Origin of the sequence: Brevibacterium sp. HMSC07C04 (genome assembly GCF_001815905.1) — a bacterium.
GTDB lineage: Bacteria > Actinomycetota > Actinomycetes > Actinomycetales > Brevibacteriaceae > Brevibacterium.
Window position 1 is genome coordinate 1 of the sequence record NZ_KV823286.1, and the last position, 103287, is coordinate 103287.

General features: G+C 61.8%; 94 protein-coding genes, 3 tRNA genes, 1 pseudogene and 1 riboswitch. Of the genes and pseudogenes, 51 read left to right on the plus strand and 47 right to left on the minus strand.

What is annotated here, in order from left to right; all coding sequences use genetic code 11:
* Positions 1-70 precede the first annotated feature (70 nt).
* Entirely contained in the window at positions 71-553 is a 483-nt protein-coding gene (locus tag HMPREF3162_RS10630) for a GNAT family N-acetyltransferase (RefSeq protein WP_070777789.1), read from the minus strand.
* Positions 554-751: 198 nt separating this feature from the next.
* On the opposite strand from HMPREF3162_RS10630, the gene HMPREF3162_RS10635 reads away from it, so the two are divergent.
* The gene (locus HMPREF3162_RS10635) at positions 752-1564 is read left to right on the plus strand and encodes an exodeoxyribonuclease III (RefSeq protein ID WP_141759601.1); all 813 of its coding nucleotides are present in this window, start codon (positions 752-754) and stop codon (positions 1562-1564) included.
* Between the two features lie 166 nt (positions 1565-1730).
* On the opposite strand, the gene HMPREF3162_RS10640 is transcribed toward HMPREF3162_RS10635, so the two are convergent.
* Both HMPREF3162_RS10640 and HMPREF3162_RS10645 read right to left on the minus strand, forming a co-directional pair.
* Entirely contained in the window at positions 1731-1949 is a 219-nt protein-coding gene (locus HMPREF3162_RS10640) for a CstA-like transporter-associated (seleno)protein (RefSeq protein WP_070573672.1), read from the minus strand.
* A 1-nt stretch (position 1950) separates the two neighbouring features.
* Positions 1951-4203: a carbon starvation CstA family protein gene (locus HMPREF3162_RS10645; protein ID WP_070777791.1), complete on the minus strand. Its 2253-nt coding sequence runs from the start codon at positions 4201-4203 to the stop codon at positions 1951-1953.
* Between the two features lie 282 nt (positions 4204-4485).
* Between HMPREF3162_RS10645 and trpS the strand changes: the two genes are divergently transcribed.
* Entirely contained in the window at positions 4486-5493 is a 1008-nt protein-coding gene (gene trpS, locus HMPREF3162_RS10650) for a tryptophan--tRNA ligase (protein WP_070777792.1), read from the plus strand.
* On the plus strand, positions 5493-6656 hold the full coding sequence (locus HMPREF3162_RS10655; RefSeq protein ID WP_176747356.1) for an App1 family protein: 1164 nt from the start codon (positions 5493-5495) through the stop codon (positions 6654-6656). The genes trpS and HMPREF3162_RS10655 overlap by 1 nt, the downstream gene beginning before the upstream one ends.
* A 358-nt stretch (positions 6657-7014) precedes the next feature.
* Here HMPREF3162_RS10655 and HMPREF3162_RS10660 read toward each other — a convergent pair whose 3' ends face one another.
* Genes HMPREF3162_RS10660 through sdhC form a run of 4 tightly spaced genes read right to left on the minus strand, consistent with a single transcriptional unit; the run spans position 7015 to position 10425 of the window.
* Entirely contained in the window at positions 7015-7806 is a 792-nt protein-coding gene (locus HMPREF3162_RS10660; protein ID WP_070777793.1) for a succinate dehydrogenase iron-sulfur subunit, read from the minus strand.
* Positions 7806-9566 (minus strand): succinate dehydrogenase flavoprotein subunit, encoded by a 1761-nt coding sequence (gene sdhA / locus HMPREF3162_RS10665; protein ID WP_070777794.1) that lies wholly within the window; start codon positions 9564-9566, stop codon positions 7806-7808. The genes HMPREF3162_RS10660 and sdhA overlap by 1 nt, the downstream gene beginning before the upstream one ends.
* Before the next feature lie 26 nt (positions 9567-9592).
* Entirely contained in the window at positions 9593-10042 is a 450-nt protein-coding gene (locus HMPREF3162_RS10670) for a succinate dehydrogenase hydrophobic membrane anchor subunit (protein WP_070573682.1), read from the minus strand.
* A gap of 5 nt (positions 10043-10047) precedes the next feature.
* The gene (gene sdhC / locus HMPREF3162_RS10675) at positions 10048-10425 is read right to left on the minus strand and encodes a succinate dehydrogenase, cytochrome b556 subunit (protein WP_082784656.1); all 378 of its coding nucleotides are present in this window, start codon (positions 10423-10425) and stop codon (positions 10048-10050) included.
* Between the two features lie 424 nt (positions 10426-10849).
* Between sdhC and HMPREF3162_RS10680 the strand changes: the two genes are divergently transcribed.
* From HMPREF3162_RS10680 to HMPREF3162_RS10695, 4 genes are all read left to right on the plus strand, one after another.
* Positions 10850-11959, plus strand: coding sequence for a mannose-1-phosphate guanylyltransferase (locus HMPREF3162_RS10680; protein WP_070573684.1), 1110 nt, complete (start codon positions 10850-10852; stop codon positions 11957-11959).
* Between the two features lie 78 nt (positions 11960-12037).
* Positions 12038-13210 (plus strand): amidohydrolase, encoded by a 1173-nt coding sequence (locus tag HMPREF3162_RS10685; RefSeq protein ID WP_070573685.1) that lies wholly within the window; start codon positions 12038-12040, stop codon positions 13208-13210.
* Positions 13211-13243: 33 nt separating this feature from the next.
* Complete coding sequence (locus HMPREF3162_RS10690; protein WP_070573687.1) at positions 13244-14350, plus strand: adenosine deaminase; 1107 nt, start codon at positions 13244-13246, stop codon at positions 14348-14350.
* On the plus strand, positions 14347-14892 hold the full coding sequence (locus tag HMPREF3162_RS10695) for a hypothetical protein (RefSeq protein WP_083304093.1): 546 nt from the start codon (positions 14347-14349) through the stop codon (positions 14890-14892). Before HMPREF3162_RS10690 ends, HMPREF3162_RS10695 begins: the two co-directional genes overlap by 4 nt.
* 99 nt (positions 14893-14991) lie before the next feature.
* Here the strand turns inward: HMPREF3162_RS10695 and HMPREF3162_RS10700 are convergent, their stop codons facing one another.
* Complete coding sequence (locus HMPREF3162_RS10700) at positions 14992-15702, minus strand: hypothetical protein (protein ID WP_070573689.1); 711 nt, start codon at positions 15700-15702, stop codon at positions 14992-14994.
* A gap of 68 nt (positions 15703-15770) precedes the next feature.
* Positions 15771-16280 (minus strand): MarR family winged helix-turn-helix transcriptional regulator, encoded by a 510-nt coding sequence (locus HMPREF3162_RS10705; protein WP_070573691.1) that lies wholly within the window; start codon positions 16278-16280, stop codon positions 15771-15773.
* A gap of 227 nt (positions 16281-16507) precedes the next feature.
* Between HMPREF3162_RS10705 and sucC the strand changes: the two genes are divergently transcribed.
* The gene (sucC, locus tag HMPREF3162_RS10710) at positions 16508-17677 is read left to right on the plus strand and encodes an ADP-forming succinate--CoA ligase subunit beta (RefSeq protein ID WP_070573693.1); all 1170 of its coding nucleotides are present in this window, start codon (positions 16508-16510) and stop codon (positions 17675-17677) included.
* A 22-nt stretch (positions 17678-17699) separates the two neighbouring features.
* The gene (gene sucD / locus HMPREF3162_RS10715; protein ID WP_070777795.1) at positions 17700-18602 is read left to right on the plus strand and encodes a succinate--CoA ligase subunit alpha; all 903 of its coding nucleotides are present in this window, start codon (positions 17700-17702) and stop codon (positions 18600-18602) included.
* A 454-nt stretch (positions 18603-19056) separates the two neighbouring features.
* Here sucD and HMPREF3162_RS10720 read toward each other — a convergent pair whose 3' ends face one another.
* Positions 19057-19467 (minus strand): universal stress protein, encoded by a 411-nt coding sequence (locus HMPREF3162_RS10720; RefSeq protein ID WP_070573696.1) that lies wholly within the window; start codon positions 19465-19467, stop codon positions 19057-19059.
* Between the two features lie 124 nt (positions 19468-19591).
* Here HMPREF3162_RS10720 and HMPREF3162_RS10725 point away from each other — a divergent pair, with 124 nt between their 5' ends.
* On the plus strand, positions 19592-20872 hold the full coding sequence (locus HMPREF3162_RS10725; protein WP_141759602.1) for a class I SAM-dependent methyltransferase: 1281 nt from the start codon (positions 19592-19594) through the stop codon (positions 20870-20872).
* A gap of 106 nt (positions 20873-20978) precedes the next feature.
* Here the strand turns inward: HMPREF3162_RS10725 and HMPREF3162_RS10730 are convergent, their stop codons facing one another.
* The 10 genes from HMPREF3162_RS10730 to HMPREF3162_RS10775 all read right to left on the minus strand — a co-directional run bounded on the left by HMPREF3162_RS10730 (position 20979) and on the right by HMPREF3162_RS10775 (position 31330).
* Positions 20979-23459 carry an FtsX-like permease family protein gene (locus tag HMPREF3162_RS10730; RefSeq protein WP_070777797.1) on the minus strand — a complete coding sequence of 827 codons (2481 nt, stop codon included), beginning with the start codon at positions 23457-23459 and terminating at the stop codon, positions 20979-20981.
* Positions 23456-24199: an ABC transporter ATP-binding protein gene (locus tag HMPREF3162_RS10735; RefSeq protein WP_070573702.1), complete on the minus strand. Its 744-nt coding sequence runs from the start codon at positions 24197-24199 to the stop codon at positions 23456-23458. Before HMPREF3162_RS10735 ends, HMPREF3162_RS10730 begins: the two co-directional genes overlap by 4 nt.
* An 85-nt stretch (positions 24200-24284) precedes the next feature.
* On the minus strand, positions 24285-24950 hold the full coding sequence (locus HMPREF3162_RS10740) for a response regulator (RefSeq protein ID WP_070573703.1): 666 nt from the start codon (positions 24948-24950) through the stop codon (positions 24285-24287).
* Positions 24947-25873, minus strand: coding sequence for a sensor histidine kinase (locus HMPREF3162_RS10745; RefSeq protein ID WP_256282715.1), 927 nt, complete (start codon positions 25871-25873; stop codon positions 24947-24949). Before HMPREF3162_RS10745 ends, HMPREF3162_RS10740 begins: the two co-directional genes overlap by 4 nt.
* 382 nt (positions 25874-26255) lie before the next feature.
* Positions 26256-27050: a MerR family transcriptional regulator gene (locus HMPREF3162_RS10750; RefSeq protein ID WP_070777799.1), complete on the minus strand. Its 795-nt coding sequence runs from the start codon at positions 27048-27050 to the stop codon at positions 26256-26258.
* A 53-nt stretch (positions 27051-27103) separates the two neighbouring features.
* Positions 27104-27709, minus strand: coding sequence for a response regulator transcription factor (locus HMPREF3162_RS10755; protein ID WP_070777800.1), 606 nt, complete (start codon positions 27707-27709; stop codon positions 27104-27106).
* Positions 27706-28836: a sensor histidine kinase gene (locus tag HMPREF3162_RS10760; protein WP_070777801.1), complete on the minus strand. Its 1131-nt coding sequence runs from the start codon at positions 28834-28836 to the stop codon at positions 27706-27708. The genes HMPREF3162_RS10755 and HMPREF3162_RS10760 overlap by 4 nt, the downstream gene beginning before the upstream one ends.
* Complete coding sequence (locus tag HMPREF3162_RS10765; protein WP_070777802.1) at positions 28836-29597, minus strand: ABC transporter permease; 762 nt, start codon at positions 29595-29597, stop codon at positions 28836-28838. Before HMPREF3162_RS10765 ends, HMPREF3162_RS10760 begins: the two co-directional genes overlap by 1 nt.
* A 3-nt stretch (positions 29598-29600) precedes the next feature.
* Positions 29601-30533: an ABC transporter ATP-binding protein gene (locus HMPREF3162_RS10770; RefSeq protein WP_070777859.1), complete on the minus strand. Its 933-nt coding sequence runs from the start codon at positions 30531-30533 to the stop codon at positions 29601-29603.
* Positions 30534-30703: 170 nt separating this feature from the next.
* Complete coding sequence (locus HMPREF3162_RS10775; RefSeq protein WP_070777803.1) at positions 30704-31330, minus strand: DUF6891 domain-containing protein; 627 nt, start codon at positions 31328-31330, stop codon at positions 30704-30706.
* Between the two features lie 319 nt (positions 31331-31649).
* On the opposite strand from HMPREF3162_RS10775, the gene HMPREF3162_RS10780 reads away from it, so the two are divergent.
* Entirely contained in the window at positions 31650-32120 is a 471-nt protein-coding gene (locus HMPREF3162_RS10780) for a GNAT family N-acetyltransferase (RefSeq protein WP_070777804.1), read from the plus strand.
* 250 nt (positions 32121-32370) lie between these two features.
* Here the strand turns inward: HMPREF3162_RS10780 and HMPREF3162_RS10785 are convergent, their stop codons facing one another.
* Entirely contained in the window at positions 32371-33816 is a 1446-nt protein-coding gene (locus HMPREF3162_RS10785) for an ATP-binding protein (RefSeq protein ID WP_070573718.1), read from the minus strand.
* A 139-nt stretch (positions 33817-33955) separates the two neighbouring features.
* Here HMPREF3162_RS10785 and HMPREF3162_RS11850 point away from each other — a divergent pair, with 139 nt between their 5' ends.
* Positions 33956-34099 (plus strand): hypothetical protein, encoded by a 144-nt coding sequence (locus HMPREF3162_RS11850; RefSeq protein WP_176747357.1) that lies wholly within the window; start codon positions 33956-33958, stop codon positions 34097-34099.
* On the opposite strand, the gene HMPREF3162_RS10790 is transcribed toward HMPREF3162_RS11850, so the two are convergent.
* The gene (locus HMPREF3162_RS10790; protein WP_070777805.1) at positions 34096-35055 is read right to left on the minus strand and encodes a hypothetical protein; all 960 of its coding nucleotides are present in this window, start codon (positions 35053-35055) and stop codon (positions 34096-34098) included. The genes HMPREF3162_RS11850 and HMPREF3162_RS10790 overlap by 4 nt on opposite strands.
* Positions 35056-35144: 89 nt before the next feature.
* On the opposite strand from HMPREF3162_RS10790, the gene HMPREF3162_RS10795 reads away from it, so the two are divergent.
* On the plus strand, positions 35145-35699 hold the full coding sequence (locus HMPREF3162_RS10795) for a TetR/AcrR family transcriptional regulator (protein ID WP_070777806.1): 555 nt from the start codon (positions 35145-35147) through the stop codon (positions 35697-35699).
* A 154-nt stretch (positions 35700-35853) separates the two neighbouring features.
* On the opposite strand, the gene HMPREF3162_RS10800 is transcribed toward HMPREF3162_RS10795, so the two are convergent.
* Positions 35854-35938, minus strand: a tRNA-Leu gene (locus HMPREF3162_RS10800).
* 122 nt (positions 35939-36060) lie between these two features.
* Positions 36061-36528, minus strand: a complete 468-nt coding sequence (gene bcp / locus HMPREF3162_RS10805; protein ID WP_070573724.1) for a thioredoxin-dependent thiol peroxidase — start codon at positions 36526-36528, stop codon at positions 36061-36063.
* 113 nt (positions 36529-36641) lie between these two features.
* Between bcp and HMPREF3162_RS10810 the strand changes: the two genes are divergently transcribed.
* The 5 genes from HMPREF3162_RS10810 (at position 36642) to HMPREF3162_RS10830 (ending at position 38630) form a co-directional block, all read left to right on the plus strand.
* Entirely contained in the window at positions 36642-36935 is a 294-nt protein-coding gene (locus HMPREF3162_RS10810; RefSeq protein WP_070573725.1) for a DUF3618 domain-containing protein, read from the plus strand.
* A gap of 18 nt (positions 36936-36953) precedes the next feature.
* Entirely contained in the window at positions 36954-37307 is a 354-nt protein-coding gene (locus HMPREF3162_RS10815; RefSeq protein WP_070573727.1) for a GroES family chaperonin, read from the plus strand.
* 197 nt (positions 37308-37504) lie between these two features.
* A tRNA-Lys gene (locus HMPREF3162_RS10820) sits at positions 37505-37577 on the plus strand.
* Positions 37578-37812: 235 nt separating this feature from the next.
* On the plus strand, positions 37813-38370 hold the full coding sequence (locus tag HMPREF3162_RS10825; protein WP_070777807.1) for a RelA/SpoT domain-containing protein: 558 nt from the start codon (positions 37813-37815) through the stop codon (positions 38368-38370).
* Positions 38367-38630, plus strand: a complete 264-nt coding sequence (locus HMPREF3162_RS10830; protein ID WP_070573730.1) for a hypothetical protein — start codon at positions 38367-38369, stop codon at positions 38628-38630. Before HMPREF3162_RS10825 ends, HMPREF3162_RS10830 begins: the two co-directional genes overlap by 4 nt.
* A 173-nt stretch (positions 38631-38803) precedes the next feature.
* Here HMPREF3162_RS10830 and HMPREF3162_RS11725 read toward each other — a convergent pair.
* Positions 38804-39713 (minus strand): IS5 family transposase gene (locus HMPREF3162_RS11725; protein WP_218079067.1). Its coding sequence is split into 2 segments (ribosomal slippage): positions 38804-39343 and positions 39345-39713, totalling 909 coding nucleotides; the frame shifts between segments, so codons are not numbered across the junction.
* Between the two features lie 100 nt (positions 39714-39813).
* A complete protein-coding gene (locus tag HMPREF3162_RS10845) occupies positions 39814-40407 on the minus strand; it encodes a hypothetical protein (RefSeq protein WP_256282716.1) in 594 nt (197 codons plus the stop codon).
* Positions 40379-40491, minus strand: a riboswitch (SAM riboswitch). (Overlaps the previous gene by 29 nt.)
* A gap of 253 nt (positions 40492-40744) precedes the next feature.
* Here HMPREF3162_RS10845 and HMPREF3162_RS10850 point away from each other — a divergent pair.
* Positions 40745-41590, plus strand: coding sequence for an LppM family (lipo)protein (locus tag HMPREF3162_RS10850; RefSeq protein ID WP_070777809.1), 846 nt, complete (start codon positions 40745-40747; stop codon positions 41588-41590).
* Positions 41591-41803: 213 nt separating this feature from the next.
* Here HMPREF3162_RS10850 and HMPREF3162_RS10855 read toward each other — a convergent pair.
* A tRNA-His gene (locus tag HMPREF3162_RS10855) sits at positions 41804-41879 on the minus strand.
* Positions 41880-42140: 261 nt separating this feature from the next.
* Here HMPREF3162_RS10855 and HMPREF3162_RS10860 point away from each other — a divergent pair.
* Positions 42141-43859 carry a hypothetical protein gene (locus HMPREF3162_RS10860; protein ID WP_070777810.1) on the plus strand — a complete coding sequence of 573 codons (1719 nt, stop codon included), beginning with the start codon at positions 42141-42143 and terminating at the stop codon, positions 43857-43859.
* 747 nt (positions 43860-44606) lie between these two features.
* Entirely contained in the window at positions 44607-44864 is a 258-nt protein-coding gene (locus HMPREF3162_RS10865; RefSeq protein WP_070777811.1) for a hypothetical protein, read from the plus strand.
* Between the two features lie 54 nt (positions 44865-44918).
* Here HMPREF3162_RS10865 and HMPREF3162_RS10870 read toward each other — a convergent pair whose 3' ends face one another.
* Genes HMPREF3162_RS10870 through orn form a run of 3 tightly spaced genes read right to left on the minus strand, consistent with a single transcriptional unit; the run spans position 44919 to position 47830 of the window.
* Positions 44919-45437 (minus strand): methylated-DNA--[protein]-cysteine S-methyltransferase, encoded by a 519-nt coding sequence (locus HMPREF3162_RS10870; RefSeq protein WP_070777812.1) that lies wholly within the window; start codon positions 45435-45437, stop codon positions 44919-44921.
* Positions 45438-45440: 3 nt separating this feature from the next.
* Positions 45441-47156 carry a glycosyltransferase family protein gene (locus tag HMPREF3162_RS10875; RefSeq protein WP_070777813.1) on the minus strand — a complete coding sequence of 572 codons (1716 nt, stop codon included), beginning with the start codon at positions 47154-47156 and terminating at the stop codon, positions 45441-45443.
* Positions 47157-47158: 2 nt separating this feature from the next.
* Positions 47159-47830, minus strand: coding sequence for an oligoribonuclease (gene orn / locus HMPREF3162_RS10880; protein WP_256282717.1), 672 nt, complete (start codon positions 47828-47830; stop codon positions 47159-47161).
* 103 nt (positions 47831-47933) lie between these two features.
* Between orn and HMPREF3162_RS10885 the strand changes: the two genes are divergently transcribed.
* Genes HMPREF3162_RS10885 through HMPREF3162_RS10900 form a run of 4 tightly spaced genes read left to right on the plus strand, consistent with a single transcriptional unit; the run spans position 47934 to position 52255 of the window.
* The gene (locus HMPREF3162_RS10885) at positions 47934-49595 is read left to right on the plus strand and encodes a DUF8094 domain-containing protein (protein ID WP_083318997.1); all 1662 of its coding nucleotides are present in this window, start codon (positions 47934-47936) and stop codon (positions 49593-49595) included.
* Between the two features lie 10 nt (positions 49596-49605).
* Positions 49606-50598: a tetratricopeptide repeat protein gene (locus HMPREF3162_RS10890; RefSeq protein WP_083318998.1), complete on the plus strand. Its 993-nt coding sequence runs from the start codon at positions 49606-49608 to the stop codon at positions 50596-50598.
* Entirely contained in the window at positions 50598-51251 is a 654-nt protein-coding gene (locus HMPREF3162_RS10895) for a hypothetical protein (protein ID WP_070573743.1), read from the plus strand. The genes HMPREF3162_RS10890 and HMPREF3162_RS10895 overlap by 1 nt, the downstream gene beginning before the upstream one ends.
* On the plus strand, positions 51248-52255 hold the full coding sequence (locus tag HMPREF3162_RS10900; protein ID WP_070573745.1) for a DUF8094 domain-containing protein: 1008 nt from the start codon (positions 51248-51250) through the stop codon (positions 52253-52255). The genes HMPREF3162_RS10895 and HMPREF3162_RS10900 overlap by 4 nt, the downstream gene beginning before the upstream one ends.
* A gap of 89 nt (positions 52256-52344) precedes the next feature.
* Here HMPREF3162_RS10900 and HMPREF3162_RS10905 read toward each other — a convergent pair whose 3' ends face one another.
* Both HMPREF3162_RS10905 and HMPREF3162_RS10910 read right to left on the minus strand, forming a co-directional pair.
* Positions 52345-52743, minus strand: a complete 399-nt coding sequence (locus tag HMPREF3162_RS10905) for a hypothetical protein (protein WP_070777865.1) — start codon at positions 52741-52743, stop codon at positions 52345-52347.
* A gap of 20 nt (positions 52744-52763) precedes the next feature.
* Positions 52764-53111 carry a hypothetical protein gene (locus HMPREF3162_RS10910; protein ID WP_070573747.1) on the minus strand — a complete coding sequence of 116 codons (348 nt, stop codon included), beginning with the start codon at positions 53109-53111 and terminating at the stop codon, positions 52764-52766.
* Positions 53112-53149: 38 nt separating this feature from the next.
* On the opposite strand from HMPREF3162_RS10910, the gene HMPREF3162_RS10915 reads away from it, so the two are divergent.
* The 9 genes from HMPREF3162_RS10915 (at position 53150) to HMPREF3162_RS10955 (ending at position 65440) form a co-directional block, all read left to right on the plus strand.
* Positions 53150-54379: a cysteine desulfurase family protein gene (locus HMPREF3162_RS10915; RefSeq protein ID WP_083318999.1), complete on the plus strand. Its 1230-nt coding sequence runs from the start codon at positions 53150-53152 to the stop codon at positions 54377-54379.
* Positions 54380-54447: 68 nt separating this feature from the next.
* The gene (gene mnmA, locus HMPREF3162_RS10920; protein ID WP_070573750.1) at positions 54448-55602 is read left to right on the plus strand and encodes a tRNA 2-thiouridine(34) synthase MnmA; all 1155 of its coding nucleotides are present in this window, start codon (positions 54448-54450) and stop codon (positions 55600-55602) included.
* A 1-nt stretch (position 55603) separates the two neighbouring features.
* A complete protein-coding gene (locus HMPREF3162_RS10925) occupies positions 55604-57721 on the plus strand; it encodes a S9 family peptidase (protein ID WP_070777815.1) in 2118 nt (705 codons plus the stop codon).
* Positions 57718-58875 carry a hypothetical protein gene (locus HMPREF3162_RS10930; RefSeq protein WP_070777816.1) on the plus strand — a complete coding sequence of 386 codons (1158 nt, stop codon included), beginning with the start codon at positions 57718-57720 and terminating at the stop codon, positions 58873-58875. The genes HMPREF3162_RS10925 and HMPREF3162_RS10930 overlap by 4 nt, the downstream gene beginning before the upstream one ends.
* Positions 58872-61058, plus strand: a complete 2187-nt coding sequence (gene ligA, locus HMPREF3162_RS10935) for an NAD-dependent DNA ligase LigA (protein WP_070777818.1) — start codon at positions 58872-58874, stop codon at positions 61056-61058. Before HMPREF3162_RS10930 ends, ligA begins: the two co-directional genes overlap by 4 nt.
* A 52-nt stretch (positions 61059-61110) precedes the next feature.
* The gene (gene gatC / locus HMPREF3162_RS10940; protein ID WP_070573758.1) at positions 61111-61416 is read left to right on the plus strand and encodes an Asp-tRNA(Asn)/Glu-tRNA(Gln) amidotransferase subunit GatC; all 306 of its coding nucleotides are present in this window, start codon (positions 61111-61113) and stop codon (positions 61414-61416) included.
* A gap of 1 nt (position 61417) precedes the next feature.
* Complete coding sequence (gatA, locus tag HMPREF3162_RS10945; protein ID WP_070777820.1) at positions 61418-62938, plus strand: Asp-tRNA(Asn)/Glu-tRNA(Gln) amidotransferase subunit GatA; 1521 nt, start codon at positions 61418-61420, stop codon at positions 62936-62938.
* Positions 62939-62949: 11 nt separating this feature from the next.
* Positions 62950-64425 carry an Asp-tRNA(Asn)/Glu-tRNA(Gln) amidotransferase subunit GatB gene (gatB, locus tag HMPREF3162_RS10950; RefSeq protein WP_070777822.1) on the plus strand — a complete coding sequence of 492 codons (1476 nt, stop codon included), beginning with the start codon at positions 62950-62952 and terminating at the stop codon, positions 64423-64425.
* A gap of 1 nt (position 64426) precedes the next feature.
* A complete protein-coding gene (locus HMPREF3162_RS10955; protein WP_070573765.1) occupies positions 64427-65440 on the plus strand; it encodes a hypothetical protein in 1014 nt (337 codons plus the stop codon).
* A gap of 82 nt (positions 65441-65522) precedes the next feature.
* Here HMPREF3162_RS10955 and def read toward each other — a convergent pair whose 3' ends face one another.
* Complete coding sequence (gene def, locus HMPREF3162_RS10960) at positions 65523-66122, minus strand: peptide deformylase (protein ID WP_070777824.1); 600 nt, start codon at positions 66120-66122, stop codon at positions 65523-65525.
* A 322-nt stretch (positions 66123-66444) separates the two neighbouring features.
* Between def and cysK the strand changes: the two genes are divergently transcribed.
* From cysK to HMPREF3162_RS11000, 8 genes are all read left to right on the plus strand, one after another.
* Positions 66445-67371, plus strand: coding sequence for a cysteine synthase A (gene cysK, locus HMPREF3162_RS10965; RefSeq protein WP_070777826.1), 927 nt, complete (start codon positions 66445-66447; stop codon positions 67369-67371).
* Positions 67371-68030: a serine O-acetyltransferase EpsC gene (gene epsC / locus HMPREF3162_RS10970; protein WP_176747358.1), complete on the plus strand. Its 660-nt coding sequence runs from the start codon at positions 67371-67373 to the stop codon at positions 68028-68030. The genes cysK and epsC overlap by 1 nt, the downstream gene beginning before the upstream one ends.
* Positions 68031-68274: 244 nt before the next feature.
* The gene (locus HMPREF3162_RS10975; protein ID WP_070777828.1) at positions 68275-69438 is read left to right on the plus strand and encodes an LLM class flavin-dependent oxidoreductase; all 1164 of its coding nucleotides are present in this window, start codon (positions 68275-68277) and stop codon (positions 69436-69438) included.
* A gap of 2 nt (positions 69439-69440) precedes the next feature.
* On the plus strand, positions 69441-70166 hold the full coding sequence (locus HMPREF3162_RS10980) for an NAD(P)H-dependent oxidoreductase (RefSeq protein ID WP_070777830.1): 726 nt from the start codon (positions 69441-69443) through the stop codon (positions 70164-70166).
* A 145-nt stretch (positions 70167-70311) separates the two neighbouring features.
* On the plus strand, positions 70312-71244 hold the full coding sequence (locus HMPREF3162_RS10985) for an NAD(P)-dependent oxidoreductase (protein WP_070777832.1): 933 nt from the start codon (positions 70312-70314) through the stop codon (positions 71242-71244).
* A 79-nt stretch (positions 71245-71323) separates the two neighbouring features.
* The gene (gene ilvD, locus HMPREF3162_RS10990) at positions 71324-73024 is read left to right on the plus strand and encodes a dihydroxy-acid dehydratase (protein WP_070777834.1); all 1701 of its coding nucleotides are present in this window, start codon (positions 71324-71326) and stop codon (positions 73022-73024) included.
* Positions 73025-73306: 282 nt separating this feature from the next.
* The gene (locus HMPREF3162_RS10995; protein WP_070777836.1) at positions 73307-75184 is read left to right on the plus strand and encodes an FG-GAP-like repeat-containing protein; all 1878 of its coding nucleotides are present in this window, start codon (positions 73307-73309) and stop codon (positions 75182-75184) included.
* Positions 75181-76605, plus strand: a complete 1425-nt coding sequence (locus HMPREF3162_RS11000) for a hypothetical protein (RefSeq protein ID WP_070777838.1) — start codon at positions 75181-75183, stop codon at positions 76603-76605. Before HMPREF3162_RS10995 ends, HMPREF3162_RS11000 begins: the two co-directional genes overlap by 4 nt.
* A gap of 172 nt (positions 76606-76777) precedes the next feature.
* Here HMPREF3162_RS11000 and HMPREF3162_RS11005 read toward each other — a convergent pair whose 3' ends face one another.
* The 5 genes from HMPREF3162_RS11005 to HMPREF3162_RS11025 all read right to left on the minus strand — a co-directional run bounded on the left by HMPREF3162_RS11005 (position 76778) and on the right by HMPREF3162_RS11025 (position 82536).
* Entirely contained in the window at positions 76778-77338 is a 561-nt protein-coding gene (locus HMPREF3162_RS11005; protein WP_070777840.1) for a hypothetical protein, read from the minus strand.
* A complete protein-coding gene (locus HMPREF3162_RS11010; RefSeq protein ID WP_070573640.1) occupies positions 77335-77553 on the minus strand; it encodes a helix-turn-helix transcriptional regulator in 219 nt (72 codons plus the stop codon). Before HMPREF3162_RS11010 ends, HMPREF3162_RS11005 begins: the two co-directional genes overlap by 4 nt.
* 177 nt (positions 77554-77730) lie before the next feature.
* Entirely contained in the window at positions 77731-79581 is a 1851-nt protein-coding gene (locus HMPREF3162_RS11015; protein WP_256282719.1) for an ABC transporter ATP-binding protein, read from the minus strand.
* Positions 79578-81308, minus strand: a complete 1731-nt coding sequence (locus HMPREF3162_RS11020) for an ABC transporter ATP-binding protein (protein WP_070777842.1) — start codon at positions 81306-81308, stop codon at positions 79578-79580. Before HMPREF3162_RS11020 ends, HMPREF3162_RS11015 begins: the two co-directional genes overlap by 4 nt.
* A gap of 10 nt (positions 81309-81318) precedes the next feature.
* A complete protein-coding gene (locus HMPREF3162_RS11025) occupies positions 81319-82536 on the minus strand; it encodes a methyltransferase (RefSeq protein ID WP_070573636.1) in 1218 nt (405 codons plus the stop codon).
* Between the two features lie 66 nt (positions 82537-82602).
* On the opposite strand from HMPREF3162_RS11025, the gene HMPREF3162_RS11030 reads away from it, so the two are divergent.
* The 4 genes from HMPREF3162_RS11030 (at position 82603) to ilvC (ending at position 87712) form a co-directional block, all read left to right on the plus strand.
* Positions 82603-83955 (plus strand): MFS transporter, encoded by a 1353-nt coding sequence (locus HMPREF3162_RS11030; protein ID WP_070573634.1) that lies wholly within the window; start codon positions 82603-82605, stop codon positions 83953-83955.
* A gap of 212 nt (positions 83956-84167) precedes the next feature.
* Entirely contained in the window at positions 84168-85988 is a 1821-nt protein-coding gene (locus HMPREF3162_RS11035) for an acetolactate synthase large subunit (protein WP_371089277.1), read from the plus strand.
* A complete protein-coding gene (gene ilvN / locus HMPREF3162_RS11040; protein ID WP_070777845.1) occupies positions 85985-86494 on the plus strand; it encodes an acetolactate synthase small subunit in 510 nt (169 codons plus the stop codon). Before HMPREF3162_RS11035 ends, ilvN begins: the two co-directional genes overlap by 4 nt.
* Positions 86495-86680: 186 nt before the next feature.
* Positions 86681-87712: a ketol-acid reductoisomerase gene (gene ilvC / locus HMPREF3162_RS11045; protein ID WP_070777847.1), complete on the plus strand. Its 1032-nt coding sequence runs from the start codon at positions 86681-86683 to the stop codon at positions 87710-87712.
* Between the two features lie 183 nt (positions 87713-87895).
* Here the strand turns inward: ilvC and ykgO are convergent, their stop codons facing one another.
* The 6 genes from ykgO to HMPREF3162_RS11075 all read right to left on the minus strand — a co-directional run bounded on the left by ykgO (position 87896) and on the right by HMPREF3162_RS11075 (position 94737).
* Positions 87896-88018, minus strand: a complete 123-nt coding sequence (gene ykgO / locus HMPREF3162_RS11050; RefSeq protein ID WP_019174766.1) for a type B 50S ribosomal protein L36 — start codon at positions 88016-88018, stop codon at positions 87896-87898.
* A gap of 329 nt (positions 88019-88347) precedes the next feature.
* A complete protein-coding gene (locus HMPREF3162_RS11055; RefSeq protein WP_082784768.1) occupies positions 88348-89472 on the minus strand; it encodes a CPBP family intramembrane glutamic endopeptidase in 1125 nt (374 codons plus the stop codon).
* Positions 89473-89475: 3 nt separating this feature from the next.
* Positions 89476-91047: an ATP-binding cassette domain-containing protein gene (locus tag HMPREF3162_RS11060; RefSeq protein WP_061943311.1), complete on the minus strand. Its 1572-nt coding sequence runs from the start codon at positions 91045-91047 to the stop codon at positions 89476-89478.
* Positions 91044-92696, minus strand: coding sequence for an ABC transporter substrate-binding protein (locus HMPREF3162_RS11065; RefSeq protein WP_061943308.1), 1653 nt, complete (start codon positions 92694-92696; stop codon positions 91044-91046). The genes HMPREF3162_RS11060 and HMPREF3162_RS11065 overlap by 4 nt, the downstream gene beginning before the upstream one ends.
* Positions 92697-92839: 143 nt before the next feature.
* Positions 92840-93850 carry an ABC transporter permease gene (locus HMPREF3162_RS11070; protein ID WP_070777849.1) on the minus strand — a complete coding sequence of 337 codons (1011 nt, stop codon included), beginning with the start codon at positions 93848-93850 and terminating at the stop codon, positions 92840-92842.
* Positions 93847-94737, minus strand: coding sequence for an ABC transporter permease (locus HMPREF3162_RS11075; protein ID WP_070777851.1), 891 nt, complete (start codon positions 94735-94737; stop codon positions 93847-93849). The genes HMPREF3162_RS11070 and HMPREF3162_RS11075 overlap by 4 nt, the downstream gene beginning before the upstream one ends.
* 249 nt (positions 94738-94986) lie before the next feature.
* Between HMPREF3162_RS11075 and HMPREF3162_RS11080 the strand changes: the two genes are divergently transcribed.
* Positions 94987-95493, plus strand: coding sequence for a DUF2938 domain-containing protein (locus HMPREF3162_RS11080; RefSeq protein WP_070777872.1), 507 nt, complete (start codon positions 94987-94989; stop codon positions 95491-95493).
* Here the strand turns inward: HMPREF3162_RS11080 and HMPREF3162_RS11085 are convergent.
* Positions 95452-96057: a helix-turn-helix domain-containing protein gene (locus HMPREF3162_RS11085; RefSeq protein ID WP_061211393.1), complete on the minus strand. Its 606-nt coding sequence runs from the start codon at positions 96055-96057 to the stop codon at positions 95452-95454. The genes HMPREF3162_RS11080 and HMPREF3162_RS11085 overlap by 42 nt on opposite strands.
* 34 nt (positions 96058-96091) lie before the next feature.
* On the opposite strand from HMPREF3162_RS11085, the pseudogene HMPREF3162_RS11485 reads away from it, so the two are divergent.
* From HMPREF3162_RS11485 to serA, 3 genes and pseudogenes are all read left to right on the plus strand, one after another.
* Positions 96092-97077, plus strand: a pseudogene (locus tag HMPREF3162_RS11485) (IS481 family transposase).
* 267 nt (positions 97078-97344) lie between these two features.
* Entirely contained in the window at positions 97345-98643 is a 1299-nt protein-coding gene (locus HMPREF3162_RS11095) for a GNAT family N-acetyltransferase (protein WP_070573619.1), read from the plus strand.
* 155 nt (positions 98644-98798) lie between these two features.
* On the plus strand, positions 98799-100388 hold the full coding sequence (gene serA / locus HMPREF3162_RS11100) for a phosphoglycerate dehydrogenase (protein WP_061943297.1): 1590 nt from the start codon (positions 98799-98801) through the stop codon (positions 100386-100388).
* Between the two features lies 1 nt (position 100389).
* On the opposite strand, the gene HMPREF3162_RS11105 is transcribed toward serA, so the two are convergent.
* Positions 100390-101241: an HpcH/HpaI aldolase/citrate lyase family protein gene (locus HMPREF3162_RS11105; RefSeq protein ID WP_070777853.1), complete on the minus strand. Its 852-nt coding sequence runs from the start codon at positions 101239-101241 to the stop codon at positions 100390-100392.
* A gap of 106 nt (positions 101242-101347) precedes the next feature.
* Here HMPREF3162_RS11105 and HMPREF3162_RS11110 point away from each other — a divergent pair, with 106 nt between their 5' ends.
* Positions 101348-102385, plus strand: a complete 1038-nt coding sequence (locus HMPREF3162_RS11110) for a 3-isopropylmalate dehydrogenase (RefSeq protein WP_070777855.1) — start codon at positions 101348-101350, stop codon at positions 102383-102385.
* A 69-nt stretch (positions 102386-102454) separates the two neighbouring features.
* Here HMPREF3162_RS11110 and HMPREF3162_RS11115 read toward each other — a convergent pair whose 3' ends face one another.
* The gene (locus HMPREF3162_RS11115; protein WP_083304091.1) at positions 102455-103033 is read right to left on the minus strand and encodes a hypothetical protein; all 579 of its coding nucleotides are present in this window, start codon (positions 103031-103033) and stop codon (positions 102455-102457) included.
* Between the last annotated feature and the right edge of the window lie 254 nt (positions 103034-103287).

Sequence of the window (103287 nt, forward strand, 5' to 3'; positions counted from 1 at the left end):
GCCGGTACAGAATTCTGTACCGGCGCCTCGTACTTTATGCGGGGAGCTCAGGTGAGCGCACCCTGGTGGATCAGTGTGCTGCCAGGCGGTAGGTGAAGAGAACGCGAGCGTTCTCCGGGCCACCGTAGTCATCGACGAGTTCGCTCTCGAAGCCGAGCGAGGAGTGGAACGAAATCGCGCCGGTGTTTTCCGGCAGAGCTGTCGCCTGAACGATGTCGGCGCCGCGCTCACGTGCGTGCTTGATGAACGCTTCGTAGAGGATCCGCCCGATGCCGTTGTTGCGGTAGTTGTCGTGGACGGCGACTAAGTGAATGAGCGCCGGACCGTCGACCGGGATGGCACCCAGCAGGTAGCCGACGAACTTGTTCTTATAGCGGGCAACCAGACCCGAAGCTGCAAACTGGCGGAACCAGTGCGGGGCGTGGTCGCGGGTGAGGTTGGTGTCACCCCAGAAATCATCAAGCGAATCTACGAGGAATTCCCGCAGCTCAAGAGCATCGATTTCGTCCAGGGGGCTGATTTCGAGCCGTTCAACGTCAAATTCATCTGACATGGTTCCTCCTCAAACACGTGCGCCTTGTGCTTTCAGTGTACTCACCCCGCACCGTGCCGGGGCGCGAATTTGTCATAGATCTTCTTGGCCGGCTGAAGACGGTCGGCGAAAGGCGCGGGGGCGGTTGGCGAACGGCGCGGGGGCGGTGGGCGAACGGCGCGGGCCAGAATCAGACTGCCGATGTGGGACGATGGGGCAATGCTGAGAATCGTCAATGTGAACGTCAACGGAATCCGCGCGGCCATGCGCAAGAACATGCAGGAGTGGGCCGACGGTCGCGGCTGCGACATCCTCACGCTGCAGGAGGTTCGCGCGCAGAACGACATCGCCTACGAAGTCATGGCCCCACTGGGGGAGCACGCCTACTCTGCCGATGCGGAAGCCAAGGGCCGCGCCGGTGTTGCTGTTGTGAGCCACGTACCGGCTGTTGAAACCAGGATCGGCAACGGCGACGGCTATTTCGATCTGGCAGGCCGCTGGCTGGAAGCTGACTATGAACTAGAGGACGGCAGCCTGCTGACGGTCGTGTCGGCCTATGTGCACTCTGGTGAGGTGGGCACACCCAAACAGGACGACAAATACCGTTTCATGGACCAGATGAAGATCCGCATGGACCAGCTGAAGCAGCACGCTGACTACGCCGTCATCCCCGGCGATCTCAATGTGGGCCACACGGAACTCGACATCAAGAACTGGAAGGGCAACGTCAAAAAGGCCGGATTCCTGCCGGAAGAGCGGGCCTACTTCGATGAATTCTTCGGCAGCCTGGGCTGGGTGGACGTGCACCGGCAGCTGTCTGGTGAAATGGACGGCCCCTACACGTGGTGGTCTATGCGCGGCAAAGCGTTCGACAATGACACCGGCTGGCGGATTGACTACCAGATGGCCACCCCGGAGCTTGCGAAGAAGGCAGTTAAAGCCCAGGTGGACAAAGCGCCGGCTTATGACCAGCGCTGGTCTGACCACGCCCCGCTCGTCATCGACTACGACCTTCCCGCACTGCAGGCGTGATCTGAGGAGGGCTCGACTTCTTGGACTAGGTGGGGAGACGAACCCCGTCGGTGCGCACAGAGCCGGATGAGCACAGAAAAGCGCCGGTGATGCGAACAATCGCATCACCGGCGCTTTTCGTGTGACTGGTGGCCTGAGGTTTAGGCAGCCAGTCAGCCGGCGTTTGTCAGCAGCAGCGGCTTGTGGGGTTGCGATCCTGTTCGTCGGTCAGGTACCGCCAGAACTCACGCTCGCCCTTCGATCCTTCCAGTGTGCCGTGACGGCGCAGGTAGGACTTCTGGTAGTTGATGAACGCGTTCGCCCCGCTGATTTCGCGCATGTACCAGTAGGCCGCGGTGAACGGTTTCGCGGTCATGCGCAGAATGTCAGAAGCCGTTGTGCTCATATCACTTTCCATCCGCAGCAGCGGCGGGATCCTTGCCGACCCCGTGCTTTTCATTCCAGGCCTTCCAGTCTGCCATGACTTCGCGTTCTGCCTTGGTCGGGATGAAGCCGGCCGGCGCGAACAGCTTGGACGCCACGAAGGGGTCTTCTGCCGTGGTGAAGTTCTTCGTCGACAGTGCCTGGAAGGAACGGTAGACGGCCATCACCACCACGAGGATGACGATGGCGGCGAACACAATCGACAGGGTTCCCTGAACGAAGGTGTTGCGGATGACAGCCCGCATTGCCTCTTCGCCCTGTGTGGGGCCCAGCGAGGTTTCGCCGTTGGCCAAGGCGTTTTTGTAGGCCCTGTGCTGTGCCCAGTAACCCACGGTGGGGTTGGGGGAGAAGATCTTCAGCGCGGACGCCCACATCGTCACCAGGAGGTCCCAGGCCAGCGGAACAACGGGGATCCACACCCACTTGCCGTGGCCGGACTTCACGACGATTGCTGCGATGACCGTCAGTGCGATGGCGGCCAGCAGCTGGTTCGAAATGCCGAACAGCGGGTACAGGGTGTTGATGCCGCCCAGGGGGTCGGTCACACCCATCAGCAGGATGGAGCCCCAGCCGGCGACCATGACGATGGTGGTCAGCCAGCCGCCCAGGGTCCACGACGGGTCCTTGAAGCGCTTGTAGAAGTTGCCCAGCAGGTCCGACAGCATGAAGCGCGCAACGCGCGTTCCCGCATCGATCGTGGTCAGGATGAACAGAGCTTCGAACATGACCGCGAAGTGGTACCAGAACGGCATGAGCGCCTTGCCGCCGAACACGTCGGACAGAATGTGCGTCATACCCATGGCCAGGGTCGGCGCACCACCGGTGCGGGACACAATCGAAGCTTCGCCGATTTCGCGGGCGGCTTCTGCCAGTTCCGCTTCTGACGTCTGAACACCGGACATGCCGAGGTGGTTGTTGATGAAGTCAGCTGCACCGGCTGGCGTGCCGCCGGTCAGCGGTTCGGCGGCGTTCATCGCGAAGTAGAGGCCCTTGTCCAGTGACACGGCTGCCACCAGCGCCATGATGGCGACGAAGGATTCGATGAGCATCGAACCGTAGCCGATCATGCGGATCTGGCTTTCCTTTTCCACCAGCTTCGGCGTGGTGCCTGACGAGATGAGCGCGTGGAAGCCGGACAGGGCGCCACAGGCAATTGTGATGAACAGGAACGGGAACAGGGAGCCCGCGAAAGCCGGGCCCTTGTCGTTGAAGGCGAATTCGGTGAACGCCGGCATCTGGACGTCCGGGTTGACCAGCAGGATGCCCACGGCGAACAGTGCGATGGTGCCGACCTTCATGAAGGTCGACAGGTAGTCACGCGGTGCAAGCAGCAGCCACACCGGAAGAATTGCGGCGATGAAGCCGTAGATGATCAGACCCCAGGCGAGTTCAACCTTGCTGAGCGTGAACACGGCCGACCAGGTTTCAGACGAGTGGACCCAACCGCCGGCAACGATCGACAGGATGAGCAGCACCAGCCCGATGATCGAAACCTCCATGACAGCGCCGGGGCGGATGAACCGCATGTAGACGCCCATGAGGATGGCGATCGGGATGGTGCACGCAATCGAGAACACACCCCAGGGAGATTCAGCCAGAGCGTTGATGATGACGATGCCGAGAACGGCAATGAGGATCGTCATGATCAAGATGATGCCGATGGAGGCGATGATGCCGCCGACCGCACCGAGTTCATCCCGTGCCATCTGGCCGAGCGAACGTCCGCCGCGGCGAGTGGAGAAGTACAGGGTCATGTAGTCCTGTACGGCGCCTGCGAGCACAACACCGAGGATGATCCACAGGGTGCCCGGCAGGTAGCCCATCTGGGCGGCCAGAACGGGTCCGACGAGCGGGCCGGCACCGGAAATCGCAGCGAAGTGGTGACCGAACAGCACGCGACGGTCCGTGGGCTGGAAGTCCACCCCGTTGTCCTTGATTTCAGCTGGAGTGGCACGGCGATGGTCCGGGCGGCAGATCTTCCACTCGATGAACTTCGCGTAGAACCGGAAGCCTATGAGGTAGGTTCCGACCGCTGCGGCGACAATCCAGCTGGCGCTGAGCTCTTCGCCGCGGACAATGGCGATCATGACCCAGCCGATTGCGCCGATGAGCGCTAACGCAGACCAGAGAATAATGCGGCCGGGAGTCCACTTGGGCTTCTCGACGACCGCGACGGGCGGCATGGCCTCGTCGGTTTTCACATATTCAACCGACATGCGCACTCCTTCGATGTTGTGGGTGCTTCTTCACACCACGCAGATGAGCAAATGCTTAAAGAGACTTGAACAGTTTCTGTATGGAACGGATCAAGGGTACGCCCGCAGTGTGCCCTCTGTCACGTAGATCTGAAGATTCTTACTATGTGGGACGCATGTTTGGTAATGATCGCGGCCGGTCACTGTGCTCACCGGGCGCTCTGATGTGCTGAGCGTGCAGCTGTTGTCCGGTGCTTCACATGCCGCTCCCGAGGCACAAGCCCCAGGTGGCAGAATGCTGTTATGACTTCTTCTGCTCCCTCCCAACCCCAGCGCTCCCTCACCGGGATTCAGGCGACCTCAGATTCGCTCCACCTCGGGAACTACATTGGGGCACTCGCCCCGGTTGTGGCGCTCCAGGAGGAATACGACTCCTTCCTGTTCATAGCCAACCAGCACGCCATCACGGTGGAGCAGAACCCGGATGAGCTGCGCGAACGCACCCTGCGCACCGCCGCACAGTTCATTGCCGCTGGTGTCGACCCGGATCGCACAACTCTGTACGTGCAGTCGCAGATTCCCGCGAACTCGCAGCTGGGCTGGGTGCTCGAATGTCAGACCGGGCTTGGCGAAGCGCAGCGCATGACCCAGTTCAAGGACAAGTCGCAGAAAAACGAACACGTGTCGGTGGGGCTGCTGACGTACCCGTCGCTCATGGCCGCGGACATTCTGCTGTACCAGGCGGATGTCGTGCCGGTCGGTGAAGACCAGCGTCAGCACCTCGAACTGACCCGCAACCTCGCCCAGCGCTTCAACACCCGCTACGGACAGACGTTCACAGTGCCCGAAGCTGCGATCATGAAGCAGTCGGCCAAAATCTACGATCTGCAGGATCCCGGTGCGAAGATGTCGAAGTCGGCGAAATCGCCCGCCGGTCTTGTGAACCTGCTGGACGAACCGAAGGCACTGGCCAAGAAGTTCAAATCCGCCGTCACCGACGCCGGAACGGAAATCGCCTACGACCCCGAAATCAAGCCCGGTGTGTCGAACCTGCTGACCATCTACTCTGTACTGTCCGACAAACCGGTCGAGAAGATCGTTGCCGACTACGAAGGCAAAATGTACGGCCACCTCAAAGTGGATCTGGCTGAGCTCGCCGTCGAAGTCTTCACACCCGTGCGCAACCGCACCAATGAACTGCTGGACGACCGTGCCCAACTCATGGAGATTCTTGAGCAGGGACGCCAGAAGGCGGCAGCCGAAGCAGAAAAGACTCTGCGGGCTGTCTACGACCGAATCGGGTTCCTCTGATGCCGCAAACTGGACCGGAAGCCGGGGGCGGCCGAGGCAGCGCTCGCGGTCGAGGCGGTGGCCGAGGTGTCGGCAGTCGGGCTGTTGGAAGCCGCGGGGGTGTTTGGGGACCTTCGCGCTCCAGCGGGCGCTCCGGCCCCGTCAATCTGACTCCCGAAGCGCTGCACACCGCGGCGCGCATGGAAGACCGCTACCACAAATGGCGGCGTTCTCGCGCAGAAAAGCGCGGCTGGAAGCCGTCGGTCGTCGCCTATGACTCCTATGGGTCCGAGACTTTCATCCGGGTGCTGGCCCGCATTGTGCTCAGCCCAGAAGACGCTGAATCGCCGAAGAAGGACCGGAACGTGCGCGGCTGGCGCAACTTCGCCGCGGTGCCCTTGTCCAACGAGATCGCGTGGGTGCGCGTCGGGGGACAGGAGCACATGGTCACGGCTGATCGCGGTGGAATCATCGACGCGGTGATTCCCGGCAAGTACAGCCGCGGCAAGGCAAAACTGGAAATGTGGACCAGCGGTTCGGGACTGGACACTGCTACCGCGCACATCATTGATGACGAACAGCGCTTTGGAATCATTTCGGACATCGACGACACCGTGGTGGTCACAGCGCTGCCTCGACCGTTCTTGGCCGCGTGGAATTCTTTTGTTCTCAACGAGCACGCGCGCTCGCCGGTATCCGGTATGGCTGTGCTGTATGACCGGCTGTCATATCTGCGGCCGAACTCTCCCATCCTGTACCTGTCCACCGGCGCGTGGAATACACAGCCTGCCCTGACCAGGTTCCTGCACCGGAACATGTACCCGTCTGGGCCGCTGCTGCTGACCGACTGGGGGCCGACGCCCACGCGGGTCTTCCGGTCGGGCCAAGATCACAAGCGCACGGCTCTGGAACGATTGGCCCGGGAGTTTCCCCACATCAAGTGGCTGTTGGTCGGTGATGACGGGCAGCACGACGAAGAGATCTACGGCGAGTTCGTAGAAAACCACCCTGAGAACGTCGCGGCTGTTGCGATTCGCCAGCTGACAGCGGGTGAAGCCGTGTGGGCCGGTGGCCGTTCACGGGGGACGGGCCGCGGGAAGAACATTCCCTGGTTCTACGGGGCAAACGGCGCCGAACTGGCTGAGCAGCTCGAAGCCAACGGCTTCTCCGCCCTGCCGAACTGAGATGTTGCCGGTGGTGCGGGTTCGGTTGCTGCCCGCCCTCCACCTCGCCCTACCTCCGCACACCCGTCAGCAACAAAAACTCCCGTTAGCAGTGGTGGTTTTCGGGAGTTTTTGTTGCTGACGGGAGTTTTCTTGTCGCTGAAGCGCAGCTCCCGGCTCAGGGGTGTTTTCACCTGGCAGCAGAGCTCCGGCGGCGGGGGACGGCCCCACCGATCAGCGAAACAACACAAAGCGAGGGGCGAGCCCTTTCGGACTCGCCCCTCCTCTTTGCCTAAGTCGACGCTTTAACGCAGGGCCTCGTGGGCCTCATTCGAACGCGCGAAACGCCAACCCGAAGCCTCACGCAGCACTCAAGTGATCAGAATGCGCGGGTGAGCAGTGCCTGCTTGACTTCGGCGATTGCCTTGGTCACCTCGATGCCGCGGGGGCATGCTTCGGTGCAGTTGAAGGTGGTGCGGCAGCGCCACACGCCTTCCTTGTCGTTGAGCACTTCGAGGCGCATTTCGGAGCCTTCGTCACGCGAATCGAAGATGAAGCGGTGCGCGTTGACGATTGCGGCCGGGCCGAAGTACTGGCCGTCGGTCCAGAACACCGGGCACGACGTGGTGCACGAAGCACACAGGATGCACTTGGTGGTGTCGTCGAAGCGCGCACGGTCTTCCTGCGACTGCAGGCGTTCGTGTGTCGGTTCGTGGCCCGAGGTCACGAGGAACGGCATGATCTCGCGGTACGACTGGAAGAACGGCTCCATGTCGACGATCAGGTCTTTTTCAAGGGGCAGGCCCTTGATGGCCTCGACCGTGATCGGCTTGTTGGTGTCGAGGTCCTTCAGCAGCGTCTTGCAGGCCAGGCGGTTGCGCCCGTTGATGCGCATGGCGTCCGAACCGCAGACACCGTGTGCACAGGAGCGGCGGAAGGACAGCGAGCCGTCCTGTTCCCACTTGATCTTGTGCAGGGCGTCAAGCACACGGTCGGTGCCGTGCATCGTGACCTGGTAGTCCTCCCAGTGCGGTTCCGAGTCCGTTTCCGGGATGAAGCGGGCGATGCGGAACGTGCACTCGAAAGTGGGGACTTCGCCGCCTTCTCCGGACACGCTCGACGGGAGGTCGATCTTCGATGCCGGTTCCGGGGTTTCGTTGTTCTCTGCCATCAGTACTTACGCTCCATGGGCTCGTAGCGGGTGACGATGACCGGTTTGGTTTCCAGACGCATGCCGGTGATTCCCTCGGCGGTGCTGTTGGGGTCCAGGTAGGTCATCGTGTGGTGCATGAAGTTTGCGTCGTCGCGGTCGGGGAAGTCCTCGCGGAAGTGCCCGCCGCGCGATTCCTTGCGGTGCAGTGCGGCAACGGCAACGGCTTCGGCCAGCTGCAGGAGGAAGCCCAGTTCAATGGCTTCGAGCAGGTCGAGGTTGTAGCGCTTGCCGCGGTCGTGAATGCCGATGTTCTTGTAGCGCTCACGCAGCTTTTCGATGACGTCGATGGCTTCGCGCAGGGTTTCGTCGGTGCGGAACACCTGGACGTTGGCGTCCATGATCTCCTGCAGTTCAGCGCGGATGTCTCCGACGAGTTCGGTGCCCTTGGAGTTGCGCATGGTCTCAACCATGTCAATCACCATGTCGGCTGCATCGTCAGCGACTTCCTGCTGCTGCGCGGTCTTGGCGAATTCGGCGGCGTTGATGCCGGCGCGCTTGCCGAAGACGTTGATGTCCAGCAGCGAGTTGGTGCCCAGGCGGTTGGAGCCGTGCACCGACACGCACGCACATTCGCCGGCGGCGTAGAGGCCGGGAACGACGGTGTCGTTGTCGGCGAGCACTTCGCCTGCGACGGTGGTCGGGATGCCGCCCATGCCGTAGTGGGCCGTCGGGAAGACGGGGACCGGTTCGGTGTAGGGCTCAACGCCCAGGTAGGTGCGGGCGAACTCGGTGATGTCCGGCAGCTTGGCGTCGATGTGCGCGGGTTCGAGGTGGGTAAGGTCCAGCAGGACGTAGTCCTTGTTGGGGCCTGCGCCGCGGCCTTCGCGCACTTCGTTGGCCATGGAGCGGGCCACGATGTCACGAGGAGCGAGGTCCTTGATTGTGGGTGCGTAGCGCTCCATGAAGCGCTCACCTTCGGCGTTGCGGAGGATGCCGCCTTCACCGCGGGCTGCTTCGGACAGGAGGATGCCGAGTCCTGCAAGGCCCGTGGGGTGGAACTGGAAGAACTCCATGTCTTCCAGCGGGATGCCGCGCTTGTAGGTGACGGCCAGGCCGTCACCGGTGAGCGTGTGGGCGTTCGAGGTGGTCTTGAACATCTTGCCGAAACCGCCGGTTGCGAACACAACGGCCTTGGAGCGGAAGACGTGGATTTCGCCGGTTGCCAGTTCATAGGACACGACACCGGCGACGACCTTCTTGCCGTCGACTTCATTGATGATGACGTCGAGGACGTAGAACTCGTTGTAGAACTCAACGCCATGCTTGACGCAGTTCTGGTAGAGGGTCTGAAGGATCATGTGGCCGGTGCGGTCTGCTGCGTAGCATGCGCGGCGGACCGGTGCCTTGCCGTGATCGCGGGTGTGGCCGCCGAAGCGGCGCTGGTCGATTTTGCCTTCCGGTGTGCGGTTGAAGGGAAGGCCCATCTTTTCGAGGTCGAGCACGGCGTCGATGGCTTCTTTTGCCATGACTTCGGCTGCGTCCTGGTCGACGAGGTAGTCCCCGCCCTTAATGGTGTCGAAGGTGTGCCATTCCCAGTTGTCCTCTTCGACGTTGGCCAGTGCGGCGCACATGCCGCCCTGTGCCGCGCCGGTGTGCGAGCGGGTGGGGTAGATCTTCGTGAGCACTGCGGTGCGTGCACGCTGGCCGGATTCGATGGCCGCGCGCATGCCGGCGCCGCCAGCTCCGACGATCACAACGTCATAGTCATGTACCTGCATAAGGTCTCTATTCTCCTAAGCGGCGGTCAGGCCTGGCAGAAGCTCGGCAGCAGCGACGGGTCTGCTCCGGTCGGACAGGGGCTGAAGGTGAAGATCACCAGGGTGCCGAGCACAATGATGATTGCGGATGCCACGTAGAGGATGATCTGCAGCGTGACGTTGGTGCGCGGCTTTTCGGCGTAGTCGTTGATGATGGTGCGCATGCCGTTGGTGCCGTGGATCATGGCCAGCCACAGCATGGCCAGATCCCAGATCTGCCAGAACGGGTTGGCCCACTTGCCGCCGACGAAGCCGAAGTCGAGGCCCTGAACGCCTTCGCCCATCCACAGGTTCACAATCAGGTGACCGAAGATCAGGATGACGAGGAAGACGCCTGAGATGCGCATGAACAGCCATGCGAACAGCTCGAAGTTCGACTTGGTGGTCTTGTGGCGCTGGTATTCGGCGCGGGGCTTGGGGATAACGGGTGTTGTCATTGTGCTCAGCCTCCGAACGTGTGCATCAGCTGGCGGGGGATGAACGCAATCATCACGATCAGCCAGAGGACCATGACTGCCCAGAACAGTTTGCGCTGGTTCTTGGGTCCGCCCTTCCAGAAGTCAACGAGGACTACGCGCAGGCCGTTGAAAGCGTGGTAGGCGATTCCTGCTACCAGTCCGATTTCGGCAAACGCCATCAGCGGCGTCTTATACGTTCCGATAACTGCGTTGTAGGCCTCGGGCGAGACGCGAACGAGAGCAGTGTCGAGCACGTGCACCAGCAGGAAGAAGAAGATGCCGACTCCGGTGACGCGGTGAGCGACCCAGGACCACATTCCTTCGTGTCCGCGGTACAGAGTGCCCGTTGACGCTTTGGCCACGGGTCATCCTCCATTTTGCGATTACGTGTATAGCGTTTTGAATCTACGCGCGTTTCACAGTATTTTCCAATCTTCCGAAGTTCGGGTGATCGGTTTTCTGTGCTCTGCGAGCAGCTTCTTGTCAGCTGGCCGTTCGGTCGGTCGGCTGAGGACCGCTCTATTGTCTCATGTCGGTTTGCGTCTGCTTCCGGCGGCTCTCGGCAAATTAGGGTACGTTCTCGTGTTCTATCGGGCCTTCCCGGTGCGGTGCCCAGCACGAGGTGGAGCCGCAGTTCCGTGCCGACCTCCGCCTCGTGCGCGGGTGCGGGTGGGAGGCGGTGCCGAAACGGCGCCACTACCAGGGCGGGGTGCTGAGTGGGCCTGCAGAGCACGCCCGAGCGTGTCGGTGCGGCCGGAGCTGGGGCGGCTGGGGGATAATCGGGCGATGCTTTCTCGTTTCCACGCTGTGATCCCGGCCGGCGGTTCCGGCACTCGCCTGTGGCCGCTGTCGCGGCAGGACAGGCCGAAGTTCCTGCTCGACGTTTTGGGCTCTGGCCGTTCGCTGCTGGAAGAGACGTGGGCGCGGATTGAGGACCTCACGGCCGTTGAGAACAGGTGGGTGGTCACGGGTCAGGCCCACGCGAAGGCGGTGCGGGAACAGCTGCCCGCGCTCGATGCGCAGAATGTGATTGCCGAACCGTCGCCGAAAGACTCCGCTGCCGCTATCGGCTTGGCTGCCATGCTCATTCACAGGCGGGACCCGGAGGCGGTCATCGGTTCGTTCTCTGCTGACCACTCAATCACCAATCCGTGCGAGTTCCGCCGGGTTGTCGCGGAAGCTCACAGCGCTGCGGCAGGCGGGGACATTGTGACGATCGGAATCACCCCGACCTTCCCGTCAACCGCCTACGGCTATATCAAGGCTGGCAAGCGCCTGGGGCTGTCAGAAGCGCCCACGGCCATGCGCGCCGAGAAGTTCGTGGAAAAGCCCGCGGCCAACACCGCCCGCAGGTACACGTATTCGGGCAAGTACCGCTGGAACGCGGGGATGTTCATTGCCCGCGCGGACGCTCTGCTGGCCCAGTTCGAAGCCTTTTCGCCGGACCTGTATGCGGGGCTGTCGGCTGTTGCCGACGCGTGGGCAACTTCGGAGCACGATGCTGTGCTTGCCGAAGTGTGGCCGAGCTTGGAGCCCATTGCGATCGACTACGCGGTGGCCGAACCCGCTGCCGAACAGGGGCGGGTTGTTGTGGTTCCCGGCGACTTCGGCTGGGATGACGTGGGTGATTTTGCTTCCGTTGCCCAGCTGCGCCAGCCGATTCCCGGCGAACCGTCCAGTGTTTTCGCCGCCGGTGACGATGTGCGCCTTGTCGATGTTGACTCTTCCGGTCTGGTGTATTCGACCACCCAGCGGGCGATTGCGCTCGTGGGAGTGGAGAACATCGTGGTCGTAGACACTGACGATGCGCTGCTGGTCACCCGGCGTGCGTCGGCGCAGAGAGTGAAAGAAGCCGTGAAGCGGGCTCGCGAACTGGGCTTTGAGGACATTCTGTGACGCCAGAAGTCGCAGCGGAGCCAAGCTGTCCGGGCTGGGGCGTACAATCGCCCGAATGCTGATTTGAACGGAGGCACAGTGATCCAGGCGGAAGTTGCGGCGTTTGCCGACGAGCTGCGGGACTTTCGGCGTGATATCCACGCCCACCCCGAACTGTCGTACCAGGAGTTCCGCACTACCGAGAAGATCGCTGAGCGACTGCGGGCCGCGGGTCTTAGGCCACGGCTTCTGGAGGAGACGGGACTCACGGTCGATGTGGGATCCGGCCCGCTCAAGTGCGGTCTGCGCGCTGACATCGACGCCCTGCCGCTGGATGACCTGACGAACACTCCCTTCGCCTCGACCGTTCCCGGTGTCGCCCACGCCTGCGGGCACGACGTTCACCTGACCTCGCTGCTGGGTGCGGCCCTCGTCCTCAACGAGATCGACCGCCGTCAGGGCCTGGGCGGAACGATCCGCTGCATTTTCCAGCCGGCCGAAGAAGTCACCCCCGGCGGTGCGCTCAAAGTCATCAACCAGGGCGTTTTGGAAGATGTGCCCGTCTGCTATGCGCTGCACTGCGACCCGGCTGTCGACGTCGGCAAGGTCGGTTCGCGCATCGGCGCGATCACCGCCGCCGGCGATACCGTCATCATCCGTCTGCGCGGGCACGGCGGCCACACGTCCCGTCCCCACCTGACGGAAGACCTCGTCTACGCACTGGGCAAGCTGGCCGTCGACCTGCCGGCGACCCTTCACCGACTGATTGACCCTCGCCACGCGATTTCTCTGGTGTGGGGTGGTATCGAAGCCGGGCACGCACCGAATGTGGTGCCAGGCGAAGGGCAGCTGATGGGAACCCTGCGCTGTCTGGACGTCGACGGTTGGAACCAGGTGGCCGAAGTCCTGCCGGAACTCGTTGACCGCATTGCCGGACCATACGGGGTCGAGGTTGAGCTCGAACACCGCCGCGGCGTCCCGCCGGTGGTCAACACCGAAGACGAGGTCTCGTCAGCAGAAGCCGCCATCCGCCGCGAACTGGGCCCCACCTCGGTCCAGCTGACTCCGCAGTCCATGGGCGGAGAGGACTTCGCGTGGTACCTCACCCACGTCCCCGGAGCGCTCATTCGCCTGGGTACGCGCACGCCGGGTGGACGAACCTATGACATTCACCAGGGCGACCTGCTCATCGACGAGGATGCACTGCCGGTTGCCGTCCGCGTTTTCACAGCGCTTGCACTGGAGCGCCTGGGCTTCCACGGCGAGCCCTGACATGCGGTTTGCGGCAGTCGTTAGACTGTCCGCGTGGAAGAGAACCTGTTCCCGGTACCGGCCGGAGTGCACCCGGATGACCCGATTCTGCAGCTGCCCAAAGTCAGTCTGCACGACCACTTGGACGGCGGTCTGAGGCCAGCGACGATCATCGAACTCGCCGCCGGGGCCGATGTCGAACTGCCCGCCGACAATCCTGAAAAGCTGGGGGAGTGGTTCCGCACCCAGGCGGATTCGGGAAGCCTGCCGGAATACCTCAAAACCTTTGGTGTGACCGTGGGAGTCCTGCAGTCTGCCGAAGCCCTCACACGTGCGGCCCGTGAATGGACGCTCGACCAGGTGGCCGATGGCGTGTTCTACGCCGAATGTCGGTGGGCACCCGAACAGCACGTTGCCGGTGACCTCACCATGGACGATGCCGTGCACGCGGTCGAAAAGGGCATGGAAGAGGGCGTGGCGCTGGCAGCGCAGGAGGGCCGCACCATCATCACCGCCCAGATCCTCACCGCCATGCGGCAGAACGACAATTCGCTGGCGGTGGCTGAGCTTGCGCTGCGCAACCGCGACAGCGGGGTTGTCGGCTTCGACCTCGCGGGGCCGGAAGACGGCTTCCCGGCATCAGCGCACAAAGCGGCTCTCGACCTGCTGCGGGGCGAACTGTTTCCCACCACCCTGCATGCCGGAGAAGACGGCGGCCTGCAGAGCATGATGGATGCTGTCGCAGTCTGCGGTGCGGTGCGAATCGGCCACGGGGTCGACATTGTGCAGGACATGCAGATCACAGACGGCGCCGGCGAAATCGGCAGGCTTGCCGCGTGGGTGCTCGACAGGCAGATCCCGCTTGAAGTGTGCCCTTCGTCAAACATTCAGACCGGTGCGGCTCGGTCAATCGAATCCCACCCCATTACGGGTTTGAAGGACTTGGGCTTCAACGTCACCGTCAATCCGGACAACAGGCTCATGTCCCAGACGTCGGTGACGCGCGAAATGCGGCTGCTTGTCGAACACGCGGGCTGGGACATCATCGACCTCGAAATCGCGACCACCGCGGCTCTGCGTGCCGCGTTCATTCCATTGGACGTGCGTGATCGCCTGCTGGAGGAAATCGTGGTGCCCGGCTTTGAGCGGATCGACCTGTGAATCGTTCCAGTGGCTCATCGGCCCGCCCCGGTGACTGGCGTCGTGAAGAACGCCAGCGGCGCAAACGCGGTGAACCTTCGGCGATTCATTCGACACCGCGACCGGAAGTCGATCTTCCGCCGCGTCCGGCGAGCCTGAAAGCGGCGGTGGCTGCCATGGCTCTGCAGGGCGGCGCACTTCTCGTGGCTGCGGCCATCTACGTGTACGCCGGTCTCACCGGAGCCGGCAGCAGCCTGGGTTCGCTTGTTGGGCTGGCGCTCATGTTCCTGCTCATGGCGGCATCTATGTTCGGAGTGTCCCGCGGTCTGTGGAAATACCGCCGCTGGGCTCGCCCGGCTGCTGTCGCGTGGAACGTTCTGCTGCTGTTCTTCGCCTGGTCTGTTCGGCCCGGTGTCATCAGCGCAGGCGGGGACTACATGTTCTGGGGGCCGCTGGTGTGCGGCCTGGTGACGCTGGTGCTGGTTTTTCTCCCGCCGACCCTGCGGGCCTATGACGAAGGCCTGCGCAGACAGGATGAAGCCGCACAGCGCGCCGCTGAATGAGCTGTGCGGCTGAGAGCTGGTGGCCCGCGGCGGTTGAGCGTTGGTGGCCCGCGGCTCAGCCTGCGTAGGCTGCCAGCGCAGACCAACAGCGGCGAAGCGTCAGCCGGCTTCGACGTAGTCGCCGCAGGCGGTGGCGAGAGAATCGCCTTCGAAGTCCCCTCCGCTGTCGCGCAGGTTGCGGCTGGCGTCTTGGATTGCCCACCAGACTTCCGGTGAGGACAGCCATTCTTTGCGCAGACCTTCCCTCGCTCCGGAGTCCTGCGCCAGTTTGTCGGCCGCGCCGCCGATGGTGTCCTGTGCGTTTTCGGCGGTGCAGCGTTCTTCGCTCGTGGGGCCGTCGGGGATGAGGTCGTCCTTGGCCTCCGAGGACTTCGCGGTCAGGGCGTAATCACCATCGCTTTTCTCTTCGACGGTGAATGTTCCGGTGATCAGCGCAAATGTGCCATTGGCGTCAACGGTCGACTTCGGCGCTGTGACCTTGACGCTGCCCTGTGTGCTGGGGCTCAGAGTTACGGAATCGCCGTCGCCGGGTTCGTCTTCGGTCTGCATCCAGGCCCACAGGTAGATAGGGTCTCCGGAGTCAGCTGATCCCGCAAGGCTCTGCCACAGGGGGTCTTCTTTTTTCGGCCCCCCGGGGCTGACATCGACGAACTGACTGTCACCAGCGTTGTCATCTGCAGTCGCCGACGCGGTTGACTCCGCGGCAGCTGGGCTGTTCGAGGTGCCCTCGGCAGGGCGTTCACTGTCGACGACGGAGCATCCGACAAGGCTGAATGCGGCAACGGAACCAAGTGCGAGCAGGCGCTTCACGATGGCCTCCCAGGAAGACGGCGGTTTCTTTAGATTCTATGCGGGGTACACGAGTGCAGGCTGCCGGTTCAGTCTTCGCAGTCGCGCATGATCTGCAGGTCAAAGGACGCCGACATGGTGCGCAGAAGATCAGCCAGGCGGCGGGTCTGAGTGCCGGACATGCTGCTCATGAGTTCGTGTTCGCGCTCCAAGAAGTCCAACATGGCCCCGTCGACCCTGGCCAGCCCGTCCTCGGTCAGCTGCACTCTGACACCTCGGCGGTCCCCGGGATCGGGGCTGCGCGTGACAAGACCGGCTGACACCAGCCGGTCAATCCGGTTGGTCATAGTGCCGGAGGTGACCATCATCTGCTCTGTCAGCTTTGACGGCGACAGCTGGTAGGGACTGCCGGCGCGGCGCAGGGAGGACAGAACGTCGAACGACCACACGTCGAGACCGTGAGAGGCGAAGATGTCTTTGCGCGCCCGGTCAAGCAGCTTGGCCAGACGGCTGACACGGGACACAACCTCCATGGGGGCCACATCGAGGTCAGGCCGTTCACGCTGCCATTCGCTGACAATCCGGTCGACTTCGTCCATGCCCCCATAGTAGTTCGATCTCGAGATTCTCAACAACGAGCTAAATGGTGTGGGTCCGCTTCTGGCCCCTGCTTCCCTGGGAAAACCCAAAGTTTCGGACGTTGTTCACATCCTGGATGTCCAGAAGCGCATCGGTGTTTTAAGGTGGAGAGCGTTGACAAGCTGCAAGATTGTCTGAAACCCGTGCCGGGTCATGAGGCTCGGCAGAATCAACAGAAGGACTACACGTGGATCTTTTCGAGTATCAGGCCCGTGACCTCTTCGAGGAGTACGGAGTTCCCGTGCTGCGCGCTGAAGTTGCGCAGACTCCAGAAGAAGCTCGAGCCGCAGCCGAAAAACTCGGCGGCGGAACGGTCGTCGTCAAATCACAGGTCAAAGTCGGCGGCCGCGGCAAGGCCGGCGGTGTGAAGCTCGCCAAAAACCCTGACGAAGCCGCTGCCCGCGCCGAAGAAATCCTCGGACTCGACATCAAGGGCCACATCACCAAGCGCGTCATGATCGCCGAAGGCGCAGACATCGCAGAGGAGTACTACTTCTCCATTCTGCTCGACCGCGCCAACCGCACCTACCTTGCAATGTGCAGCAAGGAAGGCGGTATGGACATCGAGCAGCTGGCCGAAGAACGCCCCGAAGCGCTCGCCAAAGTCGAAGTCAGCCCGCTGAAGGGCATTGACGACGCCACTGCGCAGAAGATCGTCGACGAAGCAGGGTTCGACCCCGAAACCGGTGCGAAGATCGTGCCCGTCCTGAAGAGCCTGTGGAAGGTCTACAAGGACGAAGACGCCAGCCTCGTCGAGGTCAACCCGCTGGTCAAGACCGGTGACGGCAAGATCGTCGCCCTCGACGGCAAGATGACGCTCGACGGCAACGCCGAGTTCCGCAACAACAACCTCGCCAAGCTCGAAGACGAAGACGCTGAGGACCCCCTGGAACGCAAGGCCAAGGGCATGGGACTCAACTACGTCAAGCTCGACGGCGAAGTGGGCATCATCGGAAACGGTGCGGGCCTGGTCATGTCGACACTGGACGTTGTCGCCTACGCGGGCGAAAACCACGGCAATGTGAAGCCGGCGAACTTCCTGGACATCGGCGGCGGCGCCTCGGCAGAAGTCATGGCCAACGGCCTTGACGTCATCCTCGGAGACGACCAGGTCAAATCGGTGTTCGTCAATGTCTTCGGCGGCATCACGGCCTGTGACGCAGTGGCAAACGGCATTGTGAAGGCACTCGAGATCCTCGGCGATTCCGCATCCAAGCCGCTGGTGGTCCGCCTGGACGGCAACAACGTCGAAGAGGGCCGCCGGATCCTCGAACAGGCCAACAACCCGCTGGTCACTGTCGTCGACACGATGGACGGCGGCGCTGACAAGGCCGCCGAACTCGCCCACAACGCCTGATCCGCCCGAAAGGACTTTCTCCATGTCGATTTTCCTGAACAAGGACTCCAAGATCATCGTCCAGGGCATCACCGGCGGCGAAGGCACCAAGCACACCGCCCGGATGCTCGCCGCAGGTTCGAACGTGGTCGGCGGTGTCAACGCCCGCAAGGCCGGACAGACCGTCAGCCACAAGGGCGCTGACGGCAACGACGTCGAACTGCCCGTCTGGGGCTCCGTGGGCGAAGCCATGGAAGCCTCCGGCGCTGATGTTTCGGTTGCCTTCGTCCCGCCGGCATTCTCCAAGGATGCCGCAATCGAGGCCATTGACGCAGGCATCGGCCTGCTGGTGATCATCACCGAAGGCATTCCCGCACAGGACGCAGCCGAAATCTGGGCCTACGCAACCGAAAAGGGCAACAAGACCCGCATCATCGGCCCCAACTGCCCCGGCATCATTTCGCCCGAACAGGCACTTGCCGGCATCATCCCGGCAAACATCACCGGCGCAGGCCCCATCGGCCTGGTGTCGAAGTCGGGCACACTGACGTACCAGATGATGTACGAACTGCGTGACTTCGGTTTCACCACCTGCATCGGCATCGGCGGTGACCCGATCATCGGCACCACCCACATCGATGCTCTCGAAGCTTTCGAAAACGACCCCGACACCAAGGCGATCGTCATGATCGGCGAAATCGGCGGGGACGCAGAAGAACGCGCTGCTGAGTACATTAAGGAGCACGTCACCAAGCCGGTTGTCGGCTACATCGCGGGCTTCACCGCGCCAGAAGGCAAGACCATGGGCCACGCCGGCGCCATCGTCTCCGGTTCTTCCGGTACGGCTGCCGCCAAGGCAGAGGCTCTCGAAGCTGCTGGTGTGAAGGTCGGCAAGACCCCGACCCAGACCGCCGAATACATGCAGGAGATCATGAAGTCGCTCTGATGCGGCGGGACTGACTGCAGTGGCTGTTCGCAGCTGAATGAAAACGGCTGTGGCCGAGTGGGAAAGCACTCGGCCACAGCCGTTTTTGTTGGGTTGCGTTGGTGTGGGTGCGTTCTCTACCTGGGGCACACCGGTTAGCAACAGAAACTCCCGTTAGCAGTGGTTGCTAAGGCGAAGATTCCGGCGAAGCGGTGTTTGTGTGCGGCTAAAGCGCAGATTCCGGCTAACGGGTGTTTTTGTGGGGCGAGGTGCTGCGGTGTTGGCCCAAAAATGCTTCGGCAGGCTGAGCAGTGGCGACTGAGTGCTTAACCCATAGCCTGGCAGTCCTGATTCTGCTAATTAGGTGGAATATCGAGGTGATCCGTGCGTTTTTGCCTCTATATTCCACCTAGACAGCAGAGCTGCCTGTTTAGGTCAGGCCGGTCGAGGCGCCGGTCCGGGAGGGGCCTACCGCTCAGAGTTCGTACTCTTCGGCTTCGCGGACCGAGAGCACCGGAACTTTGGCGTTGAGGATGATCTTCTGCGAAACCGAGCCCATGAACAGCTTACCCACGGGGGAGCGGCGCCGAAGCCCGATGACGAGCATCGTCACATCGCTGCGCGCTTCGGTCAGTGCAAGCAGCTCTTCGGCAGGGTCGTTGCCGCGCAGGTACTGCTTGACTTTGCCCGCAACGCCTTCGGCTTTCATATATTCGCGGGCTCGGTTCAGCTGGTCTTCTGTTGCGACTGCGCGTTCGTCTACTGCTTCGCCGACTCCGGCGTTGACAACGTAGAGTTTGTCGCCGGTCTTTTTGGCGAGCTCAACTGCTGCGGTCAGAGCTGCCTGGCCTTTGGTGCTGGGGGTGTAGCCAACAAGAATCGTCATGTCCCCAACTGTATCTGTGCCTAGGCAGAATTAGGGTGGGCAATCGGGCAGGTGCAGCGCGTGCGATGCCGCGCAGCCGGCAGGTGCTCGGCCTGCCAGAGCAGATCTGATTAGAGTGAGAACTGTGACAACGGATGTTGAAAGCCCCGCGTGGGCGTCCCACGTGCAGCGTATGCGCGAGCACTTTCCTGCTTGGCCGGATGGTTTTCCGCTTTCAGCTTTTGTCTCGCAGTACCTGCTGGGGCGAATCGAGGGCCAGCTGAACATTTCGGGCCGCCCGGAAGCTCCACCTCGGCATCCGGTGCCGCTTGAAGATGATGCCTCTTTTGCTGTGCTTGACGATGCTGACGGTTCGGTGACTGCTGCGGTTCTGTCGCTGACTCGCGGAGCTGCCACGGTGTACGCGGATTTTCTTCCCCACGCGCAGCGTCTGCGCGCAATGTTCGGGGATTCGCGGGTCAGCGTTCGGCCGCTGCCCGGCTTTCCGCCGCATATCTCCGCCGGTCTCGATGTTCGCGGCGGCAGGCCGGCCAAGGCGCTTCTGGTGTCTCCGAAGGCTCAGGCCGCGGTGGCGGACTATGCTGCTGCCCTGCGCCCGGTGGTTGACGAGTTCATGGTGGTCGGCCGCGATAAGCACCTGTTCCGCGGCATCAACACGGAGCTTGCGCGCACATTCGAGCGGGTAGATGTAACGCCGGGCCGGTATAAGTCGCGAATGATCATCGGCTCGACTCCAGACGCTGGGATGGGGCTCAGCTGTGCCCAGATCGAGCCGAACCGACGCATACTGCATGCGGGCATTCCGCGCGTTCCCGATTTCGAGGTGTCGGCTTACGGGGCGTGTTTCGGCGGGGCCGAGATCGACGGCGGTTCTGGTCTGCTGCTGCGCTCGCTTGCTGAGCGTCACGCTGTCCCTGCTGCTGAGAGTGCTGCCGAAACCGCTGACGAGGCACCTGCGGACCGCCCGCGGATCCTCGACTTGGGGTGCGGCAACGGGTGGCTGCTGACGGCTGCTGCTCATGTTCTGGGTCCGCGGAAGGCCGTGGGCGTCGATGCGTCCGCGGCGGCCCTTGCGTCTGCCCGGCTGACCGCCGAAGCGGGTATGCCCGACGGGGTTGAGTGGAGTATCGAGTATTCGGACGCGGGGGAGGGGCTGCCGCAGCAGGCTTTCGATGTTGTGGTTCTCAATCCGCCGTTCCATTCGGGGCACGAAATCGAAAACGAGACTGCCAGACAAATGATGCGCAGCGCGCTCGCGGTGGTGCGCCCGGGTGGGCGTGCGGTGGTCGTGTTCAATTCAGCGCTGCGGTACAGACCTGTGCTCGAAAGGCTGTTCGGCAAGGACAAAGTTGAGCAGTGGGCCAGGGACCGGCGCTTTACGGTGCTCGCGGCAGTGAAAAGCTGAGCCTGCTGAAACTGCAATCGCAGGGCTTAGAACCGCTGCCGAAAGGCCCGGTTCCCAGCTGGTCAGCGGCTGGGAACCGGGCCTCACTTGTGGGATTGCTCAGGTTTTATCGCTGCGCAACCCCCTGCGCTGGCTGGGTGCGCGATGCGGCCAGGGCTGGCAGGAGTGATGCGATAAGCGCAGCAACCACGGTCACAACCGCTACCAGACCGAACATCAGCCATGGGATATCCGCCACGACGGTGATGTCATCAGAGGTCAGAAGTGACTTCACTGAGGCCCAGCCGAACAGGATGCCGAGCGCGGTGCCGACGACGATGGACACGATCGCCATGAGCGTCGCTTCGGCGGCAACCATTCCGGCGGCAGCCCACCGCGGCAGGCCCAGGGTACGCAGAAGCGCGGTTTCCCGTTTGCGTTCGATTGTTGCCAGCGACAGGGTGTTGCCCACGCCTACAATCGAAATGATGATCGATGCGCCAAGCAGGCCCAGCACAATGCCCATCAAGATAGTGAGCGCCTCTGCAAACCCGGCTCGCGAGATTGCGCCTTCGCCATCGGCGGCGACATCGGCCTTTTCGAGGTCGCTGCGCAGCGTCATGACCTGCGACACGCTGACATCGTCGGCCAAGCGCACCCACGTCTGGCCTTCGGATTTCTTCAAGCCCAGGGCGGCGACGTCGTCTGCGTTTGCCAGAGTGGTGCCGGAGGGAACAGCTTTGTGGACTTTCAGCGTCAGCTGCACCTTGTTCTTTCCAGCATGAAGGGTGATTTCCTTGCCCTTGTATTCCTCAACATCGGTGTCAATGCCGACGTACATCACGCCGGGTGGTGGAAGAAGATCAGTGTTGCGCGGCGCACTGTATTTCTTGTTTTCGACACCGATCACCTGGGTCTCTTTGCTGTCCGGGTCGTCCGGGTTGTGGCCCAGCGGTACTGAGGTCTTCACCCGGGTGCCGGGCAGCGTGTTGACGTCTTTGACGATCTTTGAGTTCTTCAGGGTTTTGGCAGTCTTGTCGGAACTCGAATACGCCACAAAGTCAATGGGAGCGAATTCGCTGAGTTCCGCGTCGATGGTCGTGCGCGTGGTCTGTGCTCCCATGAAGATGGTGGCCACCAAAGTGACGCCGATCAGCAGGGCCGCAGTTGTCGAAGCCGTCCTGCGCGGAGCCAGTTTGACGTTGCGGGCAACGAGGCCCAGCGTGGGTGAGCGGAAGACCTTTTCGCCGATGCGGCCTATCAGCTCAACCAGTGGGGGAACAAAGACACGGCTGAGAACCAGCACACCGCAGAAGGCTACGAAAGCGCCCGGAAGGGTGAACATCATATCGGAGGACGCGGTCCCGACAGCAATGCCCAATAGCCCAAGTGCGGTCAGCAGCGAGCCGATCACCAAACGGACCCACGGGAAGCGCGATGCCGGTGCCGGAATGTCTGCGGGGGCCAGCGCATCGATGGGGGATACGCGCGTGGCTTTGAGAGCGGGTATGAACGATGCTGCCACGGTGACGCAGACTCCCACGGCAACCCCGGTCACCACGCCAAGAATCGGCAGCGGCGCGGTCTGGAATGTCGACTGCACGAATGCTCTCAGTGCAATTGACAACAGGAGCGAAGCTCCCCAGCCTACGAGCACACCGATGATCGAGCTGATCAGACCCAGGAGTGCACCTTCGGCAAGAGTGGCGTTGCGCAGCTGTGAGCGTGTAGCTCCCACCGCACGCAGAAGAGCGAGTGACCGGAGGCGCGAAGCGACAAGCACCTGGAACGTGTTGGAGATGACGAGAACTGCAACAAAGAGAGCTACCACGATGAACGCTGCGATGAACGCCACGATGGTCATCGAATCGCCCGTGAGATCCTTGATGCCTTCTTGCACCAGCTGATCTTCGGTGGAAACCGTGTAGTCTCCGCCGACTTTCGCGCCGAAGTCGTTCGTCTTCACATCGGCAGAGCCGGCCAGGGTCTTCGCAACGGCGGATTGGACTGTGGATACGTCTGCAGACTTGTCTGTCTGAATGCGAAGGTGGTCGAACTCCGGGGCCAGCTTGGCAGCACTGGCATTGGTCACCTGGAGCGCTGATTCCGGCATATGGCCGATCCCGGTGATGGTGAACGTGACCTTTGATTTCTCTGGGTCTGAAACGAAGGGGAATGTCAGTTCGACCTGGTCACCGATTTTTTTGTTTTCCTCTTTGGCGACTTCTGTGTCAAAGAGGATTTCGTTCGGTTTGGACGGAGCCCTTCCCGAGTCCACTTTGATTTCGCTGTTCTTGGGCCATACATTGACCAGGGCGACACCTCCGGAGGCGAAAGTGGCGAAAGACCGTTCGATCCGCTGTGTTTCTTTGACTCCGGCGGTGTTCTCAATCGCCTTCTGCTTTTTCTTTTCTAAAGGCCCTTCGTTGCTATGCTTCACCACCAGGTCCGCGCCCGCATACTGTGCGGCGAGCTGAGCCCGCATGGTGCTTTGGAAGGACGCCAGAACACCCATGACGGCGACAACGAACGCCACCGAAACGATGATGGTGATAGCGGCGGCGATCAGGCGCGAACCGCCGGAGCGAAGATTCGCCTTGACAATCATTTGGTGACCTCCAGAAGAGCCTGGGAGATCGCCTCGACCGTCGGAGAGTAGAGCTCGCCCACAATGTATCCGTCAGCCAGCATCACAACGCGGTCAGCGTAGGCGGCTGCCGCTGGGTCGTGGGTGACCATGACGACGGTTTGGCCAAGTTCGGAAACGCAGCTGCGCAGAGTCTGCAGAACCTCAGTTCCGGAGCGTGTGTCAAGAGCGCCGGTGGGTTCGTCGGCAAAGATGACATCCGGCTGATTCACCAGAGCGCGAGCAACCGCAACGCGCTGCTGCTGGCCGCCGGAAAGTTCGTGCGGGCGATGGGTCAGACGGTCGCTGAGACCGAGGTTGTCTACGATCGCGTGCTTGAACTGCGGATCGACCTTGGTGCGGGCGAGCTTCGACGGGAGCATGATGTTTTCGTCGGCTGTCATCGCGGGAATCAGGTTGAACGCCTGGAAGACGAACCCCATGTGGTTGCGTCTGATCTTGGTCAGTGCGGCGTCGCTGATGTCCGTGATCGTCCGTCCGGCCAGTGTCACAAAGCCGCTGTCCGGGCTGTCCAGGCCGGCCAGAATGTGCATGAGCGTGGATTTTCCTGAACCCGAAGGACCCATGATCGCGGTGAACTGGCCGTCCGCGATGTCAATGTTGAAGTTGTTGAACACGGTCAGGCGGGCTTCGCCGGTGCCGAAGGATTTGCAGATTCCGCGGGCGCTGATCGCGGTGCTGTATTCAGTGGAAGTTGTCATGTTCCCACTATCGCGGATTCACCTGCTGAGAACATCCGCCCGGAGGATGCTTCTGACCGCAGGTTCTCATCCTTGGGGATGAGGCTCACACAATCCCGGTCTCGTACGCCAGGATGACCGCGTGAATGCGATCGCGCACCTGAAGCTTTGCGAGGATGTTGCGCACGTGCGTTTTCACCGTGGGAGCGGCCATGAACAGCTCGTCTGCAATTTCGGCATTGGTTTTGCCGTGGGCGATCAGCTCGAAGACTTCGCGTTCGCGCGACGTGAGCCGATCCAGTCTGCGCGTCTGTTCAACCGGCGGTGCAGGCTCTGCAATGACGGTCTCCAAAAGCCGGCGGGTGGTTGAAGGTGCAATGACAGCGCCGCCGCTGTGTGCTTGGCGGATGGAATCCAGCAGAACCTCGGGGCGAGCATCTTTGAGGAGGAACCCGCTGGCACCCGAACGCAGCGCTGACAGTGCGTATTCATCTGTGTCGAACGTAGTGAGCACGATGATAGTGGGCAGTCGGGGAAGTCGCCCGGCATCGCCCATGGCGAGGATCTCAGCGGTGGCGGATAAGCCGTCGAGAACGGGCATGCGAATGTCCATGAGGACAACATCGACCGGGTGCGCCATGACCACGTCGATCGCTTCGCGGCCGTTTTCTGCCTGCGCAACGACCTGCATGTCGTCCTGGGAGTCGATCACCATGGCAAAACCGGCCCGCACAAGAGCTTGGTCGTCAACGAGAAGTACGCGAATAGTCATGAAATATCCTCTGGAATAGTCAGCTGAACAAAGAACCCAGTGTCTGTCGGCTCCGCGGTGAGTGTGCCGTTGTGCACCCGCGCACGCTCCCGCATGCCCTGAATCCCTGATCCTGAACCGGGCACCGCCGATTCTTCGCCGTGTCCGGTGGAGACAATCTGGGCGACAAGCGCTTTGTCGCCAGCCTGCACGGTGACGTCTGCGTGGGAATCCCGGCCGCCGTGTTTCAGAGTGTTGGTGAGAGCTTCCTGTACCACTCGGTACACCGCAAGCTCAGCCGCTGGAGACAGTTTGGGCAGGTCAGGCGAAACATTCAGTGTGACGTCCAGCCCGGCTGAGCGCACGTTGTCAGCGAGGGTGCCGAGGTCGTTGATGGCCGGCATGGGAGCAGTCTTTCTGCCGGACTCGCTTTCGCGCAGGACACCAAGGATGCCGCGCAGATTCCCCAGGGCTTCCCGCCCGGTGTCTGCGATGGTTTCCAATGCAGACACCGCGGCTTCGGGTGAGCGTGCGGCAGCATAGCGGCCGCCGTCTGCCTGGGTGATGATCACCGACATGGAGTGGGCGATGATGTCGTGCATTTCACGGGCAATGCGCATGCGCTCGGCATCAGAGGCAAGCCGGATCTCGTTTTCGCGTTCCCTTTCAAGAAGCGCATTGCGTTCGGCGATCCACCGTATGTCATCGCTTCTGCTGCGACGATACGTTCCTGTCATCCACGCAAAGGCGACTGTCATGAAAGGAAACACGGAGAAGACGGCAACAAACAGCAGGAGCTCGCCCGGCGAGGGGTGTTTCGGGTAAATGTCCTGCCGATAGAATTCCGCCGCTACACGCAGCGACAGCAGCAGGGAGGCAACAGCCCCCAGTGCTAAGAAAATCTTGCCCCACCGCTTGGGCGCATAGGCGGTGACAGAGTGCACGGTAAGCGGAACTGCGATGAGCGAAGGGTGAGGGACCTCTAACCCCACAAGGTATAGAAGCCCTGTTGCTGCCACAGTCCAGCCGGTGAACAAAGGAAAAGTCCGCCGAAAAACAAGTGAGGCGCACATAAGAACAAGCGGCACAGACCTAAGAGTGCTGAGCGGGTCGGGGGCGGCTGGATCGACCAGCGCCAAAAGCGTCAGCGGAGCAGCGAAGACAAGAGAGTCATAAATCCACTTGCGGGCCGAAATGAACCGCAGTGCTCTCAGATGCCACGGACTTTCCATAACCACAAGTCTAAGAAGCCCGGAATGGGCTTTCATCGTCCTGCGGTATGAGCTATTCAGCTGCGGGCTGAGGAGATTGTTTGCCTGATGGAGACTACTCCCACTGTGGGCTGTCGAGATTCACACCGTGTGTTTTTGCAGCGGCTTCAATCGCATCGGCAAGCCAGCGCGCAAGGCCAGGCTGTCGGTCCTCGTAGTGCTTGGCGAAATCTTCATCAGCGATGTAGCTGCGCGAGATCAGGTAGTGCTTGGCTGGGGTGACGGGAAAGAATTCGCTGAGCACTTCGCGGTGCTGTGCTGCGAGGTCGGCTGCCTCCGCGCTGCAGACCGACACGTTTCTGCGAACCGCTTCGGCCAGCTTCGCTTCGACGGCGTCGAACCTGCTTTTGTTTGCGGCCCAATCGTCGTGGCTCCAGGCTGCTGTGCGCTGTTGGCTGATGCTCCAGTCGTCGGTGTCGCCGTATGTCTCTTCGGCCTGAGCGTGGTGTTCGGCAAAGCGGGCTTCTCCGAGGATTTCGCCTATTTCGTTCAAGCTCGGCTTCACTGTGCTTGTCTCCTTTGCTATTAGTCTGTCGATTGCCCTGAGCATTTCTTCGGTCTGCTGCATTTGGGACGTCAGTATTTCGCGCTGCCTGCGCAGGTGGGCAATGTGGTCTGTGCCTGAGTTCAAGACGTCCTTGACTGCTGTAAGCCTCATGCCGGTGGCTCTGTAGATCATGATCTGCTGGATCGTCTCAAGATCAGCACGCGTGTAGATTCTGTAGTTCGACCGGCTGCGCGCCGAAGGGCTGACAAGGCCGAGCTCTTCCCAATGGTGCAGAGTGCGCACCGTTATCCCGAACTGACGGGCAACCTCCCCGACTGAGAAGTGTTCTTCTTCGCTGTTCATGCACACAATTCTGCTGTCTGACGCCGCGTGAGGGTCAAACAGATCTGCGCGAACTAAATCCAGCCGTTCGCCTTTGCCAGATGGGCAGCCTCGAAGCGGTTGTCCGCGCCGGTCTTCGACATGATGCTGGAGATGTGGTTGCGCACCGTGCCCGGTGTTAGGTGCAGCGCTTTGGCGATGGCGGGGGAGCTCTTGCCCTGAAACAGGTGCCGGCACACTTCCGCTTCCCGTTGGCTGAGGGGATTGTCGGGTGCCAGCAAGCTGTCCCGGGCAAGTGTTGGGTCGATCACGCGCAGCCCGGCGTGGACCCTGCGAATTGCTTCGGCTAGCTGTTCGGGCGGTGTGTCCTTTACGAGGAACCCGTCCACACCTGCCTCCATCGCGTCCTTGCCGTAGCCGGCTTTGCCGAAGGTCGTCACAATCAGGCAGCGGCACGGGTGTTCGGCCAGTTCTTTGGCCACGTTGAGGCCGTTGAGTCCAGGCATTTCGATGTCCAACAGTGCCACGTCGATGGGCTGTTCCTGCACCAGGCGCAGGGCTTCGGTCCCGGTGGCGCAATCGGCCGCGACCTCGATGTCCGGCTCTGAGTTCAGCAGTGCGATCAGAGCTCCGCGCACCAGCGACTGATCCTCAGCGACGAGCACTCGAATCGTGTTCACTGAACGGCCTCCTCGGCGGCGGTGTCATCGTCAATCAGCACGCTGTCGCCGGTCATTGTGATCAGAACTGTGCTCAAGCCCTTCTCGCGGCGCATGATGAGCTGCCCGCCGGCGGCCTCAACCCGATCGCGCAGACCAGCCAGTCCACCCACCTCGTGCTCTGCAGAATCACCATTGAACCCGCAGCCGTCGTCGGTGACCTGCAGCTTGTCCGCGGTTACGCGCACCCAGCAGTTGTCCGCCCCGGAGTGGCGGATTACATTCGTTGTCAGCTCACGCAGGCCCCAGGAGAACACGGTGTCGTGCTTGCCCTGCGCGGTGAGAGGTTCGGGAAGATGAGCGGTGATCCCCCTTGTCTCCAACGCCCGGCGCGCCCCCTGCAGCTCTCCGGCGAAAGTGGGCGTGCGCATGCGGGTGACTGTCGAACGGACCTCTGCCAGAGCCAGGCGGGAAAGATCGCTGATCTCCTTGAGCTCCTGCTTGGCCTGCTCCGGGTGGTTCTCTGCGGCACGGCGTGCAACTTCGGACTTCAGGTTGATCACCGTGAGCGAATGGCCCAGAAGGTCGTGAACATCTGCGGCGATGTCTTCTCGCTGCTGCGCGAGTTCCAGTTCGTGCAGCAGCTGGTGGCGGGATTCGTCGTACTGGCTGAAAACGCCCACCCCAACCAGCAGCAGGGGAATGAAAAACAGGACGAAGGCTGCCCAGCCGAGGTCTTCGGGAGTGCTGAGCCATACCGCGACGGCTCCGGCAGCCCCCGTAGCCAACACGATGGGCAGGGCTTTCTTCAAGGTCACCGTGAAGCCCAGCATCGCGGCCAGATAGGGGGCGAAGACCACCGCGCCCGTGTTGATCACCGGCACGCTGGCCAGCGCAATCGCCAACAGAACGGCCCACCTGAGCAGTACCCGCGGAAAAAGCGCCCAGCGGTGCGGGCAGGTGTTCAATGAACCGAACGCCCAGAAGTAGAACAGGCCGAAGGCGAACACGCACACAGTTATCCACGCTTTGGCTCCGGCGCCCAACACGTCGCCGGTGTAGACCTGCACCAGCATCGGCCCCAGGAGCACCAGCCATATCGAGGCGAAGACCGCGTTGCGCAGCTGGAAGCTGTCGAAGAAGCGCATCAGCTTCGGTTCTTGTCGCGTTTGCCCATGAACAGGCAGAAGCCCACGAAGATCGCCGTCCATACCGCGATGCTAACCCAGGCGTGCCACATCGGCTCGTACACCAATTCGGTGCCGGCTATGTGTCCGCCTTCGGCCAACGGCCAACGCACCAGCGTCATGGCGCCGAACATCGGGGTGAAGCGCCCCACATCCAGCAGTGTTCCGCTAAGCGGCATAAACACATTGCCCGCAAAGGCGAGGATCACGATCGACGCGGTGGCCACGGATACTGTGTTCTCCTTGGGGACCAACAGCGCCCAGGCCAGACCGTAGAAGCCGAAGGGGATCGAGCACAGTACGCATACCAGCAAGCTCAAAGCCCACTGGTCCGGCTGCATCTTGGCTCTGGTGAGGGCTCCGACGATGAACACAGCCACGATCGGCAGCACGGCGCGCACGGCAATGCTGACGCTGTTCGCAAAAGCCAGCTGCCACGGGTGCAGGGGAGTCAGCGCCAATTGGCGGCCCCAACCGCTTCGGCTGTTGGTGACGTGGGATCCAGCTGCGCCGACTGCGCCAACGACACCGGCGTAGAAGGCCATGCCCAGCATGACGAACGCCGCGTAGTTGCCGCCGTTGACTTCGTGCTCACCGTAATCTTGGAGTGAACCGAAGAGCAGGTAGAAGAAGATCGGCAGTCCGACGCTGAAGAACAGGGTGGGCATGTCCCGGCGCAGGCGAAGGAGCTCGTGACCGGCGAATTTCAGGGTGGTGCTCATTGCTCAGGCCTCCTGGTTGCTCTGTGTCAGCGCGAGGAAAGTGTCTTCCAGGCTGTGGCTGGTGATGGTCAGATTGCGGGCGTCCGTTTCGGTCAGCAGGTACCGGGCGAGGGCATCGGAGTCCTCGGTGGTGATGTGCAGTCGACTGCCGTTGACTTCGCTGCTTTTCACCTCGGGCAGTTCTGTGAGCTTGGGGAATTCGTTCGGGAATTCGGCGCTGACCACGCAGCCTGCGTTCATGTTGCGCAGTTCCTCGGTGGTTCCGTCTGCGATTACCTCGCCCCTCTTCATCAGGACGATGCGCTGGGCGAACTGATCTGCTTCCTCCAAGTAGTGAGTGGCGAAGATGATCGTGCGCCCCTGCTGGGCCTGGTGCTCCATGGACTCCCAGAAGCGGCGGCGTGCACAGGCGTCCATTCCGGCGGTTGGTTCGTCGAGGATGAGGATGTCGGGATTGCCCAGTATTGCCAGGGCAAAGCGGATGCGCTGCTGTTCGCCGCCGGAGCATTTGCCCACGCGGCGCTTGTAGATCGGTTCAAGGTCGGCTTGTGCGATGACGTCTTTGAGCGGCAGGTGTGTTGGGAAGGTCGCGGCGATCATCTCCACCGTGTCTTTCACGGTGAGTTCATTGAGCAGGCCGCCGGTCTGCATGAGTGCGCTGATCTTTTGGCTGTAGACGGCCTGTTTGGGGGACTGGCCCATAACACTGACGCTGCCGGAGCTTGGGGTGGTCAGCCCCAGGATCATGTCGATCAGCGTGGTCTTGCCCGCCCCGTTGGTGCCGAGAAGAGCGATGATTTCTCCCGGATGCACGGTGAGGCTGGTGTCTTTCACCGCGTGCACGGGATTGGTGGAGCGTGCGTTGAAGGTTTTGCCTATTCCGGTGAGCTCTATGGCCGGAGCTGGTTGTGCCGTAGGTATGTGCGCCGTATTCATGCCCTTCACGCTAGAAAGGCAGCGTGCAAGGCGGGCATATCTTCTGTCACCACATGCCCATGACATTTGTCATGGGCATGTGGGGTGAGTTGGTTGATCTGTTCAGCAGCCCGCGCTCGGTGGTCCGCACCCTTGTGGAGATGTCGGAACCGGACGGGAGAACCTCCCGTTTACGGGAAGTCTGGTGCGAGTTTTACTTCGTAGAGCAGGTTGCTGCATTTGATGCGGGCGGATGCGTCTCCGTCCCATTCGGGGTTGAGGCCACGTTCAGTGAGCTCGTTGTATACCCACCGCCCAGTTTTCTCGTGTTCTTCCTTGCTTGCGATCATGGATGAGAAACCCACGTAGAGCACACCGGTGCTGATCAGGCGGTCCACGTCTTGTATGGTGCAGCAAGCGTAGTCATTGGAGTCGTAGGCGCGGGCCTTCCGTTGTGCATAGTAGGCGGCTTCGCTCTGGTCGAAGCCCTCATCGAAGGACCACGCGATACCGGCCTCCTCGAGAAACCAGCCAACGTCGTAGATCGACTTTACATGCGCAGAGGATTCTGGGACCAGACGCCGGTATTCGTCGCTGACCAGCTTGATGTAGTCCTCGATCCTCTCCGGGCGAGGGTTGAGCCTGGATTTCTGTTCCTGCCACGGCTCAAGGTCGATGAGCTCGTTATAGCGTCCGAGGATCTGCTCGTAGGTTTGGCCGTGGCATAGCTTCATCGAGATATCGCTCTCGATCGTCTCTTGAATAGACATCGAATCCGATGGGGGATAGGCAGAATCAAACATTGCGTGGCGAGTCATGACGCCACCCTATAGAGCTGCCCTTGAATCGGTCCAGAGGGCAGGTGCAGGTTCCGGACATAGAGGTCTGGCGGTTATTCGCGTAGCTGTGAACGAAGATCGCGGAACCGCGCTCCACTTTTCTAGCCGAGGTGTAGTCCACGACGGTTACGGACTGCTTGTGGTGCCCGAAGAGGCGGGGTGGTGCGTCATCGCGCCTGTGGATTCGTTGAGGGGCACAACCTGCCTGCCTTATGCCATGATTGCGAAAACGTAACTGGTCACGGTGGACGCCGGCGTCTGCCCAGTGGCCTAGAAGGCTTGACGGCAGGGGAGCGGTATGGAGTTTGTTGTCAAAGAAATAAAGGACAAAGAACAGAAGGCTGAAATTGCCAGGGAAGTGCTGAACGACCTTCCTGAGTGGTTCGGTATGCCTGAAAGCACTGAGGAATACATAACTGATTCGCAGGACAAGCCACTCTTGGCGTCCTTCCATCAGGACGAAGTGGCTGGGTTCCTGGTTCTCAATGCAACCAGTCCGGACTGCGCAGACATATTTGTGATGGGCGTTAAGAAGAAGTTCCATCGCAGTGGTGTGGCCACACAGCTGAACGAAGAGTACGAAAAGCTGGCGAAAAGTTTGGGCTACTCATACTCTCAGGTCAAGACCGTTCAGTCAGGCCACTATGACGAGTATGACGTGACGAACAAGTTCTATAAATCGGTGGGCTATAAAGAACTCGAAGTGTTCCCCACGCTGTGGGATGAATGGAACCCCTGTCAGGTGTTCATCAAATATCTAGGCGACTGACAGCACAGGTATCGGAAGTCCGAGACCCTGCGCCGTTCTTGGTTGCTTGGAGCTTCTGCCAGCCGTCGGGCAGTACGTGTTCCCTCATCTGGCTTTCCACTCAAGGTGCGGGGCTGAAGCCTGCCTTGAAGCGTCCCCAGCAGCTTCCCACTTAACTTCCCACTCGACATAACACTGTGGGAAGCTGAGTGGGAAGTTAAGTGGGAAGCTTGTGGTGGTGCGGTAGGGCAGGGCTTCTTCCGCAGAGCGGCTATGTCTTGATGCGGTAGCGTTGCCGAGGGCTTCTCAGTGGTTCAGTGCGCTCGGCGACGCCTTCGGCGATGAGTTCGTTTACTGCTTTTTGCACTGCTGTACGGCTTAGTCGTGTTTCTTGCACAAGTTCTGATGTGGAAGCAGAGGCCTGGCCTTTCAGCGCGGTGAGTACTTGGTCAAAGGCGCTTGCGTAACGTTCTTTTTCTGCCACCCTTCGCCGGTGAAAGACAATGGTGAAGCTGTCCAGCCGGTTGATGTATTCAGGTGGTGGCATGAGGGCGTCGGCGAGCGAGCGTTGGATGACAGCGATGCCTGTGCCCCTGTTTTCAGCGACGACGCCTGCTCCGCCTCCATCATCGTGAAACTTCACGTCCTCAAGAAACGAAGAGAGGCGTTGGTTTCGGGTTGAGCTCACGCCTGGCTTCCCGAGGTTCCGTACGGTGACACCTCCATACAGTCCTCCCGGGCTCGTGATTTCAAGACGATCAGCGAACATGTTGATCTGCACCTGGCTGCCTTGCGCGTGCGGTGAGTAATCGCGGTGCATGAGGGCATTCACAAGCGCTTCGCGTACTGCGATAGGGGGATAGTCCGGCAGGTCTGAGCGGTACTTTTCGCCGATAAGCGCGGCAGTGCGCATGTTGTTCTTGACGGTTTCGATTCCTTCGTCAACGAGCTCCGGGATGGTTCCGGTGAGGGTTTTACTGTCTAGGAGTCGAACCCCTTCGGTAACGGAACCCTTGGTTGTCCCCGGGAAGTTGGCAAATGTCACTGTGAGGCGCGGATAGAATTCCTGCGGATACTCACCCATGACAAGCAGCGACGCTAGGGTCGGGTGTCCGTCCTTAAGGATGCGCAGACGTTTCATCGCGGTTTCGGTGCCGTCGTTAAAGGTTTTGGGGCGGCGTTCGTGCTGAACGGTCATGTAGGCATTCACGGTGTCTGAGTGCAGATCTTCAAGCCGTGCTTCTGTCACTGACTGTTCGTCCCATTTGGGTTGGGTCCGCTCCTCGATGAGGCGGTCGACTTCGTATTGCGTAAGTCGGACGTCACCGTCGCCAACCCGAATATAGCTGCCGCCATATTTCCCCTGGTCAGTCACGTAGCAGGGTTTGTCTTCGGACGTCATTTCATTGACTTCCGCTACAACAACTAAGGAGTCCTCAAAGGGGACTATGTTGATGAGTGGCCGTACTGGGGGTGTGGTTTGGGCACATCGAGTTTCCAGTGCGTCCTGAGCTTTCGCTGCATCGAAGCCCTCCAGGGGCAAGAAGCCGTTTGACTCATCGAGCCCCAAGATGATGAGGCCGCCGTTGGCATTCGCGAACGCGCTGAGAGTTTCGCGAATCGACTTGCCTGCATTGCTCTTGACTTCGGTGGGCTGGTTGTCCGTTCCTACCAGCCGCAGTGCGTGGACGATTGACTCTAAGCGTTCGGTGTCCATCGAGTGCTCGCTAACTTCCCACTTAACTTCCCACTCAGCATAACACCGTGGGAAGTTAAGTGGGAAGATTGCGGGAAGTTGGGTAGGAGGTGCGGCAGTACGAGGTCAGCCGAGGTATTCGTTCAAGATGGTGTTGCCTTTGACGTCATCAGCCGACGTCGCCGAGGCGCTCGACCGGCCCGTTTCCTCGATTGCGACCACGTCGGTCATCACGGTCAACCGCAGCGACATCAACCGATACCTCGTATCGACCTTCGTGGCCACGGCGGGGGAGTCTGCTTAGGCCTTCTGGCGGCGTGCGCCAATTGCAGTCAGGGCAAGCCCTGCGACAATCCACGCCATGAGCACCCACGGGGACATTCCCAGGCCGCTGCCGTCGAAATACGCGGCTGAGCGGAGGAATGTGCCTGCAGCCCCCACAGGCATGAGCTGTCCGAAAGTGCCCCAGCCGGCCGGCAACCACTGCGGCCCGGCAGCGAAACCGGACAGTGGGTTCGACACGAACAGCATGAGTACAGCACCGATTCCCAGTCCCGCAAAGCCCAGGACAGAGAACAGGCCGAGCACAGTGCTGGATATCGCGAGGATGCCGAGCGTCAGGCCCGACCACAGCAGCCAGAAGCTGCCGTCGACCGCGTGGAACCACGGCTGCAGAATCGCGGCGGCAACAAGCCCGCCGAGGACAGCCACGCCGACTGCACCCAAGGTGCGCTTACCGGCCGACTTCAGCTGAGTGGCCAACAGAACTGCCGAAGCCATACCGCCGAAGATGAGCGGAAGCAGTGCTGAAGACAGTCCCACGCCCTGCGGGTCCTCCGATGTCATGGGCGCAACATCGTTAACGGTGACCTCTTGGCCTTCTGCCTTCAGCTGGGTGGCCATGCCATTCAGTGCTGCGGCATAGGGAGCTCCAGCACCGCTGGCAATCGTGATGGTCGTGCCGGTTGGGCTGGCGGCGACTGCGCCGACGGTCTCACGGTTCTTCACTCTGTCTTCGGCATCTTCTGGGCTCGAAGCGTCGACAACTGTGAACGCGCCGGACTTCTCGATCTTCTGCGTCATGGCGGCCTTGACGGGTTCTGGCGCAGACACGGCTAGGGGAATGTCGTGGGCGCCCGAATTGATGGCCGGGGTGAGGAATGCCAACAGCATGAGTGCGATGACGGTGCTCACCAGTCCGGTGATGGCGGTGGGGCCGAGCTTACGACGGCCCTCCTTGTTCTGTGCGGTGTCTGGCATGACTTCTCCTAACTAAGCGGAGCGGAGCGCTCCGTATATAATCGGATCATACTGCTCCGGTTATAATGATTGCAAACTTAGGAGGTCAGATGAGGTCAGATGCTCAGCAGAATCGCGAAGTGATTCTGGGTGTTGCGCGCACACTTTTCGCAGAACAGGGTGCAAACGTGTCCTTGCGCTCCATCGCGGCTCAGGCGGGCGTTGGGATCGCAACCCTGTACCGGCACTTTCCTGCGCGAGGTGACCTCCTCCTCGCCCTTGGTCTGGAGATGAGCGCCAAAGCGCTCGCCGCGATGGACCGTGCGCTGGAGTGTTGGGATGCTGACCCGGAAGCGGCCTGGCGCGGCTTCATTGTCGAGGTGGTCCGCACCCAGGTGAGCGCTCAGCTGGTGTCCGTAGCCGAAGCTGATCAGGAGTTCGCCGAATCGGAGCGGGTAGCGGCGGTTCGCGCTGAACGACTGGCGCAATTTGACCCGATTCTCGTGCGGGCCCGAGAAGCGGGCTTGATCGGCGATATCGATGCAATGCGTCTTGTTGCTGGAATCGCTGCGGCTACCCGCCCCCTTCCGTCGTTCGTTGAGGAGCAGATCCCGGATCTGCACGAGTGGCTGGTTGAAGCCTTCATTCGCGGAATCCGACCGTAGGGTCTGGGCCGGTGGAGGTGCCGGTCTGGCTCGGGCAGTGCGCACGAGGTGAGCCGTGCGAACTGAGCGGCACTAGGAGGCGGGCGGCGTCTAGTCAACCAACTAAACCCCAACAAAAAGTCCCGGGACATCGAGTGAACGATGTCCCGGGACTTGGTGCGCGAGAGGGGACTTGAACCCCTACGTCCGAAGACACTGGAACCTAAATCCAGCGCGTCTGCCAATTCCGCCACTCGCGCGGGCGAACCCAGCATACAAGACCGCGATCCAGCATCGACGGGCTCGAGGTGTGTTCGCCGTGACGAGCTGGCGTCTTAGGCGAGCCACTGAGGTGGGGAAGCGGCTCGGGTGTTGCCGCCGGTCAGTCGATGCCGAGCTCGCGGCGCAGACGTTCCACGTGTCCCTTGGCGCGCACGTTGTACTGCGCGACTTTCACGGTGCCTTCTTCATCCAGCACGATCGTGGAGCGGATAACACCCTGGACGATCTTGCCGTAGTTCTTCTTTTCGCCGAACGCACCCCATTCGGTCATGACCTGCTTGTCCGGGTCGGACAGCAGCTGGAAGTTCAGGCCTTCCTTTTCCACGAACTGGGCGAGTTTTTCCGGTTTGTCCGGCGAAACCCCAAGCACTGTGTAGCCGGCTGATTTCAGTGATGACAGGCTGTCGCGGAAGTCACACGCCTGCGTGGTGCAGCCGGGAGTCATCGCTCGCGGGTAGAAGTAGACGATGACGGGCGTGCCGCGCAGATCCGAGAGGGTTACGTCCTTACCCGTGTGGTCGGTCAGGGTGAAATCCGGTGCGGTGTCGCCGATCTCCAGTCGGGTCATGGCCTTCCCTTCGTTACGGGGCGTAAGTTCTGCGTCTCATTCTGCCACCTGCCGCTCAGTGTCAGTCGGTCACGGTAAGCTCGGGTGGGTAAGCAGACTTCCGAAGAAAAGGAATGCGCGTGAGCAACGTCTACACCTCGGACATCACTGTCGACAACGCTTCGAAGGCACAGCTCGAAGAATCCATCCGGCTGCGCGAACAGCGCTTGGCCGCCAATATCGACACCCTGGTGGGCGAAGTCCACCCCAAAGCCATTGCGGCTCGTGCCAGCAACCGAGTCAAGGGCGCTGCCGTCAACTCGGATGGTTCGGTCCGCGCTGACACCGCGGCACTTGTCGGCGGGTTGGTGTTGAGTGCTGCGTCGATCATTGCTCTGGGCATCGTCCGCAGCCAGCGCAAGTACTGATCGGCAAGCACAAACTGTATGTCTGATACGTCGCAAGCTCGGCCGGCGGCAGAAACCGCTGGCGAGCTTCCCATCCGCATGCTCCACGACCGCCTGCTGGTGGAACCTGACAAAGAGGCGGGGGAGCGCAAATCCTCCGCCGGTATTGTCATTCCCGCCACAGCGGCGATGGGCAAGCGGTTGGCGTGGGGAACGGTTGTGGCTACGGGCCCGAATGTGCGGCAAGTCAGCCTGCACGACACAATTCTGTTCGATCCAGAAGATCGTGCTGAGGTCGAACTCGACGGTTTGCTGTACACACTTCTGCGCGAACGCGATATTCACGCGATCTCGCAGACCGTGGGTGAGGACAGCACCGGCCTGTACCTGTGACCGCGGGCTTGGCTGGCCAACTGCCCAAGTTGCCAGCCGGTCAAGCGGTAGCTTGGGGCAGCTGCCTGCTTGCCTCCCACGCACAGCGCACGATGCGCCCGTCGGCCAAGTTCTGTGCGGTTAGTCACAAAGCCCGTATGCGGGCGAATCTCAATTTCCCACCGCCAGAAGATGTGTGTATAGTTAACTCTCGTTGCGCACCTCTAGCTCAATTGGTAGAGCAACTGACTCTTAATCAGTGGGTTCCGGGTTCGAGTCCCGGGGGGTGTACGAAAACACGGCCCTGACCAGTAGAAATGCAGGTCAGGGCCTTTTTGATGCTCGGTTGCCGGGTCGCTTGTCCCGCGTTTACCTAATCTTTTGAATCACTGGTCGCGTCTTCCCGAGAGCTCTCGGGTGCGCAGACATGGCGGGCGTCTCGTGGAGCTTTTGCACGTAAAACGCTCCTGTTACGGCAGTGCTTGAAAGCTCGAGCAGAGCGAAGGCTGTCGAATAAGCTGGCAACGTGGCATCGCATGAAAGACCGTCTAAGACCAGCGTCCGGAAAGCAGGGTCGAAGATCCGGAAGTTCCGCAGCGGTGAGGCTAGTCAAGCGGAATTTGAGGAAGCTCTCGAAACTGTGCGAGTCTTTCGCTCTCAGTTTGCCGGCCCGCTTCTGAGGGTCACCAACAGTGTGAGTGGCATTGCATCGGGATCTGGAATTGATGCCCAGGTGACGCAGCGGCTTAAGCGGGAGCAGACGATCGTAGAAAAGCTAGGCGATCGTGAGAAGGGGCTGGACCTGTCCCGCATGCAGGACATCGGAGGATGCAGAATCCTGGTTAGCGACATCGCGGAGGTGCGGACTGTAGAAGCCGCGATCCTCGACGCCTGGGGAGTCCAGGTCGCGGACACCGGTGACCACCCTGTTCAGATTCTGGCGCGAAACTTGGCCGAAATATACCGCCTCGAAGAAGAGCAGAAGCACGTTCCGCTAGACTTGATCACCATCGCAAACGACCAGATCGCTGAAGTGAACAAGCTGCTCACCGCGAGCATTGAAAAGCAGGAGGGCGCGTCATGAACAACATCAATCATTTCCTGCTTGTGTTTGACCATGCCCAGGACAAGCTCATCATGCAGGAGTCGTTCGGAACCGATGCGGAGCGGGCAATGGAGGAATACGCAAAGCTCGAGACGGAATACCGCAACTCGGTGTCTACTGACATTGTTTTGGTCGGGTCAGATTCCCTTGAAACAGTGAAGGCAACGCACAGCACCTACTTCACCGGTTTTGCAGCAGCAAGCGGAGCAGATGGCCTGCTCGAGACGCTGAGACGGTAATGAGTGGCAGCTGAGCCGAAACTGTTCGGTAGGGGAAGAGCGCCCGATGTCAGAATTCGAGGACGTCAATAGGTGCTTCGAGCCAATGTATCGCGTCTTTTATTCGTTGCTGCCGAAGCGAGTGGACGTGAGTCTGTTGTGGACGAGGCTGGGCTGGCCCTAGGGCGTGTCTCTTATATGCGTAACCAGACCAGAATCGCCGCAAGCACCACTCCCGCGCGATACGTGACCGCGAGCTTGTCATAACGCGTCGCAAGCCCGCGCCACTGCTTCATCAACCCAAAGGCCCGCTCGACCACGTTGCGGTCTTTGTACAGCTCCGCATCAAACCCGGGCGGTCGCCCGCCAGCACGACCCTTACGCTTCCTGGCAGCGATCTCATTAGACTTCTCCGGAATCACCGCGGCGATGCCGCGCTCACGCAGATACGCGCGGTTCACCCGTGACGTGTACCCGCGATCAGCAAGCAACGCATCAGGGCGCGTCCGCGCCTGCCCGCACCCAATTCTCGGGACCCGAATATCGCCGAGGACTTCCTGCAACATCGCGCCATCATGGCGTTGCCCGCCCGTCACCACAATCGACAGCGGCCGGCCATGCCCCTCGACAGCAAAATGTACCTTCGTGCTCAACCCTCCGCGTGATCTCCCGATCCCGTGACCTGCCGGTTCAATCTCGCATAACGGCAGATTCTTGTAATTCGATAGAGCCCCCTGTGTCCTGATCAGGGCGCGGCAGGTTCGTACCGTGCTGATGAGCACGGTTGATCGTCGCGTCGATTGACACGTTCCAGTCAATGTCGCCCACTGCATCGGCCTCGGCGAGGATGTGCGCGAATACGCGGTCCCAGGTGCCGTCGGTTGCGTAGCGGCGATGCCGCTTCCACACCGTCTGCCAGGGACCATACCGGTCGGGGAGATCTCGCCACGGGATTCCGGTGCGGTACCGGTAGATGATGCCCTCTACAACGCGGCGGCTATCACCAAACGGGCGGCCTTTACGGCCCTCATTCGTTGGCAGAAGTGGTTCAACTCGCTCCCACTGTGCATTCGTGAACTGCGTAAATCTAGACCGTTGTGACACACCTCAATCATGCTCGAGCACAGGCCCACAATTAGGAGACACGCCCTAGAAGCTGACGATGCGGAGCGTCCCGTCTTTCCTGACGGGACGCTCCATTTGCTCAGTCGGAAACGACCCGCGTTTGCCCTCCATTCCTGAACCTCACCGTGCCCAAGGGCGGCAGGTTCCACCCATGAAGGATGTGGCTGAGTGCTCGACTGGGCGACTGCGCATTCTGCAGACGCTGAAGCCAGGGCCGCCAGGCATCAGCGTTGAGCCGAAAATCCGGGTAAGGATAGCCGAACCACTGTTTAAAAAGATGGCCGTGTACGGCTTCCTGCAATTCGCCCTGTTTTCGCGCGCCTGACAGCAGCTCAGCAAGTAGGAAGTACTGGATCGGACTGAAACCGGCATTGTGCAGTTCTGCGGCAGTGTCCTTCCAAGATTGAGGGACGCGCGTACCGCCCTTGACGACGCTGCCTGCAATGAAATTCATAATCGTCGCCCCTGGGAACGCAGGGCAGTGGTCGAGCATATAGCGAGACCACAGGGGGCGATCAGCTTCAGGGACTTCGCCCCAACCATCCGCAGGGTCGACGTCGTGAGGATTTCCTGTACCGGTGTTGCCATGGTGAGTAGACATGGGAATGTTCCTTACCGGATCCCGGTGCGTCTGCGCGCAGAGATCCATCGACTTGCATGAACGTTTGCTCATGCCGGTTCTTCCCCTGGGGCACCCCACTCGATGGAGAGGGTTGCCGTGCAGCCAGCCAGGTACTGAAAGCTGCAACTCTTGAACCAGCGAACAACATACTGGAGCTGCAGAAATTTCGGCCGGAATCGGTAACAAATCGTCACAGACATTTTCGTGGTCGGCGGACTGTCCTTCTGAGCGCACCGTTCTGTGGTCAGTACAGCTAGACTTCCTCTGAACGTTCAAACCAGGAAACAGGTGAAAGGCGCGGCCCGCATTGCATAACAGTCGACATTCACAAGGTGCCCCAACAGCAACCATCGACAACAGGCTCAGGCGAGCCCTGACGGTAGGCGCGATGCTGATGGTCACACTGGTGCTGGCCGGATGTGCGGGCCTCAACGCCGTTGTCAAAATGGATCTCACCATTGACAAAGACCTGCGCGTCAGCGGTGGCCTCGTCGCAACTGTCGAACGACAGAAAGTCAACGAAAAGGTGTCCGAGCTCGGCGGTCTTGCCCAAGAAAGTGACATCGAGAAGCAGCTTGACCAGTCTGTCGAAGACGTAAAAGACACCATCCCAGAAGGGGCCCAGGCTGAAAAGATCTCGACTGACAGTGAACTCGGGTACAGGGTCACGTTCGACAAAGTCGCAGCAGAGGACTTCACCAGCACCACCGGGAGTGGACCCGGACGCATCGTCCTGAAAAAAGACGGCGACAACATCGTCATGGAACTGCCGAACATCGCAAAAGACACGGATTCTCCGGCTTTCAACACAGGAGGCGAGGCCCCGTCGACGTCAGAGATCTTCAAAGAAGCCGAGGTTAAGCTGACCTTCCCGGGTAAGGTCGTCGAAGCTGAAGGCGGCCAGATCTCCGGCAAGACAGTCACCTACGACCTGCGCTCATACGACAAGGACGTCATCAGCGTGACTGCGAAAGCCTCGGGCTTCCCATGGTTGATCGTCTTCATCGTGATCGGACTTTTTGTCTTCCTGGCGATCGTTGCGGCAGTCGTCATCGTCGTTGTGGTCGTGGCGAAGAAGAAGCAGAAGAACCAGCCTCCCGCGCCTTTCGGACAGGGCGGCCCCAACTACCCTGTCCAGCAGCCGGGGGCAGCTCCGTACAACAATCCCGGCCCGCAGGCACCGCCGGAGCGGCCGGGTGGTCCGCCGATGCCGCCTCGTCCTCCTCAGAGCTGACGAAGACAGCACCCCACAAGAACTGACATAGGGCTCCGGCAGAGCTTCACCAAGCTCTGCCGGAGCCCTATGTGAAAGCACACGAGGTGAGGCTGGCCATCGCGGCCACCACTGCGGCTGCCCCGCAGCGCGGGAACCATGACCCGGCACACCACCAGCCCCAAAACACAAAAATCCCGGAACATCGAATGAATGATGTTCCGGGATTTGGCCTGGGGTGGCTAACGGGACTTGAACCCGCGACCCCCGCGACCACAACGCGGTGCTCTACCAGCTGAGCTATAGCCACCATCACTGCCTCACAGACAGCATTGACCATGCTAAGCCACACATTGCCCCAAGGCCAAATCCGCTCAGCTGGCACACAGCTGACACCGAGGTGAGAACAAGAAGGCAGACCCAAAATCGGTCTCAGGTTAACGAGCCATAACGTTTTGTGGGCCGGGTGGGAACTCCAATATGGGCCGCGTAAAATCACTCAGGTGAAAACAGCGGGACACCCGCTGACAGGTGGAAAACAGACCCCCATCCCCAGTAGAAAGCCCCGAGGATGAAGCACGCCGACGTCAGCTTTGCTGAGGACAGAACTGTCCTTCTGACGATCGACGGCGCCTCGGAACAGTGCCATGACCTGGGCGCAGCGCTCGCCAAAGTCCGCGACATGGCGGCATCCGATGAGCACCCTATTTTCGTGCAGATCGCCGACGGCGAATCTTCCCACTCCGTAGTCATCGGGACAGACGGTTCGGTTGCAACGAGCGAACTGCCCATTATCCAGCCGCATAACGCGGTCACAAACAGCACAGACCGTCCTGCCGAAGAAACAGCAGAGGCGGACGCCTCTGGGTCCGAGGAAGCGCCAGACAGCCAGGCAGGCACCTCGGCTGGTGCAGAGTCCACTGCCGCAGCCGAGACTGACCCAGAAGCCGATCCTGCGAACGGACCCGCGCAGGTGGACGACCAGGCAGAAGAAGACAACGGCGACGAAGGACAAAACACCACAGCGCAGCCCGTGGGGAAAGGCCCAGCCAAGCCGGGCAGCGGATCACTTCTCACCCGACTTCTCTCAGACGATCCAGCACGCAGCCCCTCCGACCGCGGTGAGCGCAGAAAACGCAAGCCGTCGATGATCGTGCCGTCAATCATTCTGGCTGTCATGCTCATTGTGGTCATCGTCCTGTGGGTCATACCCGCATTCGTCGGAGCGCCGAATGGAGGCCTGCAGGAATCGACGGCCGATTCTTCCGGCGCGACTGAGCAGCCCAAGCTGAGCCTGAAGAAGTCAGAGAGCATCGTCCCGGGCTTCAAAAACGAACCCGCGTGGGAACTTCCCGTCGATCCCGCCGCGTCAGTCAGTGCCTCCGAAAGGGGGATCGTTGCAGTCAAAGACCGCAGTGTTGACGTATTCGATCCCACGACCGGAAAAAAGCGCACCAGCATCACCATGGACGGCAGCGTTCAAATCGCAGCCGACACCAGAATCAACAACAAGCCCGCTCTGCTGCTGCGCTCAGGCGACAAAGCGGAAGTCCTCTACGACGGTGAAACCACCACACAGAAGTACACGCTTCCCGCCGACGCCGAAATCTCCCTGGCTGGGACAACCCCCATGGTCGTCGCGGGCGATAAGCTCTACCACTTCCACGACGACAAGGTTCACGCCGTTGTGGGTGTCGAAACCGGCTTCACACCCATGGGGCTCGACGGGCGAAAAGTAATCACAGCAGACTTCTCCGGCGAGGTTGCGGTCTCTGACACCGAAACGGGGCTGGCCGAAAAGTTTGCACTCGAAAAGCCCGGCCAGGACCTCGTGATCCTCAAATGGGTGACAGCCGGGCACGGGAAGATCGTCACCGTGTGGGGTGAAAGCGATACAGGCCTCGATTCCGCCGAGCCCGTGCAGATTGTGGTCAGCGACACCGAGCAGGGAAAAATCGTGTCAACGGTTGAAACTCAGGCTGATGCAATCGCCGATGCCAAGTGGGAACGCGGGCAGGGGTTCAGCCTGGCTGTTTTCGGCCCCTACCTGTTCGATATGAAGAGCGGTCTGCTGGTGCGCGACGCTTCGGAAGATGATGTGCGCTTCGGTGAACCTCGCGGGTCGTACACACCGGCCGTAGTTGACGGATCCCCTTCGATCATCGCCGGCGATGCGGCCTACGAAACCAAGAACAACCTCATGGCAGTTGACGCTGACGGCGACTATGCGATTGTCCGCAGCGAATCCGATATAATCAGAGGCTACGCGAAAGCACACAAAGGACGATAACGGGCGTTTTATCCGTAAATTCACCGAAGACTCCGCACCGCTGAGCACACACCGGAAGGCAGCATGAAGCAGGTATTCAGGCGCCAAGCCACGGCCGCAGCACTGTGCTGTTTTGCCGTGTTCGGTCTGATCCTCACGCTTGCCACCCCTGCGGCAGCACAGCCTGACAACGGGGCATCCGAGAGCCAAAGTGAAGAGCCGTATGTGCCCACTCAGCCCGACGGCAAAGTCAACCCGACTTCGCCGTCGAATCCGCCTACCGGAGGCTCTGGTGAAAAACCGTCGCAAGAGCCCGCTGAGAACACTGAAGGGTCAGCGGGCAATCCGCCCGATCCGCCAACGGACAATCGGACAACACAGTCATCGCCGAAGCCGCCGGACAGGCCAACCGACAAACCGAATCCAAAACCGTCCCGGAAACCTGCTGACAGGCCAACCGGCACGCTGACGCCCAAACCCTCACAGCGGCCACCCGGTGGACTGCCGCCGAAATCATCCACGCAGAAGCCGACGGACAAGTCTGAAGCTGACAGACGGGAAGGCTCGAAGAACTCTCCGTACGACACCCGCCGACAGCCGCGTACCAGTCCGCACAGAAACAGTCCCCGGCCACCGGACGGCCGCTTCAGCAGCCAGAGTTCAAGCGGGAGGGCTCCTCAGCCGGACACCGGCAACGGCGGAGCCAACTGGGTTCCGCAGAGACCCAGCAGCGGTTCTGGATCTTCGTCCCAGCAGAATGAAGGAACCGTGACCGACCCGGTCCCCACCCCCGAACAGGCCGAATCGGAGAAGCAGGGCAAGCAAAGCTTTGCGTTGAAGGGCAGCCAGGCCGGTGCCTCTGACAATCCCGAGGCCCGCAGCGCCAGCCTGCTGTGGGGCGGGCTCACAATCGTGCTGGGCTTGGCGGTCATCGTGTCAGCGTGGCTGTTCCTGCGCCGCTCACCGAAGCCCGCTAAAGACACAGCGGGCTCAACAGAAGACAACCCGGCCGGCTCAGCAGAGTAAGGGCGGTGAAGCACCGCCCTTCACAGCGCCGTCGGTAAGAAAAGCCGGGACTGGTTAGAACAGGGGCCGGTCAGGCGTGTGGCCCTCGAGCTCCAAGAGCATTCGCTTGCGCTCGATACCGCCGGCGTAGCCGACCATGCTGCCGTCGGCGCCCATCACTCTGTGGCACGGCACAATGATGCTGATCGGATTGTGTCCCACAGCCCCGCCGACTGCCTGAGCCATACCGGGCTTGCCCAGCTGCTTTGCGATCTCGCCATATGTGGTCAGCTCGCCGTAGGGAATCTCCAGCAGCAGGTTCCAGATGCGCTTCTGACCCGCCGTGCCATGCAGGGCAAACGGAACGTCGAATGTCTGCCGGTGTCCGGCAAAGTATTCACTCAGCTGTGCAAGTGCTGGCCCCATGACCGGATCGTCTTCTGCCGAGGCGGAGCTGAGCTCCTGCCCGAAGAACTCCTGTTCGGGACTGTGCTTGATGGGCACGTGGTGCACGCCGACCAGCTGCCCGCCGTGTGCAATGAAGACAGTGGGTCCGGTCGGCAGGGTCAGATAGGCGTGACGGGCTGAATCCACAGATCAGAGCCGATCTTTTTCGATGTCCATGCGCTGCAGGCCGATCTGCCGTGCTGAGGGCTCGACGTTCGACTTCACGACCGTCTTCTGCGTGACTTCGAAGTTTTCGCGGTATTTGCCGAACAGCAGGCGGCCCTGTGAAACGAGCGCGGTCGAGGAATTGAAGATCATGAGCGTAAAGGGGAACAGCAGCCACTGGGCGAGCATCGACACTGAGCGCAGCCGTGAGTAGCGCACGGGCCGCGGCGGCAGCAGATTCACGAACACCAGCAGCGATGTGAGCAGCATGATCATGGCAACCTGCTGGATGCTGCCGACCAAGAACGGCATATTGCTGGTGAATTCGGGCGCGCTTTCTCCTGTGGCGCGCAGCACGAGGAAGGGCACCCAACCGCCTACGGCAATGATGAGGGAAACGCTGGCGAGCGTGACGTGGCTTTCCAACAGCAGGATGAAGCGACACAGCGTGCCGAAGAACCTGGGCTTCGAATTGGCCCAGCCCTTGATGGCGTAAGGAACATCCGAAGCGCCGTAGGACCACCGCGCGAGCTGTTTGAACTGCGCTTTGATCGACTGGCCCAGGTTTCCTGCCAGCACGGCGTCCTGGTAGATGGGCACGTGGACGGGGATCACACGGTAGTCGCCGCGGAAGTGAAAGTACGACCGCCAGTACTGGTGGCCGTCTTCGACGATTGTACGCGTGGACCAGAAATCCATGTCGATAAGCGCATCAAGCGGTTGTGAGTGAGACGCGAAGTTGCGAAGCGAAAAGGGTCGGACCGTCTGTGTGAGGTTGAAGAAGCAGTTGGCCGAAGCAATCACGCGGGTCACCGCGGGGGCGTCCCAGATATTCGACAGGTACAGCGCGATGGGCTGGTAGGAAGCGCGCTGGCGGTCTTCAGCCCGGATGTATTCATACGCAACGTAGTCGAAATAGCTTTCATACGGTTTGTTGTCGCAGTCGAGCGTGGTGACCATGACTTCGGCAGGGTCGAAGCCTCTTTCTTCTGCCCACACGGCCGCACGTCGGCCCGCGAAGGTGATGTTGCCGCCCTTGCCGGTGATTTCGCCGGGGATGTCACGCGGGTGTTCAACAAGCTCATAGGTGCCGAACTTCGCGCCGTACTTTTCTTTCAGCCGCTGGGCTGTCAGCTGCATGTCCGGGCCGCCGCGCTCTTCGTAGGCGAAGAAGATGTGCAGGTGCTCCGATGGGGTTGTTGTGTACAGCAGCCCGCGGATGGTGGGTTCGATGACTTCGTACGGTTCGTTGTACGCCGCGATGATGACAGCGTGCTGGACCCGGGCAGGGTGAGGGTAGTTCTGGGGGTTTTTCCTCACTTGGCGCAGAAGCTGCCGATGCTGGTCTGCGCGAAACGATCCCGGTGGGGTCGGCGGCACCCGCTTGCCGTCCATGACCAGCGCAAGATCAAGAAGACGCGCATTCCAGTCGACTCGAGCGGCGAGGCGAAAGCGGCGCAGCCCGCGCACAAGATCGACTGCACCGCGCACACCCCGAATGAACATGTAGGCGACGATTACAAGCACCCACAGCGCACCCCACGTGGGGTGTATGAGCGAAAGAACGACGACGGCCGCGAGATTCCCGTAGCTGAAGACAGCCGGGATCATTTCGAAGAAGCGATATTTGGAGTCGCGTTTGCCCAGCGGGACTTCATTACTTTCGTCAGCGGCAGCGAGGGGAGCGGTGGCAGTAGTCATAGTCAGCTGTCTGTCGAGGCGCCGGGGGACTGGGGAAGGTCACTTTCGGCAGAGTCGGTGGAAGGTTCTGCTGAAAAGTACTCAGCGGTGATGGCGGAGGCAATCTGCGCCGACGCGGTCGAATCAGGGGCCTCCGAGGTGAATACAGCGCGACGGAAGTACGCCAGTTCGGCTATGGAATCGAGAATATCGCCCAAAGCCCGGTGGTTGCCTGTTTTGGCCGGTGCGGAGTAGTACGACGATGGGAACCAGCGCTTGGCGAGTTCTTTGATCGAACTGACGTCGATGATGCGGTAGTGCAGATAGTCGACGAGTTCGGGCATCTGCTGCTGGAGGAACATTTTGTCAGTGCCGACGGAATTGCCGCCCAGCGGAGCTTTGCCGGAAACGGGAACGTGTGAGCGGATGTAGTCGAGCACCTGCTTCTGCGCGTGCGCGACAGTGGTTCCCCGATCGAGTTCGTCGATCAGCCCGGATTCGCGGTGCATGTTGGTCACGAAATCGTTCATGTTGTTCCGCGCGGATTCGGACGGCTTGATGACGATGTCGATGCCGTCATCAAGCGGTTTGAGATCGAAGTCAGTGACAATCGCCGCGACTTCGATCAGTTCGTCCGTGCCGACCTCAAGGCCGGTCATCTCACAGTCAATCCATACAATTCTGTCTACAGCCACGAGCCCAATACTAGCGTTGTGGTCTGACACAGCCCGGTGCACGTGCCAGCACCGCTGGGAGTCCGCCCAGAACTCGATATTTCGGGGTACGTAGAATAGACAGTTGAACCACAAGCTGATCGAAGGGGAGCGCGTGCGCTCAATAGCTGCAGTCGTGATGATCGTCCTGGGCGCTGTTCTCGGCGTCGTCGGAGTTCTTCAGAAGACCGTGTGGGCACCGCCGGACAATATTACCGCGTCCACACAGACAGATGAAGGCTCTGCTGCGGCCGTCATCGAGCCCGGAGTCCTCAACCTGTACCCCGGCGAAGCCCACGTCACCGTCAAGGGCGCAGGCGACATCACCGTCGCCCACGCATCGAAGCCCAATGTCGAGGCATGGCTCGGCGAAGCTGCGTATCTCGACATCACCGGGCTGAAATCGCAGGACGAGCTGCGCACAGAAAAAGTCGAGGGCAAAGAAGACAGCGTGCCCAACCCGGCGGGAGCAGATCTGTGGGAAAACTCGACAACTGAACCCGAACAGGTGACCTTCAAATGGAGCGAACCATCCGACGACTCCGCGTTCTTGATCGGCAGCAGTGAAAAGTCGAACCTGCAGATCTCCGTGGAGTGGAAGAACGACGCCACCAACCCGTGGTCGACGCCGCTGATCGTGGTGGGACTCATTCTGATCATTCTGGGCATCCTGCTGTTCATCTCCGGCACACGGGCGAAGAAACGCGAAAAAGACCGTGAGGAAGCCCGCCTTGAACGTCGGCGCAGACTGGCGCAGATGGGCTCCGCCTTCGTGATTGTTCCCGGCCTGGCGCTCGCCGGCTGTGGGGCACCTGAACTTCCCGAACCCCAGCCGCTGCAAACGCCCACCGCACCGGCTGCCTCTGTCACTGACGAACAGCTTGAACGGGTCCTGAAGGAAATCCACACAACCGTTAAGGAAGCCGACGACAAGCTCGACGCGAAGAAGCTCGGGGATCGTGCCGACGGCACCTTCCACCAGCAGCGCGAAGGTGCCTACAAGATCAAGAAAAAAGACAAAAAGGCCAAGCTGCCCGCCGCCCCGGCATTTGACGATGTCAAGGTGAACTTCACTTCGGCAACGGACACGTGGCCGCGGGTCACATCCGCTGTCGTCAGCGGAAACGACCAGACCCAGCTGGTCATGCTCAGTCAGCAGGATCCCCGCAGCCCCTACCGCCTGTGGTCGCTCACCGTGCTCCTGCCCGGTGCTGAGTTCCCCGAAGTCGAAGACGCCCGCGTCGGCTCCGGTCTTCTGCCTGCCGACCAGGACGGACTGGTCATGACGCCGAAGGACGCCGTCAAAAACTACGCCGAAAAGCTCCAGAAGCCCGACAGCGCCAAGCGCAAGGGCGACTTCCAAGACGACGCTTTCGCCAAACAGGAACGCGAATCCTTCAAGAAAGTCAAAAAGGAAATCGAAAAGGGCAACGGCTCAGCCAAGGTCGAATACAGCCCCGGCCAGCAGGTCGCAGCCCAGTCGGCCAAGGACGGATCGGCTATCGTGATCGGTTCGGCATCGCACACACTGTCTCTGTCACCCGAATCGCGCGGAGGCCAAACGGGTGAACTCACAGTCCCCAACCCCCAGGCTAAAGTCGTCGGCGAAACCAAAACCAAGCGGACGCTGAAGACCGAATACCTGCAGGTCTACGCTTTTGTGGTGCCCAAGAAGGGCGAAGGCAAGGTGCGGCTGATCGGCGTGTCAACCGCAATGGTCAAGGCCGAACTGGCCGGCAACAACTGACGAGGAGAACATGACTATTCCCCAGCAGCCTGATCACACCGGAGGCGGCCCGCAGGCGTCGGCTCAGCACGAGCAAGGCCAGCAGCCCGCCCAACAGGAGGGCCTGGACCTGTCGGCAGTCCGCGGTCACGGCACCTCGGCGGGTTCGACACCCAGCAGCGCGGAACAGTCCAGCGAAACTCCCGGCCCCAACCAGGTCGAAGTGCCCGCTCTTGCCTTCGAGGTCAACGAGCAGACATTCGAATCGGCGGCACGGCTGTCGATGGAACTGCCGGTGGTTCTTGTGCTGTACTCCGGGCAGCAGCCGGACAGCCAGCAGATTCTGCCGGTCCTCCAGAAGATCGTCGAAGACCAGGCCGGCCGCGCAGTGCTGGGGCTGGTGGATGTTGCCACCAGCCCGGCCATCCAACAGGCATTTCAGGTGCAGGCCCTGCCGACGGTGGTCGCCGTCATCAAAGGCCAGCCCGTCCCGCTGTTCCAGGGCGTGCAGCCCGAAGCGCAGATCCGCCAGCTGTTCGACCAGATCGCCCAGGCAGCCGCGCAGGCGGGCCTGCACAAGACCGCCTGGGTCAAAGGCACCCAGGCGCAGGAAGGCCCCCGCCACCCCGAAGCCCTCGAGGCATTGGAAGCGGGCGACCTCGACCGCGCCGAACAGGCGTACAAGGACGCACTTGCAGAATCGCCGGCAGATGCCGAGGCAAAAGCCGGAATCGCCCGCGTCGGCCTTCTGCGCCGCACCCGCGACAAAGACCTCGCCGCTGTGCGCCAGGCCGCAGCTGACAACCCCACATCGGTCGATGCGGCAATCGACTGCGCCGACCTCGATGTTGCCGGCGGTCACGTTGAAGACGCGTTCACACGCCTGATCACGCTGATCGGAACCACCGCCGGCGACGACCGCGAAAAGCTTCGCCTGCACCTTCTCGACCTGTTCGATGCAGTCGGCGCTGAAGACGCGCGCGTAGTCAAAGCCCGCGGACGTCTGATGCGCGCGCTGTTCTGATGCTGCGGCTTCTTGGCTCCGGACTGCTGGGGCTGGTGGGAATACTGGGCTTGGTGCTGGTGATTTCGGCCCTGTCCGTCGTCGGCTTCGACGGGCAGGCGCGCACCGAGACGATGACCCCTGACGAACGCAGTCAGGCTGTCATGCTCGACCAACAGCTCATTCCTGTCACCAACGCGGTTGCAGAAGTCACCGTCGAATCCGACACTCCCGTGTTCGTCGGCACCGCCAACGGGGTGGACGTGCGCAGCTACCTTTCGGGGACAGCGCATGACGAAGCCACCGAAATCGAACTTCCCGGCGAAATCAGCCACAGGTTTGTGGCCGGGGACGAGCAGCTTGCCTCCGACCCCGAAAGCCGCGATTGGTGGATTACACAGGAAACGGGAACCTCGCAGACGGTCCGGCTGGGCCTTGACAGCGACCCGCAGGTGGTCGTGATCGCAGCGCAAGAAGGATCTTTGGCCAACACCAAAATCACCATCACGGTCGACGCCCCCGGAGTTGTGCCGATGGCGCTTATCGGTCTGGCTTTGACGGTGATGATCTTTGCGCTTGCTGTCTGGCTGTTCCTCTCGTGGCGACAGGATCAGCCGAAAGTCGCCGTCGGCGGTTCGCGAAGCAGAGCACGGACAGCGGAGGAATCCCGATGAAGCGCGCACTCAGCACAATGACCGCAGCTCTGGCGGGACTGGGGCTGCTGAGCGGGTGTTCGGGCGCCCCGCCGATCGCCAGGCCCGCTGTTCCGCAGTCGAGTGAGTATACAAAAGAGCCGCTGCGCGCAGGCGATGGTTCAGCGTTCATCACCGACTACACGAAGAAGCTGCAGAAGTCGCTGGCCGATGACGGCAAGGGACTGGACCAGATTCAGGCCGGTCCGATGCTCGACCGGACAAAAGCCGAAGTGCTCGTGGCAAAAGCCGAAAAGAAGAAGCTGGGCACGGTCGGCTTCGACAAGGTGCTCGCCGGAGGTCCGGCGCAGTCGGACTATCCGCTGTGGTTCTTTGCCTTCGCCAGCAGCGACGATGCCGATGCGGGCACTCAGGCGCTTTTGGTGATGCGTGCCAGCGCCAACGACGACTGGAGTGTGCAGCAGGGGCTGTTCATAGACGGCAAGCGCGTGCCGAAGCTGGCCCTGGAAGACGGTCAGGTGGCACCGGCGGATAAGCAGTACGCCGTGGATTTCGGCGAATCAGTTACTGCGGTCAAGGACTTCCTCAGCGGAGCTAAGGGTGATGGCGGCGGAGCGCTGAAGGACTATGACCTCAGCGGTGATGGCTTCAAGAGCTACCGCGCCTACGTCGACGAGTATGCAAAAGACTCCAAGTCGTTCAAGCGCGTCGAATCGCAGTGCCAGCCGTACACGGAAATCGACTTCGAGAACTACGCCGCTGAGACCGAAAGCGGCGGGGCGACCTCAATGGCCGAAATGCGCTGCACCATCACGATCGAGGTGCCGAAGGACTTCAACTTCTCGCTTCCCAAACAGGTCTCGGCGATCACCACCGGGAAGAAGAGCGGCAATCGAGTAGAGATCGAAGCCTCGATTCCGTTCATGATTGAAACCGGTGACGGCAAGACAAAACTCACCAGCTCTGACTGGTTCCCGCTGTCGGGCGAGCAGACCTCGACAAAGGGCAAGGACTCCGACGACTGAGTTCTGCACGGGCTGGGCGAGCTGCTGCTTGCTCAGTGCGAGCCGCTGCTGGCCGGGACGGGGACTGCGCTGGTCGAGGTGCCCGCGGCTCAGGCGCTGTACTGTTGGGCGATGCGGTCGACCCGGACCAGCCACAGCAGGCCGAGTATCGGCAACACCAGCGGCACAAAGCCGTAGCCGATTCCGAAGCCGGACCACACGGTGGCTTCGGGGAACAGCTCAGGGCGAACCAGGCTGAAGATGCCGACGGCGATGACACCGACCAGCTCGATGAGTACCGACACCAGGGCAATACGGTGCGCTGAGCGGTTGGCAATTGCCAAGCAGACTGTCGCAACAATGTAGACAACAGCCGAAAACGCCGACAGTCCGTAGGCCAGAGGCGCCCGGTCGAAATGCGAAACAAGCTGGTAGCCCGCCCTGGCCGATGCTGACAGCGCAAAGATTCCGTACACCGCGGTCAGGGCTCGCCCCGGCCCGGAGTGCATTGCAGAGTAAGCCTTGGTGTTCACAGCCAGATCTGGTCCATTCGAAGAATCATGACGATAACGGTGGCGCCGGCAGCCGCCAGCACCCACGGCCCCCACTTGCTGGGCTCAATGTAACCCCACACCGCGGCAATCGGCACGAGGATGATTGCGGTGAGCACGTACCCGAAGAACAGCAGCGGGTCGGCGTTCGTCTGCCCGAAAAGCACAATGCCGGTGATCAGCTGAACTATCAGCAGCGCAAGCACCGCACCTGCCCACACGATCATTGAGATCGGCGCCGGACGGTTTCGCAGAGCCTGGACGGTGCCCCATATGGCAAGCACCGCAGCGGCCGCATACTGGGCGTAGGTGAGGAACGCAATCACGCCTAAGAGTGTAGCGCCGGGGTCGTTAGACTCAGTGTGTGCGTTCCTATTTCGACTATGCAGCGACATCGCCCATGCGCCCGACCGCGCTTGCGGCCTATACGGACGAGCTGCAGAGAATCGGCAACCCGTCGGCCCTGCATTCGCTGGGCCAGCAGTCGCGCTTGCGTTTGGAAGATTCGCGCGAAGCACTGGCTGAGGCAGTCGGCGCTTCAACCCCGGCCGAGGTGGTGCTCACCTCCGGCGGCACAGAAGCCGACAACCTGGCTATCAAGGGTCTGTTCTGGCACCGCAACGGCGTGCCCGCGGAAGGGACGGGCACACCGGAAAGCATCTCTCAGCTGTCCCATCCGGTGATCATCACCACCCCGATTGAGCACAACGCCGTATTGGACACCGCCGGTTGGCTGGAAACGCAGGGCGCGCAGGTGCTTCTGGTCGATGTTGACGCCGATGGCCGGATAAGCCTCGAACACCTCGAAGAGCTTCTGGACGAACACGGTGAGCGCACCGCACTCGTGTCGATCATGTTCGCCAATAATGAGATTGGAACGGTTCAGCCGGTCCAACAGGCAGCGGCGCTCGCAAAGGCCGCGGGAGTTCCCATCCACACTGACGCGGTGCAGGCATTCGGCCAGCTGCCCCTGAACTTTGCCGATCTGGGCGTGGATGCGATGACGGTCACGGCCCACAAGATCGGCGGCCCGGTTGGCATCGGCGCGCTCATTCTGGCCCGCGATGTCAAGGCCGTTCCCGTGCTGCACGGCGGTGGGCAGGAGCGCTCTCTGCGTTCGGGCACTCTCGATGTTGCCGGAGCGACCGCTTTTGCCGCCGCCGCTCAGGAGGCAGCAGGCGGCATAGAGCACGAGGCGCCGCGTCTGTCCGGTCTTCGTGACCGGCTGATCGCCGGTATCGAGGCGAATGTCCCGGATGCTCACCTGTCAGGTCACCGCGAGGACCGACTGCCGGGGAACGTCCACTTCACCTTCCCCGGGGCGGAAGCCGATTCCCTTCTGTTCCTGCTGGACGCGGCCGGTTTTGCCACCTCGGCCGGTTCGGCCTGCAGTGCCGGGGTCAACCGGCCCAGCCACGTGCTCCTGGCCTGCGGGTGCCGCGAAGACCAGGCGCGCTCATCCCAGCGCTTCACACTGGGCCACGGAACCACGCAAGAGGAAGTCGACAAGCTCATTGAGGCTCTGCCCGGTGTTGTTGAGCAGGCGCGCAAAGCCGGTATGAACTCCGCCTATGACTGGAGCCAGGCGGATTGACCCGCAGTTCGGAATAGAATCAATGGCCCGAGCGCTTAACAGCCAGGCGCTGAACTGAAGGAGGGACCGTGAAGGTACTGGCAGCCATGTCCGGCGGTGTGGACTCCGCCGTTGCCGCCGCACGAGCCAAGGACGCCGGACACGAAGTCGTCGGCGTGCACTTGGCGCTGTCGCGTATGCCCGGCACCCTGCGCACGGGTTCGCGCGGCTGCTGCACCATCGAAGACTCACGGGATGCCGCGCGCGTGGCGGGCATGCTCGACATTCCGTTCTACGTGTGGGATTTCTCCGAGCGCTTCAAAGAGGACATCGTCGATGACTTCATTGCCGAATACTCGCAGGGCCGCACCCCGAACCCGTGTATGCGCTGCAATGAGCGCATCAAGTTCGCCGCTCTGCTCGACCGTGCGCTCGCCTTGGGCTTTGACGCGATTGCCACCGGCCACTACGCGGAAATTCAGTGGGTTGACGATCACCCACAGCTGCACCGCGGCCAGGACATGAACAAAGACCAGTCCTATGTGCTGGGTGTGCTGACAGAACAGCAGCTGCGCCACTGCTATTTCCCCATCGGCGCCAGCGCTGCAAAAGCCGATGTTCGGGCCGAAGCCGCCGAGCGCGGCTTCCCCGTGGCAAACAAGCCGGACTCCTATGACATCTGCTTCATTCCCGACGGCAATACAAAAGCGTGGCTGGCAGACAAGATCCCCATGCGTCCCGGTCTCATCAAAGACAAAGAGGGCGAAATCCTGGGCGAACACGACGGCGCACAGTCCTACACCATCGGCCAGCGCAAGGGCCTGGGCATTGACAAGCCGACCGCCGACGGCAAACCCCGCTATGTGGTCGACGTTGACACTCGAACGAACACCGTCACGGTGGGCCAGCGACCGGATCTTTCTATTACCCGACTGACGGGCATCCGCACCACGTGGTGCGGCCAGCCGCCAGAAGCGGCCGGAAGCTCCGAAGAACACGCCATGGACTGTGAAGTGCAGATCCGCGCGCACGCTGAGCCCGTTCCAGCACGGATGTGGATGGGCGACTACCTGCCTGATCCTCCGGAAACCGAATTCAACGTCCCACAGGCTCGCCCTGCCGGGCAGCTCATGCACATCAGCGTTGACGAACCCTTAAGCGGTGTTGCACCCGGCCAGACAATGGTCGTCTACGACGGCACCAGGGTGCTCGGACAAGCCACCATCGACCGTACGGCGGCCTGACATGCCCGGCCAGTCCGCAGCACCCGGTTCGTCGTTCGGGCCGACAGGCGGCTCACCGCTCACTTCGCCCATCACGGCCGCACTCGCAGCGGCAGGAACCAGGCCCATTGACCGGGCCCGCTTCACCCCAGGCGGTGTTCTCTTCTCCCAGCGCCGGGCCGGCCAGCCGGGTGTGGGCATTTTCTTCCGCGACGGCGACGGCGAGTCCCGCGACATTCTGCCGGAGAACCTCAGCGCCGGTTCGCGCGTTCACGAGTACGGCGGCGGCGCGTGGGACTGTGCGGATAACGGCACGGTCGTATTCGTTGACAAGGCTTCCCAGCGGCTCTACACAGTCAGCCCGACCACCGATCCGCAGGCGCTGACGGACGATTCCGGCGGGCGGGTGTGCTTCGGTGACATCACCGCCGCGGGGGCCGTTTTCACCGCGGTGCGGGAACTCCGAGGGGCGCACCCGCATGAGATTGTGCGGGACCTTGTGCTCATCGACCCGCACGCCGAGGAGCCCGTGCGCTCCCTTTTCCCCGCGGACTGGACGGGAGAGGACCGCCCGCACTTCATCGCCTATCCGCGGCTGTCACCCGACAGGAAACACGTCGCGTTCATCGGCTGGGATCATCCGGACATGCCGTGGGACGCCACCTGCCTGTGGCTTGCAGACCTCGACCCGCAGACCCTCAAACCGCAGGGCCCGCCCGTGGCGATCATGGGCACACAGCAGCGCCAGTCCATCCTCCAGCCCGAATGGTGCAGCCGCTCCACCCTCACGGTGAGCACGGACATCTCCGGCAAATGGAGCCTGGTGAACCTCGATGTGCCGGTTTTCCGGGCTCGCGCACTCGGCACACCGGGAACTCGCGAGGCGGAGTTAGTCCCAGTTTTTGAAGATCACGGTGAGATCGGCGGTCCGCTGTGGACACTGGGCACACGCTGGTACCTGCCGGTTCTGGGCGGACAGAGGATTGTGGCGGCAGCCGCACGCGATGGCATCACAACTGAGCGCACGAGCGCGCTTCTGTGGGCTGACAGCAAGCCCGACGAACAGGACGGCGGCCCGCTGGACTTCGGCGCCGATATCGACTGGGCCGAAATCGAGGACTTCAACGACACTGTCGCCCTTATTCGGGCAGGTGGGCGCAACCGGGTTGACGGCCTGTACACCTTTGACATTGCATCGGGTGAACTCGACCCGCTTGCTCTTTCGATCGTGCTGCCGGAGGACTGGTCGGCTATTGCCGAATACCTGCCGCGAGCCGAAGTGCGCGAATACTCCGGCATCCAAGCCGTCTGGTACCCGCCGCGCAGGCCGGGCACCGCCTCGGGTCCCGCCAGCGAGACCAACCCGGACAGCGCAGCGGACCCGGACCTCCGCCTCGACAGCAGCACTGATCAGGTCCCTCCGTGCGTGGCGTTTGTGCACGGCGGACCGACCTCCCGCGCCGTGCCGCGTGTGAGCCTGCGCCACGCGTACTTCACGTCCCGCGGGATAGCGGTCGTCGACGTCAACTACCGCGGCTCCACCGGAATGGGCAGGCAGTACCGGGAAGCGCTCAACGGCCAGTGGGGCGTTCTTGACGTTGCCGACACCGCGACCGTCGTCAGGGGCTTGGCCGATGACGGCGACATCGATCCGAACCGGGTGTCCATCAGCGGCGGTTCCGCCGGTGGGCTCACTGTTCTGCAGGCGCTGACCACCACGGATGTCTTTGCGTGCGGAAGCTCCTACTTCGGGGTTGTCGACCTTCGTTCACTCGCCGAAGACACCCACGACTTCGAATCCCGCTACCTGGAAGGCCTCGTGGGCGGTGGATCAGGGGATTCCGAAGCTCTTAGGAAGGCATCACCGCTGACGAACCTCAAAGACATCAGCGCGCCCGTGGCCGTCTTCCAGGGCGAAAAAGACACCGTCGTGCCGCCGAACCAAGCACGTGCGCTCATCGAGGCGCTCGAAAAGGCCAACCTGCCCTACGCCGCACGATTCTTCCCCGACGAAGGGCACGGCTTCACCGATCCCGAAGCCATTCGCACCTCACTGGAAGAGGAGCTAAGCTTCTACGGCCGCATCATGGGCTTCGCCGTTGACGTTCCGCCCGTGCAGCTGCGAGGCCGCGGACGGTGAACCACGACCGCTTGACACAGGCGGCAGCCGAACACGACGGTTCCAATCGACAGACCGCCCTGCCGCACGCCGCGTCGCTGGAGACACCCACCGCATCCTCAACGGCAACAACCGGGGTGTGGGCGGGAACTGAACCGCGCGAAGCCTTCAGCGCCGCCATCACCGCACCCGGTGAAGGGCTTCCTGCGATTCCCCAGATTGCCCAGCCTGCCGAAGGCGGAACCCGCTGGGCACTTGACTTCCTCGCGCCCGCGGCGGGAATGCTCGACCTGCCCGTCGACCTCACCGCCGCCGGATGGCGACTGGCCAGGGGAGAAGGACGCGAACAGCGGCTCAGCCGCTCCCACACCGCCCAGATTCTCGACGCCGTCGAAGAATACCACGACGAACGGCCCACACTCCTCACCCTGCCCGGGCCGTGGCACCTGATTCGCCACATGTCACTGCCGTCGGGCGCACCCGTTCTGTCAGACTTCGGGGCCGTCCGCGATGTCCTGCAGGCCTACGCCTTCGCCGCCCAGGCACACCTGGCCGAAGTGGAGCGCAGGACCGGACAGGCGCCTCGGGCACGGATCGTGGAGAGGCACCTGGACCCGATCCTCACCGGGTCAGTGCCCACCGATTCCGGCTTTCGGAGCCTGCCCAGCTTGCCAGAGCAGGCCGTCTTCACGGGACTGCAGTCATTCCTGGCCCGGTGTGGCAGTGCTCCGCTGCTGCACGTGCCGAAACTCGCCACGGTGCGCATCGGCGGGAAGGACATTCGGCACGCTGACCAGCTGCTCGACATCGGTGTTGGCTCGGTTGTGGTCGACCTGCCGACTGGGCCTGGGTCAACCGGGGCTCCTGATGAAGCGCCCGCCGTTCTGGCCCAGTGGGAGCGGCTGGCTGAATGGACCGATGCCGGGCACGAGGTGTGGCTTAACTTCCCGCACAGCATCCAGCGGGCGCGGCTGCGTCAGACCCTGGGGCTAGTGTGGGAACCGTGGAACAGAATCGGCATGAGCCGCGCCTCGGCAGCCCAGTTCGGGGTTCTCACCGGCTTTGCCGAACCAGTTTCGGCCGGTCTGCTGCCACCAGGAGCTGACACGGGCACATCCCGCAGTCTCATGGCGGCCGCTGCGGATATTCACAACGCGCTGAAAGAAGAAGAATGAGCACCTATTCACCGGAACAGGCAGCCGAACGCGCTGCCCGGCTGCGCGCTGAAATCGAAGAACACCGCGAGGCCTATTACGTGCGGGACGCCCCCACGATTCCCGACGCCGACTTCGACGCTCTCATGGGAGAACTCGAACAGCTCGAAGCTGAGTTTCCGGAACTGGCCACGGCGGATTCACCCACTCAGAAAGTCGGCGGCGGCGTTGACACAGAAGCCTTCGCACCGGTCGATCACGTGGCCCGCATGTACTCTCTGGAGGACGTCTTCTCGGTAGAAGAACTCGATGCCTGGTTTGCCCGGGTCAAGCGCAGTGTTCCCGCCGGCACGCAGTTTTTGTCGGAAGTCAAAATCGACGGTCTGGCGTGCAATCTGCTCTACCGCGACGGCACACTGGTGCGTGCTGCCACCCGCGGTGATGGCTACACCGGCGAAGACATCACGGGGAACATCCGCACGCTGAAAGATATCCCACTGAAACTGGACACTGACGCTCCGCCAGCACAGGTCGAAATCCGCGGCGAGGTATTCTTCCCGCTGAAAGACTTCGCAGATCTCAACGCGGGCCTCATTGACGCCGGCAAGGACCCCTTCGCCAATCCGCGCAACGCCGCGGCCGGTTCGCTGCGCCAAAAAGACCCCAAGGTCACAGCGCAGAGGCCGCTGCGCATGCTCGTCCACGGTGTTGCCGCCTGGGTGACCGGTGGCGGCCAAGAACTGCCCAAGCGCCAGTCTGAGGTCTACGACATTCTGGGTAAGTGGGGTCTGCCCATTTCGCAGTACTACAAGCACTGCGAAACCGAAGACGACGTCCACGCCTACATCGAGCACTACGCCGAACACCGGCACGACCTCCTGCACGACATCGACGGCATCGTCATCAAAATCGACGATTTCGCGGTGCAGGAACAGCTGGGCTATACATCGCGAGCACCCCGCTGGGCGTGCGCGTACAAGTACCCGCCAGAAGAAGTCACCACAGAACTGCTGGACATCCGCGTGCAGGTTGGCCGCACCGGCCGGGTCACACCTTTCGCCATTATGGAACCCGTCCTGGTCGACGGGTCCACGGTCGAAAAGGCCACCCTGCACAACAGCCATGAAGTCAAGCGCAAAGGCGTGCTCATCGGCGACACCGTCATTCTGCGCAAAGCCGGCGACATCATCCCCGAAATCCTCGGACCGGTGGTTGAAAACCGCGACGGCACAGAAACCGAATGGCACATGCCCACCACATGCCCCGACTGCGGCACGGAATTGGTCGAACAGAAAGAGGGCGACCGCGACCTGCGCTGCCCGAACTCGCAAACGTGTCCCTCGCAAGTGGCCAACCGCCTGTTCTACCTGGCCTCCCGCGCAGCACTGGACATCGAAGCCCTCGGCGAAGAAGCTGCGCTCGCCCTGACCAACCCCCTGAGCCCAGACGAACCGCCGCTGCTCTCAGAGGCCGGCCTGTTCGACCTCAAAGCCGAAGACCTCGCAGACGTGTGGGTCGAACGCGAAGAAAAGAAGAACGGTGTGCCCACCGGCAACATCAAGCGCGTCCGCTACTTCTACAACCAGCCCGAGTACTACACATCGGGCCCGGACAAGGGCCAGATCAAAACCCCGGCCCAGCCGTCTGCGGGAACTCTGCGCATGCTCCAGGAAATCGAAGGTGCAAAAGACAGACCGCTGTGGCGCGTGCTCGTTGCGCTGTCCATCCGCCACGTGGGCCCCACTGCGGCACGGGCGCTCGCGGCTCACTTCGGTTCAATGGAGGCGCTGCGGGCAGCAGACCTCGACGCGCTGACCGAAGTCGAAGGCGTGGGCACGACAATCGCCCAGTCGCTCATCGACTGGTTCGACGTTGACTGGCACGCACAAATCGTCGACCGCTGGAGCGCAGCCGGGGTGTCCATGGCAGACGAAGCCGCCGAAAGCCCCGAAGAGGCTGGCCCTAAACCGCTTGAGGGCAAAACAGTCGTGGCCACCGGTTCCCTCGAAGGCTACACGCGAGACTCCGTGAAAGAGGCCATCATCGCCGCCGGGGGCAAAGCAGCCAGTTCCGTATCGAAGAAAACCGACTACCTTCTGGCAGGCGAAAAGGCCGGTTCGAAACTCGCAAAAGCAGAAGAACTCGGCATCCCGGTCCTGACAGAAGAGCAGTTCAACGCACTGTTGGCCGGAAAAGACGACTGAACCGGCGGAAGTACAATCAGACCAGCAGTTAGATCAATCAGAAAGGGTGACGATGTCGGAGGAATCCGCAATCACATCCGAACAGATTGCGCACTTGGCGCAGCTGTCGCGCATCGCAATGAGCGATGAAGAACTCACAGGACTCGCTGACGACCTCGGCACCATCATCAGTGCTGTCGCCCAGGTCAAAGAAGCCGTCGGGGACGACATTCCGGCAACCAGCCACCCCATCGCCCTGACCAACGTCCTGCGGCCCGATGCTGTGGGTCCCGTTCTCACCCCGGAACAGGCTCTCTCCGGCGCTCCGGCGCAGGAAGACGACAAGTTCCTCGTCCCGCAGATTCTCGGGGAGGACTGACATGGTCGATCTGACTCAGCTCTCCGCGCTTGAACTCGCCGCCGGACTCAAAGCCGGTGAGTACAGCTCAACCGAAGTGACCCAGGCACACCTCGACCGCATCGAAGCCGTCGAACCGCAGGTCAAATCCTTCGTCACCGTCACCGCCGATACCGCTCTGGCAGCTGCCGCTGACGTCGACCGTCGCCGTACCGCAGGGGAGGACCTCCCGCTGCTGGCCGGTGTGCCCGTCACCCACAAAGACCTCGTGGCTACGGAAGGCATCCGCACCACGGCATCCTCAAAGATACTCGAAGACTGGGTGCCACCGTACTCCGCTACCGTCTACGAAAAGACAAAGGCCGCCGGCATGCCCATGCTCGGCAAAACCAACCTCGACGAATTCGCTATGGGCCAGTCCACCGAACACTCGGCGTTCGGTCCCACCCGCAACCCGTGGAACCTCGACCGGATCCCCGGAGGTTCGTCAGGTGGTGCGCTCGCTTCGCTCGCAGCATTCCAGACGCCCCTGGCGCTGGGCACCGATACCGGCGGTTCCATCCGCCAGCCTGCTGCTTTCACCGGCACCGTCGGCATGAAGCCCACCTACGGTTCGGTTTCCCGCTACGGGGTGATCGCCATGGCAAGCTCCCTGGACACCGTCAGCCCGTCGGCACGCACGGTTGCCGACACCGCGGCCTTCCACCAGGTGCTGGCCGGTCACGACCCACTGGACTCGACATCCTTGCCGGATGAAGTTCCGGACTTCCTCGAAGCCGCCAAGCGCGGGGCCGAAGAGGGACTGGAGGGCAAACGCCTGGGCGTTATTCGTCAGCTGTTCAGCGACGCAACATCGGACGCTGTGCGCGCTCAGTTCCAGGCCGCCGTCGACGAAGCCCAGAAGCAGGGCGCAGAAATCGTCGAAATCGACGTGCCCAGCCTCGGCTACGCAGTGCAGGCCTACTACATCCTCATGTCCTCCGAAGTCTCATCGAACTTGGCCCGCTACGACGGCATGCGCTTCGGCCTGCGGGTAGAACCTGAAAACGGTCCCGTCACCGCCGAAACCGTCATGGCCGCCACCCGCGCCGCCGGTTTTGGAAGCGAAGTCAAGCGCCGCATCATCATGGGCACCTACGCCCTGTCGGCAGGGTTCTTCGATGCCTTCTACGGTTCAGCCCAGAAGGTGCGCACCCTCATCCAGCGCGACTTCGCCCAAGCCTTCGAACAGGTGGATGCGCTCATCGCACCCACCACGCCGAACACCGCGTGGGAATTCGGTGCGGAAGACCGCCTGAGCCCCATGGAGATCTACCTGTCAGACGTCACCACGATCCCCGCAAACCTCGCGGGCATCCCCGCCATGAGCCTCCCGGCGGGCCTGGCAGACGACGGTCTGCCCGTCGGCCTGCAGCTGCTGGCACCGGCACGGGCCGATGAGCGTCTGTACCAGATCGGTTCGGGCTTCGAAGCCGCGCTGAACGCAGCACGCGGACACAGTGTGCTCGATGAAATCCCCGCACTCGCAGCGGACAAGAACTGAGGAGCGGAAACATGAACTACGAAGAAGCCGTATCCAAATACGATCCGGTCCTCGGCATCGAAGTCCACGTTGAACTCGGCACCGAGACCAAAATGTTCGACGCCGCCCCCAACACCTTCGGCGGAACCGCAAACGCCAACGTGACCCCCACCTCGTTGGGTCTGCCCGGCTCGCTTCCGGTGGTCAACGAAAAGGGCGTCGAATCGGCCATCAAGATCGGGTTGGCACTGGGCTGCGAAATCGCCGAATCGTGCCGTTTCGCGCGTAAGAACTACTTCTACCCGGACCTGGCGAAGAACTTCCAGACCTCTCAGTCGGACGAACCGATCGCCTATGACGGTTCGGTTGAAGTCGAGCTCGAAGACGGCGAAATCGTCACGGTTCCGGTTGAACGCGCCCACATGGAAGAAGACGCCGGCAAGAACACCCACGTGGGCGGTTCCGGCCGCATCCAGGGTGCCGAATACTCATTGGTCGACTACAACCGCGCGGGGGTTCCGCTGGTCGAAATCGTCACCCGTCCCATCGAGGGCACAGGCGCACGCGCACCGGAAGTCGCAGCCGCCTATGTGCGCACGCTGCGCGATATCTTCCGCGCCCTCGGGGTATCCGAGGCGCGCATGGAGCAGGGCAACGTCCGCGCCGACATCAACGTGTCGCTGCGCAAGTCCCCAGATGCTCCCCTGGGCACACGCACCGAAACCAAGAATGTGAACTCGTTCCGCTCGATTGAGCGTGCGGTGCGCTACGAGATCGTCCGCCAGGCCGAACTGCTTGATGCCGGCGAATCGATCCTGCAGGAAACCCGCCACTTCCACGACGAAACCGGTGAAACCTCGCCCGGGCGCGAAAAATCGGATTCCGATGACTACCGCTACTTCCCGGAACCGGACCTCGTGCCGGTTGTGCCGTCGCGCGAATGGGTTGAACAGCTGCGCGCTGAACAGCCCGAACTGCCCACGGCCAAGCGCCGCAGGCTCATTGGGGAGTGGGGCTTCTCTGACCTCGAAATGCGCGATGTCATCAACGCCGGCCTGCTCGAAACAATCGAGGCGACCGTTGCCGCCGGTGCCAAGCCGCAGGGCGCGCGCAAATGGTGGACCGGTGAAATCGCACGCCAAGCCAAACAGCAGGACGTCGAACCCGAAACCCTCGTTGCTCCGGCTCAGGTCGCCGAACTCGAAAAGCTCATCGCCGACGGCAAGCTGAACGACAAACTGGCCCGCAAGGTCCTCGACGGCGTCATGGCCGGTGAGGGTGACCCACAGGCGGTCATGGAGGCCAAGGGCCTGGAAATCGTCAAGGACGATGGCGCGCTCGAAGCCGCGGTGGACGCCGCAATCACTGAGAACCCGGATGTTGTCGAGCGCATCAAGGGCGGCCACATGCAGGCCATCGGCGCCCTCATGGGCCCCATCATGAAGGCCACCCGCGGGCAGGCTGACCCCAAGCAGGCCCGTGAACTCATCATGAAGAAGATTGGCTGATATGACTGCACGCTGGCGGAAGCTGTGGGAACGCGAACTGGGTTCAACCGTGCCCAGCTACCGCTTCTTGATCTCGGATTCTGTCAGTGACGCGGTGACCCGCGCGTGGAAAGCCCGCGGGTACGAACTGGCAAGCACGTCCGGGGGCACAAAAGCGCTCGGACCGCTGATGCACCGGAATGTGCTTGCCAGTCGCGCCGTCTTCATCGGCACGACAACCGTCGGCGGGATGGTCACCGGAGGGCTGGCGTTCATTACGGCAATTGCCTCGCTGGTAGCCGGGGACCTGGTTGATCCCGGAGTGATACTCACGGGTCTGTCAGCCGCCGGCACACTGGGCACGTCCGGGTACACGGGTGTGCGCTACCTTCGGGACCCCAAACGGCTGAATAAGAAAGCACTGGAGGAATCTCAGAGCGCCCTGTGGCTTACTCCGCAGGCACTCGGATACTCCTTTGGACGGCAGGACACTGACGAACAGCGGCTGTTCCACCTGACAGTGCACATTGCACAGCAGATCAGCCGCACTCCCGCCTGGAACAACCCGGTGTTGGAAGACCACGTGTCCCACATCGACCTGGACCACGCCGTATCAACCATCGGCGTGCGGCTCCAGGAGATCTACCTGCTGCGCAGCGAACTCGAATCCCTGCGGGACCGAAGAACCGCACCGCAGATCGATGCCTACCAGGAACAGCTGGCGGCGGCGTTCCGTTCGATTGCCGACCGAGTCACTGCAATGCACGATTACCTGGGCGGACTGGGCCGCCTGTCAGTCAAACTGAGCGAGCTGCAGCGCAGCGAGCAGTCTCGCGAAATCGGGGAGAGGGTGCTTGACGTTGTTGCCCGCACAGCTGCCGACGACGCCGCCCTGACCAACCTTGAACATCTGGGGCTCGCGGCGGAATCGCACGTCGAATCTATTCAACAGCTGTTGGGCGAACTGGAAAGCTCAGCCGCAGAGTTCAGCGGAGAGACCGAAGCCGTCAAACTGGACCGCGAACTGGACAGCTGACCGGCCCCGGCCAGCGAGAACCGCCGAGCAGACATCCGCAGCGGCGACTGGCGCATCGTGAGCCGACCGGCACCTCTTAAGATCAGCTGAGGTCTTCGTCTACGGCGTCGTGCCCAAAGGGGTCGGGGTCGGTGCCCGGCAACCAGGACAGCCCCGGTTCGCCGTAGCCGTATTCAGCTTTGGCTCGTGTCCACTTCTTAGCCCACCGCCTATCCAGGCGGTCCACGTAGAGTGTGCCCTGCAGGTGATCGAATTCGTGTTGCATGATGCGGGCAAACCAGCCCTCAGCGCTCAATGAAATGCGCTCACCGTTTTCATCAAAGCCGTTGACTGTGACCTTGCCCGCGCGCTTGAGCGGAAAATCGAGGCTCGGCACGGACAGGCAGCCTTCGGATTCGGTGTCCGGGTTCGGCCGAGTATCGGGAATGCGCGAAGCCGTGAGAATAGGGTTGATGAACACTCCGCGGCGACGGCGGGCCTTAGCTTCGTCATCCGCGTCATAGACAAAAATCTGTTTGCCCACGCCGACCTGCGGGGCGGCCAGCCCCACGCCGTTGGACACTCGCAGCGTTTCGAACATGTCTGCGACAAGAGAGCGCAGATCGTCATCGAAATCGACGACGGGGTCAGCTTTGCGGTGCAGAACAGGTTCGCCGTATACGACGATCGGATGAATTGTCATGCGCACATCCTAACCAGCAGTTCTGACACGGGCAGGGCCCACAGGCGGGCATGGCCGACAGTCCCCAGGGTGCGCCCTACAGTAGTGCTCCGGACAGTCCCCGCGCAGAAAGCGACCATCGGATGTGATGTTGTGCGCACTGGCCGACCCCGGCTGTACCCGGGCAGAGCCAACAGGCCATAATCGGGAATATACGCCCGGCTGGTGCTGTTGGTCGGGCAGAAGATCAGCAGCTGAAGCCATTGGCTGGTGTGTCACGTGTAGATGCGGGACTGCCGGCCGCAGTTCCGTGGACCTTTTCGAATCAACTCAAAGGAAAGCTGTGACTGTTTACAACAGTGTTTCGGAACTCGTCGGCAAAACACCCCTCCTGCGCCTCAAGCACGCCAGTGAGCGCACCGGTGCTGAAATCCTCGCCAAGCTCGAATACTTCAACCCGGCAAACTCGGTGAAAGACCGCATCGGCGTAGCCATGATCGACGCCGCTGAGGAAAGCGGCCAGCTCAAGCCCGGCGGCACGATCGTCGAAGCAACCTCCGGCAACACCGGCATCGCCCTGGCCATGATCGGAAGGTCGCGCGGCTACCGCGTTGTGCTCACCATGCCGGAATCCATGTCGATGGAACGCCGCGCCCTGTTGCGCGCCTTTGGTGCTGAGCTCGTGCTCACGCCCAAGGCCGACGGTATGAACGGTGCGGTGAACAAGGCCAAGGAAATCGCCGAGGAAACCGGCGGTCTGCTGGCCTCACAGTTTGCCAACAAGGCCAACCCCGAAAAGCACTACGCCACCACCGGAAAAGAAATCCTCGAAGACGCGGGCACGGTCGACATCTTCGTTGCGGGCATCGGCACCGGCGGCACCATCACGGGTGCCGGACGCGCACTGCGCGAAGCCAATCCGAACGTCAAGATCGTTGCGGTCGAACCGGAAGCTTCGCCTCTTCTGTCGGAAGGCCAGGCAGGCCCGCACGCTATTCAGGGCATCGGAGCTAACTTCGTTCCCGAAGTCCTCGACACTGAGCTCTACGACGAAGTTCAGGCCATCGGCAACGAAGAAGCTCTCGAAGCCGCACGCCGCGTGGCACGCGAAGACGGCACGCTGGTGGGCATCAGCGCAGGGGCTGCTCTGGCAGCAGCCGAAAAGGTTGCATCGCGTCCGGAAAACGCCGGCAAGAACGTCGTTGTCATCTTCCCGGACCTCGGTGAGCGCTACCTGTCGACGCCGCTGTTCCAGGAATACATGCACTGATGAGCCGATTCCTCAAAGGTGCGCTGCTCGCCGGCAGTGCGGCACTCAGCACGGCCGCCGCGGTCGGTTTTTCCAAACCGAGCGTGCGGGCGACTGTGCGTGAAGACCTCGACAATGCACGCCGCCGTGACCCCGCGGCGACGAACGATGTTGTGACGGCGCTGAGCTATCCGGGCCTGCACGCCATTTGGGCGCACCGGGGGATCCACCGGCTGTGGAACAGACCCGGTGGGAAGGCTCCCGCGCGTCTGCTGTCGCAGGCTGTGCGGGCGCTCACCGGCATTGAGATCCACCCGGGAGCGACTATCGGCCGGCGGTTCTTCATTGACCACGGCAGCGGTGTTGTCATCGGTGAGACAGCTGAAATCGGCGACGACGTCATGCTGTACCACCAGGTGACTCTCGGCGGGACGTCGACTGCAGCCGTCAAGCGCCACCCCACAATCGGCAATGACGTGCTCATTGGCGCCGGTGCTGCTGTGCTGGGACCGGTTAAGGTCGGCGATGGCTCGTCGGTCGGCGCGAACGCGGTTGTCGTGGGCGATGTTCCCGACGGCACGATCGCTGTCGGCATTCCCGCCAAGATCAAGCGTCCCAAGGAACGCCACGTACCCACCCACGGCGAGGTGGAACTCGTCGATCCCGCCATCTGGATCTGATCTGGACGAGGTTTTGTATGCGGCCCCTGCTTTACGGCAGGGGCCGCAGTCGTTTGTTTGACTGTCGCAACTTGTGAGGCGGGGTCTGCATATTCGGGCACATATAGCGGCGAAAAGTGCGATTCTGCCACTGTTTGTGCCCTAATATGCACACTCGCCAGCCCGGTCGGGAATTTTCCCCGGCGCCGCTCCGCTAGGCTGGTTGACAGTTCAATTAACTCTGTCTGACTCTTAGGAGCGCACTGTGGAATTCGGAATCTTCACCATCGGTGATGTCACCCGCGACCCCGTGAACGGCACCATCCCGACCGAGCACGAACGGCTGATGAGCACCGTGAAGATCGCCGAACACGCAGAAACCGCCGGCCTCGACGTCTTCGCAACCGGTGAACATCACAACCCGCCGTTTGTCGCCCCGGCCAACCCGACCGTCCTCTTGGCGCACCTGGCCGCGCGGACCGAGAAGATCCACCTGAGCACCTCGACGACCCTCATCACAACCAATGACCCAGTCCGGTTGGCCGAAGACTACGCCTACCTGCAGCACCTGGCCGGCGGACGCATCAGCCTCATGATGGGCCGCGGCAACACCGGCCCCGTCTACCCGTGGTTCGGCCAGGACATCCGCGAAGGCATCCCACTGGCAGTTGAGAACTACGCACTGCTGCACCGCCTGTGGCGCGAAGAGAACGTCAACTGGGAAGGCCGTTTCCGCACGCCGCTGCAGGGCTTCACGGCAACTCCGCGCCCTCTGGACGGCATCCCGCCTTTCGTATGGCACGGTTCCATCCGCTCACCCCAGATTGCCGAACAGGCCGCCTACTACGGCGACGGCTTCTTCCACAACAACATCTTCTGGCCCACGTCACACACCGCGCGCATGGTCAACCTCTACCGCCAGCGCTACGAGTACTACGGCCACGGCAAGGCCGAACACGCAGTCGTCGGATTGGGCGGGCACGTGTTCATGCGCAAAAACTCCCAAGACGCAGTCAATGAGTTCCGCCCCTACTTCGACAACGCGCCGGTGTATGGCCACGGGCCAAGCCTGGAAGAGTTCTCCACCCAAACTCCGCTGACAGTCGGCAGCCCGCAGCAGGTCATCGATCGCACCCTCAGCTTCCGCGACTGGGCCGGTGACTACCAGCGCCAGCTGTTCCTCATCGACCATGCGGGCCTGCCGGAGAAGACCGTGCTCGAACAGATCGACATCCTCGGTGAAGAAGTCGTCCCGGTCCTGCGCCGCGAATTCGCATCCCTGTGCGAGCCTGGCGTGCCGGAAGCGCCAACGCACGAATCACTCAAGGCTCGCCGCGCTGCCGGAGAAGACCCCATCCCCGGAGGCGGACCGAACTCCAAGGCTGCCCAGGAACGTTCACAAGCCGCCGAAGAACACCAGGAGGGCTGACCGTGAAGATCACAGCACTGACAGCCTCGCTGTCCGAATCGAGCACCAGCAATCGGCTGGCGCAGAGGATTCTCGACACCGCGACTGAACTGGCGGCAGAAACTGCGAAAGAAGCCGCGGCAGAGCTAGCAACAGAAACCGCGCCAGCAGACCCACAAGCGACAGCCCCACTCGAAACCGAGGTCATCAACCTGCGCGAGCTGTCCCACCAGCTGGTCGATTCGATGCTCACCGGCGTGCAATCGGACGCGCTCGACGAGGTCTACGCAAAACTGCGCACCTCTGACGCCGTGGTGCTCGCAGCTCCTGTCTACAACGCCGCACCCATCGGTCTGCTGACCATGTTCCTGCAGCTGTTCCCCGAGGCCGGTCTGCGCGGCATCCCCGTCGTGTTGGCCTCCACCGGCGGTACGGCTCGCCACTCTCTGGCCATGGATCAGCGCATTCGGCCCATCATCGCCTACCTCAAGGGGCTCGCCTTGCCGACGGCCGTCTTCGCGGCCACCGACGATTGGGGTCTGCCGGAAGAGCAGACCGGTATGTGCAGGCGGATCGAGGCGGCAGTTGAAGAGCTGCTGGAGCTCGCCTTGGGGCGAGGTTCGGGAGGTGCTGGAAACTCACGAGGTGCCAGCACCTCGGGTGCCCACGGCACCTCGCGCGGTGTGGAACCGGTCGATGAGTTCGATCCGAACACCATCACCCCGTTCGAACAGCTGCTCGGCGGCTGAGCCGGGGCAGGGGAGCCGTACCCAGCCGCGAACCGACGAGAAGCTGAGCTCCGCCTCGTGAGCCCTGGCCCGTCAACCCAGCCAGCTCTGTCCGCCTTGTGAACTGCGCCGGGAAGAAGCGCAGCCAGGCTGACACAATGAGGCCATGAGCACGATCACGAAAATCGCCTTTCCGGACCCCGACCTTCTTGACGATGTGAGCTCGCGCCTGAGCGAAAGCGCCCGCAGTGCCCTTGACCTGCGGGTGTGGTCGGCCGAACACCCAGATTCCGACCCTGCGGATCTCGACGCTGTGATCCTGCCCTATCTGGGCGCGGAGTCGACCGTCGCGAAACTCGATGAGATCAACGACCTCAAACTCGTCCAGGCCCAGACGACCGGCTACGACGTGGTCAACCACCTGGTCGGCGAGGTCACCGTCACCACGGGTGCTGGGGCACATGCGGCAGCGACTGCGGAACTGGCCGTCGGCCTCGTACTGGCGCGGCTGCGGGGGCTCGACGAGGCGGCCTGCAACCAGCTGACCGGCACGTGGGACCACCAGCGTCGTTTGTCCCTGGCCGACCGGAAAGTCACCCTGCTGGGCGTCGGAGGCATTGGCGAGGAGATCCGCCGCCGCCTGGAACCGTTCGAAGTGGAGATCACCCGCGTGGGCAGCCGCGCCAGGGAAGACGAACACGGCACGGTCTACGGCAATGACGACCTCGCTGAGATCCTTCCGAATACGGAAGTGCTCATCATCGTCACCCCGCTGAACGAGCACACCGAGGGCATGGTGAACGCGGAATTCCTCGCACAGTTGCCCGATGGTGCGCTCGTGTGCAATGTGGGCCGGGGCAAGATCGTCGACACGGACGCGCTGCTGGCTGAGCTCGAATCGTGCCGACTGCACGCTGCGCTCGATGTTGTCGACCTCGAACCGCTGCCAGAAGATCACCCGCTGTGGAAGGCCCCGAACACGCTCATCGCCCCGCATGTCGGCGGCAACACGAGCGCTTTCTTCCCGCGGATCCTGGGGATCCTCACGGAGCAGCTCGAAAGGATTGCCGCGGGCGAGGAGCCGCTCAACAAGGTCTGAATCTGCTGGTACGCACCCGACCTGTCCGAATAGTGCACACGTTCTCCAGCATGTGGACAAGAAGATCTAGACTGCGCTTATGAGCGAAACACCAGATATCAAGCCGCGTTCTCGCGACGTAACGGACGGACTCGAACGCGCCGCTGCCCGCGGTATGCTGCGGGCTGTTGGAATGGGCGACGACGACTGGGAAAAGCCGCAGATCGGCGTGGCCAGTTCGTGGAACGAAATCACCCCGTGCAACCTCACGCTGGAAAAGCTGGCCGGGTTCGCCAAAGAGGGCGTTCACGCTGCAGGCGGCTACCCGCTGGAGTTTGGCACGATTTCCGTGTCCGACGGCATTTCCATGGGCCACGAGGGTATGCACTATTCGCTGGTGAGCCGCGAAATCATCACCGACTCGGTCGAAACCGTCTTCGGTGCTGAGCGTCTGGACGGCTCAGTCCTCCTGGCTGGCTGTGACAAGTCGATTCCCGGCATGCTCATGGCGGCAGCCCGCTTGGGACTGTCGAGCGTGTTCCTCTACAACGGTTCGATCATGCCGGGTACGGCAAAGCTGTCGGATGGCACCGAAAAGGAAGTCACCCTCATCGACGCCTTCGAGGCGGTCGGCGCCTGCCGTGCCGGGAAGATGACCGAAGCTGACGTTGATGCCATTGAGCGCGCTGTCTGCCCGGGTGAAGGTGCGTGCGGTGGTATGTACACCGCCAACACGATGGCCTCGGCCGCCGAAGCCATGGGCATGTCGCTGCCGGGGTCGGCTGCTCCGCCGGCTATCCACACCAACCGCACGCTGTTTGCCCGCGCATCGGGCGAGGCTGTTGTCGAGTTGCTGCGCCGCGGCATCACCACGAAGGACATCATCACCTACGAATCGATCTGCAATGCGATTGCGGTGACAATGGCCTTCGGCGGTTCGACCAACGCGGTGCTGCACCTGCTGGCAATTGCCCACGAAGCCGGTGTTGAGCTTTCGCTCGATGACTTCAACCGTATCGGCGACAAGGTTCCGCACCTGGGCAACGTCAAGCCGTTTGGCGACTACGTCATGAACGACGTCTTCAAGATGGGCGGCGTTCCCGTGGTCATGAAGGCTCTGCTGGACGCCGGTCTGCTGGAGGGAGACTGCATGACGGTCACCGGCAAGACGGTTGCGGAGAACCTCAAGACCATCAACCCGCCGGACCCGGACGGCAAGATTGTTCGCGCTATGAGCAACCCCATCCACAAGACCGGTGGTCTGACGGTGCTCACCGGATCGCTGGCACCGGAAGGTGCGGTCGTGAAGTCGGCGGGCTTCGACGCCGATGTCTTCGAAGGCACCGCCCGCGTGTTCGACCGCGAACAGGCCGCAATGGACGCCGTTCTGGAAGGCAAGCTCAAGGCCGGCGACGTCATCATCATCCGCTACGAAGGCCCCAAGGGCGGTCCGGGTATGCGCGAAATGCTCGCCATCACCGGTGCCATCAAGGGTGCCGGCATCGGCAAGGACGTTCTGCTCATCACCGACGGTCGCTTCTCGGGTGGTTCGACCGGTCTGTGCATCGGCCACGTCGCTCCTGAGGCTGTTGACGGCGGACCGATCGCCTTTGTCGAAGACGGCGACAAGATCACCGTTGACATTGCCGCTCGTTCTATCGACCTGCACGTCGATCAAGCCGAGCTCGACCGTCGTCGCGAAAACTGGACGCTGCCGGAGAACCCGCGCCTGCACGGCACGCTCGGCAAGTACTCCAAGCTGGTCCGCTCGGCCGCGCTCGGAGCCGTCACGACGGACTGAGTCACGTCAGGGGAGTGCTGCACACGCTCCCGAGGTGCCTGCTGGGTACCGCTGAAAACTGAAGTACGCGAAAGGGGCACAGGTGGAAACCTGTGCCCCTTTCGCATGCCCTGACGCTTCTGACCGATGAAAGTCGGGCGTCTGGCCTGCTGAAACGCTATTCACAGAGAACTTAGGTAATGCTAACCTCATTAGGTCAGGAAACCCTGACCTAATGATTTCGGGTCCTCAAAGGCGGCTGATTCATCGGCGGCCGACGGGGGCACTCACAGAAAGCAGTACATGAAAACTCAAGCGACATCGTGGCCAAGACGGGCTGCTGCATCAGCGGCCTCCGTTCTCTTGGCCGCGACAGCACTCGCGGTCGGCCAAGCGAGCCCGGCCACAGCGGCTCCCGCTGACGATGTGCTTACGTGGACAGGGGCCACGGGGGCTGCAACAGGGTCAGCCGTCTCGCAGAGCTCCTGCGATTTCACCGGCGACGGCAAACACGACATAGTCACCAGTGCGTGGATGTGGGACCGTTTGGGCACAAGCTCAGTAGGCGTGGCCTACGTGATTCCGGGCGACGCGAAGCAGGGGCAACTCGATGACCCGACAATGGGTGTCATCAGAATTGAAGGACCTTCGGAGGAGAACGCGCTCGTTGGCTTCAGCGTCAACTGCGCCGGTGATGTCAACGGCGACGGAATTGACGACATCATCGTCACGCAGTTCACCGAATCGCGGGCATACGTGGTCTTCGGCAGCAGAGAGTCCGAGCACATTCAGCTGGACCACCTGGGTGATCGCGGTTTCATCATCGCCAGCAAGCAGAATGACAGGACTGGCTACTTTGCAACCGGCGTCGGTGATATCGACGGCGACGGCAAGGACGATGTCGCAGTAATCTCGCTGACTCGCAACAGCAGGGCCGGTGCGGCGACCGTGGTCGCTGGAAGCGACGACATCGCAACCGTAGAGATTCCCGATTCCAAGCGGATCATCGCCACAATTGAAGGTGCGCCGGAACAGGGGCTGTCGACAATCGCCCCGGCCGGAGACGTCAACGGCGACGGCAAGCCCGACCTCGTGCTGGGCGGCTATGTTGCCAAGCCCGCTGGCTATGAGGGAAGCGCCCACGGCATGGCGTGGGTTGTATTCGGCCATGTCAGGGGTGAAGTCAAGCTCGGCGAAGACTTCGAAGGCTTCACCGTCAACGGCCCTGAGCGCGGACGGGACCGCTTGGGTATATCTGTTGCCTCCGCCGGCGATATCGACAACGACGGCAAAGCCGACCTGATCATCGGTGCTGACGGCGCACCGGGTGCGGGGCCAGACAAGCGCAACGGCGCGGTTGCGATCGTCCGCGGTGCCGACTCCAAGCAGACAGTGACCACTGACCCGACGGCGGCTGGCGGCAAGTCAGTTGAAGCTGACGGCAAGGCCCGCGGATGGTGGATCGACGGTGGTGAGGACGCAGGCAGCTTCGGCTTTGCGGTGTCCGCACTGCCGCCGCAGAAGAAGGGCAGCTCCGGCACGCTGGTCATCGGCGATTACTCGGCGAACCGCGCATGGGCGCTCGACACTCGCGCGCTCAACGCCCCGCGGATCTCTGTTGATGATGTTTCAGACGACTACATTTCCGTTATCAAGGGCGAAGCCAAAGCCGAGCGCCTGGGACGCGGCGTCGGAGTCGTCGAAGGGATGAACGGCCGCAATGGTCACCAGTTCGTGGCCGGCGGCGATGCAATCGGAAGCATCGGCACCGTAAGGGTGGCAGATATGCCTGCCCAGGGTCCGACCGACGACGAACCTCCGGCAGCTCCTGATCCGGAAGAAGAGCCGACAGAGGACAGCACACAGACCTCTGATCCCGCCGATGGCACTCAGCAGCCAGAAGCCCCCGGAGACGATGCCGATACCGACACAGGAGCACCCGAGGGATCTGAACCAGAAGGCGACACCGGTTCTTCAGGCAACTCTCGTGAGAACGGTGCAGGTGCCGGTTCAAGCGCCGAAGCCGGTGAAGGGGCTGGCACAGAAGCCCAGCAGCAAGGCGGCAACAACAGTCCGCTGCCGCGTACGGGAGCGCAGTTTGCCGGCGCGCTCGCCGCAGGTGCCGCTCTGATCGCCTTCGGCATTACCGCAATCATGCTTTTCCGCAGGAGGGCAAAGTGAAAATCAATCGAAAGACGGCTGCCGCAGCCGCATTCAGTGCTCTTCTGGCTTTGTGCGGAGCTACCGCTGCAGCTGCTGAGCCTGCCGCGACCCCCTCGGAGGAGCCGACAGAACAGGAGCGCACACCGGCTGAGGAGACAGCTCCCACCGCCGAACCGTCGCCTACGGGCACTGCCGAACCCAGCGCACCGGCAGATGACAACGGTAGCGACCACCACAGCACAGCAGATACGCACCACGGTCACGAAAACCATGATGACGGAGCGCGCAAGACATACGGCTGGGAGCCGTCGGAGTACGACACGTGCCCAGCCTCGCTGCACGATGAATACACGGTGACAGGGCCCGACGGCAAGCGCTACGACTCGTGGCACCCAACTTCCGCGGTCGACCCCGCTACCGGAAAGAAGTGCACCTTCGGCCATGAACACGGAGACGATCCGAGCACTTCCGATATCTACGAGTGGGCTGTTAAGAAGACCGGTGACAAGGCAACCGGCATTCCGTTCAGCTACGCAAACGAGGTTTCGGCAGTGGCCGCCGAAGAGCACGGTTCAGTGCCTCACCGGCACGAAGACCACTACGGGCACAAGTTCGTTGTCCGCAACAACGTCAAGCAGGTGCGGGCAGACCGAGCAGGCTATGCGCGCGATGCGTCCGGCAAGCCGATCGAATGCGACTACCTGATGAAGGTGCACCAGGGGTCCCATTCGAAGGACGCTCTGAGCAACAATGCCCACGAACTGTTCTACGCGGTTCGCTGCAGTGATGGAACCGAAATGGCCGTCACGACGTTGACGCCCTTCGGCCAGCCGAACGAATACATCCGCAACTGCACGGACGAAAAGGTGCAGACCAGCGGATCCGATTTGCCGGGTGCAAACACCGGTGCGCGGCGAATTCCTGATGAGAAGTGCGTAAATGCCAATGTGCTCAACGGTCCGAAGACCAGCGATGTGTGGGGGCTGTACGAATTGTGGGAGTCGGACACGACGATCGTGGATCCAAGCGGCAAGACAATCGCCCGCTTCGACCCGTGGTTCGGTGTGCGCAATCCATCGCGCTTTGCCTCAGGCAGTGAGGCAAAGCCGGTCTCCCAGCTGTTCGACAGCGAAAAGACGGTTGGCTGGCCGTGGTCGACGATGTCCGGTGCCCTTGACCAGAAGGACCCGTCCTCGCCGTTCAACGGAGCACAGCGTGATGTCTATGTTCAGAACTCGACGGTCGACAACAGCGGCGGGTCGGAGTTCATCTACACGGACGCCTACGGTCGCAACAGCGCAAACAGCGAATTCACCGGTTCGATTCGACAGTACGTGTCGACGACGTCGAACACATCGCTGCCAGAACTCGAACGCAGGGCTTTCGGGTTCAACACCGACTATGGAGCTCCTGGAACCGGTGTTCACGCGCCGAACTGAGGTTCCTGTTCGGCTGCACTCGGAGCCGTCACGACGGACTGAGCCACGTCAGGGGAGCATTGCAAACGCTCCCGAGGTGCCCGCTGGGTGCTGCTGAAAACACGAGATCTGCTGTGGTGGGGAAAGGTTCCCACCACAGCAGATCCGTTTTTATTGCCGTGAGCTGAGCTGCTCAGTCTTCATCGGGAATGTCGGCAGGGTCGGGGTTCTGGGTTTTGGTGCGGCGCACGGAGACGATCGCCCACACAATCGGGATGAGTGCCACAGCACCTCCGCTGAACAGGCCGCGGGACAGAGGCGTGGTGCCGTCGCGGCTGAAGTTGTCGGCAAGGCCCTGAGTGATATCGGGTACAGGGATGACGGGCTGTCCTGTGGTCAGGTGGAACACGATTCCGAACAGCAGTGCGGCAACCATGACGCCCATAATCACGTGGGGCCACACCAGCTGGCCCAAGGTGCCCTTGGACAGCAGCTTGTCGACCTGGACACCGTGACGTTCAGCGTAGAAGTAGATGGCAAACGACGGAATCGACGACAGCACCAGCAGGACGGCGCCCCATGCGCCGCTGCCGGTCAGTGCTAGTGCGGCGGCAACGGCGGTTGCCGTGTAGACGCTCACGACCGCGCCGAACGACGTTGCCTGCAGCAGAATGCGAGCTTCGCGTTCATGGCCCATCGTTGCGGAGTAGTAGCCCATCATCCGGTCTATGCGAGGTGTCGGGGAGTTTGTCATGAGTTGTCCTCCTGTGCGGTGGGAAAAAGATCTTCGACTGTGTGTTTCAGCAACTGTGCGATTGACAGTGCTAGGTAGACGCTGGGGGCGTAGTCGCCGCGTTCAATCGAAATGATCGTCTGCCGCGATACACCCACCTTGGCTGCCAGCTGGGCCTGCGTGAGTTCGGCAAGCAGCCTGGCGCTTTTCACTTTCGGTTTGGGGTGTGTGCTCATCTGTCCTCATGTCTAGTTTGTTTGACACAAGGTTAAGGAAACTAGACATGGCATGTCAAGTAAACCTGACATAAAGGCAAGAATCTTTGACATCGAAGAGTTGAGCAGGCGCCCCGAACCACAGCGGAGCACCCGAGAAGCGCCCCGACCCGGCACCTCGTCAGACCATGTCGAGCTCTACAGGAGCGAGTCTTTCCAGGCCGCGTGAAGATGAGCGAAGCGTCCCTCACCGGCAATGAGCTCGGCGGGAGTGCCGTCTTCGACAATCCTGCCGGCATCCATGACAAGAACGCGGTCGGCGATTTCGACCGTCGACAGGCGGTGGGCGATGATGACCGCGGTCCGGCCGGCGAGGATCGTCTCCAGTCCCTGCTGGACCAGCTTCTCTGAGGGCACGTCCAGGTGAGCAGTGGCCTCGTCAAGAACAAGAACCGCGGGGTCAGCCAAGAACACGCGCGCAAAGCTCACCAGCTGACGCTGCCCGGAGCTCAAACGCCCGCCGCGTTTGCGCACATCCGTGTCATAGCCATCCGGCAGACTCTCGATGAATTCGTCCGCACCGACGGCGCGTGCGGCCGCGCGGACTTCGTCATCAGACGCATCGGGGCGGCCGATCCGAATATTGTCGGCAATCGTTCCGCCGAACAGGAACGATTCCTGCGTGACCATGACAACGGCTTTGCGCAGATCAGCATCCGCAATGTTCCGCAGGTCAACTCCATCGAGCTTCACCGCACCTTCCAGCGGATCGTAGAAGCGGGTCAGCAGCTTCACCAGCGTTGACTTGCCAGCACCCGTCGCGCCCACGAGCGCGGCCGTCTGCCCGGCCTGCAGGCGCAGATCAAAGCGGGGGAGCACATCCTGTCCGTCCCCGTACGCAAAGCGGACGGCATCGAAGACAATCTCGCCGTCGGCCTCGACAGCCTGGGGAGTTTCGGGGTCAGTAATGGTGGGTTCGACCTCGAGGACAGCTGTGATCTTCTCGAGCGCAGCCTGCGCCGACTGGTACATGTTGAACGTCTGCACGAGCTCATCAAGCGGCCCGTAGAAGCGGCGCACATAGAGGACGAAAGCGGCCAAGACACCGACCTGCGTGTGCCCGCCGATCACAAGCCACGCACCCAAGAGGATGATCGCGAACTGCGAAAGATTGCCGATCAGCCTGGTCAGCCCGGCAAAAGCTGCCACTCCCCGCAGAGCGTCGGTGTTGGCCTTGCGGTAGTCGTCATCATGGGCGGCCAGGCTGGATTTGCGCTGCGGCTGCCGACGGAAGGTCTGAACAGCGCGGATGCCGCCCATCGACTCCGTGAAATCGATGATCACCCTGGCAATCGACGTGCGCGTCCGCCGGTATGCCGCACGCTGTGAACGCTGGGCGGCGCGGGTGACGAAGTACAGCGGGATGAAGCCGGCGAAGGTGACGAGTGCCAGCGGGATGTCGAGGAAAATGAGAATCGCAGCGATGACCGCCATCTGCACGACCCCGGAAATCGCCGAAATGAGCGTATAGCCGAGGAACTCCTGCACCGACTCCAAGTCGGATGACTGCCGTGACACCAGCCGGCCTGAGCTCTGCTTTTCGTGATAGGCGATGTCGAGTTTCTGCACGTGGTCGAACAGGCGACCGCGCAGGGTCACCATGATCTTCTGGCTGACGATCCCAATGCCTCGGGTAGCTGCCCAGGATGCAGATGCGCCAAGAACCACAAACGCCGCGAACAGGCCCACATTGGTCCACAGGGGGCCGAAATCGCCGTTTGTCGCAGCGGGCAGGCCGTGGTCAAGGGCGCGTGCTATGAACACCGGGCCGAGCGTGCCGGCCGTGGCGAAGAACAGAACCAGCAGAGTCAGCACGATGAGGACCCCGCGGTAGGGTCGGATCAGCTGCAGGAGGAGCGCGCGGGAGCGTTTCGAAATGCCTTCCGGGAGGGCATCAATATCCGAGGTGGGGCTCGGGTTGTTTGGGGTGTCGTGCGGGCTGTCGGGGCTGGTGTTGCCGCTGTTGTCGGAAGTCACGGTGTCGCTCATGCCTGCGCCCCCATGAGGTTGCGGTAGGTGGTCGAGTTGGCCGTGAGTTCGCGGTGGGTGCCGGTTTCGACGACCGTGCCGCCGTCGAGCACGGCGACCCTGTCCGCCAGCAGCGCTGTGGAGGGGCGGTGGGCCACGACGATCGTCGTGGAGTCTGGCAGCACCTCGGCCAGAGCGTGCTGTACGCAGTCTTCTGTGTCGACGTCAACAGCAGACAGGGGATCGTCCATCACGAGTACGCGCGGCTTGCCGATAATGGCCCGCGCCAGGGCCACACGCTGCCGTTGCCCGCCGGAGAGGCTCAGTCCCTGTTCGCCCACCTGTGTTTCCAGGCCCTCCGGCAGGTCCTGCACAAAGTCCCATGCGGCGGCAATGCGCAGTGCGTGCTCGATTTCGCTGTCACCGGCACCGGGTCCTCCCATTTCGACGTTTGCCCGGATGGTGTCAGAGAACAGAATGGGGTCTTCAAAGGCGAACGACACGAGTCCTCGCAGGGCGTTGAGTGGGATGTCGCGGATGTCCCGGCCGTCAATCGTTATGGCACCGGAGGTGACATCGTGCAGGCGGGGGATGAGCGACACGACCGTCGACTTGCCCGATCCCGTGGGTCCCACGAGCGCCAGCGTTTCCCCTGGTTCAACGGTGAGGTTCACATCCTGCAGCAGCGGGCGCTCGCCATCGTCGAAGGTGAATCCGACCTCCGCGAACTCCAACCGACCCTCGGCGGGCGGCACGGCGGCGGCATCGTCGATTCCACCGGTGGGGTCTTCGATGCCGATGTCCTCATCGAGCACCTCCCAATACCGCTGTGCCGCGGTAATGCTCGTAAGGAAGTCAGCCAGCAGGAAGCCGAGCATTTCAATCGGCATTCGCAGAATCCACGTGATCGTCAGCGCCGCAACCACCTGGCCAATGGTCACCCAGCCTTCAAGTGCGCCCCACGCGCCCAGGCCCAACATGACGACCTGCGCGGCTGCCGGAAGCAGCAGCATGCTGAGCCACATCCAGGAATCGAGCTTTGCCAGACGCACCTCGTGGCCGGCCAAGCGGTGGGAGATCTCAGAAAACCTCTGTGAAGCCCACGAAGAACGTCCAAACGAGCGCAGAATCCGAACGCCGAGGATCGACTCTTCGACGTTGGTGGTGATTTCGCCCATCGTGTCCTGGGAAGCGCGCGAAGCCCGCAGGTATCGGCCCTCCAAAAGGGCGACGGCACCCGTCAGCGGAATGGCCATACCTACGACAATGAGCCCGAACAGCGGGTGAATAAGCCACAGCATGACGGTGCCGATGACGATCGTCACCGGTGTGACCAGCATGAACGGTCCGCCGAAGGCAAAGAAGCGCCGCAGCTGCGACATGTCCTGCGTGGCCCGCGACAGCAGCTGGCCCGAATCCCACGCATCGTGCTTGCCGACCCGCAGGTACAGAAGGCGGGAGAACAGTCGGCCCCGCCACGTGACCTCCCATTCCGACACCACCCCGGCAACCAGACGGCGGCGCGCCCACAGGGCAGACGCCTCGGCGATTCCGACCGCCAAAATTGCGGCCGCAGGCCACCACAGACCGGCAGGGTCGCGGTGGGCGATCGGGCCGTCAATGATGTGGCCGGTGAGCATGGGGGTGGCCAGCGAAATTGCGTTGGCAATGAGTGTGAGCACCATGACCAGGGAATACACCCACAGACGGGCGCGGATGTCTGGCCAGAATCGCAGGAGTGCTCGCATCTGATTCAGCCTATAGGCGCTTCAGCCGGGTGAGAACCTCTGCGTGCGGCGAATGCGGGAACATATCGACTATTCGGACGGTTTCGGCCCTGTAGGCGGGCATGTTCTCAAGGTCTGCGGCCAGAGTCTGCGGGTTGCAGCTGGAGTAGATGACGGTGGCAATTTCCGAGTTCTGAATCCACTGGCTCATGGGCTTGCCCAGCCCACGCCGAGGCGGATTGACGATGAGCAGGTCGGCTGGCTCGGTCTGTTCGCGCGCCCATGTGAACGCGTCTTCTGCCGTGAACTCGATACGGCCTTCGACTTCCGGATGCTCCCTCGCGAGGCGCCTGGCAGCTTCACGTGCCCGCTGGACTGCTTCTGGGTTGAGTTCGGCTGCGCGGACGCGGACCTTCGGCGAGGCGAGTGCGGCGTGGAGGGCGAAGCCGCCGACACCGCAGTACAGGTCCCACACCGTGAGAGGGGCGGTGGGGTGCGCTGATGAGTTGGGGCCTGCGGCTGCGGTCGGGTGTGCGGCCGCGGTGTCGGCAATCCACTGCCTGACGGTCCGGTAGAGCTCGCCGGCTACAGCGCTGTTCGTCTGGAGGAAAGACTGCGGGCCGGGCAGGAGCGTGACGTCGCCCTGGGTGACCGGCAGGGAGTGCTCGCCGTACAGGTGAATTTCCGTTGGCCCTTCGATGATGGCCGTGTGATCGGGATTGATGTTTGCGCTGATGACCGCGATGTCAGGAACCGCCTCCAGCAGGCGAGGCAGTTTTTCTTTCAGGCGCGGCAGAGCGCTGTCGGTGCGCAGAACGAAGCGGATGGCCAGCTGGCCGGCATCGCCTTCTGTCACGATGACGTACTTGAGTTCTCCCTTGCGTGCGCGCACCCGGTAAGGAGGGATCTGTGCGGCTTTGATGACTGCCGGGATGGCCTCCAGGGCGCGGTGGATGACGGGAGAGTAGAGCGGACAGTCCGATAGGTCGATGCCGGCGAAGTCTTCGTCGAGAATGCCGAGTGTGGGTTCGCTGGTGGTGCCGCCGACAGCCATTTTCGCGGTGTTGCGGAATCCCGAATCCGGGCTGGTGATGGGAGCTTCGAAAACCTCTTCGGGGCTTCTGCCGCCCAGGGCGTGTTCGATGTTTGCGGCCAGTTCTCGTTCAATGCGGGTCAGCCGCTGATTCGCGGGCACCTCGATGAGAGAGCAGGTCCGGCAGCGGTCAGCGGCAAAGTGGGCGCAGAACATACGGCAATCCTAGGTGCTGTGTCAGACCCTGCTGTTAGTGTTCGAACATCCGGAAGGGAAAGCGCTATGACACATTCGCAGCTGAAAGCAGAAGACAAGAATCGACGCCGGTCCATCCTTGTGGCTGCCTTCGGCACGATTGTCGAATGGTTCGACTTCTCCGTTTTCTTCTACGTGTCCGTCAATCTGGCGCGCGTGTACTTTCCCGGGCAGGAGAACTCGCTACTGCTCACCCTGGGCGTGGGCGCGGCTGGTTTCTTCTTCCGCCCACTGGGCGCCATGGTCTTCGGGCACCTCGGTGACAAAGTCGGTCGGCGTGCAGCCCTCGTGGTTTCGGCAGTGCTCATGGCGGTGGCCATGTTCGGAATCGCCATAACGCCCGGCTATGAACAGATCGGCATATGGGGTGGAATCATCATGATTTCCCTGCGCTGTCTGGCGGGCTTTTCCGTCGGTGCCGAATATACCGGCATCATGGTCTTCCTCATGGAAACAGCCAAAAAAGGACGCCGTGGTCTGGCTGCCAGCTGGGCGGCCGCGAACTCTGAGGTCGGTGCGCTTCTGGCAGTGGGCTCCGGTGCTCTTCTGGCCAATCTGCTGACCCCAGACCAGATGGACTCTTGGGGGTGGCGGGTGCTGTTCATCATCGGCGGGCTGCTGGCAGCAGTGATGATTCCGCTGCGCAAACACCTGGAGGAAACCGATACCTTTAAGAAAACGCAGGACAGCGGAGCGAACGCGGGCTCACCGCTGCTCGACGTTCTGCGCCGTCACCCCAAGGCCGTTGTCGTGGCATTCCTGGTGTCGTCGGTTGGATCTGTGTCGTACTTTCTCAACATCACCTACGTGCCCACGTTCCTCGAAACCGTTGTTGCAATGGACGGCGCCGGTTCGCTGGCGTTCGGCACAATTGCAGGAGTGGCGGCCATCATCGTCACACCCTTGATCGGGCTGGCCTCAGACAGGTTCGGCAGGCGGACCATGTTTGCGGCTCTCAGCGCGGTTCTAGTGCTCACAACAATTCCCGCATACGCGCTGCTGTCCCACGTCAACCCGACAACCGCAGCGACTGCCGCGGCGTTTCTTGCAGTGCCCGCTGCCGGGTGGTCAGCTGTTGCCGCTGCTGCCATCCCTGAACAGTTCACCGCCATCGGCCGCTTTTCCGGCATGGCGATCGGGTTCAATACGGCAACCGTGGCCTTTGGGGGTCTGTCGCCGATCATTGCCGCCAGCCTGGTCCAGGCCACCGGCTGGAACCTTGCCCCGCCAGGCTACGCCACAGCCGTTGTGCTGGCCGCTGGGATTCCCGCGCTGCTGCTCATGCGCGAACGTGGGCGCGCTCCCTTGGCGGACGTCGACGCGGATACCGGGCCCCCGCCTCGTGTCTCAGAAAATGGACAAACGGTTTCCGCGAATTGACATTGCTGACGTGGCCTAGTTCACTAGATTCCATGTTCACCGACGTTATTGTCCTTATTAGCAGGCGCGCGAGGTAATCCCTCCCAGCGTTCGCTTGGACGATCACCGCGCGCCCCTCCAGAATCTGGCAGGGGCTTTTTTTATGGGTGATCGCCAGGACGAAGGCGACACACAGGTACACAGCAGAGGAGTTCACCGTGGCATCAAAGCCCGTGCCGGCGCCATCGCCATCGCGCCAGGCTCAACAGCCCGCCAAAAGAGGGCGGACGGCCCCCGAGGTCCTGACGGGCGCGCAGGCCATTATCCGCAGCCTAGAGCTGTTGGGCGTCGACACCGTATTCGGACTGCCGGGCGGAACTATCCTCCCGACCTATGACCCGCTGATGGACGCAGAATCCATCAACCACATCCTCGTCCGTCACGAACAGGGAGCCGGTCACGCGGCAACCGGCTACGCGGCCGCCACAGGAAAAGTCGGCGTGTGCATGGCCACCTCCGGCCCCGGTGCCACGAACCTCGTCACCCCGATCGCCGACGCCCACATGGACTCCGTGCCGCTCGTGGCCATCACCGGCCAGCAGTCCTCCAAGATGCTCGGCACCGACGCATTCCAGGAAGCGGACATTGTGGGCATGACAATGCCCATCACCAAGCACTCATTCCTGGTGACCCGAGTCGAGGACATCCCGCAGGCAATCATGTCGGCGTTCCACATCGCCTCGACCGGCAGGCCCGGACCCGTTTTGGTGGACGTGACAAAGGACGCGCAGCAGGCAGAGGCTCCGTTCATCTGGCCCGAAGCTCCCAGCCTCCCCGGCTACCGGCCCGTCACCAAACCGCAGAGCAAGCAGATTCGGGAAGCCGCGCAGCTCATCGCACAGTCCAAAAAGCCGGTGTTCTACATCGGCGGGGGTGTCATCCGCTCCCGCGCCTCGGCGGAGCTGCTGCGCCTGGCCGAAGCGACCAAGATTCCGGTGGCCACAACGCTTATGGCCCGCGGCGCGTTCCCGGACTCCCACCCGCAGCACGTGGGCATGCCCGGCATGCACGGCAACGTGTCTGCTGTTGCCGCGTTCCAAAAGGCCGACCTGCTCATCGCGGTAGGCGCGCGCTTCGACGACCGAGTCACGGGCGACCTCGCGTCGTTTGCCCCGTATGCAAAAGTCATCCACGCTGATATCGACCCGGCTGAAATCGGCAAAAACCGTGCGGTGGATGTTCCGATCGTCGGGGACGCCCGCGAAGTGCTGAGCGCACTGCTGAGCGAGATGCGTGAATCGCACTCCGCCGCACTCGAAGACGAACGCCCCGCGTGGTGGGCGAAGCTCAACGGGTGGAAAGAAGCATACCCGCTGGGCTACGAAGCCAACGATGTCGGACTGTGCGACCCGCAGTACGTCATCAAGCGCATCTCCGCGCTGACCGGCCCCGAAGGGGTCTTCGCCGCAGGCGTTGGACAGCACCAGATGTGGGCGAGCCAGTTCGTCAACTACGAACGGCCCAATGCGTGGCTCAACTCCGGAGGGCTCGGAACCATGGGCTATTCGGTCCCAGCCGCAATGGGTGCGAAGGTCGGCGAACCCGACCGCACCGTGTGGGCTATCGACGGTGACGGCTGCTTCCAGATGACAAACCAGGAGCTGGCTACGTGCGTCATCTCGAACATTCCCATCAAAGTTGCGATCATCAACAATTCATCGCTCGGCATGGTCCGCCAGTGGCAGACCCTGTTCTACGACGGCCGCTATTCGCACTCCAACCTCGACACCGGCCACGGTTCGAGGCGGGTGCCGGACTTCGTGAAACTCGCCGAAGCCTACGGGTGCGCTGGGCTGCGGGTCGAGCGCAACGAAGATGTCGATGCCGCAATTGCCAAGGCCCTGGAAATCAACGACCGGCCCGTGGTCATCGACTTCACGGTCCCAGCCGAGGCAATGGTGTGGCCCATGGTGCCCGCCGGTGTGAGCAACGACCAGATCGAGTACGCGCAGAACCTGCGTCCCGAATTCGAAGAGGAAGAGGAAGAGCTGTGAGCCGTCATACTCTGTCAGTCCTGCTGGAGAACAAGCCCGGCGCGCTCACCCGCCTGACCGGCCTCATTGCCCGTCGCGGATTCAATATCGATTCGCTTGCGGTGGGCACCACCGAAGTCGAAGAGATTTCGCGTCTGACAATGGTCGTCGATGTTCAGGACGTGCCGCTGGAGCAGGTCACCAAACAGCTGAACAAACTTGTCAACGTCATCAAAGTCGTTGAACTCGAACCGGCGAACTCCGTGGAGCGCGGCCACGTGATCTTCAAAGTGGCGGCCGATTCTGTCACCCGCGGGCAGATTGCCGACGCCTGCGAACTGTTTCGGGTGCGCATCATCGATGTCGCCCCGGACGCGGTGTGTGTTGAGGCCACCGGCGAAGAATCCAAGCTGGAGGCGCTGCGGGCGGTGCTCGAACCGTTCGGCATCCGCGAAATCGTCCAGTCAGGGCTGCTGGCCATCAGCCGCGGTTCCCGGTCGATCTCCGATCGGTCCACCTGGGCGTGATCTGCTGACCCGAGCCCTCGGCAGCGTGAGTTCCCGAGCAGTACCGGGCTGGCGCCTCCGCCTTTATCTCACAGTGTGCACGCTCAATTCGCGGTGAGACTGCACGCTCCTATAATCTCGAAATAACACCCAACATCTGAGACACGCCAAATGGGCGAGCGGTCTCAAAGGAAGGAAAAGAATCCCATGGCAGCAGAGCGCTACTACGATGACAACGCCGACCTCGGCGTCATCCAGGGCAAGAAAGTCGCCGTCATCGGCTTCGGTTCGCAGGGACACGCACACGCGCTGAGCCTGCGCGACTCCGGCGTCGACGTGCGCATCGGTCTGAAAGAAGGCTCCAAGAGCCGCGACAAAGCCGAAGCTGAAGGTCTCAAGGTCGGCACTCCCGCCGAAGTTTCCGAATGGGCAGATGTCATCGTGATCCTCGCACCCGACCAGGTGCAGGCCGACATCTACAGCGCTGAAATCGCTGACAAGCTCACCGAAGGCAAGACTCTCGTGTTCTCGCACGGCTTCAACATCCGCTTCGGCTACATCGAAGCCCCGCAGGGTGTTGACGTCATCATGGTCGCCCCGAAGGGCCCTGGCCACGTTGTGCGCCGCGAATACGTTGACGGCCGCGGTGTTCCGGTGCTCGTCGCTGTTGAAGTCGACGCATCCGGCAAGGCCTGGGACACCGTCCTGTCCTACGCGAAGGCCATCGGCGGTCTGCGCGCCGGCGGCATCAAGACCACGTTCACGGAAGAAACCGAAACCGACCTGTTCGGCGAACAGGCCGTTCTCTGCGGCGGTGTGTCCCACCTCGTGCAGGCAGGCTTCGAAGTTCTGACCGAAGCCGGCTACCAGCCGGAAATCGCCTACTTCGAGGTGCTGCACGAACTCAAGCTCATTGTCGACCTCATGGTCGAAGGCGGCATCGCCAAGCAGCGCTGGTCCTGCTCCGACACCGCCGAATACGGCGACTACGTGTCCGGTCCGCGCGTCATCACCCCGCAGGTGAAGGAAGACATGAAGGCAGTGCTCGCCGACATTCAGGACGGCACCTTCGCCAAGCGCTTCATGGACGACCAGAAGAACGGTGCGAAGGAATTCAGCGAACTGCGCGCCAAGGAAGAACAGCACCCGATCGAAGCCACCGGCCGCGAACTGCGCAAGATGTTCGCATGGCTCAAGTACACCGAAGACGACTACACCGAGGGCACTGCCGCTCGCTGATCGTCAGCTGACCTTCCGCCAACAACAGCCGAGGTGGATCTCCGCGGAGGAGTTCCACCTCGGCTGTTTTGTGTGTCTAACGGGGAGGTGGGTAGAACGACCGTTAGCCGAACTCTGCTGATTAGGCGGAATACTGAGGCAAAAACGCACGGATCGCCTCGTTCTTCCGACTAGACGGCAGAGTTACTTCTGGCGGCCCTTCATCCTCGGGTTCTGCTTGTTGATCACGTAGATCTTGCCTTTGCGCTTGACCACCTGCGCGCCCGGCTGGTTCTTCAGAGAACGAAGCGATGCTCGCACCTTCATGGGATCCCTTTCGACTGTCGCAGTCGGACTGTTCCGACTGCTCTTCTGGCCCGACTTTCCGCTTTGGCTGGCTGCTTTCTTGAGCTGACTGTCTGACGCAGCGCGCCTGTTGATCTGCGCAAGCTGCCGGCCGAGTCGGGGTTAGTGTGATCAGGCCACGTTAAACGTCGAATCCCATGTCATGGAGTGTTCATATGCCTATCTGTTGATTTCGGTGAGGCTGCGCGCACCGGTTGGTGCTGTTGTGACACGTTGAAAGCCGTCGTTCTTGCCAGATTCTGCTGATCAGGCAAGACGGTTTTTAGCTAGAGGTGTTGGGTAAATGCGTGTTATGAGTGCGGGTGGCCCGGAGGAACCTGGCCAGGCTGAGCTGGAGGAACCTGCCTCTGCTGGCCAGGCTGAACCTGATCATCCTGGGCGCCGCCCTGCCCCTGCAGGCTATAAGGAACCTGGGCCCGCATAACCGGACGAACGTGAACGGGGGCCGCCGTCTCGACCTTCTTCCAACGCGCAACAAGCGTCAAAACGCCAGCAATGACAATGACAGCCACCATGGGGAACATCATGAACGCGCCACCGGAGCCTACACCTCGGTCGAATGCGCTGGACATGCTTCCCGAGAACAGCGCAATGACGAACATGGTCACGTTGTTCACCGCGTGGATAACGATGGGAGCCTCAATACCACCAGAGAAGTGGGTGAGCGCAGCCAAGGCGAGGCCAAACACCGCGTAGTACGCCCACAACCATGGATCGGACGCCCCGTGCGCAAGCGTGAACAGGATCGTGGCAACAATGACACCAATGATGCCGCCCGCCTGCGGGATCCACGAACCAAAGACGCGCGGAACGTAGCTGCGGAACATGATCTCTTCAGCCGCTGCCTGAAACGGCGTGGTCAGCACAATGATGAGCAGATACGCCAGCGCCGTACCGTCAAATGTGAGCGACGAGTCGCCAGACCCCATAATTGCGCTGTTATCAAAGAGAAACCCGGCTCCGATGTACAGAACGAACAACGGCACCGTACACGCCAGGCTCAATCCCCACCACTTCCAACGCATGTGCGGCAACACCGAGAACATGCGCGACCACGGCTGCTTGTGCAGAATCCGGTGCGCAAGCAAAGCCGCAAGTCCACCCACAATGAGCGAAAGGTTCACCGTGAGCAGCAACAGCGGAGTGTTGTTGATTTTTCCGGCCATGGCGTCTTCTTGTGAAGTCGCACCAGTGGCGATGTCGATCGCCACAGCGATAATGCCACCCACAATCGACACAGCAAAGAAAACGACTATAGTCGCAATCATTCCCACGAGCCCCATCCACCAGCGGTTATGCGCGGTGCGGTAGTGGTTTTCGAACGGTTCGTTCCGCTGCTCTGGCGCAGACGTTTCAAACGGTCCGTTGTGGGGATGAGGAATATTCGGTGGGGTTACGCCATGCGAAGTAGTCATGCTCTATAGATTTCCACGCGACTTTTTTCGGCGCAATTCTTGTTCAACAGGGTCGGGCACGGGCGCTGCTTCAATGAGCGCCCGCGTATAGTCCGAATCTGGCGAGCCCAAAACCCGTCCCGTTTCACCTTCTTCCACTACATGGCCATCGCGCAGAACAACCACGCGCGACGCCACCTGACTGATCACCGCCAGGTCGTGGCTGATGAACAGGGAAGCGAACTGGTGCTTCTCGTGCAGTTCGGCAAGGAGTTCCAGGATCCCGGTTTGCACGGAAACATCCAAAGCCGAGGTGGGTTCATCTGCGATGAGAAGGTCGGGATCCAGCGCCAGGGCTCGGGCGATCGCCACACGCTGCTTCTGCCCGCCGGAAAGCTCTCGCGGAAAACGGCGCGCAAACTCCGCGGGCAGTTGAACGTCGTCCAGCAGCTCATCCACCTTGCGGGCGATATCACGGCGCGACAGCCGCGTGTGCAACTCAAACGGCTGAGCAATCTGAGCCCCAATCGTGCGCCGCGGATTCAGAGAACCAGCCGGGTCCTGGAACACTACTCCGACCCGTGACCGCAGCTGCCGCTGCTGTCGGGAAATTCCCGGAACAACGGCAGTCCCTGCGACCTCGGCGGTCCCACTGGCAACTTTCTGCGCCCCCGTGAGCACGTTGGCGATCGTCGATTTACCGGACCCCGACTCACCAACCAACCCCACGATCGTGTGGGCTGGAATCGTCAGTGAAACGTCATCGAGCGCAACCGTAGACCCGTGCTCCACCCAAGCGTGCTCCACCTGAGCCGCAACAGCCTCGCCCGCGCCCTGTTCGTCCACGGCACGGTCTGCAATCCGGGGCACTGATTCCAACAGTGTGCGCGTGTACGGGTGCTGCGGGTTTTCAAACAGGTCACGAACACCCGCAGTCTCAACCACGCGCCCGTCCTTCATCACCACAACATGGGTCGCAACATCGGCAACGACCCCCATATCGTGCGTAATCAGCAGGACCGCGCGTTCCTGCGCGATGTTGCGCAGCAGATCCAGAATCCCCGCCTGAACCGTGACGTCCAATGCCGTGGTCGGCTCATCGGCTATGAGGACTTCAGGCGAATGCACAGTTGCCAGCGCGATCATCGCACGCTGCAGCTGCCCACCCGACAGCTGATGCGGGTACGACCCCGCGATCCTCTCGGGATCTTTCAGACCAGCCTTTTTCAACACCTCGGCAACGGATGCTTCCGTTCCGTGCGCTCGCATGGCTTCACGCACGTGATACCCGATCGTGTACATCGGGTCGAAAGCCCCCATGGACTCCTGGAAGATCATGCCGATGCGCTTCCCGCGGACGGAACGCAGCAGCTGAGGCGAAGCGGAAATAAGCTCCGTGCCGTCGGCCAGGTGGGCCTCACCGGTAACCGAAGCCCCGGTGAGACCCAACAGCGAAAGCGCCGTGACGGACTTACCGGAACCGGACTCACCCACAAGCGCAACCACCGACGAAGTCGGCACATCAAAACTCACGTCGTGGGTGACCTCGGCGCCGTCAAACGACACCGACACATTCCGAATCTCTAGAGCATTCACTGAGACAGCGACACCTTGAGGTAGTTGGGATAAGCAGGGAACGAGCCGATGATGAAGTTCTCAACCTTAGAACCGTGCATGAACGAGTTCTTGGTGTACATCAGCGGAACAACAGGCGCGTCCTCCATGATCGTCTTGTCGACTTCAGCCCACAGCTTCTGCGCCTCTTCATCGTCGATCGTGTGCGTTGCCTTGCTGATCATGTCGTCGACCTTGGGGTTGGAATACCGCGAAATGTTGTAGTTTCCGTTGCCGATCTGCGACGACGCGAACAGCGGCTCAATGTTGGCATTCGCTGATGGGAAGTCCGGCTGCCACGACGACAACGCCAGGTCGTAATCACCCTCGCCCTGCGTCGCGTCCGCAGAGAACGAGTTGGTGTCCTCAGCCTTGATCCGCACCTTCACTCCTGCTTTGCTGAGGCTTTGCGAAATCGCTTGAGCCTGGGCTGACGAGATCGGGTCGTTGCGGGTGAGCAGCGTCAGCGTGCCCACGTCCTTGCCTTCGAGCAGCTGCTTGGCTTTTTCAGAGTCCCCAGAGTCCGGTGCTTCGTACAGGTTGTAATCCTGGCGTCCGGGGATTCCGGGTGAAATGAGCGTGGAGGCGAAGCTGCCGGAGATCTCACCACCGGAAGCAATGCGAACAGCGTTCTTGTCGACCGCGTAGTTCAGCGCCTTGCGAACATCCACGTCTGAAATGCGCTCGGTGTTGATCGCAAGGTACTTCAGCGCACCATCACCGCTGGTCACCAAACGGGACTTCGCGGACGGGTTCTTCTGCGCCTGCGCCAGCTGAGCGGCAGGAATGAAGTCCGCGCCGAATGAGGCCTGCGCTTCATTCGAGTCGCTGATCAGCGACTGAGCTGCCACCGTCGGGTCTTGGCTCATCTTGAACGTAATGGTGTCCGGGCCGGCTGTGCGTACCTCGTCGGTGTCCTGGTTCCAGTTGTCGTTGCGTTTGAGAACCATCGAGGTGCCCGGGGTGTTTGATTCAACCCGGTATGGTCCCGAGGCGACAGGCGCGTTCCCGTATTCCGCCGGCTTGTCTTTGTCCTTAGGTACGGGGGTGAAGGCGGGCATCGACGCGATCCACGGCCAGTCACCGAACGCTTCGTTGAGGTGGAACACGATCGTCTTGTCATCCGGTGTTTCGATCGAGTCGAGCTCCTTGCCATCGAACGGGCCGGAATACTTCTCCGCCCCCTTCAGAAGTGTCTTGTGGTAGCTCAGACCGCCGGAAAGCTCCTTCGAGAAGGACCGTTCGATGCCGTACTTGATGTCCTTTGACGTAATCGGGGTTCCATCCTCGAACGTCACACCGTCTTTGAGAGTGAACGTCCACGTCTTACCGTCCTCGCTGGGAGTCCCGGTGTCCGTGGCCAAGTCGGGAACGACCTCGGGGGCGGCGTCCGGTTGGATATCCCACGTGGTCAAACGCCGTGCCACAAGACCCAGGGACGTAATGGCAAGGCCCTGGCTCTTGCCTGGGTCCATGTCCATTTCTGTGCCCGAGGTGAGGATCGTCAAGTCTCCGCCCTTGGCGGTTTCGCCCAGCCCGGATTGCTCTTCGTCAAAGTTGTTTGCGTTGCAGCCGGTGACTGCCATGGTGGTCGCCAGAAAAATGGCAGACAGAGTTTTGAAGGGTTTCATTGTTTCCTTTGTTCCAAGAAAGCTGTTGAGGACGCCGCGTGTGCGCGGCGAGTGAGTGCGTCAGTTCGCGTGCTCTCAACATCGCAATCCGGGCGGAAACACAAACGCGAGGCGCGGGCTCCTGGTTAAGTACCACCGAATCATCATGACGTGGCAGCTCCGATCCGGGGATCGAGAATCCCGTAGACGATGTCGACCAAGAAGTTTGCAAGAACCACTGCCAGTGCAGCGAACAGGGTCACGCCCACCACCAGCTGCACATCCAAGTTGTTCACAGCGTCCAAAAGAAGTGAGCCGACACCTTGGATTGAAAAGACCTTTTCAGTCACAACTGCGCCGCCCAGGAGGGAACCGAAGTCCAGCGCCACAAGGGTCGCGATGGGAACAACGAGGTTGCGCAGACCGTGCCGGCCTACAACCTCACTCTCAGTGAGGCCGATTGCGCGGGAGCTGCGAATGAAGTCCTGGCTCATAATGTCGAGCATCGAACCACGGGTGAACCGGACGTAGATCGCGGCGTTGACGATCGCAAGCGTGACCCACGGCAGAATCAGGTGGAACGCCCACTGGAACGGGCTATCACTAAACGCAACGTACCCGCCGATCGGGAGCACGTTGAGGGTGAACCCGAACAGCAGAATAAACAGCAGACCTACCAAATAGGTGGGGGCCGAGACCCCAACCACAGACATACCCGTGAGTGCGCGGTCGGTGAAACGACCTCGGCGAAGGGCCGCCCACGTGCCCATGGCAACACCCGCGATCGTCCACAGCACCAGGGCGCCGATTGCAATCGACAGGGTCACCGGGATGCGGTCCACCAGGAGGTCGCTGACGTCGGTACGCAGGCGGAAGGAATACCCAAAGCAGGGGGCGGCACATTCGATGGCGGCTTGACCGGAGCCAAACGTGCGACCCGCCACGATGCCCCACAAGAACGCGCCCAGCTGAACCAGCCACGGTTTGTCAACGCCCATGTACGCGCGAACCTCAGCGAGCCGGTCCGGTGTGCACGGTTTGCCGCAGCTGAGCTGAGCTGGGTCGTTCGGAAGCATGTAGAAGATTGCGAAACTTGCCACTGCGATGACCAGAAGCACCACCAGGGAACCGGCCAGTCGTGACAAGAGGAAACGAGTAATGGGCCACCATTTCATGCTTTTTCACCTGCCACTGCGTCGCGCAGACCGTCGCCTAAGAGAGTGAACCCCAACGTGATGAGGAAGATCGCGAGTCCCGGGAACAGGAGGTACGCGGGGTCGACTTGGACCCAGTCGATGGCGTCTGAAATGGTGCGGCCCCACGATGGCGTGGAGGGGTCAACGCCTACGCCCAAAAAGCTCAGTGTGGCCTCGGCACCGATCTTGCCGGGAATGGAAAGAGTGGTGAAAACCAGGATCGTCGCCAGGAGATTAGGCAGGATTTCGCGTGTGATGGTGCGGAAGCCGCTTGCGCCCTGAGCAATGCTTGCGCGAACAAAGCCGCGGCTGCGCAGGCTCAGTGTTTCTGCGCGCACCACTCGGGCGATAGAAGGCCAGCCAAAGAGGCCGATGACCGCCACCAAGACTAACGACCGATTGACCTCAGGTGGGATGACGGCCGCCAGTGCGATGGCGAAGATCAGGAACGGGAAGCCGAACACGATGTCGGTGATGCGGCTGAGCAACCGGTCCCAGACGCCGCCGAAGAAGCCCGCAGCCACGCCAATCACCACTCCGATCAGTACTGACACCGCGGTTGACGCCAGCCCAATGAACAGAGACACGTGCGAACCCCATGTCACGATCGCGAGCAAGTCACGTCCGGTCTTCGGCTCAACGCCGAGCGGGTGCTGGAGACTCATGCCGCCGAACGCGCCGGCCGGAACAGCATCCGGGCGCAGCAGGTCGGTGTTGAACGAGTGAGGGTCGTTGCCAGTCAGCGCCGTCAGGATTGGAGCAGCAGGAACCATGCACAGAAAGAACATAACAATGACGAATCCTGTGCGAGCAGTTGAACTGCTCAACAGGCGCGGCCATTTGATGCGCGTCGCAACACGTTCCATTCGGTTCCTCTGTATGGGTAAAGGCTGTGGGTAGGCACAAAGCCAACCGGATAACCGGTTGTACCTCCCCGCTATTCCACAGGGAGCGTTAAGAATGAAGTTTGTGACGGATTACATTTTTGGGGCGTTCTAGCTGTACTGACCGGGCACGTTGATCAAGTTTGCTGAATCAGCAAGAACAGTTGCTGGCTCTTTTGGTGGTGTGCGGTAATGGAGCGGTAATGGAACTGTCTACGAGAGGTGCAGGTCATGCGTATCGGTGTCGGAGAACTTGTCCAAGCTGCTGCTGTCGGCGTGGGAGCAACCATCGTGATGGACGGGGTGGCGGAGATGCTGCGCCGTACTCGTGGCTCCAAGTCATTGGACTACGCGATGGTTGGTCGATGGCTTGGGCACATGCCCGCCGGTGTCTTCCGGCACGATTCGATCATGGCAGCCGAGCCCGTCCCTCACGAGAAGGAGTTGGGCTGGGCGGCCCATTACGCCATCGGGACGGGCTTCGCCGTTGCGCTGGCCGCCGCTGATCCAGGCTGGCTCGAGCGGCCGCGTTTCATACCCGCGGTAGCATGGGGACTGGCCACGCTGGGGGCGCCTTGGCTGCTCATGCAGCCTTGTTTCGGGATGGGCGTGGCGGCGGCCAAGACCCCCAATCCCAAGCAAGCACGGCTCGGCAGCCTGCGCGCCCACACTTCCTACGGAGTGGGCATCTGGCTGTCAGGGCAGCTCGTCCACGCGGTTGTGCATCGCCGCGCCTGAGTTGGCCTCCACCGAGCCAGCGAGGTGGATTCTCTGCCCTCGGAGTCCCAGCAGGCTGAGGACCTCCACGGCCGATGTCCCAGTGCTACCGAACCAGTGCGGTGTGGTGGTGTCGAACTCAGCTGCCTGTCCCACCGTGAGTAACACGTCATGGTCCCCGACGATGAGCCGTAGTTCGCCAGACAGAACGTAAAGCCATTCGTAGCCATCGTGTCGGCGAAGGGCGGGCGTCGACTTCGTGCTGGGAATCACCATCTTCAGCGCTTGCTGCGGGCCCGGGAAGTGCGTCAGGGGCACCACCGTCATGCCGTTGCGCCGTAGAGGACGCGGATAGACCCGTGGATCTCCCACTGGCGGGGCTCCCACCAGATCGTCCAGGGGTAGGTCATACAGGGCGGACAACGCGAGCAGCAGCTCCAGTGTGGGTCTCCGGCCCCCTGATTCCAGTCGTGACAATGTCGAGGCCGACAAGCCTGTTGCCTCGGCCACGTCGCCCAACGTCAGGTCACGCGACAGGCGGATGCTCCGCAGCCGAGGACCGACTCCTTTGAGGACTTCATCCATCACCAGACCTCCTACTCATTCCCCCGAGGACACCGTGTCACACGCCAACGCCGCACTCACCCCACGGCATCGACTGATCGTCGGTCGCCTCGTCGTCGACGAGGGCTGGTCCATCAGCGAGGTCGCCGCCCGCTTCCAGGTCTCCTGGCCGACCGTGAGCGCTGGGCAGAGCGCTACCGCACCGGCGAGTCCATGCAGGACCGCTCCTCGCGCCCACACCACTCGCCCAACAATACCGATACGAAGACGACGAAGCGCTGCATCCAGCTGCGGCTCCGCTTGAGGGAAGGTCCCGTGCAGTTGGTCTGTCGGCTGGGGATCGCGCCGTCGACGGTTCATCGGATCCTGACCGACGCCCACCTGAACCGGCTGTCGCATGTTGATCGCGCCACCGGTGAGCCGGTCCGTCGCTACGAGCACGACCATCCCGGCGCGATGCTCCATGTCGACGTGAAGAAGCTCGGCAACATCCCCGACGGCGGCGGCTGGCGCTACGTCGGCCGACGACAAGGCGAGAAGAACCGAGCCGCCACCCCCGACAACCCCAGAAACAAGTACCGGGACCCGTTGATGGGCAAGGCCTTTGTCCACACTGTCATCGACGACCACTCCCGCGTGGCCTACGCCGAGATCCACGATGATGAAATCTCGATCACCGCCACAGCGGTCCTGGTGCGGGCTGTCGAGTGGTTCAACGCCCGCGGCATCACCGTCGAGCGCGTCCTGTCCGACAACGGTGGCGCCTACCGCTCACACCTGTGGCGAGACACCTGTGCCGAGCTCGGGATCAAGCACAAGCGCACCCGTCCGTATCGGCCGCAGACCAACGGCAAGATCTAGAGATTCCACCGGACCTTGGCCGACGGCTGGGCCTATGCCCGCTGCTACACCTCCGAGGCCGAACGCCGCGGAGAACTCGACGGCTGGCTGCACTACTACAACCACCACCGGCCACACACAGCCTGCGGCAACCAGCCGCCCTTCTCACGATTAACCAACGTCCCCGGCCAGTACATCTAGCTGTAATAACCGGCAATACCCCGGGTGAAGAACCACCAACTGCATTCATGCGGTGGGGTGCCAATGCCAGGCGACCTGTTGAGGCACGGTGGGGTTGTGCGCACCGGGTGGAAGTAGGAATACGGACGAGGCACCGCCCGGCTGCGGGGCTAGGTGTCGGCTGGCCGTCTGCAGGCCGAACCGCAGCCCGGCGCAAACGCCAGGGGCTCCGGGAATGCGCCCCAGAACCCCTACCGGCCTTAAACTGCGTCCTGTAAATTGGGCTGAGTGCTGAACTATCGTTTTGAAACATTCCGTCCAGGTGTCGAGACTGACCCCGAAACCGGCAAACAGAAGGTGGATGCGCGTACTGCCGCGTTCTTTGCCGCCGTCAATGCGGGTTTTCACGATAAGCGCGAAGATGACGAAAAGATGCTTCAGCGCTATGAGCGCAGCAAGGCCGACGGTCGTGTCTTCACCGGCGTCTACGCCCCTGAAACCCAGAAGCACGCGCTCAGCACCGATGTTCCGGTGGCTACATTCGTCCATTTCGAAGCCCCGATCAACGTCGGCGAAAACCGCCTGCAGGATGCTCATCTGATTACGTGGGTGACAGTGCGTCCCACGCACCGCCGTCGTGGTCTGCTGCGCACCATGATGACGGACAACCTCAAGACTGCTGCGGAAGCCGGCTACCCGTTTGCTGCCCTGACGGCCACGGAGGGCGGCATCTATCGTCGCTATGGTTTCGGCACGGCGTCCTGGATGGGTTCGTTCGAAGTTGACACCAACCCGGGCTTCCGGCTGGCTGCCGAAGCTGATTCTCGCGTCGAGATGTGCGAACCGGCTGTGCTGAAGGACCTCGCGCCGGTCATCTACGAGCGTTTTATGCGCACAACCCCGGGCGCGGGCGGCCGCCAGCAGCGCTGGTGGGATGTCGCCGCGGGCAAGTACGATTTCGAGTCCGGCGGTCCCGACCCCGCTGTCCGTGCAGCGCTGCACTATGACGAATCCGGTGAGCCGGACGGCTACGCGACCTACAAGTTCACCGGCTGGGACAAGCCCACCCCCACGGTGCAGGTTCTTGACCTGATCGCGGTGTCGGACGAGGCATACTCCGGCCTGTGGTCGTTCCTCGGCTCCATCGACTTGGTGGAGCGAGTCAAATATGACGGGGCTCAGCCCTCACCTTTGCCGTGGCTGTTGGAGAACCCCCGCCGCGTGCAGCAGAAGTCTCACTGGGACCTTCTGTGGTTGCGCGTTCTCGACGTCAAGAAGGCTCTTGAAGCCCGCCAGTGGCTGGTGCCGGGAAGCCTTACGCTCAAGGTCACGGACTCCCTGGGCTATGCGGAGGGCACATGGCGCATTGACTCCGATGGTGCCGACGCCACCGTCGAGCAGACCCCGGATGCCCAGCCAGACCTCGAACTCGATGTCGCTGAGCTCGGCTCCATCTACCTGGGCGGTGCTGACCCGTCGCTGCTGACTCGCGCCGGCCGCATCACCGAGTGCACACCGGGTGCGGCTGTGCGGGCCCGGCTGATGTTCGCAATGGCCCGGGCCCCGTACACCCCGTACGAATTCTGATCCCACAAGCACACTGACGAGGCGCCGCTCACCACGGCGCCTCGCGTGCTGTTCGGGGGTGGTGGGCCCGGTTGCGGTGCCCGTGGCGAGGGCGGGACGCATACCTCCCACAGCGATCCCTAAGATGTTGTCAAGCACACACTGTAGGGGGAAACGTGACCAAACCTGTCGTCCTTATTGCCGAGAAGCTGTCGGATGCGACCGTGGGCGAGCTCGGCTCGGAATTCGAGGTTCGCTATTGCGACGGAGCTGATCGTGCCGATCTGCTGAGTGCTCTGCCCGGCGTTTCGGCTGTGCTGATTCGCTCGGCTACGCAGATGGATGAAGAGGCAATCGCAGCAGCAACTGACTTGCGGGTCATCGCGCGCGCCGGCGTGGGCCTTGACAATGTTGACATTCCGGCGGCGACGAAGGCCGGCGTTATGGTGGTCAACGCGCCGACGTCGAACATCACCTCGGCGGCAGAACTGACGATGGCGCACATTCTGGGTGCGGCGCGCAATTACGGTGAGGGCAACCGTTCGCTGAAAGCCGGCGAATGGAAGCGCAGCGCTTTGACGGGCGCCGAACTGTTCGAGAAGACCCTCGGCATTGTGGGCCTTGGCCGCATCGGCGGACTTGTTGCTGAGCGTGCGCGAGCCTTCGGTATGAAGCTCATCGGCTACGACCCCTACATTACGCAGGCTCGCGCAGGGCAGATGGGCGTTGAGGTTGTCAGCCTTGACGAGCTACTGGAGCGTTCGGACTTCATCACGGTGCACATGCCCAAGACGAAGGAGACCACCGGCATGATCGGTGCGGAGGCCTTCACCAAAACGAAGCCCGGTGTGCGAGTGGTCAATGTCGCCCGCGGCGGAATCATCGACGAAGAGGCCCTCGCGGATGCTGTCCGCACCGGCAAGGTGGCTGCCGCAGGCATTGACGTGTGGACGCAAGAGCCCCCTGTTGACAACCCGCTGCTTGAGCTTCCTGAAGTCAACGCGACCCCGCACCTGGGTGCATCAACCGCCGAGGCGCAGGAAAAGGCCGGCATTTCAGTCGCTCGGTCGGTGCGCCGCGCCATGGCAGGCGAACTGGTACCGGACGCGGTCAATGTTGCCGGCGGTGCAATCCATGAGGATGTCCGCCCCGGAATCATCCTGGCGGAGCGCCTGGGACGTACTCTCACGGCACTTGTCGATGAGCCGTTGGCACACCTGCGGATCGAAGTGCACGGTGAGATCGGCGAACTCGATGTTTCCGTGCTCAAGCTCTCAGCGCTGAAGGGTGTTTTCACTGACATCGTGTCCACACCTGTCACCTACGTCAACGCACCTGTCCTGGCCGAAGAGCGCGGTGTGACCACTGAGCTCGTTGCTGACACGGACTGTGAGCGCTACCGCAACATCACGTCGATTGTTGCGACCACCGCTTCGGGCAAGCAGATGAGCGTTTCGGGCACCGTGACGGGTCCGAAGCTCATGCAGAAGCTCACGGAAGTCGCAGGCTTCGACATCGAGATTCAGCTGTCCGACAACCTCGTGATCTTCAAGTACGAAGACCGCCCGGGCGTCATCGGCCAGCTGGGCCAGGCGCTGGGCCGTTCGAACATCAATATTGCCGGCATGCAGGTGGCGCGCACCGACGCCGGCTCGCAGGCGCTTGCGGTGATTGACGTCGATTCGCCTGTCAGCGATGAAATCGCCGAGGCGGTGGCAGGGGCCGTGGACGCTTCGGATTTCGCCACGGTCACCTTGGCGGAGTGACTCAGCGCTTCCACAGGCCGTAGGAATCGGCAAGGTCCGCGATCTTCTCAGCGCGGGCAATGCGGGGGAGGTACGAACCGTCGGTGATCCCATCGGCGTGTTCGGCCTCCTCCAGCATTTCTCGGGCCCACGCGCGGTCTTCTTCGGATGGTGCGAGGCCGTTATTGACGTAGGGAACTTGGGATTCGCTGAGCACCAGCTTGCCGGTCATGCCCATTTTCATGGTCCACGTACAGTCGGAGCTGACTGTGGACTGTCCCGCACCGGGGGAGGACGGCCCGTCGATCGCACCGGCCAGACCTCCTACGCGTGATGCTATGACAAGGCGGGATCGTGCGTAGGCCAAAGCGACCGGGTCGTCGCCAATGCCGGTGTCTTTGCGGAAGTCGTTGACTCCGAACGCCAAACGGAAGGTGCCTGCCGCCGATGCGATGCGGGTTGCGTTCTCCACACCGAGCGCTGTTTCAATGAGCGCAAGAATCGGCATGCCCACACCGGCCCGAATCGATGTCAGTGTGACCTCTTCGGGCTCTTCCGTGTTCGGCAGCATAACGCCGCGCAGACCCGACAGCCCAGCCAGAGCGTCAAGGTCCTCTTCCCAGTGGTGAGTCCACGTGTTGTTGACGCGCACCCAGCCGACCATCCCGCCCTCCAGGGCGCTGACGACATTGTCTCGCGCAGCGTTCTTCTGGTCTTCGGGCACTGCGGCTTCAAGATCGAAGATGATGGAGTCCGCGTCGCTCGTCTGACCGGATGCGAACAGTTCGGGCTTGGCCGCATTGACGAAGAGCCAGGAGCGTGACAGTCGGGCGGGCAGTGCGAGGGCGCGCTTGTTGCGCAGCTGATCGGACATGCCACCAGTCTATGAACATGCGCGGGCCAAGGGGAGGCTTCGCGCAGTATGTCCGGACTTCAAGACAGGCGGCTGAATGTCGAGATCAGGGCGTACTGTTGGCCCCATGGATTTGAAGATCGCAGTTATGCCGGGTGACGGCATCGGCAAAGAGATTGTTCCCGTCGGACTCGATGTCCTAGGCCGGGCTGTTGAAGTCACGGGCGAAGACGTCAGCATTACGACCAAGCAGTTCGAAGCCTCCGCTGACCGCTGGCACAAGACCGGTGAGACGCTCACCGATGAAGAACTGGACGAGCTGCGCGGCTTCGACGCGATCTATTTCGGCGCCTGCGGTGACCCCTCGGTGCCATCGGGTGTGCTCGAGCGGGGCATCATCATCAAAATGCGCTTCGGGCTGGATCACGCGGTCAACCTGCGGCCCTCGCGGTTCTTTCCCGGCACCTCGTCGCCCTTGGCAAATCCCGGTGACATTGACTTCGTGGTTGTGCGCGAAGGCACGGAGGGCTCCTACACGGGCCAGGGAGGTTCCCTGCGTCTGGGCACGCCGCAAGAGGTGTCCAATGAAGTTTCGGTCAACACGTGGTTCGGCGTGGAGCGCACGGTGCGCTACGCGTTTGAACTGGCGCAGAAGCGTTCGAAGAAGCTGACGTGGGTGCACAAGAACAACGTTCTCGTCCACGCGGGACACCTGTGGGGACGGGTCATTGAGGCTGTTGCACCAGAGTTCCCGGACGTCGCGGTGAACTACGAGCACGCGGACGCCAGCACCATGTACATGGTCAATGACCCGGGACGCTATGACGTCATCGTCACGGACAACCTTTTCGGCGATATTCTTTCCGACCTGGCAGCCGCTGTCACCGGCGGCATTGGCCTTGCCGCTTCGGGAAACCTGAACCTTTCCGGCACCGGTCCGTCGCTGTTTGAGCCGATTCACGGTTCGGCGCCCGACATTGCCGGCAAGGGCATTGCCGACCCGACCGCTGGAATTCTGTCGGCGGCGCTTCTGGCTGAAAACAACGGCCTGGGCAAAGCTGCAGAGGCTATTCGATCTGCTGTTGAAGCTGATCTTGCCCAGCGCGGCGACGCCCGGCGTTCAACCGAGGAGGTCGGTGCGGCTATTCGCGACCGTCTGAGCTGAGGAAAGCGCTGTCCTTATACGACTGGGCCCGGCCACAGCGGCCGGGCCCAGTGCTGTCCTTGAAGAGCTTTAGGCGACTCCGTTGTAGCGGATCGGTTCGCCGACTCCCTGGTTGATGAGGTCCTGTTTGGTTGCGTGGCGCGGGTTGGGGGCTTCTTTGCCGGACTGTCCACCGCCGTGTTCAAGCAGTTCGAACGAACCGTCCGGGTTCACTTTCTTGACCAGAACGATGTGGTCAGGGCCGGTCACAGCGTCACCGGGCTGGATTTCTTCCCACTTGATTTTGTGGGCAACGCCCTTGGGAACGAAGGTGAAGGATGCTTCGCCGGGGCCACCGGAGTTCCATGCGTAGGAGACGAATCCGGAGCAGTCCCTGCGGTAGTTGTCAAAGTAGTCTTGGCCCTGTGAGTAGTAGGGGGCCTTGGCCATGCGGTCTTCAGCGCGCTTGATGATTTCTTGACGGCTGATGCCCTGTTTCTGAGCCTGGGCGGGTGCGGCTTGTGCTTGGGCCTGTGCGGGTGATCCGCCGGGGTTTTCTGCTGGTGCAGCTGCCTGTGCGGCTCCTGCTGCGGCGAGGAGGCTTCCTGCGCCGATTGCCGCAGCCAGCGCTCCGTGAGTGAGGGTGCGTGTTAGACCTTTCTTGAGCATGTCACTCTCCATAATCTAGACGTCCTGGAAGTCCTCCAGGCGTGATTCACGTTACGCTTGGAGGTCTGGCTGGGAAGGCGATTTTGGGTTGGGCAGCCGCTTTTTCATCCTCTTTTGAGCTGCGCCACCAGTTTTCTAACGTTGGGCGAGTAACAGCTGGGTGCGGCTTTACAGTTCGCTTTTCCAAGGGCACATTCGCATTCGAATGAGCACGGAACAGCGGCGGGGCCGCGGGATGTCTCTCCCGCGGCCCC

Bases quoted from the DNA above. Each gene is read 5' to 3' on its own strand.
- HMPREF3162_RS10630 (WP_070777789.1), bottom strand. From the start codon at position 553: ATGTCAGATGAATTTGACGTTGAACGGCTCGAAATCAGCCCCCTGGAC.
- HMPREF3162_RS10635 (WP_141759601.1), top strand. From the start codon at position 752: ATGCTGAGAATCGTCAATGTGAACGTCAACGGAATCCGCGCGGCCATG.
- HMPREF3162_RS10640 (WP_070573672.1), bottom strand. From the start codon at position 1,949: ATGAGCACAACGGCTTCTGACATTCTGCGCATGACCGCGAAACCGTTC.
- HMPREF3162_RS10645 (WP_070777791.1), bottom strand. From the start codon at position 4,203: ATGTCGGTTGAATATGTGAAAACCGACGAGGCCATGCCGCCCGTCGCG.
- trpS (WP_070777792.1), top strand. From the start codon at position 4,486: ATGACTTCTTCTGCTCCCTCCCAACCCCAGCGCTCCCTCACCGGGATT.
- HMPREF3162_RS10655 (WP_176747356.1), top strand. From the start codon at position 5,493: ATGCCGCAAACTGGACCGGAAGCCGGGGGCGGCCGAGGCAGCGCTCGC.
- HMPREF3162_RS10660 (WP_070777793.1), bottom strand. From the start codon at position 7,806: ATGGCAGAGAACAACGAAACCCCGGAACCGGCATCGAAGATCGACCTC.
- sdhA (WP_070777794.1), bottom strand. From the start codon at position 9,566: ATGCAGGTACATGACTATGACGTTGTGATCGTCGGAGCTGGCGGCGCC.
- HMPREF3162_RS10670 (WP_070573682.1), bottom strand. From the start codon at position 10,042: ATGACAACACCCGTTATCCCCAAGCCCCGCGCCGAATACCAGCGCCAC.
- HMPREF3162_RS10680 (WP_070573684.1), top strand. From the start codon at position 10,850: ATGCTTTCTCGTTTCCACGCTGTGATCCCGGCCGGCGGTTCCGGCACT.
- HMPREF3162_RS10705 (WP_070573691.1), bottom strand. From the start codon at position 16,280: ATGGACGAAGTCGACCGGATTGTCAGCGAATGGCAGCGTGAACGGCCT.
- sucD (WP_070777795.1), top strand. From the start codon at position 17,700: ATGTCGATTTTCCTGAACAAGGACTCCAAGATCATCGTCCAGGGCATC.
- HMPREF3162_RS10720 (WP_070573696.1), bottom strand. From the start codon at position 19,467: ATGACGATTCTTGTTGGCTACACCCCCAGCACCAAAGGCCAGGCAGCT.
- HMPREF3162_RS10730 (WP_070777797.1), bottom strand. From the start codon at position 23,459: ATGATTGTCAAGGCGAATCTTCGCTCCGGCGGTTCGCGCCTGATCGCC.
- HMPREF3162_RS10735 (WP_070573702.1), bottom strand. From the start codon at position 24,199: ATGACAACTTCCACTGAATACAGCACCGCGATCAGCGCCCGCGGAATC.
- HMPREF3162_RS10740 (WP_070573703.1), bottom strand. From the start codon at position 24,950: ATGACTATTCGCGTACTTCTCGTTGACGACCAAGCTCTTGTGCGGGCC.
- HMPREF3162_RS10750 (WP_070777799.1), bottom strand. From the start codon at position 27,050: ATGAACAGCGAAGAAGAACACTTCTCAGTCGGGGAGGTTGCCCGTCAG.
- HMPREF3162_RS10760 (WP_070777801.1), bottom strand. From the start codon at position 28,836: ATGCGCTTCTTCGACAGCTTCCAGCTGCGCAACGCGGTCTTCGCCTCG.
- HMPREF3162_RS10765 (WP_070777802.1), bottom strand. From the start codon at position 29,597: ATGAGCACCACCCTGAAATTCGCCGGTCACGAGCTCCTTCGCCTGCGC.
- HMPREF3162_RS10770 (WP_070777859.1), bottom strand. From the start codon at position 30,533: ATGAATACGGCGCACATACCTACGGCACAACCAGCTCCGGCCATAGAG.
- HMPREF3162_RS10775 (WP_070777803.1), bottom strand. From the start codon at position 31,330: ATGACTCGCCACGCAATGTTTGATTCTGCCTATCCCCCATCGGATTCG.
- HMPREF3162_RS10780 (WP_070777804.1), top strand. From the start codon at position 31,650: ATGGAGTTTGTTGTCAAAGAAATAAAGGACAAAGAACAGAAGGCTGAA.
- HMPREF3162_RS10785 (WP_070573718.1), bottom strand. From the start codon at position 33,816: ATGGACACCGAACGCTTAGAGTCAATCGTCCACGCACTGCGGCTGGTA.
- HMPREF3162_RS10790 (WP_070777805.1), bottom strand. From the start codon at position 35,055: ATGCCAGACACCGCACAGAACAAGGAGGGCCGTCGTAAGCTCGGCCCC.
- HMPREF3162_RS10795 (WP_070777806.1), top strand. From the start codon at position 35,145: ATGAGGTCAGATGCTCAGCAGAATCGCGAAGTGATTCTGGGTGTTGCG.
- bcp (WP_070573724.1), bottom strand. From the start codon at position 36,528: ATGACCCGACTGGAGATCGGCGACACCGCACCGGATTTCACCCTGACC.
- HMPREF3162_RS10810 (WP_070573725.1), top strand. From the start codon at position 36,642: ATGCGCGTGAGCAACGTCTACACCTCGGACATCACTGTCGACAACGCT.
- HMPREF3162_RS10815 (WP_070573727.1), top strand. From the start codon at position 36,954: ATGTCTGATACGTCGCAAGCTCGGCCGGCGGCAGAAACCGCTGGCGAG.
- HMPREF3162_RS10830 (WP_070573730.1), top strand. From the start codon at position 38,367: ATGAACAACATCAATCATTTCCTGCTTGTGTTTGACCATGCCCAGGAC.
- HMPREF3162_RS10845 (WP_256282716.1), bottom strand. From the start codon at position 40,407: ATGAGCAAACGTTCATGCAAGTCGATGGATCTCTGCGCGCAGACGCAC.
- HMPREF3162_RS10850 (WP_070777809.1), top strand. From the start codon at position 40,745: ATGCTGATGGTCACACTGGTGCTGGCCGGATGTGCGGGCCTCAACGCC.
- HMPREF3162_RS10860 (WP_070777810.1), top strand. From the start codon at position 42,141: ATGAAGCACGCCGACGTCAGCTTTGCTGAGGACAGAACTGTCCTTCTG.
- HMPREF3162_RS10875 (WP_070777813.1), bottom strand. From the start codon at position 47,156: ATGACTACTGCCACCGCTCCCCTCGCTGCCGCTGACGAAAGTAATGAA.
- HMPREF3162_RS10890 (WP_083318998.1), top strand. From the start codon at position 49,606: ATGACTATTCCCCAGCAGCCTGATCACACCGGAGGCGGCCCGCAGGCG.
- HMPREF3162_RS10895 (WP_070573743.1), top strand. From the start codon at position 50,598: ATGCTGCGGCTTCTTGGCTCCGGACTGCTGGGGCTGGTGGGAATACTG.
- HMPREF3162_RS10900 (WP_070573745.1), top strand. From the start codon at position 51,248: ATGAAGCGCGCACTCAGCACAATGACCGCAGCTCTGGCGGGACTGGGG.
- HMPREF3162_RS10905 (WP_070777865.1), bottom strand. From the start codon at position 52,743: ATGCACTCCGGGCCGGGGCGAGCCCTGACCGCGGTGTACGGAATCTTT.
- HMPREF3162_RS10925 (WP_070777815.1), top strand. From the start codon at position 55,604: ATGCCCGGCCAGTCCGCAGCACCCGGTTCGTCGTTCGGGCCGACAGGC.
- ligA (WP_070777818.1), top strand. From the start codon at position 58,872: ATGAGCACCTATTCACCGGAACAGGCAGCCGAACGCGCTGCCCGGCTG.
- gatC (WP_070573758.1), top strand. From the start codon at position 61,111: ATGTCGGAGGAATCCGCAATCACATCCGAACAGATTGCGCACTTGGCG.
- gatA (WP_070777820.1), top strand. From the start codon at position 61,418: ATGGTCGATCTGACTCAGCTCTCCGCGCTTGAACTCGCCGCCGGACTC.
- gatB (WP_070777822.1), top strand. From the start codon at position 62,950: ATGAACTACGAAGAAGCCGTATCCAAATACGATCCGGTCCTCGGCATC.
- HMPREF3162_RS10955 (WP_070573765.1), top strand. From the start codon at position 64,427: ATGACTGCACGCTGGCGGAAGCTGTGGGAACGCGAACTGGGTTCAACC.
- def (WP_070777824.1), bottom strand. From the start codon at position 66,122: ATGACAATTCATCCGATCGTCGTATACGGCGAACCTGTTCTGCACCGC.
- epsC (WP_176747358.1), top strand. From the start codon at position 67,371: ATGAGCCGATTCCTCAAAGGTGCGCTGCTCGCCGGCAGTGCGGCACTC.
- HMPREF3162_RS10985 (WP_070777832.1), top strand. From the start codon at position 70,312: ATGAGCACGATCACGAAAATCGCCTTTCCGGACCCCGACCTTCTTGAC.
- ilvD (WP_070777834.1), top strand. From the start codon at position 71,324: ATGAGCGAAACACCAGATATCAAGCCGCGTTCTCGCGACGTAACGGAC.
- HMPREF3162_RS10995 (WP_070777836.1), top strand. From the start codon at position 73,307: ATGAAAACTCAAGCGACATCGTGGCCAAGACGGGCTGCTGCATCAGCG.
- HMPREF3162_RS11005 (WP_070777840.1), bottom strand. From the start codon at position 77,338: ATGACAAACTCCCCGACACCTCGCATAGACCGGATGATGGGCTACTAC.
- HMPREF3162_RS11010 (WP_070573640.1), bottom strand. From the start codon at position 77,553: ATGAGCACACACCCCAAACCGAAAGTGAAAAGCGCCAGGCTGCTTGCC.
- HMPREF3162_RS11015 (WP_256282719.1), bottom strand. From the start codon at position 79,581: ATGAGCGACACCGTGACTTCCGACAACAGCGGCAACACCAGCCCCGAC.
- HMPREF3162_RS11020 (WP_070777842.1), bottom strand. From the start codon at position 81,308: ATGCGAGCACTCCTGCGATTCTGGCCAGACATCCGCGCCCGTCTGTGG.
- HMPREF3162_RS11025 (WP_070573636.1), bottom strand. From the start codon at position 82,536: ATGTTCTGCGCCCACTTTGCCGCTGACCGCTGCCGGACCTGCTCTCTC.
- HMPREF3162_RS11030 (WP_070573634.1), top strand. From the start codon at position 82,603: ATGACACATTCGCAGCTGAAAGCAGAAGACAAGAATCGACGCCGGTCC.
- ilvC (WP_070777847.1), top strand. From the start codon at position 86,681: ATGGCAGCAGAGCGCTACTACGATGACAACGCCGACCTCGGCGTCATC.
- ykgO (WP_019174766.1), bottom strand. From the start codon at position 88,018: ATGAAGGTGCGAGCATCGCTTCGTTCTCTGAAGAACCAGCCGGGCGCG.
- HMPREF3162_RS11055 (WP_082784768.1), bottom strand. From the start codon at position 89,472: ATGACTACTTCGCATGGCGTAACCCCACCGAATATTCCTCATCCCCAC.
- HMPREF3162_RS11065 (WP_061943308.1), bottom strand. From the start codon at position 92,696: ATGAAACCCTTCAAAACTCTGTCTGCCATTTTTCTGGCGACCACCATG.
- HMPREF3162_RS11070 (WP_070777849.1), bottom strand. From the start codon at position 93,850: ATGAAATGGTGGCCCATTACTCGTTTCCTCTTGTCACGACTGGCCGGT.
- HMPREF3162_RS11075 (WP_070777851.1), bottom strand. From the start codon at position 94,737: ATGGAACGTGTTGCGACGCGCATCAAATGGCCGCGCCTGTTGAGCAGT.
- HMPREF3162_RS11080 (WP_070777872.1), top strand. From the start codon at position 94,987: ATGCGTATCGGTGTCGGAGAACTTGTCCAAGCTGCTGCTGTCGGCGTG.
- HMPREF3162_RS11085 (WP_061211393.1), bottom strand. From the start codon at position 96,057: ATGGATGAAGTCCTCAAAGGAGTCGGTCCTCGGCTGCGGAGCATCCGC.
- HMPREF3162_RS11105 (WP_070777853.1), bottom strand. From the start codon at position 101,241: ATGTCCGATCAGCTGCGCAACAAGCGCGCCCTCGCACTGCCCGCCCGA.
- HMPREF3162_RS11110 (WP_070777855.1), top strand. From the start codon at position 101,348: ATGGATTTGAAGATCGCAGTTATGCCGGGTGACGGCATCGGCAAAGAG.
- HMPREF3162_RS11115 (WP_083304091.1), bottom strand. From the start codon at position 103,033: ATGCTCAAGAAAGGTCTAACACGCACCCTCACTCACGGAGCGCTGGCT.